The organism is Streptosporangium pseudovulgare, from assembly GCF_014648055.1.
Classification (GTDB): domain Bacteria; phylum Actinomycetota; class Actinomycetes; order Streptosporangiales; family Streptosporangiaceae; genus Streptosporangium; species Streptosporangium pseudovulgare.
Genome location: NZ_BMQJ01000002.1, coordinates 115,344 through 228,455, shown reverse-complemented (window position 1 = coordinate 228,455; position 113,112 = coordinate 115,344). Strand labels below are relative to the sequence as shown.

Sequence of the window (113,112 nt, the reverse complement as noted above, 5' to 3'; positions counted from 1 at the left end):
CATGCGCCTGGCCTCGGAGCTGGGCCTGCCGCTGGTCACCGTGGTCGACACCTCCGGGGCGGCGCTGTCGAAGGCCGCCGAGGAGGGCGGCCTCGCCGCCGAGATCGCCCGGTCGCTGGCCGACCTGGTGACGCTCGACGCCCCGACCGTCTGCCTGCTGCTCGGCGAGGGAGCCGGGGGCGCCGCGCTCTCCCTGCTCCCGGCCGACCGGGTGCTGTGCGCCCAGCACGCCTGGCTGTCCCCGCTGCCCCCCGAGGGCGCCTCGGCGCTGCTGTACCGCAGCGTGGACTTCGCCCCCGAGATCGCCGCCGCCCAGGGCGTGAAGTCCACCGACCTGCGGCGCGACGGCATCGTGGACCGGGTCATCCCCGAACTCCCCGACGCCGCCTACGAGCCGGAGGCGTTCTGCCGCCGGGTGTCCGCCGCCCTCGAACACGAGATCGCCGGCCTGCTGGCCGTCCCGCCCGCCGACCGCCTCGCCGCGCGCCTGGCCCGCTACCGGCGGCTCGGGGTGGGCTGAGGAGACCCCGCCGGCCGGGACGCCTCCGGGGCCCCGGAGGTCCCGGGAGTTCCGGAAGCCCCGGGAGCGGGCTCCGGCCGGATCGGGGTGACGGCCGGCACCGTGTCGTGCCAGATCTCGGCCCCCACCGCGTCGTAGCCGACGACCTGGAAGCCCTCCAGATACGGATCGGGACGCCGGTACGTGCCGGAGAACAGCGCGACGCCGCTGCCCCACGGGTCGGCGACCGCGACGGCGCCGGCCGATGTTCCGTCCCGGAGGATCAGCGCGACCCGGGCGGTTCCGGGGCGGGCGACGCCGTACCAGAGACCGTCGTGCAACCGCAGGTCGACCGGTGTCTCCTTGCCCCCGAGGTCGGTCAGGAGGTGTCCGGGCTCGATCAGGTTCATCCCCACGACGTCGCCGCCGCGCCACCAGAGGACCGTCCGCTCGGGATCGGTGTAGAAGCGCGCGGTGAGGCCGCCGGGCATGTCGGCGGCCGGCCCGGCGGGCGGTTTCGCGAGCTCCGGGGGCGACATGGGGGCGTCCCGCCTGATCCGCTGCACGACCCTGCCGTCGCCGTCGAGGAACTCGAAGCGCGTCACCCCGGCGTCGGCCGGGAAGGACACGGTCCACACCGCCAGCGGCGCGCCGCCGGGCCGGTGGACGGTGCCGGGGATCCGGGCGCCGTCCCCGGTGACGGCCTCGACCCTCGTCACCGCCGGGCGGGCGGCGCCGTAGCCCAGCTCGACCGGCCGGCGCGGCCAGCGCGAGTGGAAGGGGTCCAGCCGCCAGGCGTTCTCGTGCTCGTGACCTGCCGGAGGCACCTTCGAGCAGCCGCCCGACGTCCCGCCGGACGCCTGCTGGACGAGGTCGCAGAACCGGAGGCCGCCGGGAGCGGTCCCACCGGAGAACCACATGATCACCGGCCTGTTCTCCGCCGGATCCCTGACCGTCACCGGTTCGCCGACCGGAGGGTTCTCGGTGATGGACCGCCGGTAGGGGCCCGGCTCCTCGACGGCTCCGGTGGCGATGCCCGCCCCGGAACCGCCGCCCGCGCCCAGGAACACCGCCACGGCGGTCACCGCGGCCACGGCGGCGGCCACCGGGACCAGGGCGAGCCTGCGACGCCGCGTCCCGCGGGCGCGGGAGACGGTCTCGGCGTAGGCGTCGGGGGCGGTGCCGTAGGTCTCGGCGCGGGCGTCGAGCGCGGCGCGCAGCCGCTCCTCCAGATCGTTCATGATTCCTCCCCGAGAGCCCTGCCGAGGGCGGCCAGACCGCGGCTGGTGTGCGTCTTGACGGAACCGAGGGAGACGCCCATGGCGTCGGCGATCTCCCGTTCAGAGAGGTTGAGCCAGTAGCGCAGGACGACGGCCTCGCGCTGGCGGCGGGGGAGCCGGTCGACGGCGGCGAGGAGCTCCCGGTGCCGCTCGGCGACGAGGGCGAGATGCTCGCCGCTGTGCGCGTCCGGCGGCGGCTCGGGGCGGCGCAGCCGTGCCAGCCGCAGGTGACGCAGCCGGCTGCGGGTCAGGTTGCAGACGATGGACCGGACATAGGCGACGGCCGCGCCGCCGTCGCGCAGCCGGGTCCGCCGCGCGTGGAGGCGGGCGAACGCCTCCTGGGCGATGTCCTCGGGGTCGTCGGCGCCGAGCAGCCCGGCCAGGCGCACCATCGAGGGATGGTGCGCCGCGAACAGCTCGGCGAACGAGGGCGGCGCCCCGGACGAGACGCCTGGGATGTCGGAAACGTCGATCACGTTACCGAGACACCCGGCGGTCCCGCCGGTTGACAGGGCCCTACCGGAAAAAGACCGCCGGGACCGGGCGGAACCGGTCCCGGGTCACTCCTCGGCGGCGGGAAGGGTGAGGGGGACGGGGACGCGCTCGACGCGGACGGAGAAGACCTCCTCGCGCGGCACGACGACCTCGTAGGCGCCGTGGTCCACCATCCAGTAGCCCAGCGCCTCGGCCTTGAGGCCGCTGTGGCCGGTGTAGGCGATGTGCAGGCTCTCCTCGCCGTTCTCCTCGGAGACGTCGAGGACGAGGCACGGCTCGCCGCCGAACGAGCCCGTCGTGCGGACCAGCACCAGCCGGTCGAGGTCCTCGCGCTCCACCACGGCCCGCCAGTACCCGGAGGCGGGCTCGAAGCCCTCCCGGGCCTCCTCGTCGAACAGGGTGACCTCCGAGGCGCCCGGGCCGAGGGCCGCGACGTGGGTCCGCCCGCCGTAGTGGGCGACGAAACCCGACGCCACCGGCTCGATCTCGTCGCTCATGCCGCCGGCCGCCAGGTCAGGCCGTCGTAGACGCCGAACGGGCGCTCGCCGTCCGCGGTCACGTGGACGATCTCCGCCCCGGCCGGGATCGGCACGGGCATGGTGTGGAACTGCGGCACGACATGCTCGCGCGAGGTCGTGAAGCCGTTCCCGGTGAACGGCGGTGCATCGTTCCAGTCGCCACCCATGTGCGGGCCGTACGGCACGACGTAGCTGTCGATGTCGCGGGCGAACCAGCGCATGAGGTAGATCTCCGGGGTCGTGACGGTCAGCTCCGAGCCCTCGAAACCCAGGTCGAGGCCCATGAAGAGCTGGGCGGGGGTGGTCAGGCGGGCGCAGTCCTGCACCCGGTAGACGTATCCCGAGATGACGGTCCGCCTGCCTGACAGGTAGGGCACGAGCAGCCGAGGCGGAATGACCTTCTGCATCTGCGTTCTGCGCCCAGGTGGATCACTCACGGTCGCATTTTACGATCCGCCGGCTCCGAGCCGCCGGTGTTCCAGGCACGGCAGGGCATTCCGGGTGTCAATCGTGATCTGAGGGTCGAGTACGGACGTCAGCACCCCGGGGGCCGGGCCCAGGTCGGCGCGGACGACGCCCATGGGGTCGACCAGCATGCTGCGGCCGACGCCGAAGCCGTCGCGGGACGCGGGGTTGGGGGCCTGGCCCACGGCCGCCACCCAGACCGTGTTCTCGATCGCCCGGGCCCGCACCAGGGTCGCCCAGTGCTCCTCCTTCATCGGGCCGGACCCCCACGCCGCGATCACCGCCAGCACCTCGGCCCCCCGGTCCACCAGGGCCCGGCCCAGCTCGGGGAAGCGGACGTCGTAGCAGGTGACGAGGCCGATCCGCAGGCCGGCCAGCTCCACCACCGCCGGCGTGCCGCCCGGTGCGACCAGCTCCGACTCGCGGGCCCCGAAGGAGTCGAACAGGTGGATCTTCCGGTAGGCCGCGGCGATCTCACCGGACGGGCCGAGCGCCACCGCGGTGTTGTGCACCCGGCCGCCCCCCGGCCCGTCCGGCTGCCCACCGGGTTCGAACACGCCCGCGATCACGGCCATGCGGTGCGCGCGGGCCGCCTCGGCCAGCCCGGTGACGAAGGGACCGTCCAGCGGCTCGGCCAGGTCGGTGATCCGCTTGCCGTACCGGGTGAGGGTGGCCTCGGGGAAGATCGCCAGCTCGGCGCCGTCGGCGGCGGCCCGCTCCATCGCCTCGCGCGCGCGGCGCAGGTTGACGGCGGGCTCCTCATCGACGGGGATCTGACACAGGGCGATGCGCGTCACCGGAACCTCCTGCTCGGTGTGGCCCCCGCCCGCCGGGACCCGCCGCGGCGGAGATCCGCCTGACGGGTCCTAGGCGGAGGGAGCCGTCGACGTCTGTGACACTACCCGGCGGTTCGGCACCCGCTCCAGCCACGTCAGGCACCGCCACAGCCACTCGGCGGGGCCGTAGCGGAACCGCCGCAGCCACAGGCGGCTGAGGACGATCTGCGCCGCCAGCACGACCGCCGACAGCGCGAGCACGCCCGCCCTGGTGGGGACGGCCAGCAGCAGCGGCAGCGCCGCGAGGATCGCCGCGGTGCTGAGCAGGTAGTTCGTCAGCGCCATCCGGCCGAGCGGCGCCAGGGCCGCCAGCAGGGCGCGGCGGGCCCGGGTCCGCAGGAGCAGCGGCAGTCCGGTGCAGTAGGCCGCCGCCGCGGCCAGCCCGGCCGCCGGGTAGGTGCCCCGGTGGAACAGGGCCGGGTCGGCGGCGGTGCGGAACCACAGGACGGTGAGCGCCACCGCCAGGACCGCGGAGACCGCGAAGGCGGGCGGCAGCAGCCGCTCCGGCGGGGCGTACCGCATCAGTGCCGCGCCCAGCAGGAACAGCCCCGGCACCAGGATCAGCCCGCCGCCCTCGTTCACCGCCCAGGCGGTGGCCGCCGTGCCCAGCGCCGCCACGGCCGCCCGGGGGAGGAAGGAGGCGGGCAGCAGGACGGCCGCCCCGAAGACCGCGTACGGCAGCAGCACCTCGTCCGGGTTGACCAGCCGGTGGAGCGCGCCGAAGCAGGCCAGCACCGCCAGCCTGCGCAGCAGCACCGCCCGCGGGCGCCGCGACCGCCCGGCCGCCGACCGCAGGAACAGCACGAAGCTCAGCCCGAACAGGAACGAGAAGATCGGGTAGAACCTGCCCTGCAGGAGGTTCTCGACGCCCCAGTCGACCGCGTCGCGGTCCGGGGACGGCAGGTGCGCGCGGGTGTGCTGCCAGGCGTTGACCACCATGATCCCGCACACCGCGAAGCCGCGCAGGACGTCCAGCTCGTGCAGCCTGCGCGCCGCGGTGGCCGGGGGCGTCCCGGCGGGTCGGGTCTCGCTCACGCAGTCCAGACAACCAGACCGGCGGCCGGACGGGGAGACCACCCGGGCGGTGCGCGTCCCGGCCGCCGGCCCCGCCGTGCGGCCGGCCCCGCCGTGCGGCCGGCCCCGCCGTGCGGCCGGCCCCGCCGTGCGGCCGCCGGGACCCGCCGTACGGCCGGATCCGGCGGGCCGGGAGGTCATCCGGCGCGGGGCGGCCCGCTCGTCTCACGGACGACCAGCCGGGCGGGCAGCACCGTGGGCGGCGGCGCCGCGGCGTCCGGGTCGTCGATCATGGAGATGAGCGCGGCGGCGGCGGCCGCGCCGAACCCCGCCCTGTCCTGGGCGACGGTCGTCAGGGCGGGCCGGACCAGCGAGGCCGGTTCGATGTCGTCGAACCCCGCCACCGCGACGTCGCCGGGGACGTCCAGCCCCGCCTCCAGGGCGGCCCGGACGGCGCCGATCGCCATCTCGTCGCCCGCGGCGAAGACGGCGTCGGGGCGTTCGTCCAGCGCCAGCAGGCGCCGCATGGCGGCGTGCCCGCCGCCGAGGTAGAAGTCGCCCTCCACGACGTACTCCTCGCGCACCGGCAGGCCGAGGGCGGCGAGCGCGGCGCGGTAGCCGGCCAGCCGTTCGGCCCCCGGGTGCGTGCGGCCGGGTCCGGCGATCGTGGCGATCCGCCGCCGGCCCCGCTCGTGCAGGTGCCGTACGGCGGCGGCGGCGCCCCCCGCGTTGTCGGAGGTGACGTACGTCGCCCGGCGGCCGGTGACCGGGCGGTCCAGCGAGACGCAGGGCACGCCGGACTCGGCCAGCCGGGTGAGGGCGGGGTCGGCGGTGCCGTCGTCGATGAACACCACGCCGTCGAGGCTGTGCCGTCGCACGGCCCGCAGGTGGCCGTCGGCGTCCTCGCCGGCGGCGAGCATCAGCAGGTGGTATCCCCGCTCGCTCAGCGCGGTCTTCAGGCCGACGAGGAGCTCCTGGAGGAAGGGGTGGCGCCATCCGGGGCCGCGGTGGCCGGTGTCCCACGCGAGGCCGACCATGCACGACCGCTTGGTGGCGAGGGTCCGCGCCGGCGCGCTCGGGGTGTAGCCCAGGAGAGCGGCGGCGCGCAGGACGGCCTCGCGCGTCTCGCGGGTCACCGCGTCGGGGTTGTTGAAGACGCGGGAGACGGTCGCCACCGACACGCCGCACCGGCGGGCCAGGTCTCGGATCGTTGCCACGGCCGCACGCTACCGCATCTCTGTAACCGGTTTCATGTAACCGGTTACAGATAAATCACCTCTCCGGATGGCAGAGGCGGGTCCGCTGCTCACCAGGGGTACGGAAGGCCGATCAGGAATGGTTCACCGGGTTGACACGGAGGCGTTTCCCATATGAAATCCGACGAGTCGCTCGTTTTCCCGGCGGGCGGGCCCGCGTTCCCCGGAACGCCCCGTCCGCCGGGGACGGCCGCGTCCCCTCCCCGAGGGGCCGCGGGCCCCGTCGCCGGGCGAGCCGGGATGAGCCGGGGGAGCCGGGGGCGGTCAGGGCCGTCGGCTCCCCTCCTCTTCCGACCCTTTCCGCGACCGGCCTTCCAGGGGGTTCTCCGATGACGGCGACCGAAGAGCGCGCCCCGGTGGCCGGGGGCTTCCCGGCCGGGTTCGTCTGGGGCGTGGCCACCTCGGCCTACCAGATCGAGGGGGCCGTCGACGCCGACGGCCGGGGCCCGTCGATCTGGGACGCCTTCTGCCGGGTGCCCGGCGCGACGGCGGCGGGGGAGTCGGGCGACCCCGCCTGCGACCACTACCGCCGCTGGCCCGAGGACGTGGAGCTCCTCGCCGGTCTCGGCGTCGGCGCCTACCGGCTGTCGGTGGCCTGGCCGAGGATCCTCCCCGAGGGCGGCGGCCGTCCCGAACGGCGCGGCCTCGACTTCTACCGTCGCCTCGTCGACGCGCTCCGCGAGCGCGGCGTCACGCCGTTCGTCACCCTCTACCACTGGGACCTGCCCCAGGCGCTGGAGGAGCGGGGCGGCTGGCGGGTCCGCGACACCGCCGAGCGGTTCGCCGACTACGCCGCCGTCGTGCACGAGGCCCTGGAGGGCGTGCCGTACTGGACCACGCTGAACGAGCCCTACTGCTCCGCCGTCACCGGATACGCCGAGGGCCGCCACGCGCCCGGCGCCCGCGAGGGACACGGCGCGCTGGCGGCGGCGCACCACCTGCTGGTCGGGCACGGCCTGGCGGTCGCCCGGCTGCGGGAGCGGGCCCGCCCGGGGGAGCGGATCGGCGTCACGCTCAACATGTCGCCCGCCGTGCCGGCGAGCCCGTCGGCCGAGGACGCGGCCGCCGCCCGCCGGATGGACCTGATGGTCAACCGGCAGTTCACCGAGCCGCTGCTCGGCGGCGCCTACCCCGGGGACATGGCCGAGGTCTACGGGGAGATCAGCGACTTCTCCTTCCGCCACGACGGCGACCTCGCGGTGATCTCGGAGCCGCTGGACTTCCTCGGGGTCAACTACTACTACCCGATCCACGCCGCCGCCGCGCCGTACGCCCAGCCCGACCCGGCGCTGCGCTCGGCCTTCGACATCGGCGTCCGCACGGTCGCACCGGACGGTCCGCCGGTCACCGGGCTGGGCTGGCGGATCGAGCCGGACGGCCTGCGCGACACCCTCACCGGCCTCGCCGCCCGCTTCCCCCGCCTGCCACCGGTCTTCGTCACCGAGAACGGCTACGGCGACGACGGCGGCCTCGACGACACCGGCCGCGTCGCCTACCTCTCCGCGCACCTGGCCGCCACCCGCGCCGCCCTCGACGACGGGGTGGACGTGCGCGGCTACTTCTGCTGGTCGCTGCTGGACAACTTCGAATGGGCCCGGGGATACGCCGCCCGGTTCGGCCTGGTGCACGTCGACTACGCCACCCAGGCCCGCACGCCCAAGGCCAGCTACCGCTGGTACCGCGACGTCATCGCCGGCCGGGCCTGACCCTCCCGGGTCCGGGCGGGGTCCGCGTCCGGGCGGGACCGCCCGCGGGGTTCCGGCCCCGGGCGGGAGCCGCGCGCCCGGGGCCGGCCGGCGCCGGTCACCTGTATCCCGCGGCGGAGGCGACCAGGCGGGCCACCCGCTCCGGCGCGACCCCGGTCGTGTCGACGACCTCCGCCGCCCGCCGCAGCCAGGGCAGGGCGTCGCGGTAGCGGGGGAGGTGGTCCAGGCGCCACTGCCGGGCCCCGGTCTCCACGGTGTCGGTCTCGATCCGGTGGATGAGCGTGTCCTCGTCGGTGTGGAGCAGGAAGTGGCGGACGGGGACGCCGGCCTTCCCCAGGCCATCGCGGATCTCCGCCCAGTACCCCTTGACCAGGACCGTCTGCGGGGCGACGAGCACCCCGCCGACGTGGTCGAGCAGCCGGACGGCGGTCTCCACGACCAGGTCGCGCCAGGCGGGCCACTGCTGGAAGTCCGGCACCTCGGGCAGGACCTTCAGGTAGCGGAGCATGAAGCCGACCACTTCGGGGTCGAAGAGCCGCGCGTCCGGGACGAGCTTGACGAGCTCCCCGGCGGTGGTCGTCTTACCCGCGCCGAAGGTGCCGTTCAGCCAGATGATCATGCGGTGAAAAGTACCGGAGGCGGGGCCCGGTTCGCGCTCGATCGGCGGATCCGGGGCCGGTTACCCTGGGCGGGTGAACGATCCCCTGGTGGCGCGGATGCGCGGGTTCGGCACGACGATCTTCGCGGAGATGTCGGCGCTGGCCGTACGGACCGGTTCGATCAACCTCGGGCAGGGCTTCCCCGACACCGACGGCCCGGCGGCGATGCTGGAGCGGGCGGCGTCGGCGGTCCGGGAGGGGCACAACCAGTACCCGCCCGGTCCGGGCGTCCCCGAGCTGCGCCAGGCCGTCTCCGAGCACCGCAAGGAGCACTACGGCCTCGCCTACGACCCCGACGGGGAGATCCTGGTGACCGTCGGGGCCACCGAGGCGGTCGCCGCGTCGGTCCTGGCGCTGTGCGAGCCCGGCGACGAGGTGATCGCCTTCGAGCCGTACTACGACTCCTACGCCGCCGCGATCGCCCTGGCCGGGGCCGTGCTGAGGCCGGTCACCCTGCGCCCGGACGGCGGCCGCTTCACCTTCGACCCGGCCGAGCTGCGCGCCGCGGTGAGCCCCCGGACCCGGGCGATCCTGGTCAACTCCCCGCACAACCCGACCGGCACGGTCCTCACCCGCGCGGAACTGGAGGAAATCGCCGATCTGTGCCGGGAGCGCGACCTGGTCGCCGTCACCGACGAGGTCTACGAGCACCTCACCTTCGACGGCGTCGAGCACGTCCCCCTCGCCACCTTCCCCGGCATGCGCGAGCGCACCGTGACGATCTCCTCGGCGGGCAAGACCTTCTCGGTGACCGGCTGGAAGACCGGCTGGGTGTGCGCGCCGCCGGAGCTGGTCCGGGCCGTGCAGACCGTCAAGCAGTTCCTCACCTTCACCGCCGCCGCCCCCTGGCAGCTCGCCGTGGCCCACGGCCTGCGCCACGAGATGGAGTGGGTCGCCGCGCTGCGCGACGGCCTTCAGGCCAAGCGCGACCGGCTGGGCGCCGGGCTCGCCGCGGCCGGGTTCGACGTCTACCGCCCGGCCGGGACCTACTTCGTCCAGGCCGACATCCGGCCGCTCGGCCTCGCCGACGGTCTGGCCCTCACCCGCGACCTGCCGTCGCTGGCGGGCGTGGTGGCCATCCCCACCCAGGTCTTCTACGCCCGCCCGGAACGGGGCGCCCACTTCGTCCGCTTCGCCTTCTGTAAGAAGGACGAGGTCATCGACGAGGCCGTCCACCGCCTGACCCGCCTCGGTAAAACCGAAGGCGACGCCGAGTAATCACGACTATGCTTTCCGTGCCTGGTATCGCTTTGATACCAGGCACGTTCTACGATGGGAGCATGGCTATGACCTTGCGACTCTCGGACGACCAGGCTGAAGCTCTCCGGCGGCGAGCGGACAAGGAGGGGCGGAGCATGCAGCAGGTGGCATTGCACGCAATCGAGGAGTACCTCGCGCGGGCGGCCGATGACGACCTCACCGACGAAATCGCCGAGCGGGGGGCTCGCCGCTTCGCGGACCTATTGCGCAGGCTCGGAGAATGACGGTCTTCATCACCCTGGAGCAAGGGCTGCGGATCGCGCGCCGGTCAGTCGGGGGGCCGATCCAGGTCCGTGATATCGGTCTTCTTGAAGCGGCGTTGCTTCGTCCGCAGACCTCCCTGTTCGGTCAGGACGCGTATCCCGATCTGTTCTCCAAAGCGGCGGCGTTGCTCCACTCGATCGTCACCAATCATCCGTTCGTCGACGGGAACAAGCGCGCGGCATGGCTCACCATGTATGCCTTCTGTGCCAAGAACGGCATCGAGGTTGACCCGGAGGACGACGACGCCGCCTATGATTTCGTGATCGAGGTCGCCTCAGGCAAGCTCACCGAGATCAATGAGATCGCCGAGGTGATCCGGGGCTTCGTGAGGTAGCTCGCTCGGCCGGGGCGGTCAGGGGACGATCCGGATCGGCAGGCGTCTGGCGCGCAGGGCCGTGCGGATGGCGGTGGCGATCTGGGCGTACTCGGCGGTGCGGGCGGAGCTGGCGCGGTAGGCCAGGCCGATGGTGCGGCCTGGGACCGGGTCGCGGAAGCGGCGCAGCGCCGGCCGCGAGCGCCTGCCCGTCTCCACCGGGACCGCCGACTCCGGCAGCAGGGTCACCCCGAGCCCGCCCGTCACGAGCTGCACCAGCGTCGGCAGGCTGGTCGCGTACGTCGTGGCGGTGGCGCGGGCGCCGACCTCGCGGCAGACGTCGATGGCCTGCTCACGCAGGCAGTGGCCCTGGTTGAGCAGCACGATGTCCAGCCCCTTGAGCGTCTCGCGGTCCACCGGCCCCGACCCGGCGGCCAGGGGGTGGTCCGCGGGTACGGCGAGCAGGAAGTCCTCCTCGTAGAGGGGCTCCTCGACCAGCCCCGTGGCGTCGGTCGGCAGCGCGAGCAGCACCATGTCGAGGCGGCCCTCGCGCACCTCCTCCAGGATGGTCTCGGTCTTGGCCTCGTGCACGGTCAGCTTGAGCCGGGGGAACTCGCGGGCGAACATCGGCAGCAGCACGGGCAGCACGTACGGCGCGACCGTGGGGATCACCCCGAGGTGTGCCGGGCCGCGGAACGGCTCCCGGGTCTGCGCCACCTCCTCCACCAGGTCCTCCACCGCCGCCATGACCCGCGCGGCGTGCTCGGCCACCCGCTCGCCGGCCGGGGTCAGCAGCACCTTCCTGGTGGTGCGCTCCAGCAGCCGGGCCTGCAAAGTCTCCTCCAGGGCCGAGACGGCTCCCGACAAAGCGGGCTGGCTCATCCGGAGCGACGCGGCCGCCTCCCTGAAGTGCAGATGATCGGCCACGGCGAGGAAGGCGCGCAGCTGGGCCAGGGTGGGGACGGGATCACTGATAGGAAACACCTCTCGGATTGGTCCGGTCGTTCGATTTCACGGATCAATGCTAGATGCGGCAGGGTAGGGCACCGACAACGAAGTCCTCTTCAAAGGAGATCCGGACTTGCTCACCATCGGTGACCACTTCCCTGAGTTCGAGCTGACCGCGTGCGTCTCCCTGGACGCCGACAACGCGTTCGCCGACATCACCCACAAGTCCTACGAGGGCAAGTGGAAGGTCTACTTCGCGTGGCCGAAGGACTTCACCTTCGTCTGCCCGACCGAGATCGCCGAGTTCGGCCGCCTCGAGGGTGAGTTCGCCGACCGGGACGCCCAGGTGCTGGGCTTCTCCGTCGACTCCGAGTACGTCCACCACGCCTGGCGCAAGGACCACCCGGACCTGCGTGAGCTGCCCTTCCCGATGATGTCCGACATCAAGCGGGAGCTGTCCGAGGCCCTGGGCATCCTGGGCGAGGACGGCGTCGCCCAGCGCGCCACCTTCATCGTGGACCCGAACAACGAGATCCAGTTCGTCATGGTGACCGCCGGTTCGGTCGGCCGCAACGTCAAGGAGGTCCTGCGGGTCCTCGACGCGCTGCAGTCGGACGAGCTGTGCCCCTGCAACTGGAACAAGGGCGACGCCGGTCTGGACGCCCAGAAGCTGATGGCCGGCGCCTGATGCCGGTCGACAGCCTGAAGGACGCTCTGCCGGCCTACGCCAAGGACGTCAAGCTCAACCTCGGGTCGCTGGTCACCACCTCCTCGCTGACCGAGCAGCAGCTCTGGGGGACGCTGCTCGCCTGCGCGGTGGCCACCAGGTCCCAGCGGGTGATCGCCGAGATCGCCTCCGAGGCGGCCGACACCCTGTCGGCCGAGGCGTTCACCGCCGCCAAGGGCGCCGCCTCGATCATGGCGATGAACAACGTCTACTACCGGTCGATGCACCTGATCGGTGACGAGACGTACGCCACCATGCCGGCCAAGCTCCGGATGACGATCATCGGCAACCCCGGCGTCGAGAAGGTCGACTTCGAGCTGTGGTCGCTCGCGGTCTCCGCGATCGGCGGCTGCGGCCGGTGCCTGGAGTCGCACGAGCAGGTGCTGCGCCAGGCCGGCATGCCCCGCGAGCAGATCCAGGAGGCCGTCCGGATCGCCGCGGTGGTCAACGCCGTCGCCGCGACGCTGGAGGCCGAGGCGGCCCTGGCCGCCGTCTGAGGTTCTCCTCCCGCACGGAGAACGGGCGGGCGTCCTTTGGAAGGACGCCCGCCCGTTCGCGTTCCGGGAGGGTTCCGGAGAAGCCAGGGAGGCCGGGGAGGCCGGGGGAAGGTCAGTCGACCGTGACCGGGGGAGCCGAGGGGTCGGCGGTCTCGGGGCGGGGGCCCCGGGCCGAGCGCAGCGGCACCTCCTTCAGCATCAGGGCGGTCACCACGGCGACCAGGGCGATCGGCACGCCGACCAGGAAGACCATCTGCATGGCCCGGGTGAAGGCCTCCAGGACGATGTCCAGCACGGGGGCGGGCAGCTTGCGGATGTCGTCGGGCGCGCCGAGGCTGGGCGTGCCGCCGCCGGTGAGGCGCAGGTGCGCCTCCCGTGCGAGGGAGACGATCTCGGAGCTGAGCCGGTTCGTCAGGATGGCGCCGAAGGCCGCCACGCCGACCGCGCCGCCGAGGGAACGGAAGAACGTCACGCCCGAGGTGGTGGAGGCCATGTCGCGGCGGTCGACGGAGTTCTGCGCGGCGAGGATCAGGATCTGCATCGTGGCGCCCAGGCCGATGCCGAGCACCGCCACGTCGAGGCCGACGACCACCAGCGAGCTGTCCACGTGCAGACGGGAGAGAAGGAACAGGCCGGCCGCGACCAGCACCATGCCGAGCACCGGGAAGATCTTCCACCTGCCGGTCCGGCTGACGATCCGGCCGGTCGAGATCGAGGCGGTCAGCAGGCCGAGCACCATGGGCAGGGTCATCAGGCCCGAGCCGGTGGGGCTCATGCCCTTGACGATCTGCAGGTACTGCGGCAGGAACATCAGCGCGCCGAACATGGCGGCGCCGACCAGCAGGGAGGTGACGCTGGTGAGCACGAAGGTGTGGTTGCGGAACAGGTGCGGCGGCAGGATCGGGTCGGCGGCCCGGCGCTCGGCGAAGACGGCGATCACGAACATGACCACGCTGAGCCCGCCCAGGGCGTAGGTCCAGCCGGAGTTCCAGGCGAACTCCTTGCCGCCGAGGGACAGCAGCAGCATCAGCGCGGTGGTGCCGCCGGTGATGAAGGTGGCGCCCCACCAGTCGACCTTGGTGTCGCGGCGGACGAACGGCAGCTTGAGCACCTTCTGGATGACGACGAACGCCACCACGGCCAGCGGCACGCAGATCCAGAACGTCCAGCGCCAGGACATGTTGTCGACGATGAAGCCGCCGAGCAGCGGCCCGGCCACGGTGGAGACGCCGAAGACGGCGCCGATGTAGCCGGAGTAGCGGCCCCGCTCGCGGGGCTCCACCACGTCGCCGAGGATGATCTGCGGCAGTGCGGCCAGGCCGCCGGCGCCGATACCCTGTACGGCGCGGGCCGCGATGAGCTGTCCCATGTTCTGGGAGAAGCCCGCGGCCACCGAGGAGAACAGGAAGACCAGCAGGGCGGCCTGGAACATGAACTTGCGCCCGTACAGGTCGGACAGCTTTCCCCACAGCGGGGTGGAGGCCGTCATGGTCAGCAGGGTCGCGCTGGCGACCCAGGAGAGCTGCTCCTGACCGCCGAGCTTGCCGACGATGGTCGGCAGCGCGGTTCCCACCACGGAGGTCGAGATCATCGACGTCAGCATGGCGAGCATCAGCCCGACCAGGATCTCCAGCACCTGTTTGTGCGTGAAATGCGGTGCGGTCTCGGCCTGGACCTTTTGTCCAGTCAGCATGAAGCAGCCCCCAATGTATGTACGATACATATGAAGTTAGTAGACGCTTGTTTACTGGTCAAATCCGGAAGGACCCTGAGGTGGACGAGACACGGCAGCGAGACCGGGAGGGCACCCGGCGGCGCATCCTCGACGCCGCCCGCCGGCTGTTCACCGAACTGGGCTACGACCAGGTGACGATGCGGCTGATCGCCGCCGAGGCCGATGCCAACATCGCGCTGATCAACCGCTACTTCGGCAGCAAGCGGGAGCTGTTCGCCGAGGTGCTGGCCGTACAGGGGCGCTTTCCCGGCGTGCTGGAGGTCCCGTCCGAGGACCTGCCCCGCCGCCTGGCGGAGTACGTCGCCGACCGGCTCAGGTCGGACCAGGGCAGCCTGATCATGTCGGCGCTCGTCAGGTCGTCGGGCTGCGCCGAGACCCACGAGATCATCCGCGACCGGGTCAGGTCGGCGATCCTGGAGCCGCTGGCCGCGCGCCTGCCCGGCGGCGACGCGGCCTTCCGGGCGACCGTCGCCACCGCGATGATCACCGGGGTGAGCATGCTGAGCCAGCTCTACGGCAAGGGCGAACTGGAGGCGCCGGACCGGGAGGCCGTGGTCGGGCGGCTCACCGCCGTCTTCCAGGCGTGCCTGGCGCCCTGACCCCGGCCCGCCGGTCCGCTACGGCCTGCCCCGGTTCGCTGCGCCCGGTCCCGGCCCACCGGTCCGTTGCGGCCTGCCCCGGTTCGCTACGGCTCGGTCCCGGCTTGCCGGTCCGTTACGGCCTGGCCCCGGCGATCCGGCAGGCCGTGCCGGGGACGTGGTCGACCTGCAGCGTGGTGTGCTCGATCTGGAAGCGCTCGTGCAGCAGGTCGGCGAGCTCGCGCCGGACCCGGTGGCAGTCTCCGCCGGGCCGTACCGACACGTGGGCCGACAGTGCGGGGAAGCCGCTGGTCACCGTCCACACGTGCAGGTCCTCCACCCCCGTGACGTCGGGGTGGTCGCAGATCGCGGCGCCGACCTCGGCCGGGGGCGCGCCCGAAGGCGCGGCCTCGAACAGCACGCGGCCGGCCTCGCGCAGCAGGCCGTAGGCGGCCTTGGCCATCAGCGCCGCCACCACCAGGGCGGCGACCGCGTCGGCCCGGCCCCACCCGGTGACCCAGACGACGACGCCCGCCACCACCGTCGCGATGAAGGCGTACATGTCGTTGAGGATGTGCTGGAAGGCGCCCTCGACGTTGAGGCTGGTCCGGTCGGCCCGGGAGATGAGCCAGGAGGCCACGGCGTTGACCGCGATCCCGGTCAGGGCCGTGCCGACGACCAGGGGGGCCGCGACCTTCGGCGGCTCGATGAGCCGCTGCACCGCCTCGTAGACGAAGTAGGCGACGAGCAGCACGAACGTCAGCCCGTTGGCCGCCGCCGACAGGATCTCCGCGCGCTTCCAGCCGAAGGTGTAGGCGCCGCTGGCCGGGCGGGCGGCCAGGCGCATCGCGAACAGGGCGAGCGCGATGGAGGCGGCGTCGGTGAGCATGTGCCCGGCGTCGGAGATCAGCGCGATGGAGTTGGCGACGACGCCCACGACGACCTCGACCGCCATGAAGACGACCAGCAGTGCCAGCGCCGCCGTAAGCAGGCGGCGGTCCGTGCCCGCACCGTGCGCGTGCCCGTGGCCGTGTCCGTGACCCATTCCGCGTCCCGTCTCGTCAACACTTGAACAGTTGCTCAGATATTACGAAATCATGCCGGGCCGGACAAGGACCGGGCCGCCGACGGGCGGAGGCGGCGTCCGGCGCGCTTCCCGCCCCGCGTCCGGTGCCGCCCCCGCCCCGGCTCCGGACGCGCTTCCCGCCCCGGCTCCGTGCGCCGCCCTCACTCCGGCTCCGGGTCCGGGTGGAGGCCCTCGACGTACTCGGGCACGGTGATCAGCGGCGGACGCTCGTGCACGCTCACGTCGCTCACCCGCGGCCGCCGGTCGTCGCCCGACGTGGGGAACTGCAGGATCTCGTGGTACGGCACGGCGGAGGCGGGCACGCGCCCCTGGCGTTCCAGCCGCGTCCAGGCGGTGAGCATGATGTGCGCGGCCATCTGCCCGAGCGCGTCGAGCGTCTGGTGGGAGTGGGCCCGCACGCCGAGATCGACCTGCGCGAGGGCGTCCAGCCCCACCAGGCCGAGCAGGTCGATGAGCAGGGCCAGCTCGACGCCGTACCCGGTGACGAAGGGGATCCGTTCCAGCGTGGCGCGGCGGCCCGCGTACTCGCCCGCCAGCGGCTGGCGGAAACCGGCCAGCTCGGGCCAGTGCAGGTTGATCAGCGGCCGGGCGACCAGCTCGGTCACCCTCCCGCCCGCGTGCGGCCGCGAGACCGCGCCCTCGGTGAGCGGCCGGTCGTAGCAACCCTTGACGTAGGCCACCGAGGGGTCCGACAGGAGCGGGCCGAGCAGCCCGGTGACGAAGTGCGAGGAGAAGTCGCGCAGGTCGGCGTCCACGAAGACGACCACGTCGCCGGTCGTGACGGCGAGCGCCTTCCAGAGGGCGTCGCCCTTGCCGGTCATGGCGCCGTACCGGGGCAGTGGGGCGTTCTGGAAGACGACGCGGGCGCCTGCCTCCGCGGCCCTCCGGGCGGTCGCGTCGTGCGAGTGGGAGTCCACCACCACGAGCTCGTCGACCAGCGGAAGGCGCTCCTGCAGGTCACGCCGGATCCGTCCGACGATCTTCCCGACGGTGCTCTCCTCGTTCCGGGCGGGCAGCACGACGCTCACCCGGTGGTCTCCCTTGGCCGCCGTCACCGCCTCGGGGGGCCAGTCGTCCGACAGGCTCGTACGGGCCTCCAGCCAGTGGCCGACCTCAGTGAACATCACCCGTCGCGGGGGTGGGTCCCGGTGTCGTCATCGCTCCTGGCTCCCCTCCGCTGTGTGACTGTCTTACCCGTGTTTGCCCTTGTATGAGGTGTTTAACCCGATATATGGGCGTTTGGGGTGAGAGGGGCGGCTGGGGCGGAGAACCCGGCCGGACCCCGGACGGCTCCGGTGAGCGTCGGTGCGTGTCGGTGAGTTCTGTCGAAGAGCGGTCCCGCCTTGGGCAAGGAGTGCCCATGAGCCGGGCCGTACCGGCCCGTTAGCGTCGCGGTGTGGGGCGGCCGGTCCGGCCGGGGCGAACCCTCGCGGGTCCCGGCCGGGCGATCCCCGCCGCGCCCGGCCGCGCGTGGCGCGCACCGCGGCCGGGCCGCCGGGGGCACCATGGAACCCTCGCCACCGGGTCCCCGCCCCGCCCCGGACGGACGAACGAACAGACGAACAGACGGACGGGCAGGCGGGACGGTGCCCGGTCCGGGCGCCGCCCCCGGAGCGCGGTGGGCGGGACCGCCGGGAGACCGGTGCCGAGCACGGACACGGACACGGACACGGACACGACCCGACGGAAAGGCGGCAGGGATGCCGGAACCCATCGAAGTGCGGAAGGTCGCCATCGAGAGCGTCACCGACGCCTCCGGACTGGCCCGGCTCATCGACGACGGGGTGATCGAGGCGCACCGGGTGCTCGCGGTGATCGGCAAGACCGAGGGCAACGGAGGGGTGAACGACTACACCCGCATCCTGGCCGACCGCGCCTTCCGCGAGGTCCTGGCCGCCAAGGGCCACCCCTCGCCCGAGAGCGTGCCGCTGGTGTGGTCCGGTGGCACCGACGGCGTGCTCAGCCCGCACGCCACCGTCTTCGCCACCACGGCGAACGCCGAGCCGAGCGACGAGCCGCGCCTCAGCGTCGGCATCGCGATGAGCGACGTCATCCTCCCCGAGGACATCGGCCGCCCGGCCATGATCGAGAAGGTCGCCGCCGGCGTGCGGGAGGCGATGAAGACCGCCGGGATCGACGACCCGGCCGACGTCCACTACGTGCAGACCAAGACCCCCCTGCTGACCCTGGCCACCATCGAGGACGCCCGGTCGCGCGGCAAGGAGGTGGTCACCGACGACACCGGCGCGTCGATGGACATCTCCAACTCCACCACCGCGCTCGGCGTGGCGGTCGCGCTCGGCGAGATCGAGACGCCCTCCGCCGACCGGATCCACCGCGACCTGTCGCTGTACTCCTCCGTCGCGTCCTGCTCCTCGGGCGTCGAACTGGATCGCGCGCAGATCGTGGTCGTCGGCAACGTGCGCGGCATCGGCGGCCGCTACCGCGTCGGACACTCCGTCATGCGGGACGCCCTGGACGCCGACGGCATCTGGGCGGCCATCCGCGCGAGCGGCATCGAGCTGCCTGAGCGCCCGCACCCGTCCGACCTGGGCGGCAGGCTGGTCAACGTGTTCATGAAGTGCGAGGCCGACCCGTCGGGCAGGGTACGGGGACGCCGCAACATCATGCTGGATGACTCCGACGTCCACTGGCACCGCCAGATCAAGGCGGCGGTCGGCGGCGTCGCGGCCTCCGTCACCGGCGATCCCGCGGTCTTCGTCTCGGTCGCCGCGGTCCACCAGGGCCCGAGCGGGGGCGGTCCGGTGGCCGCCATCGCCGACCTGGGGTGACTCCGGGACCGGGGACCCGGACCGGGGACCCGGCCCGGCAGCCCCGGCGGTCCTGCGGCCCCGCCCCCGGGGCTCAGCAGCGGACCATCGGCAACAGGGCGCCGGCCGTGTCGCGGCCGGACGCCATGACGTCGCGGCCGAGCATGATCAGGGCCTGCTCCGAAGGGCTGGACGGCTCGGCGTGGACGACGACGAGCTGCTGACCCGGGGCGCTGGTGATGTCGAACACCTCGCAGCTCAGCATCATGTCCCCGGCGACGCGGTGGCGCAGCGGGGTGACCGCGCGGGGAACGTGGGAGACGTCCTGGCGCGCCCACAGCCGGCGGAACTCCGGGCTCCTCCGGGACAGCTCGCCGACCAGCTCGACGAGCCTGGGGTCGTCGAGGTCCGACCCCGCGGCGGTGCGCAGGCGGACCACCTTGGCGTGGGCGACCGCCTCCCAGTCCAGGCCGAACTCCCGGTACAGGCTCCGCGTGGCGGAGTCCAGGAAGACCATGCGCATGAGGTTGCCGGCGTGCTCCCGGTCCGCGAAGAGGGCGGCGGCCAGCCGGTTCTCCGCCAGCACGTCCATGCAGCGGTCGATCACCAGCGCCGGGGTGTACGGCCAGCTGCCGATCAGCCGCAGCACCTCGGGGCTGACCTGCCGTACCTGGCCGTCCCCGTCACCCAGCCTCGGTCCGGGGTGCGCCAGCTCGTGCAGGTAGGCGGCGGCGTCGGGGTCGAGGCGCAGCGCCCGCACCAGGGCGCCGATCACCTGCTCCGACGGGTGGCGTTCCCGTCCCTGTTCCAGGCGGATGTAGTAGTCGGTGCTCATCCCGGCGAACATCGCCACCTCTTCGCGGCGCAGCCCCGGGGTGCGGCGGGGACCGGAGTGCAGAAGTCCCACCTCTACGGGGTTCAAAGCCTCGCGGCGAGCCCGCAGGAACTCGCCGAGGATGTTTTTCCTGCCCATCTCTCCACCAGATCCGGTTTTTCGCCTGCCGGCGCTCCCTACTGGTTCTCTCACGTCAACCAACCGGCCGGACGACCTGTTCCCGCAGGTGGGAGCGACGTTCCTGGGAGCATCGCCCCCACCCTCCGGCCTGGGGGCGATGTTCCTACCCTCCCCGGCGGCGTCCCGCCTAGCTTTACTCATGAGGGGTCGATTCCGCCCGGCGCGGCCGTCTCGAAGGCTCCGCGCCGCGACCGGGAACCGTGTGACGGGCCCCGGCCCCCGGGTCCGGGAGCCGGAGTCGCCGTCCGGGCGACGCCGATCCCGCTCTCACGGGCGTCGCCCGGCGACGCGGTCGATCCGATCGGAGGTGAGCTGTGATGATCGGACTCAGGAACACTCTCGCGGCCGGGACGACGGTGCTCTCCGTCATCGCCGCGCCCACCGCGGCGTCGATCGAGACCGCCGTGGCCGGCACGGTGGCCGGGGCCGTCTCCGCCGGGTACGTCTTCGCCGGCAGCGCCGACGGGGCCGCCAACGGCGGCGGGCCCCGCCATGTGGGGAGGACACTGTCCGAGGCCGCCGTCGTGCACATCCTCGACGGCAGCGCCGACGGGGCGGCCAACGGCAGCAGCAGCCACGGGGCGGTCAACGGCGACAGCGGCCTGTGACCGCCGCGGGCGGAACGGATCCCCGCCCCGCCAGGGCCGCGGGTCCGCGAGCCGGTCACGGCCGCATCGTGCCCGCCCCGTCCCGCGGGGCCGCGGGCGACCGGGGCCGCCGCCCGGCCCGGCGCCGCCCCCCGTCCGGACCGGCCGGGGGCGCCGGTAGGCTCCGGATTCGTGCCGAGCATCCCGCAGCCCCTGGTCCCCGACGACGACGGCGCCGCCGACGCCGCCCTGGCGTCCGCGCTCGCCGCGTTCTCGTCCGGTACGGCCGACGCCGGCGCCGTGGTGGCGTCGCTGTCCGGTGCGCGGCTGCTCGTCCCGGTGGTGGCCCTGCTGACCTCCTCCGAGGTCGGCGAGCACGGGCTGCGCCAGGAGAAGGAGAGCGAGATGGCCCTGCCGAAGCTCGTCGGCAAGGACGGGCGGGAGGCCGTGCCGGCCTTCACCGGGGCCGAGTCGCTCCGCCTCTGGCGCCCGGACGCCCGGCCCATCCAGACCACCGCGCCGCTGATCTGCCAGGCCGCGGTCCACGAGGAGGCCGCGGCGGTGGTGCTCGACGTGGCGGGACCCGTACCGTTCGTGATCGAGGGGGCCGTCCTGCGGGCCCTCGCCGCGGTCGCGTCGGGCGACGTCGGCGGGCTGGGCCCGGAGGCCACCGTGGCACGGATGGCGGACGTCCCCTCCGCCCCCGAGGCGGCCGGGGCCCACGAGCCCGCGCGGGCCGCCGGGACGTCCGGGCGCAGGCGGTTCGGCCTGCCCTGGCGCAGGCGGGCCTGACCTCAGCTTGCCCTCGGTCATGGTCGCCCACGCCGGCCTGCCCTGGCGCAGGCGGGCCTGACCCTCCGGCCGCACGCCGGGCCCCCGGCCGCGGCGTGCGGCGGGCCGTGACCGCCCGGTGGACGCGGCGGGCCACCCGGCCGCGGCCGTACGGCGGGCGCGACCGGCCCGCCCGGACTATGGTCGAGCGGTGGTCCTCCTCCCCGCCGCGGCGGCCCTCGCCGGAGTGCTGATCGGGCTGTGGTCGCGCGTCCTGGTCGTGCGGCACTCCGTGCCCGAGGGGGAACCGCCCCGGCGCGGGTGCTCCGCCCGGTCCGGGCCGCCGCCGTTCACCGTGGAGGCCGTCACCGGGCTGGTCCTCGCCGTGCTCGCCTGGCGGGCCGTCACCCCCGGCCTCGACCCTGCCTGGCCGGGCGGCCTCTGGGACGGCGGCGCGCGGGCCGTCGCCGCGCGGGCCGCCGGACTCCTCGCCCTCTGCTGGCTGGCCGGGGTCTGCGTCGTGCTGGCCTTCGTCGACGCGGCCGTCCGCCGGCTGCCCGACCGGCTCACGCTCGCCGCCTACCTCGGCACCGGCGTCCTGCTGACGGTGTCCGCCGCGGCCGGGGGACGGTGGGACGACCTGCCGCGGGCCGGGCTCGGCGGGCTCGCGCTGGCGGCCTTCTACCTGCTGCTCTTCCTGGTCAACCCGGCGGGGATGGGGCTGGGCGACGTCAAGCTCGCCGCGAGCCTCGGCACCGCGCTCGGCTGGCTCGGCTGGGGCGTCCTCGTCGCCGGCACGTTCCTGGGCTTCCTGGCGGGAGGCGTCTACGGCGTCGCCCTGCTGGCCACGCGCCGCGCGGGCCGCCGCAGCGAGATCCCGTTCGGCCCGTTCATGGCCTTCGGCGCGTTCGCGGCGGTCCTCGCCGCCCCGCTCCTCTGATCCCCGCCCGGCACCGCCGCCCGGATCCCCGCCCCGCTCCTCTGGTCCCCGCCCGGCACCGCCGCCCGGATCGCCGGCCGCGTGGCGGAACCGGACGTTCCACACGCGGCCGGGACGCGGGGGCCCGTACGACGCGGCCCGCCGTACGGGCCGGTGTCTCACCAGGTGAGCTGCGGCCATTCCAGTGGGCGGCACGTGGAAGACTTGTCATCATGTTGCGCTGGTTGACCGCAGGAGAGTCCCACGGCCCCGAGCTCGTCGCGATCCTCGAAGGCCTGCCCGCCGGGGTGGAGGTGACCACGGCCGACATCGACGAGGCGCTGGCCAGGCGCCGCCTCGGCTATGGCCGCGGCGCCCGGATGAAGTTCGAGCAGGACGTGGTGACCATCGTCGGCGGCGTACGGCACGGCCGCACGCTCGGCAGCCCTGTCGCCCTCCGCGTGGGCAACACCGAGTGGCCCAAGTGGGAGACGGTCATGGCGGCCGACCCGGTGGACCCGGCGCTGCTGGAGGGCCAGGCCCGCAACGCGCCGCGCTCGCGCCCGCGCCCCGGCCACGCCGACCTGGCGGGCATGCAGAAGTACGGCTTCGACGACGCCCGCCCGGTCCTGGACCGCGCCAGCGCCCGCGAGACCGCCGCCCGGGTCGCCCTCGGCCAGGTCGCGAAGAAGTTCCTCAAGCAGGCCCTCGGCGTCGACATCGTCAGCCACGTCCTGTCGATCGGCGGGGCCGGCACGACCTCCGAGACCCTGCCCGGACCGGACGACCTGGCGAGGATCGACGCCGACCCGGTGCGCTGCGCCGACCCGGCCGGCAGCGCCGCCATGGTCGCCGAGATCGACCGGGCGCACAAGGACGGCGACACCCTCGGCGGCGTCGTCGAGGTCGTCGCCTACGGCCTGCCGCCGGGCCTGGGCAGCTACACCCACTGGGACCGCCGCCTCGACGCCCGCCTCGCCGCGGCCCTGATGGGCATCCAGGCGATCAAGGGCGTCGCCCTCGGCGACGGCTTCGAGACCGCCCGCCGCCCCGGCTCCCGGGCCCACGACGAGATCGAGAACACCTCCGAGGGGGTCCGCCGGATCACCAACCGCGCCGGCGGCGTGGAGGGCGGCATGACCAACGGCGAGCCGCTGCGGGTGAGCGCGGCGATGAAGCCGATCTCCACCGTCCCCCGGGCGCTGGCCACGATCGACGTGCTGACCGGTGAGGCGGCCAAGGCCCACCACGAGCGTTCCGACGTGTGCGCCGTACCGGCCGCCGCGATCGTCGCCGAGGCGATGGTCGCGCTCGTCCTGGCCGACGCCGCGCTGGAGAAGTTCGGCGGCGACTCGGTCGAGGAGGTCGCCCGCAACCTCGCCGGCTACCTGTCCTCGATGGTGATCAAGTGACCGGGCGCGCCGCCAGGCGGAAGACCATGGAGAAAGCCACGGAGAAGGAGACACGGTGAGTCCCCGCGCAGTTCTGATCGGCCCCCCGGGAGCGGGCAAGTCGACCGTCGGCAGGCTGCTCGCAGGACGGCTCGGCACCGCCTTCCGCGACACCGACGCCGACGTCGAGGCCGTGGCGGGCAAGCCCGTCAGCGACATCTTCGTCGAGGACGGCGAGGAGCGCTTCCGCGAGCTGGAGGCCGAGGCCGTACGGCGGGCGCTGGCCGAGCACGACGGCGTGCTGGCCCTCGGCGGAGGCGCGGTCCTCTCCGAGGAGACGCGGGAGCTGCTGGCCGGCCACCCGGTGGTCTACCTGGAGGTCGGCCTGTCGCAGGCGGTCCAGCGGGTGGGCCTGGCCTCGGCGCGGCCGCTGCTCGTGCTGAACCCGCGCAGCCGGCTGAAGAAGCTCATGGACGAGCGCCGCCCGGTCTACGAGGGCCTGGCCACCGTCGTCGTGGCCACCGACGACCGCGAGCCGGGCGAGGTCGCCGACGAGATCGCGAAGGGGCTGCGGCCGTGACCGTCTCCAGGATCAGGGTCGGCGGGGCGGCCCCCTACGACGTCGTCGTCGGCGCCGGCGTGCTCGGCGAGCTGGGCGGCCTGCTCGGCGCGGGGGTCCGCACCGTCGCGGTGATCCACCCCGTGAGCCTGCCGGAGATCGCGCGTCCGGTCCACGGCGCCCTGGAATCGGCCGGGTACGAGGTCGTCGCGCTGCCGGTGCCCGACGGCGAGCGGGCCAAGACGGCCGAGGTGGTCGCCGGCCTGTGGTCGGAGTTCGGCCGGCACGGCATGACCCGCTCCGACGCCGTGGTCGGCGTGGGCGGGGGAGCGACCACCGACCTCGCCGGGTTCGCCGCCGCGACCTGGCTGCGCGGCGTCAAGGTCGTGCAGGTGCCGACCACCCTGCTCGGCATGGTCGACGCGGCGGTCGGCGGCAAGACCGGGATCAACACCCCCGAGGGCAAGAACCTCGTGGGCTCCTTCCACCCGCCGGCCGGCGTCCTGTGCGACCTCGCCACGCTGCTCTCGGTGCCCCGCGACGACTACGTCGCGGGCCTGGCCGAGGTCATCAAGGGCGGTTTCATCGCCGACCCGGAGATCCTGGCGCTCATCGAGGACGACCCCGAGGGCGCCCGGCACCCCGAGGGACGGCACACCCGCGAGCTGATCGAGCGCAAGGTGCGGGTCAAGGCCGACGTCGTCGGCGCCGATCTGCGCGAGAGCGGCCTGCGGGAGATCCTCAACTACGGTCACACCCTCGCCCACGCCATCGAGCGGGCCGAGGACTACCGGATGCGCCACGGCGAGGCCGTGGCCATCGGCATGGTCTACGCCGCCGAGCTGTCCCGGCTGGACGGCCGGATCGGCACGGCGATCGTGGAGCGGACCCGCTCGATCCTGACGTCGGTCGGGCTGCCCACGGCCTACCGCCGCGAGGCCTGGCCGGAGCTGCGCGACCACATGCGCCTGGACAAGAAGAGCCGCGGGGCCAGGCTGCGTTTCGTCGTCCTGGACGACCTGGCTAAGGTGTCTCCGCTGGAGGATCCGCCCGAGGAACTGCTCGAGGCCGCCTACCACGAGATCGCCCGGTAGCCCCCGGCCGGCCCGCCCCCGCGGACCCGGCCCCCTCGGCGGCGGTCCCACGGCGGTCCCGCGGTCCCGCGGCCCCGGAGCCGCCTCCCGGCGGCTCCCGCGCCGTCCCGCCGTACGGGGAGACGTACGGAAGACGCGCGGGCGAGGCGCGCGGGGAGGGCTCGGCCCGGCGGACCGCAGCACGGAAGGCACGGCCCCGGCGGGCCGCGCGGTGACGAGGAAGATCGGTGCAATGAGATCCGTCTACGTGTTCAACGGCCCCAACCTGTCGCGGCTCGGCACGAGAGAGCCCGACGTCTACGGCGCGGAGACCTTCGAGGACCTGGTGGAGCTCTGCCGGGAGGCCGGCAGGGAGCTGGGCCTGTCGGTGGACGTCCGGCAGACCGACGACGAGGCCGAGCTGGTGGGCTGGCTGCACGAGGCGGCCGACTCGCGGACCCCGGTGGTGCTGAACCCGGCGGCGTTCACCCACTACTCCTACGCGCTGCGCGACGCCATCGCCCAGCGCACCGCGCCCCTCGTCGAGGTGCACATCTCCAACCCGGCCGCGCGGGAGGAGTTCCGCCACAACTCGGTCGTCGCAGGGGTGGCCACCGGCACCGTCGCGGGCTTCGGCCTCCGGTCCTACGTGCTCGCGCTGCGCGCCATCGCGGAGGAGGCGTGATGGGTTACCGTTCCTTCGTCGCCGTCGGCGACAGCTTCACCGAGGGCATGAACGACCCCGGGATCGACGGGGCCTTCCGCGGCTGGGCCGACCGGGTGGCCGAGCGGCTGGCCGCGCTCGACCCGGAGTTCCGCTACGCCAACCTGGCCGTGCGCGGCAAGCTCATCGACCAGATCATCGCCGAGCAGCTGCCGCGGGCGATCGAGATGCGCCCCGACCTGGTCAGCTTCTGCGCCGGCGGCAACGACCTGCTGCGGCCCGGCAGCGATCCCGACCGGATGGCCAAGAAGATCGCGACGGCCGTGCGCGAGCTGCGGGCCACCGGCGCCGAGGTGCTGCTGTTCACCGGCGTGGACCCGCGCGACACCCCGATCATGCGCCGCGCCCGCGGCACCTTCGCGATCTTCTTCATGCACCTCCGGTCCATCGCCGACCTGCACGGCTGCCACCTGGTGGACCAGTGGTCGATGCAGGGGCTGCGCGACTGGCGGGCCTGGAGCGAGGACCGCCTGCACATGAACGAGGAGGGCCACCGGATGGTGGCCGCCAAGGTGTGCGAGGTGCTCGGGATCGACGCCGACGACGACTGGCGGAAGACCTGGCCGCCGCTCGGCCACGTCGATCCGGCGGCCAAGCGCCGCGAGGACATCCAGTGGCTGCGCGAGCACTTCGGCCCGTGGGTGGTCCGCCGGATCCGCAGGCGCTCCTCCGGCGACGGCCTCGACCCCAAGCGCCCCGACCTGGAGCTGTTCCGCTGATCCCCCGCGGGGGAGGGAGCGCCGGGCTCCGGCCCCCGGCCCGGTCCGGCGCACGCCGTACCGGGGCCGGGCGCGGGGTCCGTCAGGAGTCCGCGAGCCGCCGCAGCGCCTGGCGGACCTTCTCCGGGTCGTTGGTGGGCCAGAACGGCGGCAGGGAGTCGCGCAGGAAGCCGGCGTAGCGGGCGGTGGCCAGCCGGGGGTCGAGGACCGCGACCACGCCCTTGTCGTGCTGGCTGCGCAGCAGGCGGCCCGCCCCCTGCGCGAGCAGCAGGGCGGCGTGGGTGGCGGCGACCGCCATGAAGCCGTTGCCGCCCTTGGCCGCCACGTGCCGCTGGCGGGCGGAGGTCAGCGGGTCGTCGGGCCGGGGGAACGGGATGCGGTCGATGATGACCAGCCGCAGCGACGGCCCCGGAACGTCCACCCCCTGCCACAGCGACAGGGTGCCGAACAGGCAGGTCGGCTCGTCCTCGGCGAACTGCTTGACCAGCAGCATGGTGGAGTCGTCGCCCTGGCACAGCAGCGGCACGCTCAGCCGGTCGCGCAGCGCCTCGGTGGCGGCCTTGGCGGCGCGCATCGAGGAGAACAGGCCGAGGGTCCGGCCGCCGGCCGCCTCGATCAGCTCGGTGATCTCCTCCAGGTACGCCTCGGGCAGGCCGTCGCGGCCCGGCTGGGGCAGATGCCTGGCGACGTAGAGGATGCCGCTGCGCGGGTGGTCGAACGGCGAGCCGACGTCGAGGCCGGTCCAGCCCTTCGCGCGCTTTCCGCCCTTCTTGTCCGGCTTTCCAGTGGTCTTGTCCGCGCCGCCGGCGCCCTCCCCGGAGTCGCCCTCGGCGGCGTCCCTGGAACGGTCGCCGGTGCCGAGGCCCCACTGGCGGGCCAAGCCGTCGAATGCGCCGCCCAGGGCGAGCGTCGCGGAGGTCAGGACCACCGTACGGTCGCCGAAGAGCTTGTCGCGCAGCATCCCCGCCACGGTCAGCGGGGCGATCCGCAGCACGGGCGGGCGGCGGTCGGTGCCGGCGTCCAGCCAGACGACCTCGGCCCGGTCGATCTCCTCGGCGTGGCCGAAGGCGTCGAGGATCCGCTGGGCGGTGTCGTGGACCTCGTCCAGGGCGGTGAAGGCCGCCTTGCGCAGCCCGGCGCCCTCGGGGTCGTCCTTGTCGCCTCCCTGGCGCGGGCCCAGGGAGGTGATGCACGCCCACGCCGCGTCGCGGATCAGGGCGAGGGTCAGGCCGAGCACCTGGGGCAGCTCGTCGAGCCGGCCGGGCGGCGCGGCGGCCAGCAGGGCCTTGAGGTCCTCGCCCGCCTCCATGAGGCGGTCGGAGGTCGGCTGGTCGATCAGCCGCCCCACCCGCCGCACGGCCGCCATGACCATGGTCTCCGACAGCTCGCCGCTGACCACGGAGGTGACCCGGTCGACCAGCTCGTGGGCCTCGTCCACCACGACCACCTCGTGCTCGGGCAGCAGCGGGAAGTCCTCCATCGCGTCGATCGCCAGCAGCGCGTGGTTGGTGACGACGATGTCGGACTCCCCGGCGCGGGCGCGGGCCAGCTCGGCGAAGCACTCGGCCCCGCTGGGGCAGCGGGTGGCGCCCAGGCACTCCCTGGCGCTCACCGAGAACTGCCGCCAGGCCTGCTCGTTGACGCCGGGCACCAGCTCGTCACGGTCGCCGGTCTCGGTCTCCTCGGCCCACTCCTGGATGCGCTGGACCATCCGCCCGGTCACGCTCACCTCACGCGGGTCGAAGAGCTGGTCCTGCTCGTCCTCGGGCCACCCCGCGGTGGCCTTGTAGCGGCACAGGTAGTTGCGGCGGCCCTTGAGGATCGCGAACGTGGGCTCGTGCGGCAGGTGCGGGGAGAGTGCCTCGGCCAGCCGGGGCAGGTCGCGGTCGACGAGCTGGCGCTGGAGCGCGATGGTGGCGGTGGAGACCACCACGGCGCCGTCGGAGGTCATCGCGTGCCGGACCGAGGGGATCAGGTAGGCGAGGGACTTGCCGGTGCCGGTGCCGGCCTGGACGGCCAGGTGCTCGCCCTTGTCGATGGCCCGCTGGACGGCCCGCGCCATCGTGAGCTGACCGGGCCGCTCGACCCCTCCGACCGCCTTGACGGCGGTGCTCAGCAACTCCTCGACGGGGGGCAGGAGCTCCTGCGAGGAGGCGTCGTCGGCTTCGGCGTGGGTGATGGAGTCGGTCGGCACGACAGCCAACCGTACTCGGTCCCCACGACGATCGCCGCCGCTCCGGCCGGTGAGCGCGCGGACGCGTCCCGGCATTCCGGAAGCCATGTCCCATGTCGCGTGGCAGACTGGCTCCGGCACCCGGCACCCGGCACCCGGCACCCGGCCGCCGGAGCGCCCTCGGTCGAAAGGAGATCGTCCGTTTCGGTGTCACCGTGGTGAAAGATGGGGACGAAAGGACCGGTTCGGTAGAGTTTCCCGGGGTCGAGTGGACGAATAAAGGCTGGTTGAAGCACGATGTCCTCCATGTCGGAAGTTGTCCCGTTGCCGTCGTTCGGCGAGGTGTTCTTTGACGAGCGTGGCCAGGAGCGGGTTCTACGGGTCACCTGGCACGAAGGCACGCTGGTCCTGAGCCTGTGGCGCGGGGAGATGTGCACCGCCAGTTTCCGCATGCCGCTGAACGACGTCGGCCGTCTGGTGGACGCCCTCGACGAGGGGTTCATCCAGGCCGGGGGCCAGTACCCCGACGAGGTGGACGACCAGCCGCAGGCCGTGCCGCCGGGAGGGCAGGCGGCCCAGGCGGCCCAGGCCGCGCCCGCCGGGCACGGCGATCCCGCGGGCTTCCCCGTCTCCGGGGAGTTCCCGGCGGCCGGCGAGCTGCCCGGCACCGGGCAGTACGCCCGCCCCCGCCCCGAGGACTACGCCCAGCCGCAGCCGTATCCCGATGACCGGCAGTATCCCGATCCGGACCGGCAGTATCCCGACGCCGTCGCCCAGCCCGAGCCGCAGGACGACCGCCCGGTGCCCGCCCACGGCCCCAACGACGTGCTGGTGGCCCGGGGGGCCGTGCCGCCGCCCCCGGACCGCTCCCCGGCCCGCGGCGCCGACTACGGCTCCGGTGACCCCGCCCGCGCCGACTACGGCTCCGGCGACGCGGTGCCCCGGGAGAACATGATCGTGGGCGACTCGCTGTCGTACGGCCGCCCGTACCCCGCCGAGCCGCTGGGCCCGGCCTCCGGCGAGCCCGCCTACCAGATGCCCGGCGGCGACCGCTACGCGTCCCGGCAGCCGGACCCGTTCGCCGCCCCGGCCTCCGGGCCCGACGCCTACGGTGCGGGGCCCGACCCGTCCGACCCCTACGGCGGGCCGCCCACCCAGCCCGGTCCGTACGACTCCCCGGCCGCCCACCGGCAGCCCGACCCATACGCCCCGCACGCCGAGCGGTACCCGTCCCGCTCCGCGCACCCCGACCCCTACGCCGCCCCGGGCGCGACGCCCCAGGGGCAGCCGCACTCCACCGACCCGTTCGGCTTCGCGGCGCAGCAGCGCCAGTCGGCCTACGACGCCGGCCCGTCCGAGCGCTCCGACCCCTACGGCTACCCCGCCCCCCAGGCCGACCCGTACCCCGGCGGCGTCCCGGGCGCCCCGCAGCCGGGTACGGCCGGCCACCCCGCGGACCTGCGCGACCTGTACGGCTCGCCGCCCGCCGGATACCAGCAGGGGGTCGACCCGTCCGACCCGCTCGGCCTGGGCGGCAGGCAGCCCGACCCCGACCCGCTGGGGCTGCACGGCCGGCAGGAGGCGCGGATGCCGCGCCCGTACGTCCCGGACCCGCCGCACTCCACCGGTGAGCGGCTCCGCCCCGACCAGGGGTACGAGGAGCGCCGCCGCGACGAGCGGGACGACCGTCACGACTGGTGATCCCGGGGCAGACGCCCGGGATCACCGTGCTCGGGGGAGCCGATGAGTCAGGAGTCCGTACTCCAGCTGCTGCTCGTTCCGGTCATCGCCATCGCGGTGGCCGCCGTCGCCAGACGGCGCGAGTGGTCGGCGCCGCTGCTGCTGGTGCTGGCCGGGCTGGTGCTCTCGCCGGTGGTGCCCGGTTACCAGCTGGACCCCGAGCTGATCCTGCTGGTGTTCCTGCCCCCGCTGCTCTACTCCGCCGCGATCGACAGCTCCTACACCAGGCTCAAGGCCGTCCGCCGGCCGGTCGCGCTGCTGTCGATCGGGCTGGTGCTGTTCACCACCCTGGTCGTCGGCTGGGTGACCCACCTGCTGCTGCCGGAGCTGCCGGTGGCCGCGGCCTTCGCGCTGGGCGCCATCGTGGCGCCGCCCGACGCGGTCGCCGCGGTCGCGGTGGCCCGCCGGCTCGGGCTGCCCCGCCGGGTGGTCTCCATCCTGGTGGGGGAGAGCCTGTTCAACGACGCCACCGCGCTCACCGTCTACCGGGTGGCCGTCTCCGCCGCGCTGGGCGCCGGGATCACCTGGCCGGAGGCGGCGGGCAGGTTCCTGTACGCCGCGGCGGGCGGCGTCGTGATCGGCGTCGCGCTCTCCTGGCTGCTGAACCGGCTGCTGCGGCTGCTGCGCGACCCGCTCACCGAGAACACCGTCATGCTGCTCATCCCGTTCGGGGCGTACCTGACGGCCGAGATCGTCCACACCTCCGGGGTGGTCTCCGTGGTGATCGTCGGACTGTCCGTCGGGCACAGGATGCCCTCGGCGGGCTTCGGCACCAGGCTGCTGTCCGGCGCCGTGTGGCGGGTCATGGGGTTCTTCCTGGAGACGATCGTGTTCATGCTGATCGGCCTGCAGCTGTGGCCGATCATGAGCGCGCTGGGCGGGGAGGACCCGTGGAGGCTCGCCGGGATGGCGCTGGCCGTCTTCGCGGCCACGGTGCTGGCCAGGGCCGTGTGGGTCGTGCCCAGCATCCACCTGCCGAGGAGGCTGTCGGCCCGGGTCCGGCGGAACGAGCCGAAACCGCCGTCCTGGCCGGGGACGCTCATCGTGAGCTGGGCCGGCATGCGCGGGGTGGTCTCGCTCGCCGCGGCCTTCGCCCTGCCCGAGGAGTTCCCGGGCCGGCCCACGATCCTCTTCCTCACGTTCGCGGTGGTGATCGGCACGCTGCTGATCCAGGGCCTGTCGTTCCCGGCGCTCATCAGCCGGCTGCGGGTCTCCAACGAGCAGGAGATCTTCGCCGACAACCTCGCCGAGGCCGGCGCCAAGCAGCAGGCCGCCACCGCCTCGCTCGCCCGGCTGGAGGAACTGGCCGCCGAGGGGGTCCCCGAGTCCGGCGAGCACGTGGTGCGGCTGCTCAGGAAGCGGACCGAGCACCAGCCGCTCGCCGCCTGGGAGCGGCTCGGCGGCGGGACCGGCCCCGAGGGCGAGGAGACGCCCAGCGGCCTCTACCGGCGGCTGCGCAGGGAGATGCTGGCGGTCGAGCGCGACGTGCTCGTACGGCTCCGCGACGAGGGCCGCATCGACGACGAGGTGCTGCGCCGGGTCATCCGGGAACTCGACTTCGAGGAGGCCAACCTGGAGCGGGAGTAGGCCCGTTCCCGAAAGGCCCGCCCGCGCGCCGTACGCGGTTCCCGGCGTGTGCCGCGGGCGGCTCCTGGGCCCGTCCGCGCGCCGCGGGCGACGTCCCGGGGCCCGGCCGCGGGACCGGTGGTCCGGACGCCGGTGCTATCGTGGACGGGACCTATGACCGTGAGCGATGGGAGACCGGGAATGGCAGGGGACCTCGACATCTCCGGGTGACACCGGAAGTGGCCGGCCCACGGCAGGCGCGTGATCGCCGCCGTCGGGGCCATGTCGACGTTTCATCGATCCCTGCCGCCCGCCGGGCGTCCTTGACGCGCCCGCTTCCGTACGAGGTCTTCTTTCATGTCCGACGCCTTCGTCGTCTGTTCCAACCTGTCCTTCTCCTGGCCCGACGGCACCTCCGTCTTCCAGGAGCTGTCCTTCACCGTGGGCCCCGGCCGCACCGGCCTGGTCGCCCCCAACGGCGCGGGCAAGACCACCCTGCTCAAACTGATCGCCGGTGAGTACCGGCCGACCGGCGGCGGTGTCACCGTCGGGGGCGTGCTCGGCTACCTGCCGCAGAGCCTGCCCCTGTCCGGCGACCTGACCGTGGCCGAGGTCCTCGGGATCGCCCCGGTGATCGCGGCCCTGGACGCCATCGAGTCCGGGGACGCCGCCGAGGAGCACTTCACCGTGATCGGCGACGACTGGGACGTCGAGGAGCGCACCCGCGCCCAGCTCGACCGGCTCGGCCTCGCGGACCTCGACTTCGGCCGCCGCCTGCGCACGCTCAGCGGCGGCCAGGCCGTCTCCCTCGGGCTCGCCGCGCAGCTGCTGAAGCGGCCCGACGTGCTGCTGCTCGACGAGCCGACCAACAACCTCGACCTCGACGCCCGCCGCGGGCTGCACGACGTGCTCGACGACTGGACCGGCTGCCTGCTGCTGGTCAGCCACGACCGGGCGCTGCTCGACCGGATGGACCGCATCGCCGAGCTCGACCGGGGAGAGCTGCGCTCCTACGGGGGGAACTTCACCGCCTACGAGGAGGCGGTGCGCGCGGAGCAGGAGGCCGCCGAGCGGACCGTCCGCAGCGCCGAGCAGGAGCTGAAGCGGGAGAAGCGGGAGATGCAGCAGGCCCGTGAGCGGGCCGAGCGCCGGGCGGGCAACGCCGCCCGCAACCTGAAGAACGCCGGCCTGCCGCGTATCTTCGCCGGGAACATGAAGCGCGGCGCCCAGGAGTCGGCGGGCCGGGCGGGCCAGGCGCACTCCGCGCGGGTCGAGGACGCCAGGGCGCGTCTCGACGAGGCGAGCCGGGCCCTGCGCGACGACCAGAGGATCGCGCTGGACCTGCCGGGGACCGAGGTCCCGGCCGGGCGCACGGTCTTCCACGGCGAGCGCATGCAGGTCCGCCGCGGCGACCGGCCGCTCTTCGCCGGGCAGGGGGTCGACCTGACCGTCCGGGGTCCCGAACGCATCTCGCTGACCGGGCCCAACGGCGCCGGCAAGACCACCCTGCTCCGCGTGCTCGGCGGCGACGTGGAGCCGGAGGGCGGCCCGGTCAGAAGGGCCGCCGGCCGCGTCGCCTACCTGTCCCAGCGGCTGGACCTGCTCGACCTCGACCGCACCGTGGCGGAGAACCTCGCCGCGTTCGCGCCCGGGATGCCCCAGGCCGACCGGATGAACCTGCTGGCCCGCTTCCTGTTCCGCGGTTCCCGCGCCCACCTCCCGGTGGGGGCGCTCTCCGGCGGCGAGCGGCTGCGCGCCACGCTGGCCTGCGTCCTGTACGCCGAGCCGGCGCCCCGGTTCCTGCTGCTGGACGAGCCCACCAACAACCTCGACCTGGTGAGCGTCGGCCGGCTGGAGAGCGCGCTTCAGGCGTACCGGGGGGCGTTCGTGGTGGTCAGCCACGACGAGCGGTTCCTCGCCGAGATCGGGGTGAACCGCCGGTTGCGGCTCTCCGGGGGCCGCCTGCTGGAGGCGGGGGCCCCGGAGGACGCCTGACGGGCGCGCCCCGGCCCCGGGAACCCGGGACCGGGGCGCGCTCCGGGTTCCGTTCCGTGGATCTCCGCCCGCGCGGCCGCGGCGGGCGGGACGACCGGCGGAACGGAACCTAGCCGAGCGTCTCGTCGACGAAGCACCACCGCCAGGCCTCGCCCGGCTCGAACGAGGCGATGACCGGGTGGCCCGTCTCCCGGAAGTGGGCGGTGGAGTGCCGGCCGGGCGAGGAGTCGCAGCAGCCGATGTGCCCGCAGTCCAGGCACCTGCGCAGGTGGACCCAGCGCATGCCGGTCCTCAGGCACTCCTCGCACCCCTCGGGGGTGCGAGGGGACGGATCCCCGGCCCCGGTCAGGTGTTCGCAGTCGGTCATTTTCCCCCCTTTGGTCGAGGACGCCTCACGCAGATCGTACGGTCTCCGCCCGGGGCGTCCGGCGGCGGCCGGGCGGCCCCGCCGAGGGACGATCGTACGGTCCCCGCCGGTCGGCGGTTCTCACCGGTCGGCCGCCCCCGCCGGTCGGTGGTTCTCATCGGTCGGCGGTCCCCGCCGGTCCGGCGGGACACGTGTCCTCGCGGTGCCGCTCGCCGTACGGATCCGCCGGGTAGGGTCTGGGCATGCGACCCTCTACGCGACGCGTCCCCGCTCTCGCCGCCGCCGCGCTGGCCGCCGTTCTGGTCACCACGGGATGTTCCGAACTGCAGGAGGTGAGCCAGGGCGTCGACAAGGCGCAGCAGTGCCTGCAGGCCACCGGCATCGTCACCGACACGGTGCGCAAGGCCACCAGCCTGACCGACGACCCCGCCGCGCTGGAGAAGGCGCTGAACGACGGCGCCGCCAAGCTGGGCGACCTCGCGGACCAGGCCGCCAACACCACGCTGAAGGAGGCCGCCGACGGGGTGGCCGCCGACCTGCGGAAGGTGAACGTCACCGACGTCAACAGCGCCGTCGACGCGGCGCAGAAGACCGCGGCCGACTCGGCGCGCTGGGTCGAGCAGCTGGGCTCCGCCTGCTCCTGATCCGTCCGGCCCGCCGCGGGAGAACCCGCCTGTCCGCCTCCCGGGGGCCCGCCGGGCCGTCTCCCGGGGGCCTGCGGGCCGTCCGGGAACCCGCCGGTCCCGCGGCGGCGGCCTCCACGCGAGGCTCAAACGGGATCCCGAGTTCTCTATGGGAAATATCGGGGAAATACCGTCGATTTTATGAAGGCCCCTGGTGAAGAACCGGACCCCCGGTTCACGCTCGCGAACGAACGCACCTTCCTGACCTGGCTCAGCACCTCGCTGGCGCTGAGCGCGGGCGGCGTCGCCATGGCGGCGGTCCCCGAGGACGTCTTCGTGCCCTGGATGCGGACGACCCTCGCCGTCGTCCTGGTGTTCCTGTCGGCGGTCTCGGCCGCGATGGCCTACCCGCGCTGGCGCCGCGTGCAGCACGCGCTGCGCAACGCCGCCCCGCTCCCGCCTCCGGCCCTCGCCTCCATCCTGGGGTACGGCGTGGCCGTCGTGGCGGTGCTCGCCCTGATCCTCATCCTGCTGGGCCGCTGACGGTGCCCGCCGCGCCGGAGGCCGGAGCCCGCGCCGGAGGTGACCCGATGAACAACCTGTGGGACGAGGGACTGCAGAACGAGCGCACCCGGCTGGCCTGGATGCGCACCGCCGCCACGCTCGCCGTCGGCGGTCTGGGCGCCGGGGGCATCGTCCTGCGCACCGGCGTCCAGCCGGCCGTCGCGTTCCCCTTCGTCCTGGCCGCCCTCTGCGGGGCGCTGCTGCTGTCCCGCATCGGCGTCCGCTACCGGCGCGTCCAGCGGGCCCTGCACGAGGGCCTGCCCCTCGACGACCGCGCCGACGCCGTCATCGCCTGGCTCGGCACGATGGCCGTCGCCGCCGGCGCGATCGGTTTCGTCCTCACCCGCTAGGACCTGTTCCGCGGATCGTCTGAGCCATGGCGGCAGGCGGGCGATGGCAGGTGAGCTCGTCGTGGCGGGTGGCGATGCCTGAGGTGATCAGCCGGCGAGTTGGGTGGCGAGGAGCCGCGTATAGGCGCCACGGGTGGCGAGGAGTTCGGCGTGCGTGCCGATTTCGGCGACCCGGCCGTCGTCCAGGACGACGATGCGGTCGGCGGTGCGGATGGTGGACAGGCGGTGGGCGATGACCAGGGTGGTGCGGTCGCGGCGGGCCGCGGTCATGGCGGCGACCTCCTGCTCGCTTTCGGCGTCGAGGTTGGAGACGGCCTCATCCATGATCAGGATGGGGGCGTCCTTGAGGAGGGCGCGGGCGATGGCGATGCGCTGGCGCTGGCCGCCGGACAGGCGTGCGCCGAGTTCGCCGGGCAGGGTGTCGTAGCCGTCGGGCAGGCCGGTGACGAACGTGTGGGCGTGGGCGGCGCGGGCGGCGGTCTCCACCTCTTCGTCGGTGGCCTCGGGGCGGCCGAGGCGGATGTTGTCACGCAGCGAGACGTCGAACAGGTGGACGTCCTGGGGGACGAGGGTGATCAGGCGGCGTAGATCGTCCTGGGGGAAGTCGCGGATGTCGTGGCCGCCGATGGTGATCGTGCCGGCGGTGACGTCCCACATGCGCATGAGGAGGCTGGCGCAGGTGGATTTGCCCGCTCCGGAGTGGCCGACCAGGGCGACGGTCTCGCCGGGGGCGATGTCGAAGGTGCCGCCGGCGAGTGCTTCGGGCAAGCCGGGGGCGTAGCGGAAACGGACCGCCTCGAAGCGGACGTGCGGCTCGATGGGGCCGGAGGGCGGGGCGGTGACGCGGTCGGTGACCGGGGCTGGGGTGTTCAGGACGGTCATGATGCGATCCCCGGCGGCGACGACGAGGTTGAGGTCGCGGGCCACGTCGGTGACGGCGACGACCGGGGCGAAGGTGGTGGCGGCCAGGACGACGGCGACGGGGAACAACGCCGGTTGCAGGCTGCCCGCCGAGGTCAGCAGGGCGGCGGTGACGAGCACGGCGAGCATGCCGAGCGTGGTGGCGGCGTTGGTGGCGGCGTGTTCGAGGCCGGAGCGGCGGCCGTGGGCGAGTTTGGCCTCCAGGAGCCGCTGGTTCTGCTCGCCGAGGCGGTCGAGCTGGCGGGCTCCGGCGCCGGAGGTGAGCAGCTCCCGCAGGCCCTGAAGGGTGTCGACGGCTTCGGCGTTGAACTCGCCGAGTTCGGCGCGCAGCCTCGCGCCCTGGGCGGCGGCCCGTTTGCGCAGCCAGGCGGGTAGGAGGGCGAGCAGGATCAGAGCGGGCGCGAGGGCTGCGGCGAGGGCGGGATGGAAGACGGCCAGGGCACTCAGCGCGGCGACGGGGACGGTGACGGCGCTGACCAGCGGGCTGAGGGTGTGGGCGAACCAGAGCTCCAGCTGCTCGACGTCGGAGATGGCGGCGGCGCCGAGGTCGCCGGAGCGGCGTTGGAGGAGGTAGCCGGGGGCGAGGCGTTCGAAGGCGGCGTAGACGCGGCCGCGGACGTCGGCCAGCACGCGGAAGGCGGCCACGTGCGCGAGGTAGGACTCCAGCCACGGGGTGAGAGCCAGGAAGGGCAGGAGGAGGCCGAGAACGACCAGGCCGCCACGCAGGTCGCCGGGTGCGGCTCCGGTGATGGCGCGGCTGACGACCCACGCGCCGACACCGGCGGAGGCGAGGACGACCAGATGGTGGGCGACGCCGCTGACGATCGCGGCCAGCAGCAGGGGCCGGTGCGGGCCGAGCAGGGCCAGGACGGGCCGGAACCGGGACCCGCCGGGACGGTCGAGCGCGACGGCGGTGGCGGCTGTCATCGGGTGGCTCCGTTCTGCGCTGCGACCAGGCGGGCGTAGGCGCCCTGACCGGCCAGGAGTTCACCAGGTGGCCCGGCCTCCTGGATGCGGCCGTCGGCCATGACGATGACCCGGTCGGCACCTTGGACGGTGGACAGCCGGTGGGCGATCATCAGCGTGGTCCGGCCGCCGGACAGGGCGTCCAGTGCGTGCTGGATGGCGGCCTCGTTGGCGGCGTCCACGGCGGAGGTGGCCTCGTCGAGGACGAGGATGGGGGCGTCCTTGAGCAGGGCGCGGGCGATGGCGATGCGCTGACGTTCGCCGCCGGACAGCTTCAGGCCGCGCTCTCCCACGACGGTGTCGTAGCCGTCGGGCAGGGCGGCGATGAAGTCGTGTGCCCGGGCGGCGCGGGCGGCGGCTTCGAGCTGATCGGCGGTGGCGCCGGGGCGGGCGAGGGCGAGGTTGCGCCGGACGGTGCCGTGGAAGAGGTAGGTGTCCTGGGACACCACGGCGACCAGGGCGCGCAGCCGGTCGAGGGGGAGGTCGCGGATGTCGACGCCGTTGATGCTCACCCGCCCTGTGCCGGGGTCGAAGAAGCGCAGCAGCAGGGAGGCGACGGTGGTCTTGCCTGCTCCTGAGCGGCCGACGAGGGCGACGCGTTCGCCCGGTGCGATGTCGAGGGTGAAACGGTCGAGGGCGGGGCGGTCGCGGCCGGGGTAGCTGAACAGGACGTCGTCGAAGGTCAGCGAGGGGGGTCCGGTCAGGTCGAGCGGGGTGGTGCCCTGCGCGGGTTCGGGGGTGTCGAGGATCTCGAAGACGGCCTTGAGCGAGGGGACGGCGCTGTGGCTGGAGTGGTAGGCCGCCTCCAGTTCCTTCAGCGGCCGGAAACTCTCGGCGGTGAGCAGCAGAACGAGCAGCAGTTCGGTGACGGTCAGCTCGCCGGCGGCCAGCCTCATCGCCCCGGTGCCGAGCGCCACGGCGGTGCCCAGGCCGATGATGAACGCCACACCGCCGACGTAGCCGACGACGACGGCCATGAGCCGGATCGAGTCGCGGCAGAACCGCTCGGCCAGGCGGGCCAGCTCGGCGCCGCGGCGGCCACTGGCGTTGAACGCCTTGAGCGTGGCCATGCCCTGCAGCGCGTCCAGGTTCTCGGCGTACAGGCCCTTGTAGCCGCGGAGCCAGGCCGCGTTGCGGTCCCGCAGCACGCGGTCCGACACCAGCGGCAGCACCGGCATGAGCAGCGCGCAGGCCAGGACGACGGCGCCGACCAGCGGATCCAGGGTGAACAGGTACGCGGTCACCGCGACCGCGCCGAGGACGGCGGCGATCACCTGGGGCAGGAACCTGCTGATGTAGGCGTCGGTGGTCTCGATGCCGTCCACAAGAGTGGTCTGCGCGGAGCCGGTGCGTCCGCGCTGGGCGTGGGCGGGGCCGAGCCGCAGCAGCTTGGCGGTCAGGCGGCGGCGCAGCTCGGCCTTGACGGCGCCCGAGGCCCGCAGCGCGACAGGCTCGCGCACGGCCAGCGCGGCGCTGCGGACGAGCTGCAGGGCGACGACCGCGGCGACGAGCCAGATGATCGAGCCCGCGCCGTGCCCGGCGAAGATGCGGGACAGGGCCTGGGCGACGAGCACGCCCTGGCCGACGTAGGTGGCCGTGATGGACAGCAGCAACAGCACGAGCCCTGCCAGGCGCCACCGGATGGACGGCGACAGGGCCAGCAGCCGGGGGATCACCGCTCCTCCTTGAGCCGCTCGAAGACGAGCTGGGTGCGGTGTACGGCGCGCACGCCGTACACCTGACGGATCAGGTCCGGGGTGAGGACCTGGCCGGGTGGCCCGCCGGCCATGATGCGGCCGGCGTTCATCACATAGAGGCGGTCGCAGAAGGCGGCGGCCTGGTTGAGGTCGTGCAGCACGGCCAGGGTGGCGATGCCCAGCTCGCGCACGAGATGCAGGATCTCCAGCTGGTGGCGGACGTCGAGGTGGGAGGTGGGCTCGTCCAGCAGGAGCAGGCGGGTCTGCTGGGCCAGGGCGCGGGCGAGGAGGACGCGTTGTTTCTCCCCGCCGGACAGGGTGGCGAAGATCCGCTCGGCGGCGCCGGTCAGGCCGACGCGCTCCAGCGCCCGCGCGCACAGCTCCTCGTCGGCGGCGGCGTCGGCCTTGTACGGGGTGCGGCCCATGAAGACGATCTCGGCCACCGTGAAGTCGAGGTCGGCCGGGATCTCCTGGGCGACCACGGCGGTGCGCCGGGCGGCCTGGCGGGCGGGCAGCCGGTGCACGTCGTCACCGTCCACGGCGATGAGCCCGGCGGCGGGGCGCAGCGCCCGGTAGACCGAACGGAGCAGGGTGGACTTGCCGCAGCCGTTCGGCCCGACCAGGCCGACGAACTCGCCGTCGTCCACCAGCAGGTCGGCCTCGTGCACGATCGGGTGGCCGTCGAGCGCGACGGACACGCCGCGCAGGTCGAGCTTCACGTGACGCTCACCGCCCGGTCCACGGAGCGGCGGCGCAGCAGCCACAGGAAGAACGGCACGCCGAACAGGGCGGTGACGATGCTGAGCGCCAGTTCCTGCGGCGCGTTGACGGTGCGCGCGGCGATGTCCACGAGCTGCAGGAACACGGCTCCGAGCAGGGCGGCGACGGGCAGCACGCGGCGGTGGTCGGCGCCCACGAGCAGCCGGGCGGCGTGCGGCACGATCAGGCCGACGAACGCGATCGCACCGCTGGTGGCCACCAGCACGCCGACCAGCAGCGAGGTCAGCACGAACAGGGTCAGGCGGAAGCGGTGCACGTTCACGCCGAGCGAGACGGCCGTCTCCTCTCCGGCGGCGAGCGCGTTCAGCGGGCGGTGCTGCAGCAGCAGGTACGTCACCCCGGCGGCGAGGACGACGGCCGGCAGCGGCAGCATGTGCCAGCGGGCGCCGCCGAGGCTGCCCATCAGCCAGAACAGCACCTGCTGGGCGGCCCGGCCGCTCTGCGCCAGTTGCAGGACGAAGCTGTAGGCGGCCTGGAACAGGTACGCCAGCGCCACCCCGGCCAGCACGAGCCGGGACGGGGACAGGCGGCCGGACCGCTGCGCCAGCACGTACACCAGGGCGAGCGAGAGCAGGGATCCGGCGAAGGCCGCGGCCGACAGTGAGAGCCCGCCCAGCGCCGAGGCGCCCAGGATCAGCACGAGCACCGCGCCGAACGAGGCGCCGGAGGAGATGCCGAGCAGGAACGGGTCGGCCAGCGGGTTGCGTACCAGGGCCTGCAGCACCGCCCCGACCACCGCCAGCCCGGCCCCGACCAGGAGCGCCAGTAGCGCGCGTGGCAGCCGGAACTCCCATACGATCTGCTCCTGCGCCGGGGTCCAGGTGCGTGGCGCCCCGTCGGCCGGGACGCCGGGGAGGAGGCGGTCGGCGACGATGCCCCAGGCTTCGGGCAGGGCGACGTGCACCGCGCCGATGCTCACCGCCAGCCAGGTCGAGGCGACGACGGCGACGGCGAGCGCGGCGATGAGCAGGGGGAACCCGCTCGCGCGGCGGTTCTTCGGCACGAGCCCGGTCTGTGCCGGGCTCTGCCGGGTTGCGCTGGTCACCGGGCGAACGCGTCGGGGTGCAGGAAGCGGGCGATGTCGGCGATGGTCAGGATGTTGCGGTAGCCGGGGTGCTGGGCCGCCACGGGAAGCGCGAGGTAGCGCCGGTCCTTGGCGGCCGGGCTGTTCCTGGCGATGGCGAAGGCCTCGGCGGCCTTGGCCGGCGAGCTCGGCATGTCCTCGCCGCGCAGGGTGGCGTAGTCGCTGATCAGGACGGCTTCGGGTTGGGCCGCGCTGACTTTCTCGGCGCTGACCTCGGTGTAGTCGCCTTTGACGTCGGCCAGCACGTTCGTCCCACCGGCGGCGGTGATCATCTGGTTGGTGATGCCCGCGCCGCCGTAGGCGTTGACCGGGCCCTTACCGCCGTCGGCGGCCAGCACCCTGACCGGGGTACGGCCGGCGACGCGCTTCGTGACGTCGGCGAGCCCGCCCCGAAGTTCGCTGATCAGCGCGTCGGCACGGTCGGGGACACCGAAGATCGAGCCGAGATTGCGCAGGTCGGCGTAGGTGTCGTCGATGGTGAACTCGAGCACCTCCTCGGGGCTGCACCAGCCGCCCAGGATGTACACCAGGGAGCCGGCCGCGTCCAGCTCCTCTACGGTGGCGTAACCGCCGGCGGCGTCGAAGCCGGCCATCGCGTTGTCCAGGACGAAGTCCGCGCCCTGGGCGAGCATGACCTCTTTCTGCGGCAGCATGATCGTGTCGGAGATCTCCGGGATCTTGACGTACTGCTCCTTCTGCCCCGGCAGGAACGGGCTCTCGGAGAAGTTCGTGCGCCCGGCGATTCGGTCGCCCAGGCCGAGGGCGAGCAGGGTCTCCAGGGCGGGGTGGTAGCCGGTCACCACCTTGGCGGGTGGCCTGTCGAACGTGAGCTTGCGTCCGCAGTTCTCCACCGTGACCGGGAAACCGGCCTGCGGCGCCGCCGCCTGCCCGGCCTCCCGGCCGGTCTCCTGAGTGGCGGGAGCCGGTGAGCAGGCGGTCAGCGTCAGAGCCGCTACCAGGACGAACAGCCTTCTCATGATCGTGATACCGCCTTCGGCGGCGCGTTGTCGCCAATGGCCGGGGTGATACGAGGCGGGCGGCTCATGTGGTGAGTCTCCGGAGGTTCGAGGTCGAACGATCATCGTGCGCGAAAGCACCACATTCTGCACATAAGTTGCAATTGCCAGCAAGTGGCATTAGGGCGGCGATAGCTGGAGGCGAGCCTCGGCGCGTTCGGGGATGGTCGCGCTGACGCCTCGTCGGCGCAGGTGGGCGCGGATGACGCGGGAGCCGCAGCCCCTGTCGGCGATGACGTGGCCGGGGCGGATGCGGGGCCGGGGCGATGACGTGGCCGGGGCGGATGCGGGGCCGGGGCGATGACGTGGCCGGGGCGGATGCGGGGCCGGGGCGATCACGTGATCGGGGCGGATGCGGGGCCGGGGCGATCACGTGATCGGGGCGGGTGCGGAACCCGCCGGAGCCGGCTCGCGGCGCCGGAACGGCCTCCGTCGCGGCTGTGAACCGAGTGCGGTCGTTGATGTCGCCGCCGCCGGGCGGGGAGGACGCCGGCCGGGCAGGAGGGCGCCGGCCGGGCAGGAGGGCGCCGGCCGGCGGGATGCGGTGGTCAGGAGCCGCCGAGGGCCACCGTCTCGGCCACCTCGTCGCGGCGCTCGGTCTCCTCGGCGGCGAACCGTTCGGCGTCGAGCCGCTCGGCGATGTCCTCGTCCTGCCTCATGAGGGCGTCCAGGTTCTGGCCCGCCATGTCCAGGACCCCCATGTCGGCGTAGGCCTGCTGCAGGCGCGGGCTCCACAGGCCGATGTCCTTGACGCAGGGGACGATGCGGCTGAACAGCAGGGAGCGGAACAGCTTCATGTACTCCGACTGGTCGACGGCCTCCATGGCCTGGGCGACCTCGGCCCGGCTCAGGCCGATGGTCTCCCACGTCTCCCGGCCGCGCAGCCGGTCGCGCATGAGGTAGCAGCCCTCGATGACGAAGTCCTCGCGCTCACGCAGCTCGGTCTCGCTGAGCTGGCGGTAGTAGTCGCGCAGCGCCATCCGGCCGAAGGCCACGTGCCGGGCCTCGTCCTGCATCACGTAGGCGAGGATCTGCTTGGGCAGCGGCTTGGTGGTGATGTCGCGCATCACCCCGAAGGCCGCCAGCGCCAGGCCCTCGATGAGCACCTGCATGCCGAGGTAGGGCATGTCCCAGCGCGAGTCGCTCAGCGTGCTGTCCAGCAGCGCCTTCAGGTGGGGGTTGATGGGGTAGGCGTGCCCGACCTTCTCCTGAAGGAAGCGGGCGTAGGTCTCGGCGTGCCGGGCCTCGTCCATGGTCTGGGTGGCGGCGTAGAACTTGGAGTCGAGGTCGGGGACCGACTCCACGATCCGCGCCGAGCAGATCATCGCGCCCTGCTCGCCGTGCAGGAACTGGGAGAACTGCCATGAGGCGTTGTGCAGGCGGACGTCCTTGCGCTGCTTCTCGTCCATCCTGTCCCACAGCGGCGTGCCGTAGATGGCGATGGTGGTGTCGGGGACGCCGAGCACGTCGTACGGATCGACCTCAAGGTCCCAGTCGATGCGCTTGACGGAGTCCCACTGCTTGTCCTTGCCCTTCTGGTAGAGGGCGAGCATGCGGTCCCGGCCCTCGTCGTACTCCCACGTGAAGCGGGCGGCTCCGGCCGCCTCGACGTCCCACGTGGAAAGCTCGGCGGGGATCGCGTACAGGTCGTGCGTCGACATCTGGCCTCCAGGGACGTACACCGTACGTACACTTGCGAGACTGGCACCCGTGCCGCGCGCGCGTCAAGGGACGGGCACGCGTGCGTGAGGAGAGGAGACAATGGCGCCATGCCCGCCGAGCCGCTGTCCCGCCCGCGCATCGTCGCCGCCGCCATCGACCTGATCGAGCGCGAGGGCGCCGACGCCGTGTCCATGCGCAGGATCGCTGCGGACCTGGGCGTGGGCGTCATGTCGCTCTACAACCACGTGCCCAGCAAGTCGGCCCTGCTGGACGGCGTGGCCGAGGCTGTGCTCTCGCAGATCGAGTTCACCGACGACCCCGACGCCGAGTGGACCGACCGGGTGCGGATGCAGGCGCGGGCGTTCCGGCAGATCGCCCACCACTACCCGCGCTGCACGATGGTGGTGGTCAGCCGCCAGCTGAACTCGACCGCCGGGCTGCTGCCGGTGGAGCGGGCGCTGTCCACACTGCGCGACGCCGGGTTCGGCGGGCGGGAGGCCGTGCGCGTCCTGCGGGTGTTCATCGCCTACATCGTGGGCTCGTTGCTGCGCGAGGTCGGCGTGACCCCGACGTTCGCCCCGGTGCACCGCCCCGACATCGCGGTGGCCGACGCGGATCCGCTGCTGTTCCCGCAGGTGAGCGGGTTGGCCGGGCCGCTGGCCGACTGCGACCACGAGGCGGAGTTCGAGTTCGGCCTGGAGATGCTCATCCAGGCCGTCGCCGTGCAGCTGAAGCCGTACGGCTGACGGGGTGACGCCCGGGGCCTCGTGAGCCCCGGGCGCCGGTGGTCCGGCTCCGGTGTCCGTACGGTCCCGCCGGTCCGGGTGGTTCCGGCGGTCCGTACGGTCCCGGTGGTCCGGACGGCTCCGGCGGTTCGGGTGGGCCCGCCGGGCCGGACGGTCCTCTCTGCGGTCTTCCGGTCCGCCGCCGGCGGGAGTGCTCCCTTCCCCTGGGCACTCCGCACCGCGCGTCAGTACCAGTTGCTCGCCTGGAAGTGACCCCACGCGCCGCACGGCGTCCCGTAACGGCTCTTGATGTAGCCCAGCCCCCAGTGGATCTGGGTGGCGGGGTTCGACCGCCAGTCCCCGCCGCTGCCGCTCATCTTCGAGCCCGGCAGGGCCTGGGGAATGCCGTAGGCGCCCGAGGAGGGGTTGTGGGCCTGGTGGTTCCAGCCGCTCTCCCGGGTCCACAGGCTGTCGAGACATCGGAACTGGTCGTAGGACCACGCGCGCCGGGCCAGCAGACGGAAGGCGATCGCCCTGTTCCTGCTGCTGGCGGTCCTCGCGGCGAGCCTGACGGGCTTGGCCCGGGTGAACCAGGTGCCGCGGTGCACCATCGCCCCGGCCTGCTTCCGCAGGACGGGTTCCGCGAGCTCCTCGGCCCACCCGATCGCCGCCGGGCCCACCATGGTGGAGGTGGCGAGCATGGTCACAACTGCGTTACGCAGAACGCGATAACTGTCCACATCAGTCCTTTTTCGCTGGCCGCGTGCGGGAGGCGGCGGGGGAGACGGTGCTCCCCCGCCGCTCGACGTTCCGGCACCCGTGGCTCGGATGCGGAAGCCCGCGCGGTCTCGCCGGCCCGATTCCGGCATGAGGCCCGCGGCGATCTCTCTACGGCGCTTTCTAGTACGCGCGGAGAGCGCCGGTCGCCGACTGCGGCACGCGAAGGAAGGATGTTTGCGGGTTCTTGTCGGTACCCGGGCGGTTCGGCGACGGCTTTCTTGCCGGCCGCCGTTCCACTATGCGGGGGGAAGGGATGAAGATCGGCCCGGGATGGGGTTTGGATCAATACCAACCGTGGGAGCGGAAGTGCGTCCATGCCCCGCACGGCGTGCCGTAACGCTGCTTGATGTACGAAAGACCCCATTTGATCTGGGTTCTGGGGTTGGTGCGCCAGTCGCGCCCGGCGCTGGCCATCTTCCCTCCGGGCAGGGCCTGGGGGATGCCGTAGGCGCCGGAGTAGCGGTTGCTGGCCCGGTGGTTCCAGCCGCTCTCCCTCGCCCAGAGCAGGCTCAGGCAGCCGAACTGCGCCCTGCTCCATCCCCGCGCCGCGACCATGGACGCGCCGATGGCCTTGTTGGCCTGCGCCGAGGTGCGGGTGGCGGAGGCGAGGGCGGGGGAGGACTGGGTGGCGACCCCGGCGCTGAGGGCCAGCGCCGAGGAGGCCAGCAGGACACCGGTACGGCGGAGCGTCGGCATAGGCGTATCCCTTTCGTCTGGTTCGTCTGGCTGGGGGACGCCGACACGATGCCGCAGCGCCCCCGGGACGGGCCAAGCCGACAGGGAAAGTCAAGATCCATGTCAAAGATCGGTTAGAGTTCGATCAAGATATCGGCGAGGGGCTGGGCGCACCGCCTATGAGCTGTGTCACATTTCCCGGGGCGGGCGTCATAACTCTTGAATGTGACAGCGGGAATAAGCTGCAGATCATGAGAATTCGTGATATTTCCGTCCGCACGCTCGATGACGCCCCCACCACGCTCGGTGAGCTGACCGGTGACGGGCCCGTGCTCGTCGTGAACGTGGCCTCCCGGTGCGGGCTCACCCCCCAGTACGCCGGCCTCGTCGAGCTCCAGCGCGCCTACCGTGAGCGGGGCCTGACCGTCGTCGGGGTGCCGTGCAACCAGTTCATGGGCCAGGAGCCCGGCGGTCCGGAGGAGATCCGGGAGTTCTGCTCGGCCACCTACGGCGTGGACTTCCCGCTGCTGGCCAAGACCGACGTCAACGGCGAGGACCGGCACCCGCTCTACGCCGCGCTGACCACGGCCGCCGACGCCGACGGCGAGGCCGGGGACGTGCAGTGGAACTTCGAGAAGTTCCTGGTCTCCAGGGAGGGGGAGGTGCTGGCGAGGTTCCGGCCCCGCGTCGAGCCCGGCGACCCCGCCGTCATCGCGGCGATCGAGAAGTCCCTCTAGGGGCGCAGCTGCCCCGCACGACCAGCTCGGTCGGCAGCAGCACGCCGCGGGGGCGCCGGCCGCCCCCGCGCAGCACCAGTTCGGCCGCCCGGTACCCGATGTCCTGGGCCGGCTGGGCGATCACGGTCAGCGGGGGAGCGCACAGCTCGGCCCAGGGAACGTCGTCGAACATGACCAGCGACAGGTCCCTGGGCACCCGCAGATCCAGCTCCCGGGCGGCGAGCACGGCCGCCTCGCCCAGCAGGTTGCCCCCGGCGAGCACGGCGGTGAGGTCGGGGCGGCGCTGGAGGAGCCCGGCCGCGGCGGCGTAGGCGGAGTCGCGACTGCCGCGGGCGAAGACGAGGAGCTCCTCGTCCACCAGGGGGCCGAGCGCCTCGCGGAAGGCCGCCACGCGCTGCTCCTGCCCCGGCCCGCCCAGGTAGGCGATGCGGCGGTGGCCCAGCCCCGTCAGGTAGTCCACCGCGGTCCGCACGCCCGCCCGGTCGTCGGCCAGGACGGCGGGCACGTCGCCGCGCCCGGCCGGCACCCGGTGCGCGAACACCGTCGTCAGCCCGGTGCGCAGGGTGGGCTCCCAGATCTCCCCGCTCCCGGAGGGGATCGCGATCATCCGGCCCACGCCCTGCTCCAGCAGCATGCCGACCATCTCGGCCTCGCGCTCGGGATCGTCGCCGGTGGCGCCCAGGATCACCGGCTCGCCGGCCGAGCGGGCGCAGGCCAGCACGCCGTCGGCCAGGCGGCCGTAGAAGCTGTCGGTGACGTCGGGCACCAGCAGGCCGATCCCGCCGGAGCGCCGCTGGCGCAGGTTGCGGCCGAGCGCGCTGGGCCGGTAGTCGAGCTGGGTCGCGACCGTCAGCACCCGCTCCCTGGTCTCCGGGCTGGCCGAGCCGCCGGACAGGACCCGCGACACGGTGGCCACCCCGACCCCCGCCGCCTCGGCGACGTCCTTGATGGTCGTACGACGCATGCTCATGGAAACGATTCCATCATGTTTTCCGTATTCGATCCAGTGCGGAGCGGCGTCTTCGGGGCGCTGGACAAGCTGAAATCGGGACAAACCCTTGACAGGGGTGCCCCGTTCCGATGAGATGCATGAAAACGTATCCACATCGGGTGAACGCGGGGTTGGCCCGAGGCGCGAAGGACTGTGATGGCATCCATCGTTCTCAGGAACGTCGACAAGATCTACGCGGGTGGCGTGAAAGCCGTGAACAGCATCAACCTTGAGATCAAGGATGGTGAGTTCATGGTGCTGGTCGGCCCCTCCGGCTGCGGCAAGTCCACCGCGCTGCGCATGATCGCCGGGCTCGAGGACATCAGCGGCGGCGAGATCATCATCGGCGACCGGGTGGTCAACCACCTGCCGCCGAAGGACCGCGACATCGCCATGGTCTTCCAGAACTACGCGCTCTACCCGCACATGACCGTCGAGGAGAACCTCGCGTTCGGTCTGAAGCTCCGCAAGATGCCCAAGGCGGAGATCTCCAAGCGGGTCAACGAGGCCGCCAAGATGCTCGGCCTGGAGCAGTACCTCAAGCGCAAGCCGGCCGCCCTGTCCGGTGGTCAGCGCCAGCGTGTCGCGATGGGCCGCGCCATCGTGCGCGAGCCGCAGGCCTTCCTCATGGACGAGCCGCTGTCCAACCTGGACGCCAAGCTCCGCGTCTCCATGCGCGCCTCCCTCAACACCCTGCACGAGCGGCTCGGCGTGACCACCGTCTACGTCACCCACGACCAGGTCGAGGCCATGACCCTCGGCGACCGCGTCTGCGTCCTGCGCGACGGCCTGCTCCAGCAGGTCGACACCCCGCAGAACCTCTTCGACAACCCGGTCAACCTGTTCGTCGCGGGCTTCATGGGCTCCCCGTCGATGAACTTCGTCAACGCCGAGCTGGTGCGCGGCGACGGCGGGGCCTCGGTCGCCTTCGCCGGCTTCAACCTCCCGGTGCCGCAGGAGACCTTCACCGAGAAGCCGGGTCTGGACCAGTACATCGGCAAGAAGCTCATCCTGGGCATCCGCCCCTCCGACTTCGACGACGCCGTCATCGCCAACGGCCACGCCGGCGGCTGGGCCCGGCTGCCGGTCCGCGCCGAGGTCACCGAGGAGCTGGGCTCGGAGATCAACGTGCTGTTCCTCATCGACGCCCCGCCGGTCCAGCACCAGGACACCGTCGCCGCCGCCGACGCGGGCGACGACGAGGAGGCGGCGCTGCCGCTGGTGGGTGACAAGTCGCTGTGGACGGCCCGGGTCAACTCCCGCAGCCACGTCCGCCCCGGCCAGAACATCGAGCTGGTCGTCGACACCCACAACCTGCACTTCTTCGACCCGACCTCCGGCCTGGCGGTCGGGCACCCGGCCAACGCCCGCGTCTGACCGTCCCCGGGGGACCGCTCCCGTCCACCCTCGGTGAGCCGAAAGGGCCCGCGCCACGACCCCCTCCCGTGGCGCGGGCCCTTTCGTGTCCGCCGGCCGGCTCAGGACCGGGGCCCGGAACCGGAGTCACGGAGCCGGCCGGCGGCGGCCCCGTGACTCCGGGGAACGGAACCTAGCGGCGCCCGAGGCGGCGGGAGACCTGGCCGGTCAGGCCACGGGGGACCAGCCTGCCGACCCCGACGATCACCTTGTAACGAATGTCCGGCACGCTCACCCGCGCTCCGAGGGCCAGGTCGCGCATGGCCGCGGCCACCACCTTGTCCGCCGACAGCCACAGGAAGCCGGGGATGCCGGAGGTGTCCATCGAGGCGCGGTCGTGGAACTCGGTGCGCACGAACCCCGGGCACAGCGCCATCACCCGCACCCGGGTTCCGGTCAGCTCGGCGGCGGCGGACTCGCTGAAGTTCACCACCCACGCCTTGGAGGCGCTGTAGGTGCCGCGGGTGAAGAACGCCGCCACCGACGCCACGTTGACCACCGCGCCGCGGTCGCGCTCGCGCATCCCCGGCAGCGCCGCCAGCGTCAGCCGCAGCACCGCCTCGCAGTGCACCTTCAGCATCCGCACCTCGTCGGCCACCGGCACGTCGAGGAAGGAGCCGGGGTGGCCGAACCCGGCGTTGTTGACGAGCAGCTCCACCCCCTCGCGCAGTCGTTCCTCGACCTTCGCGATGTCCTCGTCGACGGCGAGGTCGGCGGGCAGCGTCTCGGTCTTGACGCCGTAGCGGCGGTGAAGGGTCTCGGCGGAGGAGCGCAGACGCTCCTCGTCGCGGGCGACCAGGACGAGTGAGAAGCCGTCGGCGGCCAGGCGGCGGGCGAACGCGGCGCCGATGCCGGCCGTCGCGCCAGTGATCAGTGCGGTGGGCATGCACGCAGTCTAGAGATCACGCCGCCGCGCGTCCCGTCCGGCCGGAGCGCGCCGCCTTCCGGGTCGATGCGCGGTCCCGCCGAGCGTCAAATGAGCCGACCGTCAAATAACGGAGAACAACCGCCGATCGTTCGGCAAGCGCCGTGAGCCGCGCCGTTCGTGTGATGTCTGGGCGAATATAACGGGTTGCGGGGACATGTCGCTCGTGTTCCGACGGTGGAACCGGGGCCTGGATCGACGATACGGGGGAATTCGGAATGACCAGAAGACACGCCGTGCCAATTCTGCTGGCGGCCGCCCTCGCGGGCGCGCCCGTCTTAGGGACCGCCGGTGCGGTGGCCGCCGCCGCCTCGGCGGCACAGTCGCCCGGTGATGAGATGAAGCCTTATCCGCCGCGTCCTTTCGGGCCGGGGGACTTCTTCGACGACCTGGCGGACGCGGCGCTGCTGGAAGCGCTGGCGAACGCCGACGAAAGGGACCCGGACGCGGAGGACGAGGACGAGGATCCGTTGGACCTGCTGGTCAGGCCGACGAAGGCCGCGGACGACGTCCCGCCGGGAGACGGATTCGATCCCATCCGCGGTCTCGGCGATGACGACGATGACGACGACGATGACGACGACTGCGGCGGGGGCTGCGGGGGCGGCGGGTGCGGCCCGGGATGCGAGGCGCGGAAACAGGTGAGCAGCCAGGCCGCGGAACTGCCGTTCACCGGAGCGCCCGTGGGACTCATCGCCGCCGCGGGCGGCGGCCTGCTGGCCGTGGGCGCGACGGGCGTCCTGCTCTCCGTGAGGCGTCGCCGATCCTCCGATGCCGGATAGGAGACACCGCCGGACAGCCGTGATGAGCCTGCTGGCTCTCACCGCCGTCACCGTGCCCGCCGGAGGCTGGGCGGCTCATCTCGGGCTGGCCGCCCGGGACCATCTGGAGGCGACGAGGAACGCGCTTCTCCGGTTGCGCACGGTGGCGGCCTCGGGCGACCTGGAGCTGACGGCCGGGCCGCTGCGGGACGCCCGATGGCACGCCGCCGAGGCGGCCCGGCTCACCGGCGGCCCGGACTGGTCGCTGATCGCGCACGCCCCGGTGGTGGGGGGGATCGCGACGGCCGTGCGGGGACTGGCCGAGAGCGCGGCGGAGCTGACCGACGTCCTGACGGACGTGCGGCAGGCGGGCGCCGCGGTCCTCACGGCCGGGACCCGCACGGGTGACACGGGACGCCTGCTGACGGCGCTCGACGGGGCGGCGCCGATCCTGGACGACTCGGTCACCCGGCTCGGACGGGCGGGCGCCCGCCTGGCGGCGACCCCGGCCGACACCGGAGTCGACGAACTGGACCGGGCGCGGAACACCGCCCTGCAGGAGATCGACCGGCTGCGTGACGGCCTCGGCGACGCCGCGACGGCGGCCGCCCTGCTGCCCCCGCTACTGGGGGGCCACGGCCCGCGGCGTTACTTCCTGGCCTTCCAGACCAACGCCGAGGCGCGGGGCACCGGAGGCATGGTCGGCGCGTTCGGCATCCTGACGGCCGACGCGGGCGAGATCCGCGCCGGCCGGTTCTCCGCCCAGACGGGAACCATCGCGAGCCCCGTCCCCGTCGTCGAGCACGGAGCGCGGTTCCGGGCGCACTACGGGCCGTACGCGACGAGGCTGCTGTCCGTCTCCAACCTCTCCCCGCACTTCCCCTACGCCGCGGCCGCCTGGACCGGCCTGTGGGAACGGCGGCATCACCTGCGGCTGGACGGCGCCATCGCGACCGACCCGGTCGGCCTGTCCCACCTGCTGGAACTCATCGGCCCGGTCACCCTGCCCGGCGGCGAGGCGGTGACCGCCGCCAACGTCGTCGACCTCACCGAGCGGCAGGCCTACGCCCGTTACCCCGACCCCGCGGCGCGCAAGCGGTTCCTCCTCGGGATCGCCGCCGCCGTCAGCCGGAGACTGCCCGCCGCGTTCACCGACCCGATGAGACTGCTGCCGGTCATGACCCGGATGGTGCGGGAGCGGAGGATCCAGGTGTGGAGCCGCCGGGACGACGAGCAGCGGCTCCTGGCCGAGACGCCGGTCGGCGGCGTGCTGCCGCGACGGCCGGGGCCCTTCGCCGAGCTGGTGGTCAACAACTCGGCCGGCGGCAAGCTCGACTACTACCTGAAGCGCTCCGTCGGCTACGAGCTGGGACGGTGCCTGGGCGGGATCGGGCTGCGCCTCAGCGAGGTGCGGATCCGGCTCACCAACGACGTTCCGAGGGAAGAGCTGCCCCCCTATGTCACCAACCGCCTGGACTCCACGGGGGACCGGTACGTCCCCGGCGCCAACCTGTCATGGGTGTCGCTCTACGCGGCGGTCGGCACGAAGGTCAGGGCGGTGTGGCTCGACGGCGAGCGCGTACCGGTCACCCGGAACGAGGAGCGGTCCCATCCGGTCTACTCCACCCTGGTGGAGTTCGCCCCCCGGCAGACGAGGACGCTGGAGTTCGAGCTGGCCGAACCCGTCTCCGCCGAGCCTCCCGTGGTCCCGGTGCAGCCGCTGGTCCATCCGCAGCGCACCCGGGTCACCGAGGACCGGCGAGGCTGCGCTTCGTGACGGTGGAGGGACGTGCGAGTCTCATGACGGTGGGGGAACGTACGAACGGTGACGATGCCGCGGGCGATGCCGGGTTTCACATCCTGTTCGTGTGCACGGGCAACATCTGCCGCTCCCCGGTGGCGGAGCGGCTGGCCAGGTCGGTCCTGGGACCGGCCTCACCGATCCGGGTGAGCAGCGCGGGAACCCACGCCGAGCCGGGAGGCCGGATGGCCGGACGCGCGCGGGAGTCACTGGTCCGGCTCGGCGGTGATCCCGGCGGCTTCGCCGCCCGGCCGCTCACCCCCGAGCTGGTGGCCGCCGCCGATCTCGTGCTGACCGCCGCCTCCGAGCACCGCGCCCGGGCGGTGCAGCTGCTGCCCGCGGCCGCCACGCGGGCCTTCACCATCGCCGAGTTCGGGGTCCTGTCCGGAGCCGTGCCGCCCGGGACGGTCCTCCGCCACCGGGACCCCGTACGGCGGGCGCGCACACTGGTCGCCGAGGCGAGGGCCCTGCGCGGGCTGGTCCCGGTGGAGCGGCCCGACATCCCCGACCCCCACGGCGGTTCCCGGCGGGCCCACAGGACGGCGAGCCGGAGGATCGCCGAGGCGCTCGCCGTCCCGCTCCGGTTGCTCACACACCCACGGGAGTCTTGACCTCGGTGTTCGTCCCGGGTTCGTAGCCGTAACCGTAGCCGTAGCCGTGGTAGTTGCTCCTCCTGACCGGGACGAAGTTCAGGACGGCCCCCACCAGGCGGGCGTTGATCGACGACAGCAGTTCCACGGCGCGGACGAGGTGCTCCCGCCGGGTCCTGCCGTACCGCGCGATGAGCAGCGCGCCGTCACAGATCGCCGCGAGCGCCGCGGCGTCGGTCACGGGCAGCAGCGGCGGCGCGTCGATGATCACCATGTCGTGGCTCTCCATGAGCTGGCCGAGCAGCGTGCGCATCGCCTGCGAGGCGAGCAGCTCGCTCGGGTTCGGCGGGATCTGACCGCTCGGCAGGACCGACAGGCCCGGCTCCCCCCAGGTCTGGACGACGTCCCGCAGCGCCGTCTTCCCGATCAGCACGTCCGTGAGGCCGGCCGCGCCCTCGATGCCGAGGTAGTGCGGGATGCGCGGGCGGCGCAGGTCGCCGTCCACCAGGATCACCCGCCAGCCGGCCTGCGCGAGTGTGATCGACAGGTTGGTGGCGATCGAGGACTTCCCCTCGCCCGGCAGGCAACTGGTGACCACCAGTGACCGGGGCTGCCGGTCGACGCCGATGAACTGCAGGTTGGTGCGCAACGAGCGGAACGCCTCGGCCCTGGACGAGCGGCCGCGGTCGCGGACGATGAGAGGCTGGCGCCGCGCGTTCCGCTCGTAGCCGATGGTCCCGAGGATCGAGCTCTTCGACGTCAGCCGCAGCACCTCGTGTGTCTTGACGGTCGTGTCCAGGCGGTCACGCAGGATGATCGAGCCGACGGAGAGGAACAGCGCGGCCACCAGGGCGAGCGCCAGGTTGACCAGCGGCCTGGGGCTGACCGGCTCCGTGGGGACGTCCGCCGGGTCCACCATGGTCACCCTGACGACGGAACGCCCGGGGGAGATCGGCCGCTCGATCTCGCTGATCAGCTTGGGGAAGCCGGTTCCCAGGGCGTTGGCCAGCCGCGCGGCGCGCACGGGGTCGGTGTCGGCGACCGTGGCCCGGATGAGCACCGTGGCGGGGATGGACTCCGCGGTGATGTTCTCCTGGAGGCGCCGGACGTCACCGCCTTCGGCGATCCTGTCGAGCATGCGGCGGCTGGTCAGCAACCGGGCGTACGACTGCACCCGCTGCTGGGACAGCATCCCCGCCTGGTAGGCGGTGGAGAGGCTGCCCTCCCGGTCCTCGCTGTAGACCATCATGGAGATCGTCGCCGTGTACTTGGGCGGGGTGTTCGCGGTCACGGCGAGCGCCGTGGGGACCGCGATGACCAGTGCCAGCAGGATGAGCAGCCAGTTCCTGCGTGCGAGCCGTACGTAGTAGAGCAGTTCCACCGGTCTATCGCCGCCTTTCCAGGATGGTCGCCGGGCGGCTGCGCGCCCGGTCGGAGGAGTAGACCCGCACTCGTTGCGGCAGGCCGATGAGGATGAGGACGGCCCCGACGGCGGCGACGGCCACGGTGAGCGGCGAGATCCAGTTCAGGGCCGTCGCCAGGCCGAGCACGCCGGTGAGAGCCGCCATGAGGGCGAGGACGGCGGCCGTCGCCCTCGTGCCGAGGCCGATCCGGCGCAGGCGGTGGGACATGTGGTCGTTGCCGCCCCGGAGCAGCGGGCGGCCGGCCAGCTGGCGTGACAGGAGCACGACCCCGGTGTCGACGGTTGCGACGAAGGTCGACAGCAGCAGGCCCGCTATCACCGCGCCCGTCCCCTTCCCGGTGACCAGCAGGGCGGATGAGCAGGCGAAGACGAATCCGATGAACAACGATCCGGAGTCCCCCATGAACACCTTCGCCGGCGCCCAGTTGTGCGGCAGGAATCCCAGGCTGGCCAGGGCCAGGGTCACCAGCAGCACCCCGGCCGCCGGTTGGGCGCACACGAAGGCCGTCCCCGCCAGGCAGGCCGCACCGGCCGCCGAGATGGCGCCGAGGGCGCCGTCCATGTTGTCGAGCAGGTTGAACGAGTTGGTGATCACGACGATCCACAGCACGGTGAGCGGCCCGTCCGCCCACGACTCGGTCAGGGACGCCTGAACCCCGCCCACCACGACCCCGGTGGCGGCCACCACCTCGACGGCCAGCCGGATGAGCAGGGAGAGCGGCGAGAAGTCGTCGACCAGGCCCAGGAACGCCACGGCGGCGGCCGCGAGCACGATCGCGGTGACCCGGACGTCGTCCAGGCCCACCACGGCGGCGAACGGGACGATCGTGCCCAGCATGATCGCCACGCCGCCCAGGTAGGGGATCGGCCGCTCGTGCGTCTTGTAGCCCCCCGGGTGGTCGGTGATGCCCCAGCGCAGTGCGAGACGCCCCAGCGGCCGGGTGGACACGGCGGTCAGCAGGAAGGCCGCCACCCCGGTGCCGAGGACGGTGACGCCGTTCACCGCGGCGACGTCGCCAGATCGGCGCGGGCCTCGGCGACGGTGTCCGTGAGGATGTCGTCCAGCGACAGCCGGGGCACCCACCCGGTGAGCGCGCGGAGCCTCGTGGTGTCGGGGACCCGGCGTTCCATGTCCTCGAAGCCCGCCTCGTACGCCTCGGCGTACGGGATGAGGTCGATCCCGGACGTGCTCCCGGTGAGCTCGATGATCAGCTTGGCGAGTTCCAGGATGCTCACCTCGTCGCTGGCACCGACGTTGAAGGTCTGGCCGATCGCGTCCTCGTGGTCGAGGAGCCGGAGCAGCGCGTTGACCACGTCCTTGACGTGGGCGAAGCACCTGGTCTGGGTGCCGTCGCCGAAGACCGTGAGCGGGGCGCCGCTGAGCGCCTGCCTGACGAGGCGGGGGATGACCATGCCGTAGGCCGGGCTCTGCCGCGGCCCCACCGTGTTGAACAGCCTGACGATGACCGTCGGGAGGTCGCGCTCCCTGTGGTAGGCGTTGGCCAGGATCTCGTCGACGGCCTTGGCCGTGCTGTAGGCCCATCTGACCACCGCCGGGCTGCCCAGGATGCGGTCGGAGAGCTCGTGGAGCGGCCCGCTGGAGTTCTTGCCGTAGATCTCACTCGTACTGGTGATCATGATCTTTTTCCGGTACCGGTGCGCGGCCTCGATGACGTTCTCCGAGCCGCGGATGTTCGTCGTCAGGCATCTCAGCGGCTGCTCGACGATCAGCTTGACGCCGACCGCGGCCGCCAGGTGGACCACGACGTCGCAGCGGTGGACCAGCTCGTCGACCACGAGTTCGTCCAGCACCGACCCCTGCACGAAGTGCAGGCGGGGATGCGGCCGGAGGTTGTCCAGCCGCCCGGTCGACAGGTTGTCCAGGATCATGACGGAGTCACCGCGGGCGAGCAGCGCGTCGGTGAGATGCGATCCCACGAACCCGCTGCCGCCCGTTATCAGATAGGTGCTCCCGGTTAGCTTGCTCACGGCTTCCCCTATTACGCGCTGGAGAGATTTCTATGGCCGAGGGGAGAAGGGTGGATCGGGTGCGTGCGCCGGGTCATGCCCCGGTGGGCGGGACCGCCGCCGGCTCGAACCAGGCCGCCGTCATGCGGAGCCCGTCTTCGAGCGGCACCGGCCGCACATCGGGGAACAGGTCGCGCAGCAGGTCGGGGGAGGCCTGGGACTCCCGGATGTCGCCCGTCCTGGGCGGCAGGAAGTCCGCCTCGATCGGCCTGTCCAGGACCTCGGAGAGGAGCCGCCTCAGGTACAGCAGGGAGACCCGGGTCCCGAAGGCGAGGTTCACCGGCCTTCGGCTCGTGACCCGGCGGACGGCCGCGTCGACGAGGACGTCGGTCACCGACCCCACGTAGGTGAAGTCCCGCGCCTGGTTCCCGTCACCGTGGATCGACACCGGACGGCCGCGCAGGGCCGCGGAGACGAACGCCGGGATGACGGCCGCGTAGGCGTGGTCCGCGGCCTGCATGGGGCCGTAGACGTTGAAGAACCGGAACGGCAGGACCGGCAGGCCGTAGCTTTCGGCGTACGCCAGGGCGTAGGCCTCGGCGGCGAGCTTGCTCGCGCCGTACGGGCTGAGCGGCCGGGTGGGGAGGTCCTCGTGCTTGTACGGCTCCGGCCGGTTCCCGTACACCGAGGACGACGAGGCGAGGATCACCTGTGGCGCCGTCTCCCGGCACGCCTCCAGGACGTTGAGGGTGCCCGTGGCGTTGACGGTGTGCGAGGCCACGGGATCGGCCAGGGACCGGGGCACCGAGGGCCGCGCGGCCAGGTGGATCACCGTGGTGGCGTCGGCGGCGAGGTCGGCCAGGAGGTCCCGGTCCAGGATGCTGCCCTTCACGAACTCCACCCCGACGCCGTCCAGGTTGGCGAGGTCTCCGCTGCTCAGGTCGTCCAGCACCGTGACGCGTTCGACCTCCGGCCGGGCGGTGAACGCCCGGCATGTGTTCGCGCCGATGAAGCCGGCGCCGCCCGTGACCAGGATTCTCATCTGTTCGTCCCCTTCGAGGTATGGCGGTACCGGGACGCGCCGCGCAGCGACCGGTAAAGGGCTTCGGTGTCCGCGACCAGGCGTTCCACCCCGAACGAGGCCGTCGTCCACCGGCGGGCCGACTCGCCCATCCGGTGCGCGAGCGCCCGGTCGGAGAGCAGCCGGACGGTGTGCGCGGCCAGTTCGCCGGCGTCGGTCGTGGCGAGCAGGCCGGTGTGCCCGTCCCGGACGACCTCGTCGACGCTCCCCACGCGGGTGGAGACGACGGGGGTCGCCGCCATCCCCGCCTCGATGAGGCTCAGCGGCGTGCCCTCGTTGTCGGAGGTCAGCAGGACCACGTCGGCCGCGGCGTAGACCGTCTCCACGTCCCTTCTCCATCCCAGGAGACGGACGGAGTCCCGCATGGGCCCGATGTCCTGCTCGACGTCCTTCCTGAGCTCGCCGCCCCCGCAGACGACGAACCGGCAGTCGGGGAGGCGCCGGAGAACCTCGCCGGCCACGGCGAGGAAGCGGTCGGGCCGTTTCACCCGGGTGAGCCGGCCCACGTACGCGACGACGGGCGCGTCCGGCGGCAGCCCCAGGGCGGCGCGGGCGGCCTCGCGGGTGGGGACCGGCCCCAGCCGTACTCCCGGCGCGATCACGGTGTACTGCTCCGGGCGGCCGATTCCGGCGGCGAGCAGGTCGTCGCGGACCCGGTCCCCGACGGTCACCAGCCGGTCGGACATGGGCGCCAGGAACCGTTCCGCCTGCACGTAGAGGCGGCGCCGGGCGGGGGAGAAGTAGCCGTGCAGGAGGTGACCGTGGAACACGTGCACCCGGGCCGAGCCGACGCGTGCCAGGCCGGCGGCGGTGCGCCCGAGGGCGCCGGCCTTGGCCGTCCGGGTGTGCACGATGTGCGGGCGGAACGCCCTCATGGCCCTGACCAGGTGGACCAGCGCGTGGTAGTCGTCGGACGGCCTGATGGACCGGCCCAGGCCCGGAACCTGGTGCACCGGCACCGCCACGTCCCGAAGCCGGAGATGGTCGCTCTCGCCGCCGTCGGTGTGGCCGGTGTAGAGGCGGTGGTCGAACTCCTCGGAGTTCAGCCGCTCGCACAATCCCACGACCTGGGTGGCCGGGCCGCCGACATTCATGCGCGCGATGATTTCCATGACACGAATTCGAGCGTCCGGCTTCATGCGGGCTCCTCGGTGATGGACCTGGGTCACCCGAAGAAGCTAGCTCGATGTTTGATCCGTTCGCCGCTCGTGTCGCGCTGGCGGCGAAAAGTTTCCACATTCCCTACCTGTGCATGATCAGGACGGTTAGCTCTTAGCCTTTCCCTGCAAAGCATGCGAAGGGCGAAAAAAGGGGCATAGCTATTTATTGATTCTTTCCGGGTCTTTCTTGCGCTTCATGTGCATTGCCCTGTCCGTCCCGGCGGCTCGGGCGCGGGCCCGCCGCGGAGGCCGTACCCAGGTCTTTCCGGCAGGTGACCGGCCGGTCCGGCGGGCCCCGCCCCCGGCGAGGGCCGGACCGGCGGCTCCGCATAAAGGAGTGGCAAGGACATTCTGTGCGCGAGTGTTCCCGACGCTCCGGACAAGGGCGGACCGCGAGGATTGCCCCCATGGTCAACGCTTCGCCGCCTCAGGGTTTCACGTCCGCGCCGCGCGAACCGCTGGAAGAAGCTCGAACGAGCGGGATTCCCCCGGAAAAGCGGCGTTCTCCATGGCGCCGGACGCCGGGGCGGGTTCCGGCGTTTCTGCCGGCCGTGCTACTGACCGCCTGCATGGTGGCCGTGCTGTGGATTTACGGAGTCTCCGTACGGGACATCGCGTTTTTCGGGGTCTATGTCGCGCTGTGTCTCGCGCTTCCCGGGGTACTGCTGCTCCGGGCGCTGTACAGAGGCCGCCGTACGGCGGCGGAGGAGATCGCCCTGGGCGTGACGCTCGGCTACGCCGTGGAGGTGCCCGCCTACATCGCCGCCCGCTCCCTGGGCGCGCCGCTGCTCGTCCTGGCGTGGCCGGTCACCACCTACGCGATCTTCCTCGCGGTCCCCCGGCTGCGGAGACACTGGACCGGCGCGCCCCGGATCCGTACGCCGCTCTGGTGGTCGTGGTCCCTCTCGCTGATCCTCGCGTCCCTGCTCGCCTGGAGCGCCCTCACCTTCTTCAAGTACGGCCTCACCTGGCCGCAGATCGGCGGATCCAACACCGACCTGCCGTTCCACCTGGCCCTCGTCGGCGAGGTGAAGCACCACATGCCGCCCACGGCGCCGATGGTCGCCGGGGAACCCCTCCTCTACCACTGGTTCGTCTACGCCCACCTCGCGGCGGCGAGCTGGGTGACCGGGACGGAGCCGCTGGTGCTGCTGTTCCGGCTGGCCATGCTGCCCATGCTGGCCGCGCTCGCGGTCATCCTGGGGATGATCGGAAGGCGTGTCACGGGATCGTGGGCCGGGGCCCTGCTGACCGTCACGGGAACGTTCTTCGTGACGGCCCCCGACCTCTACCTCGGCCCGAGCGTCGGGGTGTTCACCTGGAAGGTCCAGTCGTGGACGAGCCCGTCCCAGACGTTCGGGGCGCTGCTGTTCGCCCCGGTCGTCCTTCTCCTGCTCGACCTCCTGGGACGCCGGCGGCGGGGCGCCGGCAGGTGGCTGCTGCTGGGTCTCTTCCTCGTGGCCGTCATGGGGGCCAAGGCCATATACCTTCCCCTGCTCGCCGCGGGACTGGTGGCGGCGGGCACGGTCGAGGCGATCAGGCGGCGCCGGCCGCCCTGGCCCACGCTCGCCGCGCTGGGGATGACCGCGGCGTGTTCCCTCTACGCCGGCTTCGTGCTGTTCGGCCAGGCACGGCAGGGAATGGTGGTCGACCCCTTCGCCCTGATGCGCGTCACCTGGCGCGAGCTGACCGGCCTGGGGGAGACCGCCGAGCCGGCGTGGACCTCGGTGCTGGGCGTCGCGCTCCTGTACCTGATGTGCTGGGCCGTCATCTGGTGCGGGGTCCTGGGGCTGCTGGGCAGGCGGCGCACGCTCGCCGAGCCGGGAGTGGTCCTCATGCTCGGCATGGGCGCCGCCGGGCTCGGCGTGCTGTTCGTGTTCGGGCACTGCTCCATGAGCCAGGTCTACTTCCTCGGCGGGGCCTACCCCTACCTGACGGCCGTCGCCGCCTACGGTCTCGTCGTGATCGGGAGACGGGCGCGGACGTCTCCCTGGCGGGTGGCCGTCGCGGTCGCCGCCGGGCTGTCGGCCGCCTGGCTGATCCGTGTTCTCTGCGGCGTCCGGGTTCCCCTGGCCTCCGGCCAGCCGGACACCGCCCTGTACCGGCCCTACCTCGCCCTGCTGGCCGCCGTCGCCCTCGCGGTGGCGGTCCTGTTCGCCATGGGACGGCGCGGAGTCCGCCTCTGGGCTTTCGTGATCTTCGCGGTCTCCGCCGCGGGCATGCCCGCCGCCTGGGGCGCCCGCGCGCTCTCCACCGCCGGCGGCGCGGAGGGCGTCGACCGGCAGGCGGGCCGCTGGGTGCCGGTCAGCGCGGTCCCGCCGGGCGCCCTGACCGCGGGGCGGTGGCTGCGCGACCACTCGGACCCGGACGACCTGGTCGCCACCAACGCGCACTGCCGCTGGGGGTACGAGAGTCCGTGCGACAGCCGCCACTTCTGGGTGAGCGCGCTGACCGAACGGCGCGTGCTGGTCGAGGGATGGGCGTACACGACGACGAACCTGAGCCGCTGGCACCCGGGGCAGCGCTTCCAGAACCTCCCGTTCTGGGACGCCGACCGGATCCGGTCGAACGACGCGGCCTTCCGGACCCCGTCGGAGGCCGCGATCCGGTCACTGCGCGACCGTTACGGAGTGCGCTGGCTCTTCGCGGACGAGAGCCGCCTGGACCCGGGGTCCCGGATCGGGGACTTCGCGCGGCTCCGGTTCCGTTCCGGCGGCTACGCCGTCTACTCGCTGCCGGACGGCTCCGGCGCGTGACCGTCCCGGCGTCCGCGGGGGACGCGGCGGGGGACATGGACGGCGCCCGAGGCGGCGCGCCACCCCTCCGCGGCCGCGGGACGGCGTGGAACCTGACCAGGAGACCTTTGGCCCGCGGCCGCGGCCACACGGAGAGGTTGTTCGAGACATGAGAGAGCAGAGAGAGGACCCGCCCGCCCGGGGCGGCGCGGTGAGCGGCGCACACGTCTGCGAGGTGATCAAAACACTCGATGTGGGCGGCGCCGAGGTCCTGCTCGTGGAGCGGCTGCTCGCCACGCCTCCCTCGGGCAGGCGCTACACCGTCGTGTGCATGACGGCGGACACCGCGGAGCTGACCGGGCGGCTGCGAGCGGCGGGCATCCGCGTCGTCGACCTCACCTCCCGCCCCCGCCCGCTCCGCCTCGTTCATCTCGTACGGGAGGTCAGACGGCTGGAGCCCGACGTGCTCAACATCCACTCTCCCCTTCCGGCGTCGCTGCTCCGGCCGGCGTCCCGGTTGTGGAGGACCCGCCCGGTTCTGATCTCGACCGTCCACAACGTCCGGTACCGGCCCCTGACGATGGTGCTCGACCAGGCGACCGCCTGGCTGGACAGCCGGACCGTGGCGGTCTCCCCGCAGGTCGCCGCGGCGCGCACCAGCGCCCGCGCGCGGAACCTGTCCGTCCGCGTGCACGGCGTCCGGGTCGAGGAACAGCGCCGCCGGGCGCAGCGGGCGGAACGGACCAGGAGGGAGTGGGACGTTCCCGAGGGGGCCTTCCTCATCGTGCACGCGGCCAATCTCCGCCCGCAGAAGAACCACGCGCTGCTCGTCGAGGCCGCGGCGAAGGTGATCGCCCAGGAGCCGCGCGCGATGTTCCTGCTCGCCGGGTCCGGCCCGCTGCGCGCGCCGGTGGCCCAGCGCGTCGCCGAACTCGGACTGGACGGCGTGCGACTCGTGGGACACGTGGCGGAGGCCGGTCACCTGGTCGCCGCCGCCGACCTCCTCGTGCTCAGCTCCGACTACGAGGGCCTCCCGGTCGTCGTCATGGAGGCCCTCGCCGCGGGGGTGCCCGTGGTGTCCACCGCCGTCGGCGGAGTGCCCGACCTGGTGGAGCACGAGCGGAACGGCCTGCTCACCCGGCCCGGGGACCCGGACGCCCTCGCCGAGGGCATCCTGCGGGCGATGCGTCCCGAAGTCCACGCGCGCCTTCGCGAGGGCGCCCGCGACAGCGCCGGGCTCATGGACATCGGCCGGGCGGCGGAATGGTTCGACAGGCTGTACGACGAGGTCTGCTCGTGACCGCCGGCCACGCGCCGGGACGCCGCGGCGCCCGTCGTGAGCCTTCCGCGACCCTCCCGGTCCGCCACCCGAATCGCCTCGGGTCCCGGAGCCGGACGTCCCCGGCCGGGACCGCGCGCAGCGAGCCGACGAATACCAGGTGATCCGTCATGGAGTACATCGTCGTCGCCGTCGTCGCGGTGACGCTCATTCTCATGGTCCACGCGAGCTTCGAGGCGCGGCTGGCAGGGAGGATCCTCTCCGTGCTGATGGCCGCCTTCGTCGTCCGGCTGGCCGTCAACGTCCTGGTGACGCGGTCCGGCTTCATCGACTACGGCGGGGACAACCTCTACTACGAGGCCAAGGCCGTGGAGATCGCCGAGTACTGGAGACACCACGGGGTGCAGTTCGTCAGTTCCGAGCAGGTCGGCCCCATATATTCCATCTCGGTGCCCTGCCACCTCTTCGCGATCGTCGTGTACCTGTGCGGCGGGCGGGCACCGCTGGCGTGCACGGCCGTCGTCGCGCTCATCGCCTGCGGGCTGTGCGTCGTCATGTACAGGTTCGCGCGGCTCGTCGGCGCCGACGAGCGCGCGGCGTTCCGGCTGCTCGTCATCACGGCCTTCCTCCCGGGGTTCCTGCTGCACACGTCCGACACGTTCAAGGACGGTCTCAACGCGTTCCTCGTCCTGGCCTGCCTCGCCCTCGCCGCCTCGAACATGCAGCGGTTCGGCATGCGCAAGCTGTTGCTGCTCACCCCGCTGCTGTGGGCGCTCTGGCACGTGCGCCCGTACATGGTGTTCATGTGCGGCCTGCCGCTGCTCCTCGGCGTCGCCCGGATCAGGCGCGCCGTCTCCCCGCGGACCCTTCTCGTCGTGGCCGCGCTCGCCGTGCCCGTCCTGGTCGCCGTCCAGGGCACCGGCGAGCTTCCCGCCGCCGAGATCCTGCAGGAGCAACTGGAGCGCGGCCAGTCGGCACAGGTCCGGTTCGCCAACGCGGAGGGCGGCTCGGGGGTGGTCTTCGAAGACGACGGCGACGCCTGGAACGCGCTCGGCCCGAAGATCGTCTACACGGTCCTGGCCCCGTTCCCCTGGATGTCCGGCAGCCTGGCGCTGCAGTTCGGGAAGGTGGACACCGTGCTCTGGTACTACCTCCTCTACTGCGCGGCCGAAGGGTTCCGCCGGCTGTGGCGCTACGACCGGAGAATGCTGCTGATCATCATGCTCTTCGTCATCCCGGGCACGGTCGCGTACGCGACCACCATGTCGAACATAGGTCTCATCTTCCGCCAGCGCATGCCCATCGTGATGGTCACGAGCCTGCTGTCCGCGATCGCGTGGACCAGGACGCCGTTCCGGGAGGACGATCCTCCCGCCCAGGCCGCGGACGCGGCGGCGTCCGCCGCCCCGGGCTCACGGACATGAGCTCCTCCCCGGGCCCGTCGCGGGGTGCGACGGCGCCTCCCGCGAAAGAAGCGAAGGTCGATGTCGTTCCGAGCGAAGGGCCTGTCATGGCGGTGGAAGACGAAGCCGATGTTCAGCGTGTCGTACTCGTCACGGGGCACCTGGGGCTGGGAGGCGCGGAGAAACAGCTGGTCCTGCTCGCGGGGGAGCTGCACCGCAGGGGCGTCGAGACGCACGTGTTCGTCCTGTCGAAGGGCGGGCCGCGTGAGGCGGCCCTCCTCGCCGAGGGGATCGCGGTGCACCGTCTCGGCTTCTCCCGCCGGTCGCCCGGCCCGGTGGGTCTCGCCCGGAACCTGGCGGCGTTCCTCCGTCTCGTCAGGCTGCTGAGACGGCTCCGGCCCGACGTCCTGCACGGGTTCCTCTACGAGGGTTACGTCCTGGGGGCCGTCGCCGCGCGGTTAGCGCGGGTTCCGGTCGTGGTCACGGGACGACGCACACAGGGCTACCTCAAGCCGCGGCGCCCGGGGTACGTCGCCCTCGAAAGAGCCGTGACGGCCATCACCGACCAGGTCGTCGCCAACGCGGTGGCCATCGCGAAGGGCACCCGGGAGGTCGAGGGCGTACCGGCCCGCAAGGTGAGCGTGATCTACAACGGGCTTCCGGACCCGGCGTTCGACCCGGTCGAGCCGGAACACGTCGACACGGCGCTGCCCCTGATCGTGTGCGTGGCGCGTCTCAGCGAGAACAAGGGCCACCGGTTCCTCATCGACGCCGCCGCGCTGCTCTCCCGGAGCGGCCGTCCGTGCACGTTCGTGCTCGTCGGGGACGGCGCCGAGCGCCGGCGTCTTGAGGAGCAGGCGAGCGCGCTCGGGGTGGACGTCCGGTTCCTGGGATTCCGCGTGGACACCGGGGGACTCCTGGCCCGCGCCGACGTGGTTGTCCTCCCGTCGGTCTCCGAGGGGCTGAGCAACGCGGTCATGGAGGCGATGGCCGCGGGCCGGCCGATCGTCGCCACCGCGGTGGGCGGCACCCCCGAACTGCTGGAGGACCGCGGCGTCCTCGTGCCCCCCGCGGACCCGGCGGCCCTGGCCGAGGGCGTCGTCCGGCTGCTCGACGACCCCGGCCTCGCCCTGTCGCTGGGGAACGCGGCACGCGCCTGGGTGCGGAAGAACCTCGGCATGGACGTCGTCGCCGAGGAGCACATCGTCCTGTACCGCAGGCTCCTGAGGGCCCGCCGTGCGCGGTAGCCGGACACGCGACCCCGGGCGGCCCGTCCTCCCCGCCCCGGTCATGAACGAGGACCACCTCGCGAGGGTCGTCCAGACCATGGTCAGCCAGGCGCTGCCGCTCGCCCTGGCGGCGATGGCGGGGGTCTTCCTGGCACGTGCCCTGCTGCCCGAGGGCCGGGGCGTCTACGCGACGATCACGACCACCGCCGGGATGGCGATCGCCCTGGGCCACCTCTCGGTGGGAAGGTCGCAGATGGTGTTCTGGCCGGTCCGCGAACGCCGCCGGTTCCTCGCGGGCAACGCCCTGATCCTCGGACTGACCCTCGGCCTCGCGGCCGGCCTGGTCGCCCTCGGGGTCGTGCTCGCCCTCATCCCCCTCCCGGCGCCGCATCTCATGATCATGGCCCTCGCCACGGTGCCGTTCGGGGTCGCGGCGGTCAACCTCAAGGGGATCCTGCTCCTCGGGTCCCAGAACGGGCTGGTCAACCGATCGGTGGTCACGGCGGCGCTCGTCCTGTACCTCCCGATCCTGGCGCTCGCGGTCGTCGGGCGGCTCACCCTTCCGATCGTGGTCGTCTGCTGGTCGGCCTCCACGGTCGTGCCCTTCGCGCTGTTCGTCCGGTCGCTCGGCCGCTCCGCCGTACGCGGGGAGGCGGCGCTCGCCCGCGAGCAGCTCTCGCTGTCCGGCCGCTACCACATAGGGCCGGTCGCCTTCCACCTGCTGCTGACCGTCGACGTCCTGCTGCTGAACGCCTTCGTGTCACCGGCCGAGGTGGGCCTGTACACCACCGCGATGGCGTTCCTGTCCCTCGCGAGGATCCCGACGGACGCGATGGCACAGGTCACGCTGCCCCACCAGGCGGTCGAGGACGAATCGTCCGCCCAGGGGGCCACCCTGCGCACGCTCCGCCTCAACCTGCTGCTCTCCTCGATCAGCGTCGGCGCGCTGGCGGTCGCCTCGCCGACGCTGATCCCCCTGCTGTACGGCGCCCCCTTCGCGGGGAGCGTGACGCCGCTGCTCGTCCTCGCCCCCGGGATGGTCGCGTGGTCGCTTCTGCGGCCGGTCGAGCAGTACCTGGTACGGCTGCGCCGCCCCATGGCGATGGCCTCCGTCGCCGTGGGCGCCCTCGCGGCGAACCTCGGGATGAACGCCGTGCTGATACCGCGGTACGGCGCCGCCGGGGCCGCGCTGGCCTCCAGCGTGAGCTACACCGCCATGGCGGTGGCCGAGGTGCTGTGGTTCGCCCGGACGGCCGGAGCCGGTGCGCGGGACCTGCTGCCCCGGCCCTCCGACCTGCGTTCCGTGGTCTCGTTGCTCTCCTGCGCCGGGCGCGGCGTCCGGACGGTGCTCGCACGGCGGCCGTGACCGGCGGCGGGTCTCACCGGGTCTCACCGCCCGCCGCCGGGCCGTGCCGCGTCCGGGGCGGCGTCCAGAGCGGTGTCCAAGGCGACGCGGTACCACTCCTCGACCCGGCTCGCGACCGCCGGCCAGCCCAGGTCCGCCACCGCCCGCGGCCCGCGCGCGCTCATCCGGTCGCGTGCCTCCTCGTCGTCGAGCACCGCGCCGAGGGCCGAGACCAGCCCGTCCAGCGAGCCGGATTCGAACGTGCGGTAGGCTCCGCCGTCCCGGACGACCGGGTCGAGGGAGGCCTCGGACGAGAGGACCACGGGGGTGCCGAGGGCCAGCGCCTCCAGCGCCGCGGTCGGCACCCCCTCTCCCTTGCCGGGAAGGCGGCGCGAGGCGAGGACGAAGACCTGCGCCCGCCGGAGCAGTCCGTACACCTCGTCCCGGGAGAGCGGGCCGGCCAGCTCGATCGGGCCGCCCGCCTCCGAGAGCCGCGACAGCCGGCTCCGCTCCGGGCCGTCACCGGCGATGACCAGGCGGACCTCCGGCCTGGTACGGCGGACGAGGCGCACCGCCTCGATCACGAGATCGTGGTTCTTCACCGGGTCCAGGGAACCGACGCTGACGACCAGGCCCGGCTCCCGCGCCGCCGGGGGCCCGGGGCGCGGCATGCCCGCGAGGTCCAGCCCGCTCGACATGGTCAGGACGCGGCGCGGGTCGGCGCCGAGCTCCACCAGGTCGCGCGCCGGCCGGGACCCCAGGGCGATGAACGCGTCGACCGCGCCCAGCGCCCTGCGCGCCACCCGGTGGTGGCGCCGGGAGAGGGCGCCGTGCACGGTGAGCACCAGCGGCACGCCGCGTCGCCGGCAGAACGGTCCCAGGACGGCCGCCTCGACGTGGTCCCCGTGCAGGTGCACCAGATCGGCCCGGCCGGCGTGCCGCAGCGCGTGCGCCACCTCGGCCGCGAACGCGAGGACGTCGGACCTCGTCGCGAGCGCCCGGGACAGCACGGTCGGCCGGAGCGGCAGCACGGCCGCCCCCTCCGGCACGGTGCTCCCGCGCCGGAAGGCGAGCGCCACCTCGTGGCCGCGGCCCAGCTGTTCCCGGGTGAGGCAGTCGACGTGCCGCTCCTTGCCGCCCCGCTCGGGCGGCACCCGGTAGCTCACCCGGACTATTCTCATGCGCGCGCTCCGATCCGGTCACGCGAGGCGGGCGGCGGCCGGTGCGCCGGCCCCCCGCGGCGAGGGCCGGCTTCTCTCCGGCGCGGCGTCGCGGGAGCCGCCGGCGCCCGCCGCGGACGGCCCCGCGGCGTCCGGGGCGGAACTCCGGCGCGGGGCCGCCGCCGCGGCGGCGGCGGCCGGGGTCTGGGTGCCGTCGAAGAGCACGTCGACCCAGTAGTTGGCGGCCTTGTAGGTGCTGGTCGGGAAGACGTTCGTCCCGCTGTAGGTGTACACGCCGTTTCCTCCGGCCGCGCCGTCGGCGAGGGCGGTGAGCCGGCCGCGCGAGTACTGCGTGGTGAAGTACGGTCTCGTGACCGAGTAGTACCCCGACGTCGTGTGGTAGGAGATCACGTAGGTGGTGCTCGCGTCGATCGGGATGGGCGTGGGGAAGATCGCCTGCTGCCACCCGGACGCGGTCTCGCCGGTGAAGGTGACGCTCCCGAGCAGCCGGCCGTCGAGGGTCCACAGGCTTCCGGTGTGGGCTCCGGTGTTCTGCGGGCCCTTGTAGAACCTGATCCCCCTGATGAAGCCCGGTACCGACGCCTGGAACTTCAGGCCGAGGGCGACCGCCTTGGAGTCGGGCTGGGTCGGGACGGCCGGCACCGCCGTGTCGTCCCAGAGGCTGCTCGACGCCGTGAACACCACGTCGACCCATGCGTTGGTCGCCCGGTAGGTGCTGGTCGGGAAGGTGCTCACCTTGCTGTAGGTGTACAGGCCGTTGCCGCCGTCCGTGCCGTTCGCGAGCGCGGTGAGCAGGCCGTTCGAGTAGGCCTTGTTGAAGTAGTCCCTCGTCACCGCGTAGTTTCCCCTGGGCGCGAAGTAGGAGGCGACGTAGGTGATGCCGGCGCGCACCGGGACGGGCGCCGGGAAGCTCACCTGCTGCCAGCCGTCCGCCGTCTCGTCGGTGAACGTCGCGGTCGCCAGGAGCGTCCCCGTGTTGGTCCAGAGGTTGCCGATGTGCGTTCCGGTGTTGGTCGGGCCCTTGTAGAACCTGATCCCCGTGATGAAGCCCTCGCTCGCCGAGCGGAACCTGACCCCGACCTCGATTCCCACGGGGTCGTTCTTCGAGGCTTCGGCGGGTGTGGCGTCCGGCGGCCAGATGGTGCAGGGGCATCCCGCGTTGACGGTGACGTTCAGGACGGTCGGGGTCTTCTGGACGTTGCCGATGTCGTCCACCGCCCGGGACAGGATCGTCACCGGGCCGGGGGCGCCGGTCGTCCAGTCGAACCTCCAGTTCGCGCGGCCCGTCGCCTGCTGCCACGTGCCGCCGCCGTCGACCGAGACCTCGACGCCCGCCACGACGCCGCCTCCGGTGTCGACCGCCGTCCCCTGGATCGAGACGGGCGTCTGCCCCGCCACCGAGGCGCCGCTCGACGGGGAGGTGATGGCCGACGTCGGGGGGGTGACGTCCGTCGACGGGGTCGCCGGGACCAGGCCCGCCTGGAGGGACGCCGGCTGGGCCCGCATGTCGGCGAGGAGGTTGACCGTCGCCTGCTGCATCCGGATGTCCGTGGGGGTTCCGGCTCCCCGGTCGTGGTTGGCGTCCAGGCCCCACGACCACTGGATGGTCCCCGCGCCGAAGACGAGCGCGCCGCTCGTGACCTTGTAGAGCGTCAGGTGGTGCGTGGCCACCCCGGCGCCGTACGTGCCGCCGAAGTCGAGCAGGATCTGGGTGGGGTAGGCCAGCGTCGTCTGGGAGAGCTTCACCGGCCCCTGCGGGGTGGACGCGTCCTCCGGCGTCTCGTTCCACTCGTACCCCAGCGTCCCGGCGGGGAACACCGCCTGCTCACCGGGCTGGAGGGTCGCGATCGACGTGTTGCGCCAGAGGCGCATGGGGCCGTACTCCGCGGGGACGACTATCGAGTCGTTGACGTTGCCGTTGACCCGGTACAGGGTGCCGGTGACGGCGTTCTCCGGTCTGCCGCCGTTCGAGGGCGGGGAGAAACGGGGGTCCCGCCACGTGCCGGTCCACTGGGGGCTCGGGTCGATCTTGGCGTTGGCCAGGGTCTCCTTGTAGCAGACGAGCGTGCGGAACGGGACGCCGGCGCTGTCGATGCTGTTCTCCCACCTCGTCTTCCAGAAGATGTCGTTTCCGGTGAAGAAGGCGAGGTTGATGCCCGCGTCCCGGGCGTTCTGCACGTTGTCCCGCATGTCGTTGGACCAGTACTCGGCGTGGCCCATGGCGAAGAACACCTTGTGCTCCAGCAGCTCCGCGCCCCGTGAGGCGGTGTCGATGCTGGAGGTGTAGCTCACGTCGTAGCCGTTGGCCTCAAGCCACCGGACCATCGGGTACTCGGAGTCGAAGAAGTAGGTCTCCGGCCACTTGGCGCGGGTGATGACCGGGCGGTTGTAGCTGACCTTGAAGGCGCGTCCGGCGGGACTGCCCACGTACAGGCTGTTCCCGCCGTAGGTGTTGTACGCCTGCCAGGTCGCGTCGGCGGTCTGGACCAGCAGGTCCGAGCCGCCCGAGTCGTCCCGGACGACGAATATGAGCTGGCTGACGCCGCTCACCCCGTCCTCCCTGACCATGTTGGCGAGGTAGACCCCGGAGACGGCGTCACCCGGCACCGCCCAGGAGGCGGACACGCTCCAGTTGCCGCAGTCGATCAGTCCGGTCACCGCGTCGCTCAGGCAGGCCGGCTGCGTCTGGGGCAGCGGCACGGAGGGCCTGATCGTGGTGATCTTCCGCGCCCCCATGCCGCCGTAGTATCCGACGCGGTAGATGTCCATGCGGTAGGCGGCCGCGGGGGTGCTCACCTTGAACTGCGCGGTCTCCCCCTTGTTGACGCTCATCTGGACCGGGTAGCCCTGGATGTTGCTGCTGCCGGCCCCGGGCACGTTCCACTCGCTGTAGGGGTTGCCGGGGAGGCTGTTCTCCAGGCAGATCTCGGAGGTCGGGGGGCAGTCGGCCCTCGCCGCGCCCCGCTCGGCGCCCGGGGTGCGGGACTGCGCCCAGGCGGCCTGGGGCAGGCCGATCGCGGCCGCGACGCAGACGCCGAGGGCCAGTACGGCGATCGGGACCGTCCGCCGCCGTCTCGCGCCGCGTCTCTTCTCGTCGTCCCGCATGTGCAACCCCCGCTCGCGTACCTGGATGAGCCTTCACCGGTGAGGCCGGTAAGCGAAAAATAACGAGATCACCCTCTGGCCGGTATTACTGGTAGAAGCGGCGATTCCCATATTCGACGGACATCTGACGTGAAATTCCTCTGGAGCGGCGATCACCAGAAGAACCCGGTTCGTCGCGGCCCCCGGCTCGTCTTTCCGGTGATGTGAAACAACTCGGATTCATCCCGGGCTTCGCCAATATAAGGTAAATCCGAACCTGCGCTCCCGGTAAGCCGGTCCGGCATTCGTGAGACTGCTGCCATGACCCGCGTATCCGTCGTGATCCCGTGTTATCGATCGGCGCGGACGCTTCCGGCACTGGTCGGCCGCCTCCTCGCCGTTCTGCCGGACGTGGCCTCCGCGTTCGAGGTGGTGCTCGTCGTCGACGGCTCGCCGGACGACACGTGGGAAGCGGCCCAAGAGCTCGCCGACCGGCACGAAACGGTCCGTGCGCTGCTGCTGGCCCGGAACTACGGGCAGCACAACGCCCTCGTCGCCGGTATCCGCAGCGTCCGTTACGACGTCGTGGTGACCATGGACGACGATCTCCAGCATCCGCCGGAGGAGGTCCCCCGGCTCCTGGCGGCCCTCCGGCCCGACCTCGACCTCGTCTACGCGGTCCCGCGCTCCGGAACGCACGGACTCCTGCGCGACCTCGCCTCCAGATCCCTCAAGATCGGGCTCTCCGGGCGGTTCGGCGGGGAGAACAGCGGGGACATCTGCTCGTTCCGCGCCTTTCGCAGCTTTCTCCGGGAGGCGCTGGACGGGGTCACGGGACCGTACACCCAGATCGACATCGCGTTCTCGTGGGCGACCACGCGGATCGGGACCGTCCGGGTGAACATCGAGCACCGGTCCGTCGGGCACTCCAACTACACCGTTCCGATGCTCGTCCGGCACGCGATCGGCGTCCTGGTCGCCTACAGCAGCATCCCGCTCCGCCTGGTCACCTACTGCGGGCTGCTGACGGGGGTACTCGGCACCGTCCTCCTCGCGGTCTTCCTCTGGAGCTACTGGTGCGGGGACACCACGGTCAAGGGGTTCACCTCGACGGCGACCATGATCACGCTGTTCGCCTCCGCCCAGATGGTCGCCCTCGGCGTGATCGGGGAGTACCTCGGCCGAATCCACGCGGAGCGGATGGGACGCCCGACGTACATCATCCGCGAACGGTCCGAAAGTCACGGCCCCGGCCTGTCGATGACCTCCGACGCCGACGGGGGGCACCTCAGCCCACCCGGGGGCCGGCACTCACGGACGCTGGGACCCGCCCGGTGACCCCGGCGGGGACGAACGCGGTACCCGGACGGGCCGGAGGGGTGGAGCGCGTGAAACGCGTCGCGATAGTGCAGTCGAACTACATCCCGTGGAAGGGGTACTTCGATCTGATCGCCGGCGTCGACGAGTTCATCCTCCTCGACGATGTGCAGTACACCGACAGGGACTGGCGCAACCGTAACCGCATAAAGACGGCGACGGGTCCCCGGTGGCTCTCGATCCCGCTCAGGAGCGGCCCCCGCAGCCGGCTGATCAGCGAGATGACGGTCGCCGACCCGGGCTGGAACGTCGCGCACTGGCGGATTCTCGCGCAGAGCTACCGGAAGGCCCCCTGCTTCGACGAGTTCGCCCCGGTCCTGGAAAGGCTCTACCTCGAATGCGGAGGCGACCGGCTGTCCGAGGTGAACCGGCACTTCCTGGAGGGCATCTGCTCGATCCTCGGCATCGGCACCGAACTGCGCCGGTCCGCCGACTACCGCGCGGCGGGGACGAAGACGGAGCGCCTCGTCGACCTGTGCCGCAAGGCGGGCGCCACCGAGTACGTCACCGGCCCGGCCGCGCGGGCCTACCTCGACGAGGACCTCTTCCGGAGAGCGGGAATCGGCGTTCGGTGGTTCGACTACTCGGGCTACCCCGAGTACCCGCAGCTCCATCCGCCGTTCGACCACCGGGTGAGCGTCCTCGACCTCATCCTCAACACCGGGCCGAAGGCCGCCGAGCACCTGAAGACCACTCCGCCGGGCACGCCACGGCGGGCACCGGCTCGTCCCTGAGAGGAAGGTCATGGAGATCATGTTGCGGCCGGTCCGCGAGGAGGACCTGGACGCCTTCGAAACGGAACGGGCCACCCCGGAGCTCAGGGGCGAGTTCCAGTGGTACGGGCACCGTTCCCCGCACGCGCTGCGCCGGGAGTTCGCCGAGAACGGACTCCTCGCCCCCGGCTCCGGACGCCTCACCATCGACGTCAACGGCGACCCGGCCGGCTGGGTGGTGTGGTGGATGACCAGCTGGGGGCCCGACGCCACCTGCTGGTGCTGGGCGCTGGGCATCTGCGTCTTCTCCGGCTTCCGCGGCAAGGGGGTCGGCACCCGGGCCCAGGGCCAGCTCGTGGACTACCTGTTCGCCCACACCCGGGCCGAGCGCGTCCAGGCGTTCACCGACGTCGCCAACCACGGCGAGCGGCGCGCCCTGGAGAAGGCGGGATTCGAGTGCGAGGGGATCCTGCGCCGCGCCCAGTGGCGGGACGGCCGCTGGCACGACCAGGCCCTCTACTCGGTGCTGCGCCCGGCCCGGTGAGCCCGGGGGCTCCGCGTCACCGGGTGCCGCCGCGCGGCGGCACCCGGTGACGCGGACCCGGCCGGGGAGGCGTCAGCGGGGCGGGTGTCCCGCGGCAGCCCGGGGACGGTGCGCCCTCGCGATGAGGGAGACCCCGGGAAGCGACTTGACCGGCAGGTACCTCTCGGCCATGACGACGGCGCCGAGACCCATGTTGACCAGGTGCGACGTCTCCGTGACGTCGGATCCGGTGATGCGCTTCCTGCGCCAGGCGACGACCGGTCTCAGCAGGACGTTCCAGCTCCACAGGCGGTCGATGACCAGGCCCTCCCCGGTCAGCAGGGTGTTCAGGCCCTCCCGGGTGTACCGGCGGACGTGGGAGGAGGCGACGTCGTGCGCCGACCACAGGGCCATGTCGCACGGAACCGTGATCAGCGCGGTCCCTCCCGGCCGGAGCACGCGCACGATCTCGCGGACGGCCTCACGGTCCTCCCTGATGTGCTCCAGCACGTCGAACGCCAGGACGAGATCGAACCGCATGTCGGGCAGCGGCAGGTCCCGGGCGTCGGCGTGGACCGCCTGCAGACCGCGCGCGCGGGCGAGCTCCACCGCGGTCTCCGAGTAGTCCGCGGCCAGCGCGTCCCACCCGTGCCCGACGAGCACGCGGGTGTTGCCGCCCCCGGCCGCGCCGATGTCGAGCGCCCTGCCGGGCACGCCGATCCGGCGGAGCTCGCGGAGCTCACGCGCGAGGATGGCGCGTCGCTCGCGATACCACCAGTGCCGGTCCTCCACCTCGACCGTGCGGCGAATCTGAGTGGCCTCCATGGCCCACACCTTTCCGGGAACCGTACAGACGACAGGTAGCCGCGGCCTTGCCAGGCGCGCCTGGGTACCCGGGCGCGGCGGACCCGGGAGGCGTGGCCGGGGCGCCGGGGTGCCCGGCGACCCCGGCGCCCGGCGGCCGTCAGCCGGTCCTCTTCAGCGGGCGCCACCATTCCTGGTGGTCGCGGTACCACCGCACGGTCCGGGCGAGTCCCTCGTCGAAGCCGACGAGGGGCGCGTAGCCGATCTGCTCGATCTTGCCGCTGTCCAGGGCGTAGCGCCGGTCGTGCCCGAGCCTGTCCGGCACCGGCTCGACCATCTCCCAGCCCACGCCGAAGGCGGCCAGCAGGCGTTCCGTGAGCTCGCGGTTGGTCAGCTCGACGCCGCCGCCGATGTTGTAGATCTCGCCGCCCGAACCCTTGTCCAGCACGAGCTGGATGCCCCGGCAGTGGTCGTCGACGTGCAGCCATTCACGGACGTGCCGGCCGTCGCCGTACAGGGGCACCCGCCGCCCGTCGATCAGGTTGGTGACGAAGAGCGGAATGAGCTTCTCCGGGTACTGGTGGGGGCCGTAGTTGTTGCAACAGCGGGTCACCCGTACGTCGAGCCCGTAGGTCCGGTGGTAGGCGCGGCACAGCAGGTCGGCTCCCGCCTTCGAGGCCGCGTAGGGGGAGTTGGGCAGCACGGGCTCGGACTCGGTCCAGGACCCCTCGGCGATGGACCCGTACACCTCGTCGGTGGAGACCTGGACGACCGTGCGCACGCCGGTGTCGAGCGCCGCCTGGAGGAGCCGCTGCGTGCCGTGGACGTTGGTGACCACGAAGTCCTCGGGGCCGGTTATCGAGCGGTCGACGTGCGTCTCGGCCGCGAAGTTGACGATCACGTGGTGGCCGGGCACCACGTCGGCGAGCAGCCCGACGTCGGTGATGTCCCCCCTGACGAACGTGAAGCGCGGATGCCCGGCGACCGGGTGCAGGTTCGCCGGGTTGCCCGCGTACGTGAGCTTGTCCAGCACCGTCACCTGGACGTTCTCGTAGCCGGGGTACTCGCCGGACAGCAGTGAGCGCACGTAGTGGGAGCCGATGAATCCGGCGCCGCCCGAAACGAGGATCTTCATGCCCGCACCTGGATTCTGCTGTGGTCGCCGACCATGAGCTGATGTGTGTTGGGAACCCCCCTGGCCCGGCTGACCTCGACGTTCCGGCCGATCAGGGAGTAGGTGAGCCCCGGGACGCCTCTGATGGCGGAGTCCTCCAGAACTATGCTGTACTGCACGTCGGCGTTCTCCAGCACGCACCTCGCGCCGATCGAGGTGTAGGGGCCGATGTACGAGCTGATGATCTTGCTGTCGGCCCCGACGACCGCGGGCCCCCGGATCACCGAGTTCTCCACCAGCGCCCCCGGCTCGATGAGGACGCGTCCCGATATCTCCGAGAACCCGTCCACGGTTCCCCGGACGTTCGGTTCGATCGCCTCCAGGACGATGCGGTTGCACTCCAGCATGTCCTGCAGGCGCCCGATGTCCTTCCAGTATCCGCTGACGAAGTGCGAGCGGACGCGGCCGCCGTTGTCCATGAGCCACTTGATCGCGTCCGTGATCTCCAGCTCGCCGCGGGCGGAGGGCGTGATCGCCCGGACCGCCTCGTGGACGGCGGGGGAGAAGGTGTAGACCCCCACGATCGCGAGGTCGCTGCGCGGGTGCTCCGGCTTCTCCTCCAGCCCGATGATCTCACCGTCCGGCCCGAGCTCCGCGACCCCGTAGAACTGCGGTTCGGCGACCTTGGTGAGCAGGATCTGGGCGTCGTTGCCCGACCCGCGGAAGGCATCCACCAGGCCGGCGATGCCGTCCACCAGGAAGTTGTCCCCCAGATACATCACGAACGGCTCGTCGCCGAGGAACTCCCGGGCGATCAGGACGCAGTGGGCGAGGCCCAGGGGGGCCTCCTGGGGAATGTAGGTCACGTCGAGGCCGAACCGCGAGCCGTCCCCGACCGCTTCCCGGATCTCGTGAGCCGTGTCGCCGACGACGATGCCGACGCTGCGGATGCCCGCGTCCCGGATCGCTTCGAGCCCGTAGTAGAGCACCGGTTTGTTGGCGACGGGGACCAGCTGCTTCGCCGAGGTGTAGGTCAGTGGACGCAGCCTCGATCCCTTACCGCCCGCCAGAACGAGCGCCTTCATGATCCTTGGGTCCTTCCGTGAGGGATTCCTGGGCGCAGGACGGTCCGCCCGTCCGGATGTCCGTGCGGTTCCGGCGGACGGCTCGACGACGCCCTGCGTTCCGTCGAAGAGCACGGGATGCGTTTCCAGGGCCGGGCCTCCCCGCCGCCGGAGAAGGTCCAGGTCCGGTGGACGACGTAGCCCAGCGGCGGGCTCGCGATCACGATCAGGCCCTGCGCCACCAGGACCGGGGCGCCGGCGAGCTCGACCAGGAGCGGGACGCCGGCGACGGATGCCGCCAGGAAACCCAGCCCCACCGTGTAGAACCGCAGGTAACCGATGACCCACGAGCTTCCGGAGGCCCGGAAGACCACCAGCCTGTACCAGGGATAGACGATCAACGAGGTGGCCAGGTGGCCGGCCACGAGCAGGACCACGTAGGGAACCGCGCCGTCGGTGGCGAGCAGCTCCAGGCCGAGGAGGACGTGATAGATCACGGCCGTCATCGCGCCGGCCGCCAGGTATCCGGTGCGACGTCCCCCGAGCGCGGGGATCGGAGCCCGCCGTCCGGGACGCGCGGTCCCGTCGCGGGCTTGCTGACGTGCGGTTTCGACCATACGGCGGTCACTCCGAACGGTGGTCGGGAGACGGGAGCGGGATCAGCGCACCCGGTGGGCCCGGACGGCGTCGATCACGTGGGTCACGCCGGCCTCGTCCAGGTCGGCGAACAGCGGCAGCCGTACGAGACGGTCCGCGACGTCCTCGGTGACCGGGCAGCCGCCCGGCGCCACCCGCCCGTACCGCACGCCCGCGGGGGCGGTGTGCAGCGGCTGGTAGTGGAACGCCGCCTGCACGCCCCTGCCCGAAAGGTGGGCGATGAACGCCTGGCGGTCGTCCAGGTCCGGCAGCAGCAGGTAGTACAGGTGCGCGGGATGCTCGCAGCCGTCCGGGACCATCGGCTGGGAGACCCCGTTCTCCGCCGCCCAGTCCGCCAGCTCCTCGTGGTACCTCCGCCACACGGCGTGCCGCCGGGACTGGATCTCCTCGAAGGACTCCAGCTGGGAGGTCAGCAGCGCGGCGAGGACGTCGGACGACAGATAGCTCGAACCGATGTCGACCCACCGGTACCTGTCCACCTGGCCGCGGAAGAACCGGCTGCGATCCGTCCCCTTCTCCCGGACGATCTCGGCCCGCGCGACGAGGCCGGCGTCGTTCAGGAGCAACGCGCCGCCCTCCCCGCACTGGACGTTCTTCGTCTCGTGGAAGCTCTGCGCCGACATGCTCCCGAACGACCCGAGGGGCCGGCCCCGATAGGACCCGCCCAGCCCGTGGGCGTTGTCCTCGACGAGAGCCAGGCCGTGGCGTTCCGCGAGCCCGCCGATGACCTCCATCGCGCAGCCGACACCCGCGTAGTGGACGGCCACCACGGCCCGCGTGCGGTCGGTGATCGCGGCCTCGACCAGGCGTTCGTCGAGGTTCAGGGTGTCGGGCCTGCAGTCGACGAACACCGGTACGGCCCCGCGCAGGGCGTAGGCGTTGGCCGTCGACACGAAGGTGAACGACGGCATGATCACCTCGTCGCCGGGCCGCAGGTCCAGCAGGATCGCCGACAGCTCCAGCGCGTGCGTGCAGGAGGTGGTCAGCAGCGCACGGCCTGACCCGGTCAGCTTCTCCAGGAGGCCGGCGGCCCGGCGGGTGAACGGCCCGTCTCCGGAGGTCGATCCCCCGCGCACGGCCTCCGCGAGATAGTCGAACTCGTTTTCTGAGATATGCGTCCGGTTGAAGGGGACTGTCATCACTTGGGTTGGGCTCACTGCCGCAGTGAACAACAAACCGGACCGTCGCCACACATCACACCCCATTTCCTGGGGAAGGATCACACAGGTTTTACTTTTGCCGCTCGATGGTTTCCAAGCCGCCTATACCGGTATCAGCGATATTCCATGGCTTTTGGGATTCCGCTTTCCTGGGGAGCCGGGAGGCCCGGGGCCGCGTCGCGGGGCGCCGGAAGGCGCCTCCGCGACGCGGCCGGCCGCGGTGGGCGCGGCGTCAGGTGCTTTCGAACACCACGTCGACCCAGTAGTTGGAGGCCTGGACGGTGCTCGTCGGGAAGGCGTTCGCCGGGCTGTAGGTGTACACGCCGTTGCCGCCCTCGGCGCCGTCCGCGAGCGCGGTGAGCGGGCCGTTGGTGTACGGCGCGGTGAAGTAGGGCCTGTTCAGCGAGTAGCGGCCTCCGGTGTGGTAGGAGGCGACGTAGGTGGTGCCGGCGGTGACCGGGACCGGTGTGGCGAAGTTCACCTGCTGCCAGCCGGAGGCGGTCTCGTTGGTGAAGGTCGCGCTGGCGAGCAGGGTGCCGCCGCTGGTCCACAGGCCTCCGATGTGGGTCCCGGTGTTCTGCGGCGCCTTGTAGAAGCGGACGCCGGTGATGACGCCGTTCGTGGCGGGCTTGAACTTCACCCCGACCGAGACGTCCTGGGAGTCGGGCTGGGCCGGGACCGCCGGTGTGGCCGTGGCGTCCCACAGGCTGTTCGACGGCCTGAACACCACGTCGACCCAGTAGTTGGAGGCCTGGAAGGTGCTCGTCGGGAAGGCGTTCGCCGGGCCGTAGGTGTACACGCCGTTGCCGCCCTCGGCGCCGTCCGCCAGACCGGTGAGCAGGCCGTTGACGTACGGCGCGGTGAAGTAGGGCCTGGTCACCGAGTAGCGGCCGCCGGTGTAGTAGGAGGCGACGTAGGTGGTGCCCGCGGTGACCGGGACCGGTGTGGCGAAGTTCACCTGCTGCCAGCCGGAGGCGGTCTCGTTGGTGAAGGTCGCGTTCGCGAGCAGGGTGCCGCCGCTGGTCCACAGGCTCCCGAAGTGGGTTCCGATGTTCTGCGGCGCCTTGTAGAAGCGCACGCCGGTGATGACGCCGTCCGTGGCGGGCTTGAACTTCACCCCGATCGTGACGTCCTGGGAGTCGGGCTGGGCCGGGACCGCCGGTGTGGCCTTCTTGTCCCACAGGCTGTCCGACACGGACTGGATCAGCTCGGGCGACGTGCTCGGGGCGAAGTGGATCACGGCCTCGTGGTCGAAGGTGTCCCCGCCCAGGTAGACGGCGGTGATGTGATGGTCGCCCGCCGACAGGCCCGAGGTCGTGAACGTGGCCGGGGCCAGACCGCTGTGGTAGGCCGAGCCGATGATGGTCGGGCCGTCCTTGAAGACCACCTCGCCGGCGGGGACGACCGTGCCGCTGGTCGCCGCCACCGTGGCGGTGAAGGTGACCGGCCGGTCCACCCAGACGGGGTTGGGGGACGAGGCCAGGGTCGTGGTGGTCGGCGGGTCGTTCGGCACGGTGATGCGGGTGGCCGGCAGGCTCGTGGTGCCCTGGGTGCTGATCGTGCCGTTGAGGGCGAACACGCGGCCGAAGACGGCCGCGCCGCCGTTCACCGTGACCGAGTTCCGGTCCAGGAGGTTCCCCCGGAAGGTGGAGTACGTGCCCAGGGTCGCGTTGCCGCTGACCTGCCAGAAGAGGTTGTTCGCCTGCGCGCCGCGAAGGAGGCTGACGTTGCTGACGTTGGCCGTGGTGAGGCTGGACGCCTGGAAGATGAAGACGGCGTCCGGGTCGCCCTGCGCGTCGAGGGTGAGCGTGCCGTTGATCGCGAAGGTCCCGTCGGTGGAGTTGTAGACGCCCGGGTTCACGGTCGTCCCGCCCAGTTGCGGGGCCAGGGTGGCGTCGGGCGTCCGCCCGGCCGCGCTGTTGTAGGCGACGACCAGATCGGCCTTGGCCTGGGCCGCGACGGCGTCGGCGCCGTGGATGGCGCCCGACACGGTGCCGGGGGGAAAGCCGACCACCGACGAGCCCGGGCTCACCCCGAGGTCCCCGGTGATCGAGGTGAGGTTGGTGTTGACGACCGCGGTTCCGGCCAGCGCCGCGAAGGGCATGGCGCTGCCGATGCCCAGAGGCGGTGTCGCCGCCGCGCCGGACTGCGTCCCGGCGACCACGCCCAGCACGAGAGCGGCGGTGACGGAGGTCCTCAGCCAGGCGCGGGGACCGTTCCGCGGCAGGACCCTCGACCGGCCGGCTCTCCCCCCGGGCGCGGTGGCGACCCGCCGCGCGGGTCGCGCGGCGCGGCCGGCCGTCCGGCCTGGGCGCGTCAGTGGCCATCGGCGGCTCCTTCCGCGCCGTGGCTCCTGTGGCGCGGCGGTCATCCCGGTCTGCGGGCCGACGGCATCGCGATAGGGATCGGACATACGACACAACTCCTCGCTGGCTCCGTGCCGGGTCAGGCGTCCGGTGTGCCCCGTGGCCTGAAGCCGGCTGTGAGATCTCGCGGCGCCCGCCCGGTTCGTGTGTCGTTCGCCGCGTCCGCGGTCCGGCGCGCCCACGGCGGGCGGTGCGGGAGAACGCGCGGATACGCCGTGCCGGCGGAGGGCGCCGCGCCGTACGCAGACGACTGTGCCTCGGTGCGGGTGCGTCCAGGTCTCCGGAAAAGCACGAAAGACGTCTTTTAGCGCGTCGATGGAATATAATTTACTCACCCGCCATTCCGCCCATTATTCGGTTTATAAATTACGAATGGTGGTCTTTCCGTCGCGCCTCCGGCGCCGTCACGGTCCCGCCGGGGGGCGACACGCCCGGACCGCGACCGAAACGGCGTCGCAAGCGCGCCGGACTCTTACAGTCGGGGGTATATCGCTCTAAGTGATGGGGGTGCGGATATGGGGGAGAAGCTGGTCGTTGTCGGCCAGGGATACGTAGGGCTGCCGCTGGCGATGCGGGCCGTCGACGCGGGTTTCGACGTGGTGGGCGTCGACGTCGACGACTGGCGGGTCAAGCGGCTGAACGCCGCCGAGTCGTACGTCGAGGACGTCGGTGACGAGACGCTGTCGGCGGCCCACCGCTCGGGCCGCTACCTCGCCAGCACGGACTACGCCGACGCCGAGGGCTTCGACGTCTGTGTGATCACCGTGCCGACGCCCCTGCGCGAGGGCGTCCCCGACCTCAGGCACATCGGCTCGGCCGGCGAGTCGATCGCCCCGCTCCTGCGGCCCGGCGCCACGATGATCCTGGAGTCCACCACCTATCCCGGGACCACGGAGGAGTACCTGCGGCCGCTGCTGGAGGAGGGGTCGGGACTGTGCACGCCCGAGGACTTCTTCCTCGGCTACAGCCCCGAACGCATCGATCCCGGCAATCCGCACTGGCACCTGGAGAACACCCCCAAGGTCGTGTCCGGGATCGACCAGGCGTCCCTGCGGAAGGTCTCCGAGTTCTACGGGCGCATCGTGCGGGACGTCGTCTGCGTCTCCTCGCTCCAGGTGGCCGAGCTGTGCAAGCTCCTGGAGAACACCTTCAGGCACGTCAACATCGCCCTGGTGAACGAGCTCTCCATCTTCGCGCAGCAACTCGGGATCGACGTCTGGGAGGCCATCGACGCCGCCTCCACCAAGCCGTTCGGCTACCTGCGCTTCACCCCCGGCCCCGGCGTCGGCGGGCACTGCCTGCCGATCGACCCCTCCTACCTGTCGTGGAAGGTCAAGCGCGCCCTGGGGCACAACTTCCGCTTCGTGGAGCTGGCCAACGACATCAACGACCACATGCCCGACCACGTCGTGCACCGGCTCATCCTCGCGCTGAACCGGCAGGGCCGGCCGCTGCGGGGCAGCCGGGTGCTCCTGCTCGGCCTGGCCTACAAGGCCAACGCCGGGGACTGCCGCGAGTCGCCCGCGATCGAGGTGGCCAGGGCCCTGGTCAAGCTGGGCGCGGACGTGCGGGCCGCCGACCCCCACGTGGACGCCTACCTCGCGCCGCCCGGGATCGAGCTGGTCGCGGCGACCGAACGGGAGCTGTCGGAGGCGGACGCGGTGGTCGTCCTCACCGACCACGACCGCTTCGACTACGAGCGGGTCCAACGGGTGAGCCCGTTCGTCTTCGACACGCGCCGCCGCTGCCGGGGGCCCAACGTCGAGCACCTCTGAACCGTCCCGCCCGTCCCCGTACGGCCCGCGCGGGCACGGGCGGCCGGGCTCCGCGTCCCGCGCGGCGGGCCGTACGGCATGCCACCGCGCGGTCCGCTACGCGCGCATGACACGGGCGATCAGCTCCTCGACCTGGGTGTTGAGCCGGGAGCCGCGGGGCCACCCGGCGTAGTGAGTGAGGAAGACGACGATCTCGCGGAGCTCGTCCGGGGTGAGCTCGCCGGTCCGCAGCGCCGCGTCGAGCTGGATCTCCACGAGGTCGTCCATGCCCTGGCCGACGAGGAGGCCGAGCAGGAGGAGCCTGCGGTCGCGCATGCTCAGCCCCTCCCGGGACCACACCTCGCCGAACAGGTGCTCCACGGTCATGCCGAAGAAGTCGCCGGAGCCCTCGCCCCGGCCCACGCCGGCCGCCGCGGAACCGTCTCCGGCGTCGTCCCCGCCGTGGACCCGTCTCATGATCTCCAATCCGCGCGCCCGGCGGTCGCGGGTGCTGTCGTCCGAACGCTGGTTCATGCGAACTCCAGGTCCGTCGCCGGCCGGTCGGCCGGGGACGAGCACGATGGGTGGCGTCTCACCCCATCCATCGTTGGTCATTTCCCGCTCCGGGAAAAGCCACTGCCGACCTTCGGTCCGGATATTTATCACTATGTCGTTTAAATGGGCGGCGGACGTTACACGACGATCGGGTGCCGGCGGAGGAGGAACGGGAAGGGCCGGGAGCCCCCGAGGGGACTCCCGGCCCTGTTGTCGGTGCCGGCGGCGGGAGCCTCCGGCCGGACCGGGGAGCCGGCGGACCGGTCCCCCCGGGGAGATCTGTCAGCCGAACTCGCCGTCCTTGACCCCGCCGACGAAGGCGTCCCACTCGCCCTGGGTGAACGCCAGGGCCGGGCCGTCCGGATCCTTGGAGTCACGGACGAGGTAGAGCTCGTCCGCCTGGGCCTTGTGGGCCGCCACAGCCGGGTCACCGGGCACGATCGCCACTTCGACGCAGTTCCCTCCGGTACTGCGGCTGCTCTTGCGCCACGCGACGCTGGACAGATCCATGGTGGACCTCTGCACTCTTTCTTCCTATCGCTGGTTGGAACATTTCTTCGCCAGCTCCGCGATGAAGGCGGCCGAGGCGTCCGCCCTGAGAGCCATCGCGGTGAGGCTCCCGAACATGAGCGTGTACCGGCGCACCTCGTCCGGATCCTCCAGGACGAGCCCGCTCGCCGCCTGCTCCAGATAGACCAGGTCGAGATCGCCGGGCTCGGGAAAGCCCAGCAGGCAGAACGGGCCGTCCATCGCGGCGTGCGCCCCCGCGGAGAACGGGATGACCCGGATCTCCACGTTGGGCAGCTTGCCGAGATCGACGAGGTGCTCCAGTTGCTCGCGCATCACCTTCGGCCCGCCGACCTGGCGGCGGAGCACCGCCTCGTCGAGCACGGAGACCAGCTGGATCGGCTCGCCGGGGCCGTGCAGCAACTGCTGGCGTGAGATGCGTACGGTGACCTTCTCATCGACTTCAGGAGGGGCGTGGGTCACGGTGGTCACCTCGATGACGGCACGCGCGTAGGCCTCGGTCTGCATCAGGCCGGGGACGACCAGTGGCTCGTAGGAGCGCACCACCGACGCCTCCGCCTCCAGCCCGATGTACGAGTCGAAGCCGGGTTTCAGAGTCTGCCGGTGGCGATGCCACCAGCCACGCTGCCGGGCCTCCCTGGCCATCTGCACCAGGGTCTCCCGGGCCGCGCCCGTCACGCCGTACACATCGGTGAGGGCCGCCACGTCGGAGGGTTTGGGACGGGTGAGACCCGTCTCGTATCTCCAGACGGTGGTGTCGGTGGAGCCGATCCGCTCCGCCACCTCCGCCCGTGACAGCCCGCTGTCCTCCCTCAACCGCGTCAACTCGGCCATGAGACGGCGATGCCGAGCTGTCGGACTGCGCCGGGTAGCCATGCACGTATCTCCGTCCTTGGACAAGAAAACTGTGGAATTTCAATATGAGCTATTGAAGTCCCTGGTAGAACAGTTCACCGTGAGTGAGTGTGCCATCTCAGAGCGCGACGCGCATGGGAATGTGCGGGTCCGGGGAGCGAGGCCGATCATGACAACGCGGCAGCAGACGGTTCAACCTCGATTAACACTCACCCTGCGGGGCGTCCCGGAGTCGGTGTCGGTGGCCCGGCACCGGGTCCGGGAGCTCCTGGGGGAGTGCCACCCCGCGTACGAGGACGTCGTCCTCCTCGTCAGCGAGGTGGTCACCAACTCGGTCGTGCACTCCGGGTCGGGCGGCGGCGGCGCGGTCACGATGACCGTGGAGCTCGGGGCCGGGGTCGTCCTCGTCGAGGTCTCCGACGCCGGCTCGGGCGCCTCGGCGCCGCACGTGCGCAACGACCCCGACGCGGAGAGCGGCCGCGGGATGTTCCTGGTCGACCTGCTCGCCGGCCGTTGGGGCGTCGACGACGGCTGCCACGGCGGCCCCCGCACCCTCTGGTTCGAGGTCGATTTCTGACGACGGCCACGGTTCCGCGACCGGCCCGCGCCCCGGCCCTCCCGGCCGGCGCCGGACGGATCGGGACCGCTCCCCCCGGGCCGGGTAGGCCGGAGCCGAAATCCGGGTCATGACCCGTCAACGGCTCCGCCCGTCTCCCGGCGCGGACGCGCGGCGGCCGCTTGGATCAGGTGTCCGGGGGACACCGATGAGACGCCGGCCGATCGTGGCGCGCACGTTCCTGGCCCTGGCGTGCCTGGGCGGGGTCGCCCTTCACGCCCCGGCCCTTCACGCCCCGGCCCTTCACGCCCCGGCCCTTCACGCCCCGGCCCTTCACGCCCCGGCCCTTCACGCCCCGGCTTCCCGTGCCCCGGTTCTCCGTGCCCGGGCTCCCCATGCCCGGGCTCCCCATGCCCAGGCTCCCCGTGTCCCGGTCTCGCGCGCCTCGCTCCCCGGCTCCCCGGCGGGCGGCTCCGGGTACCACTCCTACGCCGAGACGGTGGCGGAGGCGGGCCGGATCGTCGCGGCCCACCCCGGCATCGCCCGCAGCGCCGTCTACGGCACCTCCTACGAGGGCCGCGACCTGCTCGTCGTCAAGATCAGCGACAACGTCGCCGTGGACGAGGACGAGCCCGAGGTCCTGTTCACCCACCACCAGCACGCCCGGGAGCACCTCACCGTCGAGATGGCGCTCTACCTCCTCCACCTGCTCACCGAGGGCTACGGCCGGGACGAGCGGATCACCGGGCTGGTCGACGGGCACGAGATCTGGATCATGCCGGACCTCAACCCGGACGGCGGCGAGTACGACCTCGCGGGCGGCTCCCGCCGCGGCTGGCGCAAGAACCGCCAGCCCGCCCCGGGCTCCTCCGCCGTGGGCACCGACCTGAACCGCAACTGGCCCTACCTGTGGGGCTGCTGCGGCGGCTCCTCGGGCTCGCCCGCCGCCCAGACCTACCGGGGCCCGGCGAGCGAGTCGGCCCCCGAGGTCAGGGCGGCCGCCGACTGGGTGCGCGGCCGCGTGGTGGACGGCGTCCAGCAGATCAGGGCGCACATCGACTGGCACTCCTACGGCGAGCTGATCATGTGGCCGTACGGCCACACCCGCGCCGACACCGCCCCGGGCCTGACCCGGGACGACCGCGCGGCGTACGCCGCGCTCGGCCGGAGCATGGCCGCCGTCAACGGCTACACCCCCCGCCAGGCCGGGGACCGCTACGTCATGGACGGAACGCTCGGCGACTGGATGTGGGGCACCTTCAAGATCTTCAGCTACACCTTCGAGATGTACCCGGCCCGCGGCGCCCCCGGCTTCTACCCGCCCGGTGGGCGGATCGCCCCGCAGACCGCCCGCAACCGGGAGGCCGTGCTCCGCTTCCTGGAGTACTCCGGCTGCGTCCACCGGATCATCGGCGGGGCGGCGCGGTACTGCGGCGCGGGGGAGGGTCCGGCCGCCGCCCCGGGCCGGCGTCCCGCTCCCGCCTGACGTCCCCGGCCGGCGTCCCGCCGTCGACGGCGCCCCGGCGCTCAGGCGCGGCAGACCAGCTCGCCGTGGAGCAGCGACAGCCAGCCGTCCTCGTCGCCCGCCCACCTCAGCCAGCCCTCGGACAGGCGGCGCAGGTCGTCCTCGGTGGCGGCTCCCGAGGACAGGGCGTGACGGGCCATGTCCGAGCGCAGCACCCGCTCGGCCCACATCCCGCCCCACCAGGCGCGGTCCTCGGGCGTGGCGAAGCACCAGGTCGAGGAGGTGGCGGTGATGTCGGTGAAGCCGGCCGCGCGCGCCCACGACAGCAGCCGCCGTCCCGCGTCCGGCTCGCCGCCGCACGCCCTGGCCACCCGCCGGTAGAGGTCCATCCACTCGTCCAGCTCGGGCAGCCGGGGGAACCAGGCGAACGCGGCGTAGTCGCTGTCGCGCACCGCCACGATCCCGCCCGGCCGGCACACCCTGCGCATCTCCCGCAGCGCCCGTACGGGGTCGCCGACGTGCTGCAGGACCTGGTGGGCGTGGACGACGTCGAAGGTGTCGTCGGGGAAGTCCAGCGCGTGCACGTCGGAGACGACGAACTCGACACCGGAGGCGCCCCGCCGCCCGGCCTCCGCGCGGGCCAGCGCCAGCGCCTCCGCGGTGACCTCCACCGCGGTGGTCGTCCCCGGCGCGACCCGCCCGGCCAGGTCCACGGTGATGGTCCCGGGGCCGCAGCCGACGTCCAGCAGGGACATCCCCGGCCTCAGGTGCGGCAGGAGATGGGCGGCGGAGTTCTCCGCGGTCCGCCACCTGTGGGACCGCAGCACGGACTCGTGATGGCCGTGGGTGTACACCGCGTGCTCAGCTGTCATGGGGAGATCACTTCCTCGGTCGGCCGGGTGCCGGACGGATCGACCGTAACAGCCATCTCGCATTTCAAGAAAGAACGTCTCGAATAATGAAATGCGTGGTCGGCTCCGTGTGAGCCCGCGGGCCGTGCCGTACAGACCGTGGGAGGCCGCGCCGCAGCTCACGACCTCCCACGTGCCCCGGCGCGCCTGACGGCCGCCAGGTGCGCGACGGCCCGGCCGTTCCCGGGCGTTCCCGGAGTACGGCGCGGGCCGTCGTGTCCCTCGCAAAGGGGATGCCGCTCTTCCGATGGGGAGAACCCCCCGGAACGGCAAAGTCACAGGCGGAAGTTCACATCCGGCACGATCTCCGCCACGTCCATCTGGGCCTTCTGCAGCCTGCCGGAGTGGTCCCAGTTCATCGCCTGCCAGCGGGTGAACTGGTCCAGCACCCACATCCCCGACTGGCGGCTGCCGTTGCCGGACTTGCCGTTCCCGCCGAAGGGCAGGTGCGCCTCGGCCCCGGAGGTGGAGTTGTTCACGCTGACCATGCCCGCCCTGATGCCCTCGCGGAACCGGAAGGCCGTCGCGGGGTCGGTGGTGTAGACGGAGGAGGAGAGCCCGTACCCGGGACGGTTGGCCAGATCCAGCGCCTCCTCCAGGGTCGGGAAGGAGGTCACGCCGATGATCGGGCCGAAGGTCTCCTCCAGGAACAGCCGGTCGCCGGGGCGCACGCCGTCCACGATCACCGGGTGGTAGTACAGGCCGCCCTCGCCGGTGAAGTCCCCGCGCGGGTTGTCGGCGGTGATCCGGCCGGTCGGACCGGAGACGACCTTGTGGTGCGGCTGGATCCAGCCGAGATACTCCTCGTAGCGGGAGGCGAACCGGTGATCGAGGAGCGGCCCGCACAGCACGTCGCCCGCCGGGTCGCCGATCTCGGCGGCGGCCAGCGCGCGCGTGAGGCGGTCGAGGAACTCGTCGTGGACGCTCTCGTGCACGATGGCCGTGCCCAGGGAGGTGCAGCGCTGCCCGGCCGTGCCGAACCCGGAGAACAGCGCCCCCTCCACCGCCAGGTCGAGGTCGGCGTCGGCCGCCACCACCATCGGGTTCTTGCCGCCGAGCTCAAGGCAGGGCGACTGCAGGTGGCGCCCGCACAGCTCGCCGATCCTGCGGCCCACCTCGGTGGAGCCGGTGAACCCGACCTTGTGCACCGTGCCCTCGCCCAGCGCCGCCCCAAGGCCCTCGAACGTCGCGGCGCCGTCGGCGAACACCAGGTTCAGCACGCCGTCGGGCAGCCCCGAGGCGGCGAACAGCCGGTACAGCGCCTCGGCGGACGCCGCGGCGTACTCGGCCGGCTTCCACACGACCGCGTTCCCGGCCAGCAGCGCGGGCACCAGGTACCACGACGGCACCGCGACCGGGAAGTTGCCCGCCGTGATCACCGCGGCCACCCCGACCGGGACCCGGAAGGTGAACAGGTTCTTGTCAGGCATCTCCGAGGGCACCGTCTGCCCGTAGAGGCGCCGCCCCTCGCCCAGGAAGAAGTCGCAGGTGTCGACGATCTCGCGGACCTCACCCAGCGCCTCGGCGTACGGCTTGCCGATCTCGCGCGTCACCAGCCGGGCCAGGGACTCGGCGTTGGCCTCCACCAGCCGCCCGATCGACGCGATCACCCGCCCCCGGACGGGCGCGGGGACGCGCGCCCACTCCCGCTGCGCCGCGGCCGCCGTACGGCAGGCGGAGGAGAACGTCTCCGCGTCGGCCAGCCGGACCCGCGCGACCACCTCGTCGACGCGGGAAGGGTTGATCGAGTCGTAGTCCGTGCCGCCCGCCGCCTGCTTGCCACCGATCACGGAGCTGATCTCGCCGGTCACCGTCGACCTCCTCGTGTGGGTTCTCTGACGGCATTGTCCCCGCAGCCGGCCGCGCCGTCACACCCCGCCGGGCACGCCGTTCCGGGGGATGGGCGGAGCGGGCGGGGGACGGCCGCCGGTCAGGCCATCCGGAAGTCGGCGAAGTCGAAGCCGGGGGAGACCACGCAGCTCACCAGGACCCCCTCGTCCCCGGCGGGCCGGGCCGCCTGCCAGGTGCCGCCGGGGACCACCGCCTGGGGGACCTGCCCCTCCTCCACCCGCGGCCCGAGGACGACGGTCCGGGTCGGCTGCCCCTCGTGGCCGCCGAGGACGAGGAGCAGAGGACCGCCCCGGTGCCACAGCCACACCTCGTCGGAGCGGACCACGTGCGGGCGCGACTCCTCACCCGGCTCCAGCAGGAAGTAGATCCCGGTGGCCGTGGCCCGGGGCCCGCCGTACCCGGGCGGGGTGACGTCGAGGGAGGTCCGCCAGGTCTCCCGGTACCACCCGCCCTCCGGGTGCGGCAACAGCCCGAGCGTCTCGGCGAGCGGCGGGCGGGCGGGAACGGTCATCAGGCACCTCCGGCGCGGGGCGGGTCCGGCCGCTTCGCGGCGCGGGCACCGGACAGTCTGCCATCCCGGTGGCGCGGGACGGGGCGGAGGAAAGCGGCGAGGGGGATATCCCGTGGGAAGGGACGCGCGGGTGAAGGAACGCCGTTCCAGGGTGGGGATTTGTCGGTGGGGCTGGCTAGCGTTCGGGACGTGACCGAACGGTGGAACCGAGACCAGGTGCTGGCCCTCGCGCCCGACGCGTCGTCCCAGAAGGCGGCCCAGGGGGTCTCCTCGCCCGGCAAGTGGTCGGGCGCCGGGGCCACGGCGGACGCGCTGTGGGGGGAGTGCAGGGGCAGCGGCTCCAAGCCCTACCTGGCGTGCGTGGACCTGTCCGAGCCCGCCTACCGCTGCAGCTGCCCGAGCCGGAAGTTCCCCTGCAAGCACGCCCTCGGACTGCTCCTGCTGTGGTCGGCCGGCGGCGTCCCGGACGCCGCCGGGCCCGCCGACTGGGCCGCGGAGTGGCTCGACCGGCGGCGCGACCGCACGGCCGGGGCGGCGGTCCGGGCGTCCGCCCCGGCGGACGGCGATGACGCGGGCGACGGCGAGGCGGTGACGGGCGGCGGCGCGGCGGCGGGCGGCGAGGCCGGCGCGGGCCGGGCGGGCGGCGCGGCCGTGGCGGCCGGGCCGGGCCCCGCCGACGCCCGGCGGGCCGCGCAGCGCGAGCAGCGCGTGGCGGCGGGCCTGGCGGAGCTGGAGCGCTGGCTCGCCGACCAGGTCAGGCAGGGTCTCGCCACCTCCCGGCGGCACGACCAGTGGGACGACCTCGCCAAACGCCTCGTCGACGCCCAGGCCCCGGCCGCCGCCGGAGCCGTCTCCCGCCTGGGCGCGGTGCTGACCGGCGACGACTGGCCCGCCCGCCTCCTCGGCGAGTACGCCCTGCTGCACCTGCTGGCCGTGGCCCACCGGCGTCTCACCCCGGCCGCCGGTCCGGCGGACGCGGCGGGCGGGCTCGACGCCGCACTGCTGCGGACGGTCCGCGAGCGGGTCGGCTTCCCCGTCGCCAAGGAGGAGGTCCTGGCCGGTGAGCCGGTCCGCGACCGGTGGGACGTCCTCGGGCGCCGTGACACCGAGCACGACCGGATCACCGCCCGCCGGGTCTGGCTGCGCGGCCGGTCCACCGGCCGGGCCGCGCTCGTCCTGTCGTTCGCCCCGGCCGGCCAGGCCCTCGACGCCTCCCTCGTCACCGGCACGACCATGGACGCCGACCTGGCGTTCTACCCCGGCTCGTGCCCGCTGCGCGCCCTGGTCGCCGCCCGCCACGACCATGCCCCCCAGGTCTCCGCCGGCCCCCCGCCGGGCTCCACGGTGGACGAGGCGCTGGACGAGGTGGCCCGCGCCCTCGCCGCGGACCCCTGGACCGACTCCTGGCCCGTGGTGCTCGACGCGGCGGTCCCCGCCGGGAGCGGTCTGCGGGCGCTGACCGGCCCGGACGGCGCGCTGGCGCTGCACCCCTCCTGCGGCACGCCCTGGCGGCTGATCGCCGCCTCCGGCGGCCACCCGCTGACCGTCGCCGCCGAATGGACCCCGGAGGGACTGCGCCCCCTCACCGCCTGGGACGAGGAAGGACGGGTGATCGTCCTGTGACCGCCCGCCTCGCCCGCCCTGTCCGTTCCGTCCGTTCCGGCTCGTGGGCCGGGACGATCCCCGGGAGGTCCTGGTGAACGCCCCGCCCGAATGGGAGGAGCTGGTCTCCACCGCGCTGGTCGGCACCGACCGCCGTCCCCTGGCCGGTACGGCGGCCCCGGAGGCCGAACTGCTCGAACGCGCCGCCGTGCAGACCGTGCGGATGCGGGCGGGCCGCCGTCCCCTGGCCGCCGAGCCGGTGGCCGCCGCCCCGCCCGAGGACCGGCCGGGGGTCTCCCGCCCGGCGGCCGACCGGCTCGCCAGGATCCTCGGCGGCGAGCAGCCGAGGCTGCTTCCCGAGTGGCTGCGCGTCGCGGCCGGGCACGGCCGCCGTGTCCCGCCGCACCTGCTGCCGGAGCTCCTCGACCAGGCCGCCCGCGACCGGTCGATCCGGCCCCACCTCGGCGTCCTCGCCGGAAACCGGGGCCGGTGGCTGGCCGGTCTCAACCTCGCCTGGGGCTTCCTGCTGAACGAGCCCACCGCCCCCGTTCCCACCGCCACGGCCGGGGCCGGCGCCGTCCCCGGCGGCTCCGGCGGCGCGCCGGACGTCTGGGAGCTGGGCGCTCCCGGCGACCGCCGCGCCTTCCTGGCCGCGCTGCGGGCGGCCGACCCGGCGGCGGCCAGGAGCCTGCTCACCCGGGGGTGGGCGAAGGAGACCCCCGGCGACCGTGCGGCGTTCCTGGAGATCCTCGCCGACCGGCTCTCGCCGGACGACGAGCCGTTCCTGGAGGCCGCCCTCGACGACCGCCGCCGGGAGGTCCGCCAGCTGGCCGCCGACCTGCTCACCCGGCTGCCCGGCTCGCGGCTGGCCGCGCGGATGGCCGAGCGGGTCACGGGGTGGTTCTCCGTCGAGGACGGCCGGATCCGCGTCACCCCGCCCACCGCCTGTGACGCCGCGACGGAACGCGACGGCATCCGCGCCAGGCCGCCGCACGGCACCGGCGAGCGGAGCTGGTGGCTCCAGCAGGCGGTGGCGCGCACCCCGCTCGGGGTGTGGCCGCGGCTGCTCGGCCGCCCGCCCGGCGAGCTCGTCCGCATGAGGATCACCGACTGGGGGCGCGAGGTCATGGCGGGATGGGTGCGGGCCGCCGTCCTGCAGGGCGACCCCGAGTGGGCGCGGGAGCTGTTCGCCCACGACCCGCTCGCCGACCTGCTGGCCGTACTGCCCGCCGCCGAGCGGGAGCGCGTCGCCGCCGGCTTCGTCCGGCGGCACGGCCTCGACGGTCAGCTGATCATGGTCCTCGGGGGCGCCGCCGCGCCCTGGGGGCCCGAGCTGGCGTCCGCCGTGCTGGAGAAGATCATCGAGGTCTCCGGCACGCAGCCCTGGAACCTCGGCGAGCTGACCAGGCTCGCCGGCGAGCGCGTCGACCCCGCCCTGTACGGCGAGGCCGAGCGGCTCTCGCCCGAACCGCCCGTCCAGGAGGTCGCCGCCCTCCTGCGTTTCCGCTACGACATGGTGAAGGAGCTTTCTTGACAACGGTTCTGCGGGCCCACGCCGAAGACCAGTTCGCGGACGAGCTGGAGATCCTCGCGAAGGACGACGACCGACCCCGGCCACCGGGCTGGAAGCTGTCGCCGTGGGCGGTGACGACGTACGTCATGGGCGACGGCGAGGCGGTCACCCCCAAGTACATCGGCCCCCGGCGCATCGTGGAGGTCGCCGTGGCCACCCTCGCCACCGACCGCGCGCTGCTGCTGCTCGGCGTGCCCGGCACCGCCAAGACCTGGCTGTCGGAGCACCTGGCCGCCGCGATCAGCGGCGACTCGACGCTCCTGGTGCAGGGCACGGCCGGCACCGCCGAGGAGGCCGTCCGCTACGGCTGGAACTACGCCCGGCTGCTCGCCGAGGGGCCGTCCCGCGAGGCGATCACCCCGAGCCCGGTGATGCGCGCGATGGCCGAGGGCAGGATCGCCCGGGTGGAGGAGCTGACCCGCATGCCCTCCGACGTCCAGGACGCGCTGATCACCGTACTGTCGGAGAAGACGCTGCCGATCCCCGAGCTCAACGAGGAGGTGCAGGCCGCGCGCGGTTTCAACGTCATCGCGACCGCCAACGACCGCGACCGGGGCGTCAACGAGCTGTCCAGCGCGCTGCGCCGCAGGTTCAACACCGTCGTGCTGCCGGTCCCGGCCACCGCCGAGGAGGAGGTGGACATCGTCTCGCGCCGCGTCGAGCAGCTCGGCCGCTCCCTGGAGCTGCCCGAGACCCTGACCGGCCTCGCCGAGATCCGCCGCGTCGTCACGGTCTTCCGCGAGCTGCGCGCCGGCGTCACCGAGGACGGCCGCACCAAGGTCAAGTCGCCCAGCGGCACGCTCAGCACCGCCGAGGCGATCTCCGTCCTCACCAACGGCATCGCCCTGGCCGCGCACTTCGGTGACGGGGTGCTGCGCCCCTCCGACGTCGCCGCCGGGATCGTCGGCGCCGTCGTCCAGGACCCGGTCTCCGACCGCGTCGTCTGGCGCGAATACCTCGAGACCGTCGTCCGCGAACGCGAGGACTGGCGTGACTTCTACCGGGCCTGCCGCGATGCGGACTGAGACGGCGCCCTCCGCCGGGGCCGCGACGCCGGGGCGGACCGCGCCGCGGGCCGGGGCGGCGCGTCCTCCGGGCGGTCCGGCTCGCGGCCGGGTGGCGGTCCCGGTGGCCGGGGGCGGCCGATGAGCGTTTCGGTGCTGGGGATCCGGCATCACGGGCCGGGGTCCGCGCGGTCCCTGAGAGACGAGCTCGAACGCCTCAAGCCGGACATCGTGCTCATCGAGGGGCCGCCCGAGGCGGACGCGCTGGCCGGGCTGGCCGCCGACCCGGGCCTCCGGCCCCCGGTCGCTCTGCTGGCCCACGTGCCCGGAGAGCCGGCCAGGGCGGCGTTCTGGCCGTTCGCGGAGTTCTCCCCCGAGTGGCAGGCGATCCGGCACGCCGTGCGGACGGGCGTCCCGGTCCGCTTCTGCGACCTGCCCGCCGCCCACGGCCTCGCCCTCGACCGGGACGGCTCACCGGACGGCCCCGCCGGCGGAGGCCCCGGCGAAGGCGGGCCCGGAGCGGCCGCGCCGGAGTCCGGGGCGCCGGCCGTACCGGTCGACCCGATCGCGGCCCTCGCCTGCGCCGCCGGATACGACGACCCGGAACGCTGGTGGGAGGACGCGGTCGAGCACCGGGGCGACACGCCGTTCGAGGTGATCGCCGAGGCGATGGCGGCGGTCCGCGACGGGCACGTCCCCGACGTCCGCGAGGCCCGGCGCGAGGCGTACATGCGGCGCACGATCCGCAGGGCCGTCAAGGAGGGGTTCGAGCGGATCGCCGTCGTCTGCGGCGCCTGGCACGTCCCCGCCCTGACCGGCGTCCCCGGCAGGGACGGCGCCTGGGGCGCCGGGCTGCCCCCGGTCAAGGCCGACGACGCGCTGCTGCGGGGACTGCCCAAGGTCAAGGCCGAGATCACCTGGGTGCCGTGGACGTACGGCAGGCTGGCCGCCTGGAGCGGCTACGGCGCCGGGGTGACGTCACCGGGCTGGTACCACCACCTGTTCGCCTCCGCCGACCGCCCGGTGGAACGGTGGCTGGCCGCCGCCGCGGGCGTGCTGCGCGACGAGGGTCTGCCGGTCTCCTCGGCGCACGTCATCGAGGCGGTACGGCTGGCCGGGAGCCTGGCCGTGCTGCGCGGCCGGCCCCTGGCCGGGCTCGCGGAGGTCGTCGAGGCGGCCCGGGCCGTGCTGTGCGAGGGCGACGACCTGCCGGTGGAGCTGATCCGGCGGCGCATGGTCGTGGGGGAGCGGCTCGGCCACGTCCCCGACTCGACGCCGATGGTGCCGCTCCAGCGCCATCTGCGCGAGGAGCAGCGGCGTCTCCGGCTCAAGCCGGAGGCCCTCGACCGCGAGCTCGACCTCGACCTGCGCAAACCCCTCGACCTCGACCGCAGCAGGCTGCTGCACCGGCTGCGGCTGCTCGGCGTCGACTGGGGCGTCCCGGCGCGCAGCCGCGGCAAGGGCACCTTCCGCGAGTCGTGGACGCTCGTCTGGCGGCCGGAGTTCGACGTCGACCTGATCGAGGCGGGCGCCTGGGGCACCACCGTCCCGGCCGCGGCCTCCGCGCGGGCCCGCGACCTGGCGGACGGCGGACCGAACACCGGCCCGTCCGGCCCCGGCGGGTCCCCCGGTGGCACGGCGGGTCCCGGGCCGGGCCCCGGCGGTTCCGGCCCCTCCGGCGGGCAGGGGTCCGGCCGGGTGTCGCTGGCCGACCTCACCGGGCTCGTCGAGCGGTGCCTGCTGGCCGACCTGCCGGACGCGCTGCCGTACGTCCTCGACACGCTGGCGGCGCGGGCGGCGCTCGACAGCGACGTCACGCACCTGATGGCCGCGCTCCCGGCGATGGTGCGCGCCCGGCGCTACGGCGACGTGCGCGGCACGCCCGCCGAGGGCCTGGCCGCGATCGTCGACGCCCTGCTCACCCGGATCTGCGTCGGGCTGGGCGCGGCGGTCACCGGCCTGGACGACGACGCCGCCCGCGACCTGCTGCGTCACATCGACGAGGTGCACGCGGCCGTCGCCCTCCTCGATGACGGCCCCGCCGACGGCGTCTCCGGTGACGGGACGCCGCGCGGCCGGTGGACGGCCGCGCTGCGCGGTCTGTCCGGCCGTTCCGGCCTGCACGGGCTGATCGAGGGACGGCTCACCAGGATCCTGCTGGACGCCGGGGACCTCGACGACGCGGAGGCGGGCCGGCGGATGGCGCTGTCCACGTCGGCGGGGCACCCGCCGGCCCGCGCGGCGGCCTGGATCGAGGGCTTCCTGTCCGGCGGCGGCCTGCTGCTCGTCCACGACGCCCGGTTGCTCGGGCTGGTCGACGGGTGGCTGGCCGGCCTCGCCCCGGAGGCGTTCGTGGACGTGCTGCCGCTGCTGCGCAGGACGTTCGGCGCCTTCGCCGCGCCGGAGCGGCGCTCGATCGGCTCCCGGGTCCGAGCGCTCGGCACCCGGGAGACGGCCGCCGCGGCGGCCGACGAGATCGACGAGGCACGCGCGGCCGCCGCGGTGCGGACCGTGCTGGCGCTGCTGGGAAGGACGGAGACCCCATGACCGCCCGCGGAACCACGCGAGGCCCCGAGACCCCTCCGGGAGGGCCCCGGTGACCGCACCCGAGACGAACGGAGACCCGGTGACCGCTCCCGCGACCGACCCGGCCGCTCCCGCGACCGACCCGGCCGTGACCACGGCGACCGCGGTGACCGCGGAGGACGCCGATCCGGCGGCCGACGAGAGGCTGCGCCGCTGGCGGCTCGTGCTCGGCGGGGACGCCGACGGCACCGGGTGCGCGCTGTCCGGCGCCGACGCCCGGATGGACGGCGCCCTGGCCGCTCTTTACAACCGCGACGGCGGCGAGGGCCAGGGGGAGCGGAGCGGCGGCCTGGGCGCCTCGGCGCCCAGGGTGGCGCGCTGGCTGGGCGACATCCGCTCCTACTTCCCCTCGACCGTCGTCCAGGTCATGCAGAAGGACGCCGTCGAGCGGCTGAACCTCACCCGGCTGCTGCTGGAGCCGGAGATGCTGGAGGCCGTCGAGCCGGACATGCACCTGGTCGGCACCCTCCTGTCGCTGAACCGGGTGATGCCCGAGCGGGCGCGCGAGTCGGCCCGGGCGGTGGTCCGCAAGGTCGTCGCGGAGCTGGAACGGCGGCTCACCCAGAAGACCCGGGCGGTCGTCACCGGGGCGCTGGACCGCTCGGCGCGGACCCACCGCCCCAGGCGGGTCGCCGACATCGACTGGGACCGTACGATCCGGGCGAATCTCAAGAACTACCTGCCCGAGCGCGGCACCGTGGTGCCCTCCAGACTGGTCGGGTACGGCAGGCGGCAGCGCGCCGTCCAGCGCGAGGTCGTGCTGTGCATCGACCAGAGCGGGTCGATGGCGGCCTCCGTCGTCTACTCCAGCGTCTTCGGCGCGGTCCTCGCCTCGATGCGTTCGCTGAGGACGTCGCTGGTGGTCTTCGACACCTCGGTCGTCGACCTCACCGACCAGCTCCACGACCCGGTGGAGCTGCTGTTCGGCACCCAGCTCGGCGGCGGCACCGACATCAACCGCGCCATCGCCTACGGCCAGGGTCTCATCACCCGGCCCACCGACTCCATCTTCATCCTGATCAGCGACCTGTACGAGGGCGGCGTGCGGGAGGAGATGCTGCGCCGGGTCGCGCAGATGACGGCGGCCGGGGTCCAGGTGATCGTGCTGCTCGCGCTGTCGGACGAGGGCGCGCCCTTCTACGACCGCGACAACGCCGCCGCGCTGGCCGCGCTGGGCGTTCCCGCGTTCGCCTGCACCCCCGACGCCTTCCCCGGACTGATGGCCGCCGCGATCGAGCGGCGCGACATCGGCGGGTGGGCCGAGCGGGAGCTGGGCCGCGCGGCCACCTGACCACCGGCGGGGACGGGCACGGCGGCCCCGTCCCCGCCGGGCGCCTCGCACCGCCTTCGCGCCGCGGAACCCGGTCTCAGGCCACGGCCGGTCCCGGCCCGCGGACAGGGCCGGACCTAGGACCAAGGTCCGGCCGTACGGCCGACGCCGCGCGCGGATGCCCGCCGTAATCTCCCTTTCGTGACTTCTGCAACGACCGCCGTACCGGCGGAGGGAATCTTCGCCAGACGCCACCGCGCCCTGACCGTGGGCCTGGTGGCGATCATCACCCTTGTCGCGTTCGAGTACCTGGCGGTGGCGACCGCCATGCCGGTCGTGGCGGACGAGCTGCACGGGCAGGGGCTGTACGCGCTGGCGTTCAGCGGGGCGCTGGCCGCCGGGGTGGTCGCCACGGTGCTGGGCGGGCGGTGGAGCGACGTCTCCGGGCCGGTCGCGCCGCTGTGGACCGGCGTGGCGACCTTCGTCGTGGGGCTGGTGGTGGCCGGGGCCGCGCCGACGATGGACGTGTTCATCGCCGGCCGGTTCGTCCAGGGGTTCGGCGGCGGTGTCTTCCAGGTCTCGATGTACGTGCTGGTCTCCCGGGTCTACCCGGCGGAGCTGCACCCCCGGGTGTTCTCCGTCTTCGCCACCGCCTGGGTGGTGCCGTCCATGGTCGGCCCGGCCGTCGCCGGATTCGTCGTGGAGAGCGCCGGCTGGCGCTGGATCTTCGCCGGCGTGGCCGTGCTCGTCCTCCCGGCCGCGCTGCTGCTCCTGCGGGGCCTGACCACCACGCCGATGTCGGAGCGGCCGCCGCGGGGGGAGCGGACCCCGATCGGGCGGCGCCTCGGCTGGGCGATGCTGGCGGCGGCCGGCGCGGCGCTCATGCAGTACGGCGGCGCGGCCCGCGGCGCCGGACTGCTCCTGCTCCTCGTGGGCCTGGCGCTGCTGGCCGGATCGCTGCCCCGGCTGCTGCCCACCGGCGCGCTGCGAGCCGCCCGCGGCCTGCCCGCGGTGGTCGGGCTGCGCGGGATCGCGGCGGGCGCGGTCATGGGCGGCGAGGCGTTCCTGCCGCTGATGCTCAACCAGCAGCGCGGCCTGACGCTCACCATGGCCGGTCTCACGCTGACCGGCGGCGCGCTGAGCTGGTCGTTCGGCTCGTGGCTGGTGGGACGCAAGCGGATGGACCGGGTGCTCGTCCTGCGGTCCGGCATGGTGCTCATCACCGTGGGCCTCGCGCTGATGGCCGTCACCGTCTTCACGGCGGTCCCGGTCGCCGTCGCGTTCCTCGCCGAGATCATCGCGGGCCTCGGCATCGGGATCGTGTACCCGACGCTGTCGGTGCTGGTCCTGGAGCTGTCACGGCCGGGGGAGGAGGGGGAGAACAGCGCGTCGATGGGCGTGGCGGAGTCGGTCTACACCGTCGTCTCGATCGCGGTCGCCGGCGCGGTGCAGGCCGTCCTCGGCGCCGCGGCCCTCACCTACGTGCTCTGCTTCGCCCTCGTCGCCCTGATGGCGGCGGCCGGGGCACTCGTCGCGGGCAGGGTCAGAACTTGACTGCTCCCCTCCCTGAAGGGAGGGGATTCCCGGCTCAGGCCGCCTGACGGGCCGGCGGCCCGTCAGGTCTTACGCCCTCGACGCCGACCGGGTCCAGACCAGCCCGGAGAAGCATCACGCGGGCGGAGTTCTTGTCCCTGGGACAGGAGACTCCGCACGCGGTGCAGGTGTAGGTGCGTTCCGACAGCGGCAGGGCGTGCTTGGTTCTCGCTCCGCAGCCTGCGCAGTCCATGGTGGTGTGCGCGGGATTGACCAGATGAACGATGCGGCCGTGTTTGCGGGCCATCTCGATCAGGGCGTTCTTGGTGGCGCCGATCGCGCCGTCGGCGGCCTTGCGCGCCATCGTGGAGCGTGCCAGGAACTTCGGCGTGAAGTCCTCCACCGCCAGGACGTCGTGGTCGCGCACGACCTTCTTGGCCCACTTGCGGGCGGCGTCGGCGCGCTGCCGGGCGACCTTCCTGTGGGCCTTGGCGGCTTGGCGGGCGGCCTTACGGTAGCCGGTGGAGGCGGGCCTGCCCTTCGGCGGCCTGCGGCGAGCCATCATCTTCTGATACCGCGCCAGCTTCGCCGCCGCCGCCCGCCCGTACTGAGGGTGCGGCAGGTCATGGGCGTCGCTGGTGGTGGTGGCGGCGATGTCTTTGACGCCCCAGTCGATGCCGATCGCCCGGCCGGTGGCAGGCAGCTCCTCGACACGCGCGGGCACGACGAAGGAGGGGTAGAGGTGGCCGACGGGGTCGCGGTGGATCCGCACGCTGGACGGTTCGGCGGGCAGGTCCCGCGACCACACCACCGTCACCGCGATGCCCCCGGCCAGGTGCAGGCGGCCCTCCTTGAGCCGGAAACCCCGCCGGGTGTAGTTCAGCGTCGGGGCGGCGAGGTGCTTCTTCTTGAACTTCGGCATGCCCGCCCGCCGCCGCATCGGCAGCCGGTCTGCGCTACGCGGGAGGCTGGATTCCTCCCCGGCCTGAAGGCCGGGGAGGAATCCGATTTCTCGGCGACTACCGTTGAAGCGTGGGAAGAACGCCGCTCTCCTCCGTGTTGAGACGGAGTCCCGCCTTCGGGCGGGATTCGTGTCTCAGCGCCTCGGGGAGATCAGGGGGAGTGCATGCCGCGGGTACGTGAGCTCGAAGTGTTCCGGGTGGTCCTGCCGTACGGCAGGCGGCCCGAGAGCCTCATGGTCCGGCTCACCGACTACGGGGGCATGACCGGATGGGGCGAGGTCGTCGATCCCGACGCCAAGACGTGGGCGGCGATGGAGGAGGGGCTCAGCAGGGCGCTGATCGGCGTCGACTGGGAGCACCCCGACGAGCTGGGCGTGGTCCCCGGGGGCTCCGCCTCCGACATGGCCTGCTGGGACCTGTGGGCCCGGATGCGCGGCGTGCCGCTGGCCCACGCGCTGGGCGGCAACCGCACCTACCTGACCGCGACCGTCCGGATCGCCGCCGAACGCGACCTGGACAGCCTGGTCGCCCGGGTGAACCGCCACGTCTGCGCGGGGTACACCCACGTCACCCTGGACGTCCATCCCGGCTGGGACATCGAGCCGCTGCGCGCCGTCCGCCAGGCGTACCCGGCGCTGGGCATCGGCGTCGACGCCCACGGCGCCTACACCGACGTCGGCGCGCTGGAGGCGCTGGACGGCTACACGCTCTCCGCCATCGAGCGCCCCTTCACCGGGCCGGCCGGCTTCGCCGACCACGCCGACCTGCAGGAGCGCGTCGCCGCGCCGGTCCTGCTGGAGGTCCCCTCGGTGGCCGGGCTGTGCGAGGCGATCGCCGCCGGGGCCGGGCGGGCGCTGCTGCTGCGCCCCGCGGCGATGGGGTCGCTGCGTGAGGTGCGCCGGGCCCACGACCACGCCGTCGCCGCGGGCTGGGAGATCTCCTGCGCCGGCGGGCAGGGCGGCGGGCTCGCGCGGGCGGCCACGGTCGCCGCGGCCAGTCTGCCGGGCTGCGACCTGCCGTGCGACGTGGCCGAGCCGCCGCGCAGCGCCCAGATCGTGACGCCGCCGGTCGGCGCCTCCGGCGGGGTGGTGGCGGTGCCGCTCACCCAGCCGGGCCTGGGCCACAACGTCGACGAGTCCCGCGTCCGCCGCCTGGCCAAGGAGTCGTACGCGGCCTGACGGGCGACCGGGGGAGGAGCGAGCGGACCCATGATCCGCGGGCCGATCGAACGTGGGCTCAAGAACCACCGTTCGTGACGCCGACGCGACAGCGGCCCTCAAGAACCACCATTAGTGCGCCGGCGCGACAGCGGCCGCCTACGGCGAGACCTTCCGTTCGTCGGCCTTGAGACCCCGAAGCGTCCAGAGTCCGTACAGAGCCAGCAGCGGCTTGACGACCATCCACTCGCCAGGGCGGTAGTCATCCGCACGCACGAGCCTCCTGGCCAGATCAGGGCGCCGTCGCCGTAAGTACGCGCGGGCCTTGAGCGCGTGAGCCGGCTGAGAGGCGATCTTGATGCGGTCGACGTCCTCAAGCAGTGGGATCACGTTCGCGATGTTCTCCCATGTCGTCGCGCTTCGGTCCTCAAGGAGCACTGTGCCGTCGAACTTGAGCACCGACTTCGCGTAGTCGGCCATCAGCCGGGCCTCCGCGGCGGCGCCGCCGGCCGCACCGCCGCTGAAGATCACGCGAGTGCCATGCGGGCGGCCGGCGGCGATGGAGCGAATGCCGGCGCGGACCCGCCAGCGGTTGACGAAGTTCGCCGTCGCCTGGGGGTTCCGGTAGCCCAGCACGACCACGGCCTCGGAATCGCCCTCACCGCTTCCCACGAGAGCCCGAGACCAGCGCCAGTTCAACCACTCGCCCCAGATCAGGGCCGCGGCCCCGGCCATCGCCAGTCCTGTCCTTCGTCGCATGCGGCGACTCTAGGGCACCCCGGCTTCGGGCAGCGGAGGCACGAGCCGCACCGCGAACGACGCATCCTGTCAGGACCTCCTGCCGATCGCCCGCGGCCGGAAGCCCCCGCCGGGACGCCTCCACGGCACGGCACAGGACAGACGCATCGCCGTGTGAGCCTCTGGTACTCGCCGGGCGATGGCAGGAGATCGGCTCATGGTCCGTGGGCGGCCGTCCCGCCGATCGTCCTGAAGCGGATCGTCCTGAAATAGGATGCCGCCCATGTCCTCCCCCGAGACCGAGCACGGCGCCGCCGCCCCCGAACCCCTCTCCGGGGACCGGACCGATGGGGGTGCCGGCCCCATGACCGACGTCCTCGGCCCCGGCTACGAGCTCACCGTCCTGCCCATGGCCGACGACGACGAGGGGGAGGTCGTCGCCACGCTGGTGCGTCGCCGCGCCGCCGCACCGGCGCGCGGCGCCGTGCTGTACGTCCACGGGTTCACCGACTACTTCTTCCAGACCCACCTGGCCGAGCACTTCGCCGCCAAGGGGCTCGACTTCTACGCCCTCGACCTGCGCAAGTACGGCCGCTCGCTGCTGCCGCACCAGACCCGCGGGTTCGTGCGCAGCGTCACCGAGTACTTCCCGGAGATCGACGAGGCGGTCCGGCTCGTCCGCGAGCGGGACGGCCACCGCACGGTCGTCCTCAACGCCCACTCCACCGGCGGCCTGGTGACCGCGCTCTGGGCCGACCGGGTCCGCGGCCGCGGCCTCGTCCAGGGACTGATGCTGAACAGCCCCTTCCTCGACCTCAACGTCCCCGCCCCGCTGCGGATCGCGGCCGACCTGCTGAGGGGGCCGATGGCGAGGATGCCGCGGCACGCCGTACTGCCCCTCGGCGCCGCCACCGCCTACGGCACCAGCCTGCACCGCGACCACCACGGCGAGTGGGACTTCGACCTGGAGTGGAAGCCGATCGGCGGTTTCCCGGTGCACGCGGCCTGGCTGGCCGCGATCCGCCGGGCCCAGCGGCGCCTGCACGCCGGACTGCGGGTGGACGTCCCTGTCCTGGTGCTCTGCGCCGCCAGGGGACTGCGGCTGCGCGACTTCGCGCCGGAGGCCCAGGCCGCCGACGTCGTGCTCGACCCGGAGCAGATCGCCCACTGGGCGACCAGGATCGGGCACCACGTGACGTGCGTGCGGGTGGCCGGCGGCGTGCACGACCTCGCGCTGTCGGCCGAGCCGGTCCGCAGGCAGGTGTTCACCGAGATGGACCGCTGGCTCACCTGCTACGTCTGACCGGCGGACCCGCCCGGCCGCTCTCACGAGTCCGCCGGACCCGCCCGCCCGTACGGCGCGCCGCCCCGGCCGGCCGCTACCAGGGGAAGGCGAACAGGCTGTAGTAGGCGCCGGCCACCAGCAGCACTCCGGTGCCGCCCAGCACCCCCGCCATCGCCACACGCTGCGCGCGGCTCGGCCGCCAGCCCTGCCCGATCCCGGAGGCGACCGCCGCGACGGCGGTGATCTCCTGCACCAGCATGAGCACCGCGAGGATCCGGATGACGAGCCAGCCGGAGAGCACCGCCGGCCACGCTCCCGCCTGGTTGACCGAGAACAGCACCAGCAGCGTGATGAACGCCGCCACCGCGGCCAGCAGCCCCGCGCCGGTCCACGCCATCCGGCGCAGCCGGCGGCGGATCGGCGGCCACACCAGCGCGCAGGTCTCGGCGTGCGGCCGCCGGCCGCGCAGCCGCACCACCATCTCCGCCACCGGCCCGGCGACGTACCCGGCGAGGGTCAGGCAGAGCACGAACGTCACGACCGCGCCCCCGGCGTACCAGGGGGCGCTGGGCGGGTCGCTGGCCTCGAACCGCTGGACGGGGGTGGCGCCGGCGACGTGCACGGCCGGCCGAGCGGTGCCGGGCAGGCCGTTGACCCAGTTCGCCAGGGTCGGCAGGTAGGCCCGGACGAACGGGCCGCCGTGGATCCGCATCCCGTGGTCGGCGCCGTCCAGGTATCGGATCGTGTAGTCGGCGTTGCCGCCCGCGGCGAGCGCGTCGGTGAGCGCCCGGCTGCTCTCCACGAACGGGATCGACGGGTCGCGCGTGCCGTACAGGGCGAGGACCGGCTGACGGACCCGGCGCAGCACGGGCGCCCCGTCGTAGCGCAGGAAGTTCATGTGGACCGCGCTCATCGCCCTGATGATGAGGTCGCGTACCCCGCCGGGCGCGTGCAGCCGGTCGAGCTGCTCGCCCATCGCCCATGTGACCTGCCGCAGCGGTGAGACGTTGGGCGCCGACACCAGCACGGCGAAGGCGACGTCGTCGCTCCTGGCCGCCGCGATCGGGACCACCCAGCTGCCCTCGCTCACCCCCCACAGGCCCGTCCGGGCCGGATCGACGTCGGGGCGCTCGCGCAGCCGGGACAGCATGCGCAGCGCGTCGTCGGCGAGCAGGTCGAAGTCGCGGTCGCGGAAGTCGTAGCCGGCCGTGCGCTTGTCGTAGGCCAGCGTGACGATCCCCGCCCTGGCCAGCCACTCGGCCTGGGTGGCGAACTCCCCGCGCAGGCCGGGACCGGCCCCCTGGACGAACACCATGGCCGGGTGCCGGCCGGGTGTCAGGGGCGCCCGCACGGTGGCCTCCAGGGTCACGTCCCCGACGTCGACGGTGATGTCCCGCGTGGTGATCGGGGTGGTCGCGGACACCGGCCGCAGCTCGGCCGTGGGCTGGGCGGGCAGCGACCGGAAGACGGGCCCGGCGCTCAGCGGCGCGGGGTCGAACGGCGGTGGCAGGACATAGCCCACCAGCGCGAGAATGATCATGGATACGCCCGCGGCGGCGCCCACCGCGCCCCGGCCAACCCGCATGCCGACCCGCTTCCCGATCGTCACCCGCCTCGCGGGAGAACCCCACGGCCGGTACGCGACCGGTACGGTCTCCCTGATCATCCAGAGTACCCAGCCCCGTGCCCGCAGGACATGGGGCGTTTCCCATGTGACGCAAGAAGCCACATTTGCCGCCGTGGCCTGTTAGCTTCAGGTGACATGCGCCTGCTGCACACCTCGGACTGGCACCTGGGCCGTTCGTTCCACCGCGAGAGCCTCCTGGCCGCCCAGGGGGTCTTCGTCGACCACCTGATCGAGACGGTCCGGTCCGAGAAGGTGGACGTGGTCGTGGTCTCCGGTGACGTCTACGACCGCGCGCTGCCCTCGGTCGACGCGGTGCGGCTGTGCGACGAGGCGCTGCGGCGGCTGGCAGCCGAGGGCGTCCGCACGGTGCTGATCAGCGGCAACCACGACTCCGCGCGCCGCCTCGGGTTCGGCGCCGGCCTGATGGACGCCGCCGGGGTCCACCTGCGCACCGACCCCGACTGGGCCGGCGAGCCCGTGGTGATCGACGACGTGGCGTTCTACGGCATCCCGTACCTGGAGCCGGAGCTGGTGCGCGGCCCGTGGGAGCTGCCCGAGCGCACCCACACCGCGGCGCTCGGGCACGCCATGTCCCTGGTCCGCGCCGACCTGGCGCGCCGGGGCGGCCGGTCGGTCGTCCTGGCCCACGCCTTCGTGACCGGCGGCCGGGCCAGCGACAGCGAGCGCGACATCAGCGTCGGCGGCGTCGCCCACGTCCCGGTCTCGGCCTTCGACGGCGTCGACTACGTCGCGCTGGGCCACCTGCACGGCCGCCAGCGGATGAGCGAGACCGTGCGCTACTCCGGTTCCCCGATCGCCTACTCCTTCTCCGAGGAGGGCCAGGTCAAGGGCTCCTGGCTGGTGGACCTGGCGCCCGGCGGCGAGGTGAGCGCCGAGTTCGCCGAGGCGCCGGTGCCCCGCCCGGTCGGCACGCTCAGGGGCCGCCTCGACGACCTGCTCACCGCGGCCGAGCACGCCCGCCACGAGGACCACTGGCTCCACGTGACGCTCACCGACCCGATCCGGCCGAAGGGCGCCATGGAACGGCTCCGGGCCCGCTTCGAGCACACCCTGGCGCTCTCCTTCGAACCGGAGGGCGGCGTCCGCGAGACCGTGGCGCGGCCGCGGCTGGCCGGCCGCCCCGAGATCGAAGTGGCGCTCGACTTCGTCCGCGAGGTGCGCGGCGAGGCCGCCGACGATCAGGAGACCCGGTTGCTCCAGGAGGCCGTCGAGGCCTGCCGTGTCAAGGAGGCGATGGCGTAGATGCGCCCGCACCGTCTGTGGATCAGTGCCTTCGGCTCCTTCCCCGGTGAGGAGGAGATCGACTTCGACGCCCTCACCGAAGCCGGGCTGTTCCTGATCCAGGGCCCCACCGGCGCGGGCAAGACCACGGTGCTGGACGCGCTCTGCTACGCCCTGTACGGCAGGGTGCCGGGCAGGCGCGACAGCGCCAAGAGCCTGCGCTGCGACCACGCCCCGCCCGGCCGGGGACCGAGCGTCGCCCTGGAGGTCACCCTCCGGGGGCGGCGGCTGAAGATCACCCGCTCGCCCGCCTGGCAGCGCCCCAAGAAGAAGGGCGTCGGCACCACGCGCGAGAACGAGAAGGCCGTGCTGCAGGAGCTCCTCCCCTCGGGGGAGTGGCTCGGGCTGACCACCCGGGTCGACGAGGCCGGGGAGCTGATCGGCAACCTGCTGGGCATGAACGCCGACCAGTTCTTCCAGGTGGCGATGCTGCCCCAGGGCGACTTCGCCCGGTTCCTGCGCGCCGACGGGGAGGACCGCCGCCGGGTCCTGGAGCGCCTGTTCTCCGTACGGCTCTACGCCGCCGCCGAGACCTGGCTGGCCGAACGGCGGACCGAGGCCCACCGCGAGCAGCAGACGCTGCGCAGGGAGGTCGACTTCGCCGTCCAGCGCCTGGAGGAGGCCGCGGGCCCGGCCCTCCTCGCCGCCCTGGCCGCCGGCTCCGAGGCGTCCGGGACGCCCGCCACCGCCGGGGATGCGGCGAGCGGAGACGCCTCCGCCGGGGATGCGGCGAGCGGAGACGCCTCCGCCGAGCACACACCGGAAGCCGGGGACGCCGGGGACGCCGGGCGCACCGCCGCCGTCCCCGCCCCGGCTCCGGACCCCGAGGACGACCCGCGGGGCTGGGCCGCGGCCCTGGAGACGCTCGCCGCGCGGGAGGCCGCCCGGGCGGGCCTGGCCCGCGCCGACAGCGAGGCGGCGGTACGGCGGGCCCGCGCGGAGCTGGAGCGGGGCATGGCCCTGGCCGACCGGCGGCGGCGCCACGCTGACGCGCTGGCGCGCGGCCACGCCCTGGAGGAGACCGCCGAGGAGCGGGCCGACCTGGAGATCATCCTCGCGGAGGCGGCCCGCGCCGACCGGGTGCTGCCCCTCCTGCAGGCCGTCGAGCAGCGCGCCGAGGCCGCCGGCAAGGCCCATGACATGGCCGCCGACGCCCTCGCCCGCGCCCTGCCCCTGCTCGGCGTCTCCGGCGACGCCGCGGCCGCAGCGAACGCCAGGGCCGCCGCGGGCGACGAGAACGCCGCGGCCGCCGCGATCACCGTGGCCGGTGCGACCGGTGCGATCGCCGCCGGCGGTGCGGACGCCGTGGACGTCGCGATCGCCGCCGACGTCACCCCCGACCGCCTGGCCGGCCTGGAAGGCGACCGCCGCGCCGAGATCAGCCGGCTGGCGGAGCTGCGCGCCGAGGAGGCGCGCCTGGCGCGGATCCGCGAGGAGCGCGAGCGCGCCGACGCCGAGATCACCGCCCTGGGCGCGGCCCAGGCCGAGACCGACGCCCGCCTCGCGGTCCTGCCCGGCCTGCGCGAGGACGCCGAGGCCCGCTTGGTCGCGGTCCGCCTCGACGCGGCGCGCGTCCCGGCCGCCGAGGCCGTCCGGCAGACCGCCGCCGCCCGCCTGACGGCGGCCGAGCACCGCGACCGCCTCGCCGCCGAGCTGGCGGAGGCCCGCCGGGACGTCACCGCCCGGCTCGCCGCCCTCCCGGACGCCCTCCGCCCGGCCGCGGACCCCGCCGGGCCGCGCGAGGCGCTCGCCGCCCGCGAGCGCGAGCGCGGCGAGGAACTGGCCGCCCTGGAGGGTCTGCGAGCCGACGAGGAGCACCTCGCCCAGCTGGAGGGCCTGCTGGCCGGCCTGGACGCCGAGCTGGCCGGCGCCGAGGCGCGGGAGGCCGCGCTCCAGGAGGCCCAGCGGGACCTCCCCGTCGCGCTGGACGACGTGACCGCCCGGCTGACCGAGGTCAGATCGCGGGTGGCCCGGGTGCCCGCCGCGCGGGCCGTCGTGGACGCCGCCGCCGCCCGGCTCGACGCCGCCCGCCGCCGCGACGGGCTCCGCGCGGAGCTGGCCGAGGCCCGTACGGCCCTGGCCGGGGCCACCGACCACGCGCAGCGGCTCCGCGACCGTCACCTCGACCTCCGCCAGGCCCGGATCGACGGCATGGCGGCCGAACTGGCGGCCAAGCTCCGACCCGGCGAGCCCTGCGCCGTCTGCGGCTCGCCCGACCATCCCGCCCCGGCCGCGCCCGCCGCCGAGGCCCCCACCGCCGAGGACGAACGCGCCGCACAGAGCGCCTACGACGCCGCGGCCGAACGGCGGCGGGCCGCCGAGGTCGCCGTCACCGCCCTGGACTCCCGGCTCGGCGAGGCCCTCGCCGCCGCCGGGGACCTCACGGTGACCGCCGCAGAGGAGGCCCTCGGCGAGGCCCGCCGCGAGCTGGCGGACCTGTCCGCCGCGGCCGGGACCGAGGCCGCGCTCGCCGCGGAGGCCGGCCGCCTCGCGGCCGAGTTGGACGACACGCGGCGGCGGGCCGCCGAGGCCGCCCGCGCGCTGGCCGAGGGCGGCGCCCGCCGGTCCGGCTGGCGGGCCGAGCACGACCGGCTGACCGCCCGGCTGGACGACGCCCGCGGCGCCGACCCCACGGTCCAGGACCGCCGCGACCGGCTCGCCGGGGAGGCCGCGCTGCTGGCCGCCGCGCTCGCCGCCGCCGTCCGTGCCGCCGACGTCGAGGCCGCCCACCGCGACGCGTGCTCCGCCGCCGACCTGACCGTGGCGGACGCCGCGGCCGGGCTGGAGGAGGCCGAGCGGGCCCTGGCCGGGCTGCGGGGGTCCGCGGCGGCCGAACCGGCGCTGGCCGAGGAGGCCGGCCGGACCGCGGCCGAGCTGGAGGCGGCGCGGGAGCGTTCGCGTGAGCTGGCGGTCACCCTGGCCGCCCGCCGTACGCACGCCGACAAGCTCACCGCCGAGGCGGAGCGGCTGGCCGCGCGCCTCGACGAGGCCCGCGGCGACGACCCGAGCCTGACCCACCGGCTGGACCGGCTGGCCGACGAGGCGGAGCTGCTCAGGGAGGCGGCCGAGGCCGCCAGGGAGGAGCGGGTCACCGCCGCCGAGCTGGAGGCGGCGCGGACCCGCGCCCTGGCCGCCGTCGCCGAGGCGGGCTTCCGATGCGTCGACGACGCCCGTTCGGCGGTCCGCCCGCCCGCGGAGCAGGAGGAGAAGGCCGCGCGGCTGCGCGAGCTCGACGAGGAGCGCGCCGCCGTCACCGCCATGCTGGCCGACCCGGAGCTGATCGCCGCCGCCGCGGAGCCCGAGCCCGACCTCGACGGGCTGCGGCGGGACCACGACGCCGCAGACGAGGCCCACGCCGGCCTGCGCTCCGCCCTGCACGGCGCCGAGGCCCGCCGGGAGCGGCTGGCCGTGCTCCGCGCCGAGCTGGAGGGATGCCTGGACCGCTGGCTGCCCGCCGCCGAACGGCACCGCCTGACCGAGCGGATGGCCGCCCTCACCGGCGGCAACTCCACCGACAACCGGTGGAACATGCGGCTGTCGTCCTACGTCCTCGGCGAGCGGCTGCGCCAGGTGGTCGCGGCGGCCAACGAACGGCTCGACCACATGTCCGGCGGGCGTTACCTGCTGGAGCACAACCTCGGCCGCTCCGCCGGGGACCGCAGCAGATCCGGCGGCGGGCTGGGCCTGCGGATCCTGGACGGCTGGACCGGCGTGGACCGCGATCCGGCGACGCTGTCCGGCGGGGAGAGCTTCATCACCTCGCTGGCGCTCGCGCTGGGCCTGGCCGACGTGGTGACCGCCGAGGCCGGCGGAGTGGAGATCGGCACGCTCTTCGTCGACGAGGGCTTCGGCACGCTCGACGAGGACACCCTCGACGGCGTCCTCGACATCCTCGACGGCCTGCGCGACGGCGGCCGGGCCGTGGGCATCGTCAGCCACGTCGCCGAGCTGCGCACCCGCGTCCCGGCGCAGCTGCGAGTCCGCAAGGAACGCCGCGGCTCCACCCTCTCTGTGGCCGGCGTCTGACCCCCGCCGGTCACGGGGTACGGCCGGCCGCCTCGCGGTGCGCGTCACGCCCGCGGCGCAGGTGGTAGCAGACGGTGGCGGTGGCCAGCGCGGCCCCCCAGACGGGCCAGAAGCACTCCGGCAGCCATGCCCCCCACTCGGCCAGGGCGAACCGGCCGGCGGCGGTCCAGCGGATGTAGGTCAGCCCGGCCACGGTGACGATGATCGAGACGAACCCGGCCGGGATGACCGCGAGCGGCGGCGGCACCCTCCTGCCGCGCAGCCACGGGATCCAGCGCGGGAAGATCTCGCCCCACCGCTGGGTCAGGCCGAGGGTGAGCAGGCCGCCGAGCGCGCCGAAGGTCGCCAGGTAGGCGCCGAACAGCCACAGGCCGTCCTCGCCCTCGGCCAGGAACTCCGCGCTCACGCCGAGCGGGATGCCGAGGGCCCACGCCCACCGGGTGGCGCAGTACACCAGCGGCACCCCGACCGCCACGTACACCGCGACGCGCCCCCGCTCCGGGGTGAACCAGCGGCGCCGGTCCTTGCGGCCGCGCGCGTAGGCCAGCGCCGCGGCGGCCAGCAGCAGGCCGCCCAGCACGCACACGAGCTGGTTGAGCACCGGCCAGGGCCAGGCGTCGGCGAAGGTGGCGCCGCCCAGGTCCCAGCCGAAGAGGGGGGCGGCCAGCAGCAGCGGCGTGTAGGCGACGCCCATCATGAGCCGCGAGTCGGGGATCACCAGGATCAGGAGCGCGGCGATCGGCCAGGCCAGGAACAACGGTGCGCGGCGGTCGCCCGGGCGGGTCAGCGCCCACGCCGTGGCGGCGACCGGCAGGCAGCAGGCGGCGATCACCCAGCCGAAGTCCGGCGTCGACCCGGCCAGGATCGACAGGGCCCGGTCCGGGTCGGGGTCGGCGGCCCCCCACGGGTAACCGGGCGCGCCCAGCGCCCACCCGGCCCCGAGCACGCCGTAGGCGAGCGCCCACAGTGCCGCCGCGTATCCCGGCCGGCGAGAAGTGAAGATCGTCATGTGGTCAGCCTTCCGGCACGGCGGGAGGGTGGGCCAGATGCCGTTCGGCACCCTTCGCCGCCGGAACCGGTGCCGTTCGGCACTCCTCCGGGCGGCGCGGGACACGCGTATCGTCACACGGGTGATCGTGATGTGGGTTGTCGCCGTGGTGCCGGCGGTGGTCGCCGCCGGGGTGGCCGTGAGCGGGTTCCGGCCTCGTTCCCGGCCGGGTCCGGCCGCGTCGGCTCTGGCGGCGGCGGGTGTGTCGGTGGCCGCCACGCTGGCCCACCTGGCCCATCTGGCCCACGTGGCGCGGCCGGCGCCCGGCGCCGACGCGCTCGGCATGGCCGAGAGCGCGGCGCTGATGGTGTCGGCCGGCCTGGCCGTCCGGTACGCGCCGTCCCGGCGGGCGGCGGTGGCCGCTTCGGCGGCGGGCCTGGCGGCGGCCGTCTGGCCGCTGCGTGTGTTCGCGCCCGCCTCGCCGCTGGAAGGGGTGGGCGTGTGCGCGTTCTGGGGGCTGGGCGCGCTGCTGGCCGCCGCCGTCGGCGGTTACCTGCGCTCTCTCGACGCACGACAGGAGCGCGCGGTGGCCGGCACCCGCCTGGCCCTGCGGCTGCGGCTCGCCGGGGACCTGCACGACTATCTGGCGCACGACATCAGCGAGATGGTGGCGCACGCCCAGGCGGGCCTCGTGGCGGGCGATCCCCGGCAGGCGCTCGAACGCGTCGAGGCCGCGGGCCAGCGGGCGCTGTCCATGCTGGACCGGACACTGGACACGCTGCGCCACGACCGGCCCCACACCCCCGGCGGTGACCTGGGCGGCATCCGGGAGGCGGCCGAACGGTTCTCCGCCGCCGGACCGGCGCGGGTCGACCTGCGCATGGATCCGGCGGTGGCGGCTCCGCCGGAGACCGCCGCGCTGGCCTACCGGGTCGTGGTCGAGGGGATGACCAACATCCGGCGGCACGCCCCGCGGGCCGGACGGGTGGAGCTGGGCGTCGACGCGTCGTCCGGCGTCCTGACGGTCACGATGACCAACGACGGCGTGACGCGCGCCCCGGCCGCCCGGCGCGGCGGAACCGGCCTGCCCGCCCTGGCCTCGCTCGTCCGGGCCCACGGCGGCGAGCTGGTCGCCGGAGCCGTACCCGAGGGGTGGTCGCTGACCGCCCGCCTGCCGCTGGAACAATCGCCGGAGTGGTCACCCGCATCCTCATCGCCGACGACCAGGAAGGCATC

At 73.3% G+C, this 113,112-nt stretch carries 100 protein-coding genes (3 of these 100 only partly in view); 52 read left to right on the top strand and 48 right to left on the bottom strand.

Annotated elements, in window-relative coordinates:
- Positions 1 to 520 carry the end of a carboxyl transferase domain-containing protein gene (locus tag IEZ10_RS04910; protein ID WP_189245259.1) on the top strand. 977 nt of this gene lie to the left of the window's left edge, so only the last 520 of its 1,497 coding nucleotides appear in the window; the start codon falls outside the window, past its left edge; its stop codon occupies positions 518 to 520.
- Here the strand turns inward: IEZ10_RS04910 and IEZ10_RS04905 are convergent.
- The 7 genes from IEZ10_RS04905 to IEZ10_RS04875 all read right to left on the bottom strand — a co-directional run bounded on the left by IEZ10_RS04905 (position 496) and on the right by IEZ10_RS04875 (position 6,324).
- Complete coding sequence (locus IEZ10_RS04905; RefSeq protein WP_189245258.1) at positions 496 to 1,740, bottom strand: hypothetical protein; 1,245 nt, start codon at positions 1,738 to 1,740, stop codon at positions 496 to 498. The genes IEZ10_RS04910 and IEZ10_RS04905 overlap by 25 nt on opposite strands.
- Complete coding sequence (locus IEZ10_RS04900; protein ID WP_229810962.1) at positions 1,737 to 2,255, bottom strand: SigE family RNA polymerase sigma factor; 519 nt, start codon at positions 2,253 to 2,255, stop codon at positions 1,737 to 1,739. Before IEZ10_RS04900 ends, IEZ10_RS04905 begins: the two co-directional genes overlap by 4 nt.
- A gap of 84 nt (positions 2,256 to 2,339) precedes the next feature.
- Entirely contained in the window at positions 2,340 to 2,771 is a 432-nt protein-coding gene (locus IEZ10_RS04895; protein ID WP_189245257.1) for a hypothetical protein, read from the bottom strand.
- The gene (locus tag IEZ10_RS04890; RefSeq protein ID WP_229810961.1) at positions 2,768 to 3,229 is read right to left on the bottom strand and encodes a hypothetical protein; all 462 of its coding nucleotides are present in this window, start codon (positions 3,227 to 3,229) and stop codon (positions 2,768 to 2,770) included. Before IEZ10_RS04890 ends, IEZ10_RS04895 begins: the two co-directional genes overlap by 4 nt.
- Positions 3,230 to 3,238: 9 nt before the next feature.
- On the bottom strand, positions 3,239 to 4,054 hold the full coding sequence (locus IEZ10_RS04885) for a carbon-nitrogen hydrolase family protein (RefSeq protein WP_189245256.1): 816 nt from the start codon (positions 4,052 to 4,054) through the stop codon (positions 3,239 to 3,241).
- A 69-nt stretch (positions 4,055 to 4,123) separates the two neighbouring features.
- Positions 4,124 to 5,128, bottom strand: a complete 1,005-nt coding sequence (locus IEZ10_RS04880; RefSeq protein ID WP_229810960.1) for a DUF418 domain-containing protein — start codon at positions 5,126 to 5,128, stop codon at positions 4,124 to 4,126.
- Positions 5,129 to 5,304: 176 nt separating this feature from the next.
- The gene (locus tag IEZ10_RS04875) at positions 5,305 to 6,324 is read right to left on the bottom strand and encodes a LacI family DNA-binding transcriptional regulator (protein ID WP_189245255.1); all 1,020 of its coding nucleotides are present in this window, start codon (positions 6,322 to 6,324) and stop codon (positions 5,305 to 5,307) included.
- Positions 6,325 to 6,692: 368 nt separating this feature from the next.
- Between IEZ10_RS04875 and IEZ10_RS04870 the strand changes: the two genes are divergently transcribed.
- On the top strand, positions 6,693 to 8,069 hold the full coding sequence (locus tag IEZ10_RS04870; RefSeq protein WP_189245254.1) for a GH1 family beta-glucosidase: 1,377 nt from the start codon (positions 6,693 to 6,695) through the stop codon (positions 8,067 to 8,069).
- A 97-nt stretch (positions 8,070 to 8,166) separates the two neighbouring features.
- On the opposite strand, the gene IEZ10_RS04865 is transcribed toward IEZ10_RS04870, so the two are convergent.
- Positions 8,167 to 8,688 carry an AAA family ATPase gene (locus tag IEZ10_RS04865; RefSeq protein ID WP_189245253.1) on the bottom strand — a complete coding sequence of 174 codons (522 nt, stop codon included), beginning with the start codon at positions 8,686 to 8,688 and terminating at the stop codon, positions 8,167 to 8,169.
- 73 nt (positions 8,689 to 8,761) lie between these two features.
- Between IEZ10_RS04865 and IEZ10_RS04860 the strand changes: the two genes are divergently transcribed.
- The 3 genes from IEZ10_RS04860 to IEZ10_RS04850 all read left to right on the top strand — a co-directional run bounded on the left by IEZ10_RS04860 (position 8,762) and on the right by IEZ10_RS04850 (position 10,586).
- Positions 8,762 to 9,946 (top strand): pyridoxal phosphate-dependent aminotransferase, encoded by a 1,185-nt coding sequence (locus IEZ10_RS04860; protein ID WP_189245252.1) that lies wholly within the window; start codon positions 8,762 to 8,764, stop codon positions 9,944 to 9,946.
- A gap of 137 nt (positions 9,947 to 10,083) precedes the next feature.
- Complete coding sequence (locus IEZ10_RS39775) at positions 10,084 to 10,212, top strand: hypothetical protein (RefSeq protein ID WP_268246277.1); 129 nt, start codon at positions 10,084 to 10,086, stop codon at positions 10,210 to 10,212.
- Entirely contained in the window at positions 10,209 to 10,586 is a 378-nt protein-coding gene (locus tag IEZ10_RS04850) for a type II toxin-antitoxin system death-on-curing family toxin (protein WP_189245251.1), read from the top strand. The genes IEZ10_RS39775 and IEZ10_RS04850 overlap by 4 nt, the downstream gene beginning before the upstream one ends.
- Before the next feature lie 18 nt (positions 10,587 to 10,604).
- Here IEZ10_RS04850 and IEZ10_RS04845 read toward each other — a convergent pair whose 3' ends face one another.
- A complete protein-coding gene (locus IEZ10_RS04845) occupies positions 10,605 to 11,549 on the bottom strand; it encodes a LysR substrate-binding domain-containing protein (protein WP_189245250.1) in 945 nt (314 codons plus the stop codon).
- A gap of 97 nt (positions 11,550 to 11,646) precedes the next feature.
- Here IEZ10_RS04845 and IEZ10_RS04840 point away from each other — a divergent pair, with 97 nt between their 5' ends.
- Positions 11,647 to 12,201: a peroxiredoxin gene (locus IEZ10_RS04840; protein ID WP_189245249.1), complete on the top strand. Its 555-nt coding sequence runs from the start codon at positions 11,647 to 11,649 to the stop codon at positions 12,199 to 12,201.
- The gene (gene ahpD, locus IEZ10_RS04835) at positions 12,201 to 12,737 is read left to right on the top strand and encodes an alkylhydroperoxidase, AhpD family (protein WP_189245248.1); all 537 of its coding nucleotides are present in this window, start codon (positions 12,201 to 12,203) and stop codon (positions 12,735 to 12,737) included. Before IEZ10_RS04840 ends, ahpD begins: the two co-directional genes overlap by 1 nt.
- A 112-nt stretch (positions 12,738 to 12,849) precedes the next feature.
- Here the strand turns inward: ahpD and IEZ10_RS04830 are convergent, their stop codons facing one another.
- Entirely contained in the window at positions 12,850 to 14,430 is a 1,581-nt protein-coding gene (locus IEZ10_RS04830; RefSeq protein ID WP_189245247.1) for an MDR family MFS transporter, read from the bottom strand.
- An 80-nt stretch (positions 14,431 to 14,510) separates the two neighbouring features.
- On the opposite strand from IEZ10_RS04830, the gene IEZ10_RS04825 reads away from it, so the two are divergent.
- Positions 14,511 to 15,071 carry a TetR/AcrR family transcriptional regulator gene (locus IEZ10_RS04825; protein WP_189245246.1) on the top strand — a complete coding sequence of 187 codons (561 nt, stop codon included), beginning with the start codon at positions 14,511 to 14,513 and terminating at the stop codon, positions 15,069 to 15,071.
- Between the two features lie 115 nt (positions 15,072 to 15,186).
- On the opposite strand, the gene IEZ10_RS04820 is transcribed toward IEZ10_RS04825, so the two are convergent.
- Together IEZ10_RS04820 and IEZ10_RS04815 are read right to left on the bottom strand one after the other, a co-directional pair.
- A complete protein-coding gene (locus tag IEZ10_RS04820) occupies positions 15,187 to 16,095 on the bottom strand; it encodes a cation diffusion facilitator family transporter (RefSeq protein ID WP_189245245.1) in 909 nt (302 codons plus the stop codon).
- 182 nt (positions 16,096 to 16,277) lie between these two features.
- Positions 16,278 to 17,261, bottom strand: a complete 984-nt coding sequence (locus IEZ10_RS04815) for a glucosyl-3-phosphoglycerate synthase (RefSeq protein WP_189245689.1) — start codon at positions 17,259 to 17,261, stop codon at positions 16,278 to 16,280.
- 576 nt (positions 17,262 to 17,837) lie between these two features.
- On the opposite strand from IEZ10_RS04815, the gene bar reads away from it, so the two are divergent.
- Positions 17,838 to 18,929 (top strand): barbiturase, encoded by a 1,092-nt coding sequence (bar, locus tag IEZ10_RS04810; RefSeq protein WP_189245244.1) that lies wholly within the window; start codon positions 17,838 to 17,840, stop codon positions 18,927 to 18,929.
- Between the two features lie 73 nt (positions 18,930 to 19,002).
- Here bar and IEZ10_RS04805 read toward each other — a convergent pair whose 3' ends face one another.
- Positions 19,003 to 19,881 (bottom strand): helix-turn-helix transcriptional regulator, encoded by an 879-nt coding sequence (locus IEZ10_RS04805; protein ID WP_189245243.1) that lies wholly within the window; start codon positions 19,879 to 19,881, stop codon positions 19,003 to 19,005.
- Between the two features lie 359 nt (positions 19,882 to 20,240).
- Between IEZ10_RS04805 and IEZ10_RS04800 the strand changes: the two genes are divergently transcribed.
- The 8 genes from IEZ10_RS04800 to IEZ10_RS04765 all read left to right on the top strand — a co-directional run bounded on the left by IEZ10_RS04800 (position 20,241) and on the right by IEZ10_RS04765 (position 26,666).
- On the top strand, positions 20,241 to 20,531 hold the full coding sequence (locus IEZ10_RS04800; RefSeq protein ID WP_189245242.1) for a hypothetical protein: 291 nt from the start codon (positions 20,241 to 20,243) through the stop codon (positions 20,529 to 20,531).
- Positions 20,532 to 20,702: 171 nt separating this feature from the next.
- Positions 20,703 to 21,302, top strand: a complete 600-nt coding sequence (locus IEZ10_RS04795; protein ID WP_189245241.1) for an SseB family protein — start codon at positions 20,703 to 20,705, stop codon at positions 21,300 to 21,302.
- A 190-nt stretch (positions 21,303 to 21,492) separates the two neighbouring features.
- Entirely contained in the window at positions 21,493 to 22,221 is a 729-nt protein-coding gene (locus IEZ10_RS04790; protein ID WP_189245240.1) for a prepilin peptidase, read from the top strand.
- Between the two features lie 212 nt (positions 22,222 to 22,433).
- Positions 22,434 to 23,612, top strand: coding sequence for a chorismate synthase (gene aroC, locus IEZ10_RS04785; protein ID WP_189245239.1), 1,179 nt, complete (start codon positions 22,434 to 22,436; stop codon positions 23,610 to 23,612).
- A gap of 55 nt (positions 23,613 to 23,667) precedes the next feature.
- Positions 23,668 to 24,171 (top strand): shikimate kinase, encoded by a 504-nt coding sequence (locus IEZ10_RS04780; RefSeq protein ID WP_189245238.1) that lies wholly within the window; start codon positions 23,668 to 23,670, stop codon positions 24,169 to 24,171.
- A complete protein-coding gene (gene aroB / locus IEZ10_RS04775; RefSeq protein ID WP_189245237.1) occupies positions 24,168 to 25,244 on the top strand; it encodes a 3-dehydroquinate synthase in 1,077 nt (358 codons plus the stop codon). The genes IEZ10_RS04780 and aroB overlap by 4 nt, the downstream gene beginning before the upstream one ends.
- A 232-nt stretch (positions 25,245 to 25,476) precedes the next feature.
- Positions 25,477 to 25,908, top strand: a complete 432-nt coding sequence (gene aroQ, locus IEZ10_RS04770; protein ID WP_189245236.1) for a type II 3-dehydroquinate dehydratase — start codon at positions 25,477 to 25,479, stop codon at positions 25,906 to 25,908.
- A complete protein-coding gene (locus IEZ10_RS04765; RefSeq protein ID WP_189245235.1) occupies positions 25,908 to 26,666 on the top strand; it encodes an SGNH/GDSL hydrolase family protein in 759 nt (252 codons plus the stop codon). The genes aroQ and IEZ10_RS04765 overlap by 1 nt, the downstream gene beginning before the upstream one ends.
- Before the next feature lie 82 nt (positions 26,667 to 26,748).
- Here the strand turns inward: IEZ10_RS04765 and IEZ10_RS04760 are convergent, their stop codons facing one another.
- Entirely contained in the window at positions 26,749 to 28,860 is a 2,112-nt protein-coding gene (locus tag IEZ10_RS04760) for an ATP-dependent DNA helicase (protein ID WP_229810959.1), read from the bottom strand.
- Positions 28,861 to 29,145: 285 nt separating this feature from the next.
- Here IEZ10_RS04760 and IEZ10_RS04755 point away from each other — a divergent pair, with 285 nt between their 5' ends.
- From IEZ10_RS04755 to IEZ10_RS04745, 3 genes are all read left to right on the top strand, one after another.
- Entirely contained in the window at positions 29,146 to 30,540 is a 1,395-nt protein-coding gene (locus IEZ10_RS04755) for a hypothetical protein (RefSeq protein ID WP_189245233.1), read from the top strand.
- Between the two features lie 42 nt (positions 30,541 to 30,582).
- Positions 30,583 to 32,166, top strand: a complete 1,584-nt coding sequence (locus tag IEZ10_RS04750) for a Na+/H+ antiporter (protein ID WP_189245232.1) — start codon at positions 30,583 to 30,585, stop codon at positions 32,164 to 32,166.
- Positions 32,167 to 32,502: 336 nt separating this feature from the next.
- Positions 32,503 to 34,140 carry an ABC-F family ATP-binding cassette domain-containing protein gene (locus tag IEZ10_RS04745; protein ID WP_189245231.1) on the top strand — a complete coding sequence of 546 codons (1,638 nt, stop codon included), beginning with the start codon at positions 32,503 to 32,505 and terminating at the stop codon, positions 34,138 to 34,140.
- A 109-nt stretch (positions 34,141 to 34,249) separates the two neighbouring features.
- On the opposite strand, the gene IEZ10_RS04740 is transcribed toward IEZ10_RS04745, so the two are convergent.
- Complete coding sequence (locus tag IEZ10_RS04740; protein WP_189245230.1) at positions 34,250 to 34,507, bottom strand: ubiquitin carboxyl-terminal hydrolase 14; 258 nt, start codon at positions 34,505 to 34,507, stop codon at positions 34,250 to 34,252.
- Between the two features lie 242 nt (positions 34,508 to 34,749).
- On the opposite strand from IEZ10_RS04740, the gene IEZ10_RS04735 reads away from it, so the two are divergent.
- The 3 genes from IEZ10_RS04735 (at position 34,750) to IEZ10_RS04725 (ending at position 36,044) form a co-directional block, all read left to right on the top strand.
- Entirely contained in the window at positions 34,750 to 35,151 is a 402-nt protein-coding gene (locus tag IEZ10_RS04735; protein WP_189245229.1) for a DUF8711 family protein, read from the top strand.
- A 180-nt stretch (positions 35,152 to 35,331) separates the two neighbouring features.
- Positions 35,332 to 35,673, top strand: a complete 342-nt coding sequence (locus IEZ10_RS04730; RefSeq protein WP_189245228.1) for a YidH family protein — start codon at positions 35,332 to 35,334, stop codon at positions 35,671 to 35,673.
- A gap of 47 nt (positions 35,674 to 35,720) precedes the next feature.
- A complete protein-coding gene (locus IEZ10_RS04725; protein ID WP_189245227.1) occupies positions 35,721 to 36,044 on the top strand; it encodes a DUF202 domain-containing protein in 324 nt (107 codons plus the stop codon).
- An 87-nt stretch (positions 36,045 to 36,131) separates the two neighbouring features.
- Here the strand turns inward: IEZ10_RS04725 and cydC are convergent, their stop codons facing one another.
- From cydC to IEZ10_RS04695, 6 genes are all read right to left on the bottom strand, one after another.
- A complete protein-coding gene (gene cydC, locus IEZ10_RS04720; RefSeq protein WP_189245226.1) occupies positions 36,132 to 37,892 on the bottom strand; it encodes a thiol reductant ABC exporter subunit CydC in 1,761 nt (586 codons plus the stop codon).
- Positions 37,889 to 39,607 carry an ABC transporter ATP-binding protein/permease gene (locus IEZ10_RS04715; protein WP_189245225.1) on the bottom strand — a complete coding sequence of 573 codons (1,719 nt, stop codon included), beginning with the start codon at positions 39,605 to 39,607 and terminating at the stop codon, positions 37,889 to 37,891. The genes cydC and IEZ10_RS04715 overlap by 4 nt, the downstream gene beginning before the upstream one ends.
- A complete protein-coding gene (locus IEZ10_RS04710) occupies positions 39,604 to 40,347 on the bottom strand; it encodes an ABC transporter ATP-binding protein (RefSeq protein ID WP_189245224.1) in 744 nt (247 codons plus the stop codon). Before IEZ10_RS04710 ends, IEZ10_RS04715 begins: the two co-directional genes overlap by 4 nt.
- Positions 40,344 to 41,453 carry a FecCD family ABC transporter permease gene (locus IEZ10_RS04705; protein WP_229810958.1) on the bottom strand — a complete coding sequence of 370 codons (1,110 nt, stop codon included), beginning with the start codon at positions 41,451 to 41,453 and terminating at the stop codon, positions 40,344 to 40,346. Before IEZ10_RS04705 ends, IEZ10_RS04710 begins: the two co-directional genes overlap by 4 nt.
- Positions 41,450 to 42,469, bottom strand: coding sequence for an ABC transporter substrate-binding protein (locus tag IEZ10_RS04700; RefSeq protein ID WP_189245223.1), 1,020 nt, complete (start codon positions 42,467 to 42,469; stop codon positions 41,450 to 41,452). The genes IEZ10_RS04705 and IEZ10_RS04700 overlap by 4 nt, the downstream gene beginning before the upstream one ends.
- 587 nt (positions 42,470 to 43,056) lie before the next feature.
- Complete coding sequence (locus IEZ10_RS04695; RefSeq protein WP_189245222.1) at positions 43,057 to 44,169, bottom strand: ferritin-like domain-containing protein; 1,113 nt, start codon at positions 44,167 to 44,169, stop codon at positions 43,057 to 43,059.
- 108 nt (positions 44,170 to 44,277) lie between these two features.
- Here IEZ10_RS04695 and IEZ10_RS04690 point away from each other — a divergent pair, with 108 nt between their 5' ends.
- A complete protein-coding gene (locus tag IEZ10_RS04690) occupies positions 44,278 to 44,916 on the top strand; it encodes a TetR/AcrR family transcriptional regulator C-terminal domain-containing protein (protein ID WP_189245221.1) in 639 nt (212 codons plus the stop codon).
- Positions 44,917 to 45,140: 224 nt separating this feature from the next.
- Here the strand turns inward: IEZ10_RS04690 and IEZ10_RS04685 are convergent, their stop codons facing one another.
- The gene (locus tag IEZ10_RS04685; protein WP_189245220.1) at positions 45,141 to 45,635 is read right to left on the bottom strand and encodes an aggregation-promoting factor C-terminal-like domain-containing protein; all 495 of its coding nucleotides are present in this window, start codon (positions 45,633 to 45,635) and stop codon (positions 45,141 to 45,143) included.
- Between the two features lie 322 nt (positions 45,636 to 45,957).
- The gene (locus IEZ10_RS04680) at positions 45,958 to 46,371 is read right to left on the bottom strand and encodes an aggregation-promoting factor C-terminal-like domain-containing protein (protein WP_189245219.1); all 414 of its coding nucleotides are present in this window, start codon (positions 46,369 to 46,371) and stop codon (positions 45,958 to 45,960) included.
- 230 nt (positions 46,372 to 46,601) lie between these two features.
- Here IEZ10_RS04680 and IEZ10_RS04675 point away from each other — a divergent pair, with 230 nt between their 5' ends.
- Entirely contained in the window at positions 46,602 to 47,087 is a 486-nt protein-coding gene (locus IEZ10_RS04675) for a glutathione peroxidase (RefSeq protein ID WP_189245218.1), read from the top strand.
- Here the strand turns inward: IEZ10_RS04675 and IEZ10_RS04670 are convergent.
- Positions 47,059 to 48,057, bottom strand: a complete 999-nt coding sequence (locus tag IEZ10_RS04670; RefSeq protein ID WP_189245217.1) for a LacI family DNA-binding transcriptional regulator — start codon at positions 48,055 to 48,057, stop codon at positions 47,059 to 47,061. The two genes, IEZ10_RS04675 and IEZ10_RS04670, sit on opposite strands and share 29 nt — an antisense overlap.
- 177 nt (positions 48,058 to 48,234) lie before the next feature.
- Between IEZ10_RS04670 and IEZ10_RS04665 the strand changes: the two genes are divergently transcribed.
- Positions 48,235 to 49,455 carry an ABC transporter ATP-binding protein gene (locus tag IEZ10_RS04665; RefSeq protein WP_189245216.1) on the top strand — a complete coding sequence of 407 codons (1,221 nt, stop codon included), beginning with the start codon at positions 48,235 to 48,237 and terminating at the stop codon, positions 49,453 to 49,455.
- 172 nt (positions 49,456 to 49,627) lie between these two features.
- Here IEZ10_RS04665 and IEZ10_RS04660 read toward each other — a convergent pair whose 3' ends face one another.
- Positions 49,628 to 50,380 carry an SDR family NAD(P)-dependent oxidoreductase gene (locus tag IEZ10_RS04660; protein ID WP_189245215.1) on the bottom strand — a complete coding sequence of 251 codons (753 nt, stop codon included), beginning with the start codon at positions 50,378 to 50,380 and terminating at the stop codon, positions 49,628 to 49,630.
- Positions 50,381 to 50,655: 275 nt separating this feature from the next.
- On the opposite strand from IEZ10_RS04660, the gene IEZ10_RS04655 reads away from it, so the two are divergent.
- The 3 genes from IEZ10_RS04655 to IEZ10_RS04645 are packed head-to-tail and all read left to right on the top strand — an operon-like array spanning position 50,656 to position 53,592.
- Positions 50,656 to 51,201 (top strand): LPXTG cell wall anchor domain-containing protein, encoded by a 546-nt coding sequence (locus tag IEZ10_RS04655; protein ID WP_229810957.1) that lies wholly within the window; start codon positions 50,656 to 50,658, stop codon positions 51,199 to 51,201.
- Positions 51,202 to 51,223: 22 nt separating this feature from the next.
- Positions 51,224 to 52,957, top strand: a complete 1,734-nt coding sequence (locus IEZ10_RS04650; protein WP_189245214.1) for a DUF4012 domain-containing protein — start codon at positions 51,224 to 51,226, stop codon at positions 52,955 to 52,957.
- A gap of 29 nt (positions 52,958 to 52,986) precedes the next feature.
- On the top strand, positions 52,987 to 53,592 hold the full coding sequence (locus IEZ10_RS04645) for an arsenate reductase/protein-tyrosine-phosphatase family protein (protein ID WP_189245213.1): 606 nt from the start codon (positions 52,987 to 52,989) through the stop codon (positions 53,590 to 53,592).
- Here IEZ10_RS04645 and IEZ10_RS04640 read toward each other — a convergent pair.
- The 5 genes from IEZ10_RS04640 to IEZ10_RS04620 form a co-directional block, all read right to left on the bottom strand.
- Complete coding sequence (locus IEZ10_RS04640) at positions 53,570 to 54,952, bottom strand: tyrosine-protein kinase domain-containing protein (protein ID WP_189245212.1); 1,383 nt, start codon at positions 54,950 to 54,952, stop codon at positions 53,570 to 53,572. The genes IEZ10_RS04645 and IEZ10_RS04640 overlap by 23 nt on opposite strands.
- Positions 54,953 to 54,956: 4 nt before the next feature.
- Positions 54,957 to 55,997, bottom strand: a complete 1,041-nt coding sequence (locus tag IEZ10_RS04635) for a glycosyltransferase family 4 protein (protein ID WP_189245211.1) — start codon at positions 55,995 to 55,997, stop codon at positions 54,957 to 54,959.
- Positions 55,994 to 56,983 (bottom strand): NAD-dependent epimerase/dehydratase family protein, encoded by a 990-nt coding sequence (locus IEZ10_RS04630; RefSeq protein ID WP_189245210.1) that lies wholly within the window; start codon positions 56,981 to 56,983, stop codon positions 55,994 to 55,996. The genes IEZ10_RS04635 and IEZ10_RS04630 overlap by 4 nt, the downstream gene beginning before the upstream one ends.
- A 73-nt stretch (positions 56,984 to 57,056) precedes the next feature.
- Complete coding sequence (locus IEZ10_RS04625; RefSeq protein WP_189245209.1) at positions 57,057 to 58,004, bottom strand: NAD-dependent epimerase/dehydratase family protein; 948 nt, start codon at positions 58,002 to 58,004, stop codon at positions 57,057 to 57,059.
- Entirely contained in the window at positions 58,001 to 59,155 is a 1,155-nt protein-coding gene (locus tag IEZ10_RS04620; protein ID WP_229810956.1) for a glycosyltransferase, read from the bottom strand. Before IEZ10_RS04620 ends, IEZ10_RS04625 begins: the two co-directional genes overlap by 4 nt.
- 626 nt (positions 59,156 to 59,781) lie before the next feature.
- Here IEZ10_RS04620 and IEZ10_RS04615 point away from each other — a divergent pair.
- The 5 genes from IEZ10_RS04615 to IEZ10_RS04595 all read left to right on the top strand — a co-directional run bounded on the left by IEZ10_RS04615 (position 59,782) and on the right by IEZ10_RS04595 (position 67,215).
- Positions 59,782 to 61,959 carry a hypothetical protein gene (locus IEZ10_RS04615; RefSeq protein ID WP_229810955.1) on the top strand — a complete coding sequence of 726 codons (2,178 nt, stop codon included), beginning with the start codon at positions 59,782 to 59,784 and terminating at the stop codon, positions 61,957 to 61,959.
- A 148-nt stretch (positions 61,960 to 62,107) separates the two neighbouring features.
- Positions 62,108 to 63,238, top strand: a complete 1,131-nt coding sequence (locus IEZ10_RS04610; RefSeq protein WP_189245206.1) for a glycosyltransferase — start codon at positions 62,108 to 62,110, stop codon at positions 63,236 to 63,238.
- 149 nt (positions 63,239 to 63,387) lie between these two features.
- A complete protein-coding gene (locus IEZ10_RS04605; protein WP_189245205.1) occupies positions 63,388 to 64,641 on the top strand; it encodes a hypothetical protein in 1,254 nt (417 codons plus the stop codon).
- Positions 64,642 to 64,727: 86 nt separating this feature from the next.
- A complete protein-coding gene (locus tag IEZ10_RS04600) occupies positions 64,728 to 65,867 on the top strand; it encodes a glycosyltransferase (RefSeq protein WP_189245204.1) in 1,140 nt (379 codons plus the stop codon).
- Between the two features lie 43 nt (positions 65,868 to 65,910).
- Complete coding sequence (locus IEZ10_RS04595; protein ID WP_189245203.1) at positions 65,911 to 67,215, top strand: lipopolysaccharide biosynthesis protein; 1,305 nt, start codon at positions 65,911 to 65,913, stop codon at positions 67,213 to 67,215.
- Positions 67,216 to 67,238: 23 nt separating this feature from the next.
- Here the strand turns inward: IEZ10_RS04595 and IEZ10_RS04590 are convergent, their stop codons facing one another.
- Together IEZ10_RS04590 and IEZ10_RS04585 are read right to left on the bottom strand one after the other, a co-directional pair.
- Positions 67,239 to 68,375: a glycosyltransferase family 4 protein gene (locus IEZ10_RS04590; RefSeq protein ID WP_189245202.1), complete on the bottom strand. Its 1,137-nt coding sequence runs from the start codon at positions 68,373 to 68,375 to the stop codon at positions 67,239 to 67,241.
- 18 nt (positions 68,376 to 68,393) lie between these two features.
- Complete coding sequence (locus IEZ10_RS04585) at positions 68,394 to 71,480, bottom strand: DUF4082 domain-containing protein (RefSeq protein ID WP_189245201.1); 3,087 nt, start codon at positions 71,478 to 71,480, stop codon at positions 68,394 to 68,396.
- Positions 71,481 to 71,780: 300 nt separating this feature from the next.
- On the opposite strand from IEZ10_RS04585, the gene IEZ10_RS04580 reads away from it, so the two are divergent.
- The 3 genes from IEZ10_RS04580 to IEZ10_RS04570 are packed head-to-tail and all read left to right on the top strand — an operon-like array spanning position 71,781 to position 74,093.
- The gene (locus IEZ10_RS04580) at positions 71,781 to 72,797 is read left to right on the top strand and encodes a glycosyltransferase family 2 protein (RefSeq protein WP_189245200.1); all 1,017 of its coding nucleotides are present in this window, start codon (positions 71,781 to 71,783) and stop codon (positions 72,795 to 72,797) included.
- 50 nt (positions 72,798 to 72,847) lie between these two features.
- Positions 72,848 to 73,570, top strand: coding sequence for a WbqC family protein (locus tag IEZ10_RS04575; protein ID WP_189245199.1), 723 nt, complete (start codon positions 72,848 to 72,850; stop codon positions 73,568 to 73,570).
- A 10-nt stretch (positions 73,571 to 73,580) separates the two neighbouring features.
- Positions 73,581 to 74,093, top strand: coding sequence for a GNAT family N-acetyltransferase (locus tag IEZ10_RS04570; protein WP_189245198.1), 513 nt, complete (start codon positions 73,581 to 73,583; stop codon positions 74,091 to 74,093).
- A 72-nt stretch (positions 74,094 to 74,165) separates the two neighbouring features.
- Here the strand turns inward: IEZ10_RS04570 and IEZ10_RS04565 are convergent, their stop codons facing one another.
- The 6 genes from IEZ10_RS04565 to IEZ10_RS04540 form a co-directional block, all read right to left on the bottom strand.
- Positions 74,166 to 74,897, bottom strand: coding sequence for a class I SAM-dependent methyltransferase (locus IEZ10_RS04565; RefSeq protein ID WP_189245197.1), 732 nt, complete (start codon positions 74,895 to 74,897; stop codon positions 74,166 to 74,168).
- 139 nt (positions 74,898 to 75,036) lie between these two features.
- Entirely contained in the window at positions 75,037 to 76,011 is a 975-nt protein-coding gene (gene rfbB / locus IEZ10_RS04560; RefSeq protein WP_189245196.1) for a dTDP-glucose 4,6-dehydratase, read from the bottom strand.
- Positions 76,008 to 77,075, bottom strand: a complete 1,068-nt coding sequence (locus tag IEZ10_RS04555) for a glucose-1-phosphate thymidylyltransferase (protein WP_189245195.1) — start codon at positions 77,073 to 77,075, stop codon at positions 76,008 to 76,010. The genes rfbB and IEZ10_RS04555 overlap by 4 nt, the downstream gene beginning before the upstream one ends.
- The gene (locus IEZ10_RS04550) at positions 77,072 to 77,671 is read right to left on the bottom strand and encodes a GtrA family protein (RefSeq protein ID WP_268246276.1); all 600 of its coding nucleotides are present in this window, start codon (positions 77,669 to 77,671) and stop codon (positions 77,072 to 77,074) included. Before IEZ10_RS04550 ends, IEZ10_RS04555 begins: the two co-directional genes overlap by 4 nt.
- A 42-nt stretch (positions 77,672 to 77,713) precedes the next feature.
- Positions 77,714 to 78,850 (bottom strand): dTDP-4-amino-4,6-dideoxygalactose transaminase, encoded by a 1,137-nt coding sequence (gene rffA / locus IEZ10_RS04545; protein WP_189245193.1) that lies wholly within the window; start codon positions 78,848 to 78,850, stop codon positions 77,714 to 77,716.
- Between the two features lie 253 nt (positions 78,851 to 79,103).
- Positions 79,104 to 81,044, bottom strand: a complete 1,941-nt coding sequence (locus tag IEZ10_RS04540; RefSeq protein ID WP_189245192.1) for a DUF4082 domain-containing protein — start codon at positions 81,042 to 81,044, stop codon at positions 79,104 to 79,106.
- Between the two features lie 708 nt (positions 81,045 to 81,752).
- Between IEZ10_RS04540 and IEZ10_RS04535 the strand changes: the two genes are divergently transcribed.
- The gene (locus tag IEZ10_RS04535; RefSeq protein WP_189245191.1) at positions 81,753 to 83,012 is read left to right on the top strand and encodes a nucleotide sugar dehydrogenase; all 1,260 of its coding nucleotides are present in this window, start codon (positions 81,753 to 81,755) and stop codon (positions 83,010 to 83,012) included.
- 96 nt (positions 83,013 to 83,108) lie between these two features.
- On the opposite strand, the gene IEZ10_RS04530 is transcribed toward IEZ10_RS04535, so the two are convergent.
- The 3 genes from IEZ10_RS04530 to IEZ10_RS04520 all read right to left on the bottom strand — a co-directional run bounded on the left by IEZ10_RS04530 (position 83,109) and on the right by IEZ10_RS04520 (position 84,908).
- Positions 83,109 to 83,525 carry a carboxymuconolactone decarboxylase family protein gene (locus IEZ10_RS04530; protein WP_189245190.1) on the bottom strand — a complete coding sequence of 139 codons (417 nt, stop codon included), beginning with the start codon at positions 83,523 to 83,525 and terminating at the stop codon, positions 83,109 to 83,111.
- 303 nt (positions 83,526 to 83,828) lie between these two features.
- The gene (locus tag IEZ10_RS04525) at positions 83,829 to 84,056 is read right to left on the bottom strand and encodes a DUF397 domain-containing protein (RefSeq protein ID WP_179828771.1); all 228 of its coding nucleotides are present in this window, start codon (positions 84,054 to 84,056) and stop codon (positions 83,829 to 83,831) included.
- A gap of 24 nt (positions 84,057 to 84,080) precedes the next feature.
- A complete protein-coding gene (locus tag IEZ10_RS04520) occupies positions 84,081 to 84,908 on the bottom strand; it encodes a helix-turn-helix domain-containing protein (protein ID WP_229810954.1) in 828 nt (275 codons plus the stop codon).
- Between the two features lie 190 nt (positions 84,909 to 85,098).
- On the opposite strand from IEZ10_RS04520, the gene IEZ10_RS04515 reads away from it, so the two are divergent.
- Together IEZ10_RS04515 and IEZ10_RS04510 are read left to right on the top strand one after the other, a co-directional pair.
- Positions 85,099 to 85,506 carry an ATP-binding protein gene (locus IEZ10_RS04515; RefSeq protein WP_189245189.1) on the top strand — a complete coding sequence of 136 codons (408 nt, stop codon included), beginning with the start codon at positions 85,099 to 85,101 and terminating at the stop codon, positions 85,504 to 85,506.
- A 478-nt stretch (positions 85,507 to 85,984) separates the two neighbouring features.
- Complete coding sequence (locus IEZ10_RS04510; RefSeq protein WP_308426245.1) at positions 85,985 to 86,971, top strand: M14 family metallopeptidase; 987 nt, start codon at positions 85,985 to 85,987, stop codon at positions 86,969 to 86,971.
- A gap of 41 nt (positions 86,972 to 87,012) precedes the next feature.
- On the opposite strand, the gene IEZ10_RS04505 is transcribed toward IEZ10_RS04510, so the two are convergent.
- From IEZ10_RS04505 to IEZ10_RS04495, 3 genes are all read right to left on the bottom strand, one after another.
- Complete coding sequence (locus tag IEZ10_RS04505; protein WP_229810953.1) at positions 87,013 to 87,822, bottom strand: methyltransferase domain-containing protein; 810 nt, start codon at positions 87,820 to 87,822, stop codon at positions 87,013 to 87,015.
- Between the two features lie 314 nt (positions 87,823 to 88,136).
- Positions 88,137 to 89,672 carry an aldehyde dehydrogenase family protein gene (locus IEZ10_RS04500; protein WP_189245187.1) on the bottom strand — a complete coding sequence of 512 codons (1,536 nt, stop codon included), beginning with the start codon at positions 89,670 to 89,672 and terminating at the stop codon, positions 88,137 to 88,139.
- Between the two features lie 119 nt (positions 89,673 to 89,791).
- Positions 89,792 to 90,223 carry a cupin domain-containing protein gene (locus tag IEZ10_RS04495; protein WP_189245186.1) on the bottom strand — a complete coding sequence of 144 codons (432 nt, stop codon included), beginning with the start codon at positions 90,221 to 90,223 and terminating at the stop codon, positions 89,792 to 89,794.
- A 189-nt stretch (positions 90,224 to 90,412) separates the two neighbouring features.
- Here IEZ10_RS04495 and IEZ10_RS04490 point away from each other — a divergent pair, with 189 nt between their 5' ends.
- From IEZ10_RS04490 to IEZ10_RS04465, 6 genes are all read left to right on the top strand, one after another.
- The gene (locus IEZ10_RS04490) at positions 90,413 to 91,846 is read left to right on the top strand and encodes an SWIM zinc finger family protein (protein ID WP_189245185.1); all 1,434 of its coding nucleotides are present in this window, start codon (positions 90,413 to 90,415) and stop codon (positions 91,844 to 91,846) included.
- A gap of 73 nt (positions 91,847 to 91,919) precedes the next feature.
- Entirely contained in the window at positions 91,920 to 93,359 is a 1,440-nt protein-coding gene (locus IEZ10_RS04485) for a DUF5691 domain-containing protein (protein ID WP_189245184.1), read from the top strand.
- Complete coding sequence (locus tag IEZ10_RS04480; RefSeq protein WP_179827306.1) at positions 93,356 to 94,423, top strand: ATP-binding protein; 1,068 nt, start codon at positions 93,356 to 93,358, stop codon at positions 94,421 to 94,423. Before IEZ10_RS04485 ends, IEZ10_RS04480 begins: the two co-directional genes overlap by 4 nt.
- A 120-nt stretch (positions 94,424 to 94,543) precedes the next feature.
- Positions 94,544 to 96,949 (top strand): DUF5682 family protein, encoded by a 2,406-nt coding sequence (locus tag IEZ10_RS04475; protein ID WP_189245183.1) that lies wholly within the window; start codon positions 94,544 to 94,546, stop codon positions 96,947 to 96,949.
- Positions 96,950 to 97,094: 145 nt separating this feature from the next.
- Positions 97,095 to 98,279, top strand: coding sequence for a VWA domain-containing protein (locus IEZ10_RS04470; protein WP_189245685.1), 1,185 nt, complete (start codon positions 97,095 to 97,097; stop codon positions 98,277 to 98,279).
- Positions 98,280 to 98,459: 180 nt separating this feature from the next.
- A complete protein-coding gene (locus tag IEZ10_RS04465) occupies positions 98,460 to 99,812 on the top strand; it encodes an MFS transporter (RefSeq protein ID WP_229810952.1) in 1,353 nt (450 codons plus the stop codon).
- A 34-nt stretch (positions 99,813 to 99,846) separates the two neighbouring features.
- On the opposite strand, the gene IEZ10_RS04460 is transcribed toward IEZ10_RS04465, so the two are convergent.
- Positions 99,847 to 100,731, bottom strand: coding sequence for an RNA-guided endonuclease InsQ/TnpB family protein (locus IEZ10_RS04460; protein ID WP_189245182.1), 885 nt, complete (start codon positions 100,729 to 100,731; stop codon positions 99,847 to 99,849).
- 186 nt (positions 100,732 to 100,917) lie between these two features.
- On the opposite strand from IEZ10_RS04460, the gene IEZ10_RS04455 reads away from it, so the two are divergent.
- Complete coding sequence (locus IEZ10_RS04455; protein ID WP_189245181.1) at positions 100,918 to 101,931, top strand: enolase C-terminal domain-like protein; 1,014 nt, start codon at positions 100,918 to 100,920, stop codon at positions 101,929 to 101,931.
- A gap of 138 nt (positions 101,932 to 102,069) precedes the next feature.
- Here the strand turns inward: IEZ10_RS04455 and IEZ10_RS04450 are convergent, their stop codons facing one another.
- On the bottom strand, positions 102,070 to 102,669 hold the full coding sequence (locus IEZ10_RS04450) for an ElyC/SanA/YdcF family protein (RefSeq protein WP_189245180.1): 600 nt from the start codon (positions 102,667 to 102,669) through the stop codon (positions 102,070 to 102,072).
- A 262-nt stretch (positions 102,670 to 102,931) separates the two neighbouring features.
- Here IEZ10_RS04450 and IEZ10_RS04445 point away from each other — a divergent pair, with 262 nt between their 5' ends.
- Entirely contained in the window at positions 102,932 to 103,951 is a 1,020-nt protein-coding gene (locus IEZ10_RS04445; RefSeq protein ID WP_229810950.1) for an alpha/beta hydrolase, read from the top strand.
- Positions 103,952 to 104,027: 76 nt separating this feature from the next.
- Here the strand turns inward: IEZ10_RS04445 and IEZ10_RS04440 are convergent, their stop codons facing one another.
- Positions 104,028 to 105,542, bottom strand: a complete 1,515-nt coding sequence (locus IEZ10_RS04440; RefSeq protein ID WP_229810949.1) for an alpha/beta hydrolase family protein — start codon at positions 105,540 to 105,542, stop codon at positions 104,028 to 104,030.
- A 153-nt stretch (positions 105,543 to 105,695) separates the two neighbouring features.
- Between IEZ10_RS04440 and IEZ10_RS04435 the strand changes: the two genes are divergently transcribed.
- Positions 105,696 to 106,823, top strand: coding sequence for an exonuclease SbcCD subunit D (locus IEZ10_RS04435; RefSeq protein WP_189245179.1), 1,128 nt, complete (start codon positions 105,696 to 105,698; stop codon positions 106,821 to 106,823).
- Positions 106,824 to 110,888 carry an AAA family ATPase gene (locus IEZ10_RS04430; protein ID WP_189245178.1) on the top strand — a complete coding sequence of 1,355 codons (4,065 nt, stop codon included), beginning with the start codon at positions 106,824 to 106,826 and terminating at the stop codon, positions 110,886 to 110,888.
- A 10-nt stretch (positions 110,889 to 110,898) separates the two neighbouring features.
- On the opposite strand, the gene IEZ10_RS04425 is transcribed toward IEZ10_RS04430, so the two are convergent.
- A complete protein-coding gene (locus tag IEZ10_RS04425) occupies positions 110,899 to 111,897 on the bottom strand; it encodes a hypothetical protein (RefSeq protein ID WP_189245177.1) in 999 nt (332 codons plus the stop codon).
- 130 nt (positions 111,898 to 112,027) lie between these two features.
- On the opposite strand from IEZ10_RS04425, the gene IEZ10_RS04420 reads away from it, so the two are divergent.
- A protein-coding gene (locus tag IEZ10_RS04420) for a sensor histidine kinase (protein WP_229811034.1) crosses the window boundary here: on the top strand, positions 112,028 to 113,112 show its 5' portion. The gene runs 19 nt beyond the window's last position; 1,085 of the gene's 1,104 nt are visible here — the first part of the coding sequence; it begins with the start codon at positions 112,028 to 112,030; its stop codon lies beyond the right edge, outside the window.
- Positions 113,071 to 113,112 carry the start of a response regulator gene (locus IEZ10_RS04415; RefSeq protein ID WP_189245175.1) on the top strand. The gene runs 588 nt beyond the window's last position, so the window shows 42 of its 630 coding nt (coding positions 1-42); the start codon lies at positions 113,071 to 113,073; the stop codon falls past the right edge of the window. Before IEZ10_RS04420 ends, IEZ10_RS04415 begins: the two co-directional genes overlap by 61 nt.

Coding starts and splice junctions, on each gene's coding strand:
- cydC (WP_189245226.1), bottom strand. CDS start 37,892: ATGACAGCCGCCACCGCCGTCGCGCTCGACCGTCCCGGCGGGTCCCGG.
- IEZ10_RS04435 (WP_189245179.1), top strand. CDS start 105,696: ATGCGCCTGCTGCACACCTCGGACTGGCACCTGGGCCGTTCGTTCCAC.
- IEZ10_RS04580 (WP_189245200.1), top strand. CDS start 71,781: ATGACCCGCGTATCCGTCGTGATCCCGTGTTATCGATCGGCGCGGACG.
- IEZ10_RS39775 (WP_268246277.1), top strand. CDS start 10,084: ATGCAGCAGGTGGCATTGCACGCAATCGAGGAGTACCTCGCGCGGGCG.
- IEZ10_RS04815 (WP_189245689.1), bottom strand. CDS start 17,261: ATGTTCACTGAGGTCGGCCACTGGCTGGAGGCCCGTACGAGCCTGTCG.
- IEZ10_RS04505 (WP_229810953.1), bottom strand. CDS start 87,822: ATGACAGCTGAGCACGCGGTGTACACCCACGGCCATCACGAGTCCGTG.
- IEZ10_RS04650 (WP_189245214.1), top strand. CDS start 51,224: ATGAGCCTGCTGGCTCTCACCGCCGTCACCGTGCCCGCCGGAGGCTGG.
- IEZ10_RS04525 (WP_179828771.1), bottom strand. CDS start 84,056: ATGGATCTGTCCAGCGTCGCGTGGCGCAAGAGCAGCCGCAGTACCGGA.
- IEZ10_RS04605 (WP_189245205.1), top strand. CDS start 63,388: ATGGAGTACATCGTCGTCGCCGTCGTCGCGGTGACGCTCATTCTCATG.
- IEZ10_RS04670 (WP_189245217.1), bottom strand. CDS start 48,057: ATGAGCATGCGTCGTACGACCATCAAGGACGTCGCCGAGGCGGCGGGG.
- IEZ10_RS04515 (WP_189245189.1), top strand. CDS start 85,099: ATGACAACGCGGCAGCAGACGGTTCAACCTCGATTAACACTCACCCTG.
- IEZ10_RS04865 (WP_189245253.1), bottom strand. CDS start 8,688: ATGATCATCTGGCTGAACGGCACCTTCGGCGCGGGTAAGACGACCACC.
- IEZ10_RS04450 (WP_189245180.1), bottom strand. CDS start 102,669: ATGCGACGAAGGACAGGACTGGCGATGGCCGGGGCCGCGGCCCTGATC.
- IEZ10_RS04600 (WP_189245204.1), top strand. CDS start 64,728: ATGGCGGTGGAAGACGAAGCCGATGTTCAGCGTGTCGTACTCGTCACG.
- IEZ10_RS04430 (WP_189245178.1), top strand. CDS start 106,824: ATGCGCCCGCACCGTCTGTGGATCAGTGCCTTCGGCTCCTTCCCCGGT.
- IEZ10_RS04570 (WP_189245198.1), top strand. CDS start 73,581: ATGGAGATCATGTTGCGGCCGGTCCGCGAGGAGGACCTGGACGCCTTC.
- IEZ10_RS04565 (WP_189245197.1), bottom strand. CDS start 74,897: ATGGAGGCCACTCAGATTCGCCGCACGGTCGAGGTGGAGGACCGGCAC.
- IEZ10_RS04445 (WP_229810950.1), top strand. CDS start 102,932: ATGTCCTCCCCCGAGACCGAGCACGGCGCCGCCGCCCCCGAACCCCTC.
- IEZ10_RS04725 (WP_189245227.1), top strand. CDS start 35,721: ATGAACAACCTGTGGGACGAGGGACTGCAGAACGAGCGCACCCGGCTG.
- IEZ10_RS04495 (WP_189245186.1), bottom strand. CDS start 90,223: ATGACCGTTCCCGCCCGCCCGCCGCTCGCCGAGACGCTCGGGCTGTTG.
- IEZ10_RS04735 (WP_189245229.1), top strand. CDS start 34,750: ATGCGACCCTCTACGCGACGCGTCCCCGCTCTCGCCGCCGCCGCGCTG.
- aroC (WP_189245239.1), top strand. CDS start 22,434: ATGTTGCGCTGGTTGACCGCAGGAGAGTCCCACGGCCCCGAGCTCGTC.
- IEZ10_RS04690 (WP_189245221.1), top strand. CDS start 44,278: ATGCCCGCCGAGCCGCTGTCCCGCCCGCGCATCGTCGCCGCCGCCATC.
- IEZ10_RS04590 (WP_189245202.1), bottom strand. CDS start 68,375: ATGAGAATAGTCCGGGTGAGCTACCGGGTGCCGCCCGAGCGGGGCGGC.
- rfbB (WP_189245196.1), bottom strand. CDS start 76,011: ATGAAGATCCTCGTTTCGGGCGGCGCCGGATTCATCGGCTCCCACTAC.
- IEZ10_RS04530 (WP_189245190.1), bottom strand. CDS start 83,525: ATGAACCAGCGTTCGGACGACAGCACCCGCGACCGCCGGGCGCGCGGA.
- IEZ10_RS04680 (WP_189245219.1), bottom strand. CDS start 46,371: ATGCCGACGCTCCGCCGTACCGGTGTCCTGCTGGCCTCCTCGGCGCTG.
- aroQ (WP_189245236.1), top strand. CDS start 25,477: ATGAGATCCGTCTACGTGTTCAACGGCCCCAACCTGTCGCGGCTCGGC.
- IEZ10_RS04905 (WP_189245258.1), bottom strand. CDS start 1,740: ATGAACGATCTGGAGGAGCGGCTGCGCGCCGCGCTCGACGCCCGCGCC.
- IEZ10_RS04740 (WP_189245230.1), bottom strand. CDS start 34,507: ATGACCGACTGCGAACACCTGACCGGGGCCGGGGATCCGTCCCCTCGC.
- IEZ10_RS04755 (WP_189245233.1), top strand. CDS start 29,146: ATGTCGGAAGTTGTCCCGTTGCCGTCGTTCGGCGAGGTGTTCTTTGAC.
- IEZ10_RS04550 (WP_268246276.1), bottom strand. CDS start 77,671: ATGGTCGAAACCGCACGTCAGCAAGCCCGCGACGGGACCGCGCGTCCC.
- IEZ10_RS04610 (WP_189245206.1), top strand. CDS start 62,108: ATGAGAGAGCAGAGAGAGGACCCGCCCGCCCGGGGCGGCGCGGTGAGC.
- IEZ10_RS04870 (WP_189245254.1), top strand. CDS start 6,693: ATGACGGCGACCGAAGAGCGCGCCCCGGTGGCCGGGGGCTTCCCGGCC.
- IEZ10_RS04805 (WP_189245243.1), bottom strand. CDS start 19,881: ATGGGCAGGAAAAACATCCTCGGCGAGTTCCTGCGGGCTCGCCGCGAG.
- IEZ10_RS04620 (WP_229810956.1), bottom strand. CDS start 59,155: ATGGAAATCATCGCGCGCATGAATGTCGGCGGCCCGGCCACCCAGGTC.
- IEZ10_RS04520 (WP_229810954.1), bottom strand. CDS start 84,908: ATGGCCGAGTTGACGCGGTTGAGGGAGGACAGCGGGCTGTCACGGGCG.
- IEZ10_RS04455 (WP_189245181.1), top strand. CDS start 100,918: ATGCCGCGGGTACGTGAGCTCGAAGTGTTCCGGGTGGTCCTGCCGTAC.
- IEZ10_RS04765 (WP_189245235.1), top strand. CDS start 25,908: ATGGGTTACCGTTCCTTCGTCGCCGTCGGCGACAGCTTCACCGAGGGC.
- IEZ10_RS04460 (WP_189245182.1), bottom strand. CDS start 100,731: ATGCGGCGGCGGGCGGGCATGCCGAAGTTCAAGAAGAAGCACCTCGCC.
- IEZ10_RS04675 (WP_189245218.1), top strand. CDS start 46,602: ATGAGAATTCGTGATATTTCCGTCCGCACGCTCGATGACGCCCCCACC.
- IEZ10_RS04425 (WP_189245177.1), bottom strand. CDS start 111,897: ATGACGATCTTCACTTCTCGCCGGCCGGGATACGCGGCGGCACTGTGG.
- IEZ10_RS04475 (WP_189245183.1), top strand. CDS start 94,544: ATGAGCGTTTCGGTGCTGGGGATCCGGCATCACGGGCCGGGGTCCGCG.
- IEZ10_RS04555 (WP_189245195.1), bottom strand. CDS start 77,075: ATGAAGGCGCTCGTTCTGGCGGGCGGTAAGGGATCGAGGCTGCGTCCA.
- IEZ10_RS04850 (WP_189245251.1), top strand. CDS start 10,209: ATGACGGTCTTCATCACCCTGGAGCAAGGGCTGCGGATCGCGCGCCGG.
- IEZ10_RS04665 (WP_189245216.1), top strand. CDS start 48,235: ATGGCATCCATCGTTCTCAGGAACGTCGACAAGATCTACGCGGGTGGC.
- IEZ10_RS04660 (WP_189245215.1), bottom strand. CDS start 50,380: ATGCCCACCGCACTGATCACTGGCGCGACGGCCGGCATCGGCGCCGCG.
- IEZ10_RS04535 (WP_189245191.1), top strand. CDS start 81,753: ATGGGGGAGAAGCTGGTCGTTGTCGGCCAGGGATACGTAGGGCTGCCG.
- IEZ10_RS04730 (WP_189245228.1), top strand. CDS start 35,332: ATGAAGGCCCCTGGTGAAGAACCGGACCCCCGGTTCACGCTCGCGAAC.
- ahpD (WP_189245248.1), top strand. CDS start 12,201: ATGCCGGTCGACAGCCTGAAGGACGCTCTGCCGGCCTACGCCAAGGAC.
- rffA (WP_189245193.1), bottom strand. CDS start 78,850: ATGACAGTCCCCTTCAACCGGACGCATATCTCAGAAAACGAGTTCGAC.
- IEZ10_RS04750 (WP_189245232.1), top strand. CDS start 30,583: ATGAGTCAGGAGTCCGTACTCCAGCTGCTGCTCGTTCCGGTCATCGCC.
- bar (WP_189245244.1), top strand. CDS start 17,838: ATGCCGGAACCCATCGAAGTGCGGAAGGTCGCCATCGAGAGCGTCACC.
- IEZ10_RS04585 (WP_189245201.1), bottom strand. CDS start 71,480: ATGCGGGACGACGAGAAGAGACGCGGCGCGAGACGGCGGCGGACGGTC.
- IEZ10_RS04700 (WP_189245223.1), bottom strand. CDS start 42,469: ATGAGAAGGCTGTTCGTCCTGGTAGCGGCTCTGACGCTGACCGCCTGC.
- IEZ10_RS04695 (WP_189245222.1), bottom strand. CDS start 44,169: ATGTCGACGCACGACCTGTACGCGATCCCCGCCGAGCTTTCCACGTGG.
- IEZ10_RS04800 (WP_189245242.1), top strand. CDS start 20,241: ATGATCGGACTCAGGAACACTCTCGCGGCCGGGACGACGGTGCTCTCC.
- IEZ10_RS04745 (WP_189245231.1), top strand. CDS start 32,503: ATGTCCGACGCCTTCGTCGTCTGTTCCAACCTGTCCTTCTCCTGGCCC.
- IEZ10_RS04625 (WP_189245209.1), bottom strand. CDS start 58,004: ATGAGAATCCTGGTCACGGGCGGCGCCGGCTTCATCGGCGCGAACACA.
- IEZ10_RS04595 (WP_189245203.1), top strand. CDS start 65,911: ATGAACGAGGACCACCTCGCGAGGGTCGTCCAGACCATGGTCAGCCAG.
- IEZ10_RS04895 (WP_189245257.1), bottom strand. CDS start 2,771: ATGAGCGACGAGATCGAGCCGGTGGCGTCGGGTTTCGTCGCCCACTAC.
- IEZ10_RS04820 (WP_189245245.1), bottom strand. CDS start 16,095: ATGGGTCACGGACACGGCCACGGGCACGCGCACGGTGCGGGCACGGAC.
- IEZ10_RS04830 (WP_189245247.1), bottom strand. CDS start 14,430: ATGCTGACTGGACAAAAGGTCCAGGCCGAGACCGCACCGCATTTCACG.